This is a genomic window from Collimonas sp. OK412, assembly GCF_900112135.1.
GTDB lineage: Bacteria > Pseudomonadota > Gammaproteobacteria > Burkholderiales > Burkholderiaceae_D > Collimonas > Collimonas rhizosphaerae.
Genome location: NZ_FOLC01000015.1, coordinates 57491 through 145751, shown reverse-complemented (window position 1 = coordinate 145751; position 88261 = coordinate 57491). Strand labels below are relative to the sequence as shown.

The following is an 88261-nucleotide window of genomic DNA, read 5'->3' as shown; positions in this document are numbered from 1 at the left end:
TCTGATTGGATACTGTGTCGTTTGCCATCGTTGTACGCGGTTACGAAATGAGTCGTCCGGATTGCGAGCCACCAAGGGTTGGAGCCGCTACGCGGGAGCCATAGATCTGCCCATCATTTGGACGCAAGACGGTACCGAGATGCTTCTGGGGCAGCTGCGCTGCCAGGGTGGAGCAATGCAACAACGCATCCACTTGATCCATATGGGTGACTGGTGCGATTCACGCAACCACACTACGAAGCAAAGGGCACGAATTCAGCGACCGGACGTCACAGCGATGGCACGATTGAATCGACCTATCGCAGAACATCGCGAGTATTAAATTCGTACCCTTTACAAGGGGCGGCTAATGGGTGACCCCAACCTCGTGCGATTGCCGATGGTGCTCGGCGACCTGATCGGCGCCCTGGGATACGGTTTGCTTGGCACTATCGGCATCGCCAGCCATGCCAGTTTCCTGCAGATGCTGCCAGGTTTCATACTGATCCCGGCCGGCATGGGGCTGGCGGTGCCGGCCATGACGACCTCGATATTGTCCAGTGTGGAAAAAAACCGGGCGGGGACGGCGTCGGCAGTGCTTAATACAGCCAGGCAGGTCGGCGGAGCGGTTGGGGTGGCGGTGTTCGGGGCTTTGGTCAGCGACGGTTTTGGCGGGGGGATGGTCGGCGGCGTCAGGATCGCCTTGTGGACGGCGACCGTGCTGTTGTTGGCGGCTGCGGGGCTGGGTTACCTGGTGCGGCCGGTTGCAACACAATGACCCGATGCGCCGAGCAAGAAATATTTCAAGAATTATGGGGCAGCAACCGGATTGCCTCGATTGCACAGTCAGGCGGATCGCAGGTGGCATTTAACTATGTTTTGGCGGGTGGCGACCAAGGCATACACAATTTGACGCATTCTTGAATGCAATGTTTGAAAAATCATTAAATAGAAAATAATTCATCGATGCTATATTGGAAAGCTGATATGTTTCCCCATAAAGAATATTGAGAGATAAGTCGTGGGATTAAATACAAACGAGTGGAAATCGTCGTCAGGTTCAGATGTCCAGCAACCCTGTCGAATAGAGGAAAGATTACGATTCAACTCAGCAGCGGTTATTCCTGGCGACATTGCCTCGGTGAAGGAGCGGCTGTGAGCACGACAGGCCCGGCAGGCTGGCCGGAAGACTTCCCGTTCCGGCCGCATCTGCGCTTCTGTACGCTGGGCAACGAGAACGTGACGGAGGTTATGGAGAGCTTTCGCATTGCGTGCGAGCAGCTGGGGTACTCGACCAGCATCGAAGCCGCGCCCAGCGTAGACAATGCCGACATCAACCTTTTCTTTTTCGCGATGGGTCTTGGCTTGCCTTCCGATGCGGAGCTGCCGCTCAACGCCATCGTTGTCAATTTTGAGCCTGGCCTGCCTGAACTGTTGGCAGAAATGCCCGGTTATCGCCACTTGCTCCAGCGCACATGGGTCTGGGAGTACAGCCTTGATAATCTGAAGCATCACCAAGCTCTGGGGATACTCAGGTCTGACTACGTACCCCTGACTTTCGAGCCGAAGGCGACGCCCATCGTGTCCGAAGATCAAGTGCTGAGCGACGATCAGCAGGACATCGATGTCATCTTCTTCGGTGAAACCATGCCCCGTCGGCTCTCCATTCTGAGCGCGCTGGAGGCGCACGGGCTTCGGGTTGTCTATCCGATAGGAAAGGCCTGGACGCCCGCGCAGCGCGATGCCTTGCTGCCGCGTGCAAAGGTCGCCTTAAACATGCGCAAGGCAGATCACACAAGCACTGCAGAATTGCCGCGCTTGTCCATCCTGTTGCGCAACCGCAAAGCAGTCGTGTCAGAGCTTTACCCGCATTCCGAGATACCACCGGTGCTGCGCGACGCCGTCGAGAGCTGCTCGTACAACGAACTCGTCGAGCGAGTGCATGTGCTGCTGGCCGATGTTCCACGACGGCGCATGCTCGAGAAGGCCGGCCCTCTCGCGTTGCTTGGCTTGACGCCACAGAAAGAGATTTTGGCTGGCGCAATCCAGCGTTATGTTGCTGCAGTCCGTCAGCGCCTGTAGCGCAAACCGTCAGCAGACGTATGAGGCCCCGGGCCGAATATTGCTCGCCGCCAAACGCAAAAAAAATCGCTGGCAAGCAAAACTGGTCAAGCGCGATCTGCTTGCGCGGGCAGCGATCATGGCGTGCTTGCGGGAGCTAGATACGGTCGAATTTCAAAAAATGAGAGCAAAAAGTGGAGTGAGTGAATCCAATATCATCAGAGTCAAGTACCGGCTCGGTTAGCAAAGCATGCTGCGAGCCGGTGCTTCTACTACAAATTATTTTTTGTGCTCAACACGGTGATGCTTCTTCACCATCTTGCCGTGATGTTTGACAGGCTCTTGCTTGGTGGTTTCAACCTTGCGGTCATTGCGTGCATCAGGATGGCCGGCCAGCGGGTCGCCGGAGTTCTGGGCTTGTGCGAACGGAGTCAATGCGAGGAGGAGAGCGGCGATACCAAATAGCTTTTTCATATTTATTCCTTCCGTTGATAGGGTTTCACAATCCGCATCTGCAGCGGGATGTCTTATAAACGCCGTGGGGGATATTCGGTTGACAACGGCGATATTATCGGATGGTAACTTCGTGTAACATCGGCCGCACGCCTTTGCCATGGAGCCTTGAATGAAAAAACGCCAGTTTCTGTCGACCGCCGGCCTTTCGCTTGCCGGCGCCTTGGGAATATCCGCAGCACCAGTTTACGCGATCGCCGCCGCAAAGAATACAGCGCCAGCCGTGCTGACGATAACCGGCGCCATCGAACGCAGCAACCGCGGGCCGGTCGATCCGGTGATTGACCAGATGATGCACAAGCAGAACGTGCAATTCGCCAGCGCGTTCACCTTCGACCTGGTTGCGCTGGCAAAGCTGCCGGCAGTGACCATCAACCCGACCCTTGAATACGACAGCAAGCCGCACCAGCTGCGCGGCCCGCGCCTGGCCGATGTGCTGGACATGCTGGGCGCCAGCAAGGCGCCGGAGACGCAGATCGTGTTCCATTCGGTGGACGGCTACATGCCGCAGCTGAGTTTCACCCAGCTCAGGAAATATGGCTATATCCTGGCGACGCATATCGACGGCAAGCCGATGGGGATCGGCGGTTTTGGGCCCGTCTTTGCGATCTACGATGCCGATCGTATCGCTGAACAGGCGCAAAAACCGTTGGACCAGCGCTTCGCTCTCTGTCCCTGGGGCCTGTATTGCATCGAGGTGGTTGCGGGCAAGTGAAGCAAGGGCCTCATCGCCTGTTCATTATTCACTGCTGAACAGCTCGCCTTGCAAGACGGCCGGTTCGTTCGCGGCTTCCTCTTTCCTGGCAAGCGCGCTGGCCCGCACGCCTAGCAACCTGAGGCGCCTGTCCAAGGTGACGCGGCGCAGGCATTCCCCCGCCGCCTGCCGGATCGCGCCTGCGTCGTCGGTCGCGGTGGGCAGCGTAAGGTCGCGGGTGACGATGCGAAAATCCGAGAAGCGCAATTTGATTCCCACCGTCCGGGTGACATAACCTTTCCTTTGCAGGTCGCCGGCCAGCCGCACGCACAGGTCCGTGAATATCGGCGTGAGGGTGTCGCGGTCGAGCTTGGCGTGCAGGTCTCGCTCGAAAGTGGTTTCGCGGCTGATCGACTTGGTTTCGGAGCTGGTGACGACCGGACGGTCGTCCAGGCCGTTGGAAGTGCGCATCAGCCATTCGCTGTAGGTGCGGCCGAAATTATCCTGGAGCACGGCGGGGTCGGTTGCCGCCAGTTCGCCGATGGTATTGATGCCGAGCGCGCTCAGTTTTTCAGCTGCCTTGGGGCCGATGCCGTTGACTTTCCTTGCCGCCAGCGGCCAGATGCGCGACGGGATATCGGCTTCGGTAATCACGGTCAGGCCGTTCGGCTTTTCCAGCTCCGAGCTGATCTTGGCCAGCAGCTTGTTGGGAGCGATGCCGATTGAACACGACAATCCGGTTGCCTCGCGTACGGCATCCTTGATGCGTTGCGCCAGCACGCGGATGTCGTCCGGGTGCTGGCTCAGGTCGATATAGATTTCATCGATGCCGCGATCCTCTATCAGCGGAGCGATCTCGGCCACCGCTGCCTTGAACAGCCGCGAGCAATGACGGTAAGACTCGAAATCGGTCGGCAGCAGGATCGCATCCGGCGCCAGCTTGGCGGCTTTCATCATGCCCATCGCGGAAAACACGCCCAAGGCGCGCGCTTCGTAGGTGGAGGTGGTGACGACGCCGCGGCCGATATAATCGCGCAGCCTGTGATAACGCAGCTGCCCGTCTTCCCCCGGCTCGGGCTTGTGCCTGGAGCCGCCGCCGATCACTACCGCCTGGCCGCGTAGTTCAGGGTAGCGCAGCAGCTCCACCGACGCGTAGAAAGCGTCCATATCCAGGTGCGCAATACGACGAATGGGCGAGGACATGAAATCAATGTGTTTGAATGCTTAATACGGCCATAGCATACCATTACTGTATGTAAAAACAGTACTTTAGGTAAATTTTTTCAAACAAATTTTACTTGTCTTTAACGCAGGTCAGAGTCTTGAACGTCGATCCATGGATTGAGAATTGCCGCGCCGGTCGCCTGAAAGTCAATGACGTTGCGTGTTACGACCGTCATGCCGTGAACCAGGGCGGTCGCAGCAATCAGCCCGTCACGAACCGGCCGCGGGTCCGGGACATGCAACCGCGCGCTGCGCTGGGCGACAGCGGTGTCCACGACCAGGATACGGCCTGAAAAGGCCGGTAGGACATGGCTGTTCATCCAGGCCCGGAATATGGCGCCTTGTGAAGGGTCGCGGCGTTCCGCGAGCAATATGCCGATTTCCAGTTCCTGGATAGTGATCGCAGATAGGTACAAGTCAGACGCATCCACGCTGTCGGCCCAATCGGCAACGCATTTATCGGCTTTCCCGAGACGGATTTTCCGTAGCTCGGATACGACATTGGTATCGAGGATATACATCAGGAAAGATCCGCTGCCTGTGCCAGGTCGTCCAGGCGAGGAATTTCAAGTTCTATGGCTTCGATTCCAGGCATAGCCAGCAAATCCGCGATCTTGGTTCTACCGCCGCTGATTCTCTTGTATTCATCGAACGTCAGCAGCACGTGCGCCGGCCGGCCGCGATCCGTGATGAATACCGGACCGGCTTCCGCGGCCTTTTTTGCCTTGCTGGCATCCTGGTTGAACTGACGGCTTGAGAGGGTTGTGATAGTCATCTTGGCCCCTACAATGATTGCAATGTAGATATGTTACTACAAATATAGGATTGTGCAAAAATATGTAGGCACATCTCTACAATTTTTTGATTTTACAATACAGGGCTGAACAAGCGGGCCACATGAATCAGCACCCGGTACGGGTAATGCAGCCGCTCGTAGTCGGCGGCATCGATTTCAAGCGCCTGCTCAAAATCGGCCTTCAGCATCTGTTCGACCTCGCCGGCAAATGCCGGATCGATATTCAAGGCGGTAATTTCGAAATTGAGCCGCAGCGAACGGTTATCCAGGTTCATACTGCCGACCGACGCCGTGTCGTCGTCGATCAGCAGCACTTTCTGGTGGATGAACCCGGGCTGGTAGCGGAACACGCGGATGCCGGCGCGCACCGACTCGTGCGCATTCAAGGTCGAGGCCAGGAACACGGTGCGGTGATCGGCGATGGCGGGGATCAGGATGCGTACGTCGACGCCGCGGAACACTGCCAGCTGCAGGGCGGCGTTGACGGCGGAGTCCGGCACCAGGTAAGGCGTGGTCAGCCACAGACGGCGGCGGGCGGCGTGTATCGCCTGGACAAAGAACAGCGAACAGGTTTCCTGGGCATCGGCCGGACCGGTGGCGGCAATCAGGCTGGTGGCGGGACCGTCGCCGGTGCGCGGCGGCAGCAAGGCAAGCGGCTCGCCGGTGATCCAGTGCCAGTTCTCGTCGAAAGCCAGCTGCAGGTCGGCCACCGCCGGCCCTTGCAATTCCATGTGAGTGTCGCGCCACGGCGCCAGCGGCGGCTTGAGGCCAAGGTATTCGTCGCCGACATTGAGGCCGCCGACAAAACCGCGCCAGCCGTCCACCACGACTACCTTGCGATGGTTGCGGAAGTTGAGCTGGAAACGGTTGCGCCAGCGCCGGGTGGCGAAGCGGTGGATCTGGACGCCGCCGGCGCGCAGGATCGCATCGTAGGTTGCGGGCAGGTCGTGGCTGCCGACGCCGTCATACAGCACGTGGATGCGGACCCCGGCGGCGGCGCGCTCCAGCAGCGCTGCTTGCAGCCGGCGCCCGAGTTCGTCGTCGTGGATGATGAAAAATTGCACCAGCACATAATGTTCGGCGCCGGCGATGGCTTCGAAGATGGCATCGAAACTGGCCCTGCCGTTCACCAGCAAGCGCAGGCGGTGGCCGCCTAGGAACGGCACGCCCAGCATTTTGCTGATGCCCTGGTAGCGCTGGGCGCCGGCATGCGGCGGGTATCGTTCAAACAGGGCCAGTTGGGCCGGATCGTCCAGCTGGCGCAAGCGGGCCTGGCGCGAGTGATGCAGCTCGATATAACCGGTGAAACGTTTACTGCCCAGGAACAGGTAGGGCAACAGGGTGAAGTAGGGCAGCAGCACCAGCCCGAATACCCAGGCCACCGCGCCTTGCGGGGTGCGGGTGTGCATCAGGGCGTGGATGGCGGCGACGACGCCGGCCACATGCAGCAGCAGAACCGCGGTGGAAACCAGGGCAAACGGCAAATACGGCATTCAGGCAGCTCCGAATCTCTTGCAAGCTTGCATCTTAGCCAATAACCGGAGCGGCCCGCTTATTTTTTTGCCTGCAATGCAATCCGCACCGCCAGGCCGGCCAGCACCGTCCCCATCAGCCAGCGCTGGATCAGCAGCCAGCTCGGCCGGCTGCCGAGCACGCCGGCGATCGAACCGGCCGCCAGCGTCACCATCGAATTGACGGTGATGCTGACCACGATCTGGATCACGCCCAGCACCAGCGACTGCACCAGGATGCTGGCGCCGTTTGGATCGATGAACTGCGGCAGCAGCGCCAGGTAGAGCAAAGCGACCTTGGGGTTGAGCAGGTTGGTGAACAGGCCCATCAGGAACAGCTTGCGGTTGCTGTCGGCAGGCAGGTCGCGCACCGCGAACGGCGAGCGGCCGCCCGGTTTTACCGCTTGCCAGGCCAGGTACAGCAGATAGGCGGCGCCGCCGAAACGCAGCAGGTCATAGGCCAGCGGCACGGCAAACAGCAGGGCGGTGATGCCGAACGCCGCGCACAGCATGTAAAACACAAAGCCGGTGGCGACGCCGGCCAGCGATACGAAACCGGCCTTGGGGCCTTGGCAGATCGAGCGCGAGATCAGGTAGATCATGTTGGGCCCGGGCGTGAGCACCATGCCGAAAGCCACCAGCGCAAAACCCAGCAATAAATTAAGATTCGGCATACATGTTTCCAGAAGATTGTCAGGAGGCTGGCTCGGGGCCAGCTTGCGTATTTTGAGCTAAAACTTGCCGGTTCGCATGGGTATTTCCAGGCAGGGCGTTTTTTAAAAAAGGAAGCAACAGATGAAGCTGTTACGAGTAGGCCCGAAAGGCCAGGAAAAGCCGGCCATGCTGGACGCCGGCGGCAAGCTGCGCGATTTGTCCGGCGTGATCGCGGATATCACGCCGCAGCAGCTGACGCCCGCCGGGCTGGCAAAGCTGCGCGGGCTCGATCCGGCCAGCCTGCCGGAAATTGCTGCACCAGGCCGCATCGGTACGCCGTTCACGGGCGTGGGGAAATTCATGTGCGTGGGCCTGAACTACAGCGACCACGCCGCCGAATCCGGTTTGCCGGTGCCGCCGGAGCCGGTGCTGTTCAATAAATGGAGCAGCTGTATCAGCGGTCCCGACGACGCCATCGTGATGCCGAAAAATTCGGTCAAGACCGACTGGGAAGTCGAACTGGGCGTGGTGATCGGCAGCAAGGCGCGTTATGTCGCGCTGGACCAGGCGCTGTCGCATGTCGCCGGTTATTGCGTGATCAACGACGTCTCCGAGCGTGAATACCAGATCGAACGCAGCGGCACCTGGGACAAGGGCAAGGGCTGCGACACCTTCGGTCCGGTCGGGCCGTGGCTGGTCACCGCCGACGAAGTGGCCGATCCGCAAAACCTGTCGATGTGGCTGGAAGTCAACGGCAAGCGCTTCCAGGACGGCAGCACCAAGACCATGATCTTCAATGTCGCTTTCCTGGTCCATTACATCAGCCAGTTCGCCACCCTGTACCCGGGCGATATCATTTCCACCGGCACGCCGCCCGGCGTCGGCATGGGGCAAAAACCGCCGCTGTATCTCAAACCTGGCGACGTGGTGCGGCTCGGCATCGATGGGCTTGGCGAACAGCGGCAGACCGTGTCCGCCTGGGACGAGAGCTTGCTCGACTGATTTGATTTGTGCCTGGCAGGCACAAGTGTTGTTCTGATTTCCTGGATTGTTATCGCTGCCGGAATAAATAATAATAAATTTACATTCCGGCAGTCAATGTTTGACGCGATTGACGCCAACATACCGAGGCAAACCATGAAATCAGAGAACATCAGCCATCTACTGACCCGCGCACATACCCATGACGTTGTCTACCTGGCTGAAGACCAGACCATCTCGATCCAGAAAGCCTTGAAACAGGGCGAAAGAATCAAGTGCCTGAGCGGCTTGCTGTGGATCACCGCCGAGAATTTCAAAGGCGACATTTTCCTGAATGAAAACAAGGATGTGGAAATGCACGGCGCCAAGCACATCGTGATCACCGCCCTGAAGCCTTCCAGTTTCACCTACGAGCAAGCGACGGCGTAGTCGATGGCGTAATATTTGGCATTGCTCGCCGTTCCGGGCGAGTGTCTTGGCCTGTCCATGGCCGCGGAGAATGCCAATGTCTTTTGATGTCGACCTGTTTGTAATCGGCGCCGGTTCCGGCGGCGTGCGCGCCGCGCGCTTTTCCGCCGGCTTCGGCGCCCGTGTGGCGGTGGCGGAAAGCCGCTACCTGGGCGGCACCTGCGTCAATGTCGGCTGCGTGCCGAAAAAATTCCTGGTGTACGGCGCCCATTTCAGCGAGGACTTTGAACAAGCCTCCAGTTTCGGCTGGACTGCCGGCAAGCCGCAGTTCGACTGGAGCACGCTGATCGCCAACAAGAACCGCGAGATCCACCGGCTCAACGAAGTCTACCGCGGCTTGCTGCTCAACAGCGGCGTCGCCCTGCATGAAGGCCACGCCCGGCTGCTGGACAAGCATACGGTCGAGATCAACGGCCAGCGCATCAGCGCCGCCAACATCCTGGTCGCTACCGGCAGCTGGCCGCAAGTGCCGGACATCCCCGGCAAGGAATTCGCCACCACCTCCAACGAAGCCTTCTTCCTCAAGCAATTGCCGCGCCGCGTGCTGGTGGTCGGCGGCGGTTATATCGCCGTCGAATTCGCGTCGATTTTCCATGGCCTGGGCGCGCAGACCAGCTTGCTGTACCGGGGCGACCTGTTCTTGCGCGGTTTCGACCATGGCGTGCGCCAGCACCTGAACGACGAGTTCAAGAAGAAAGGCGTCGACCTGCAGTTCAAGGCCGATATCGCCAGCATCGCCAAACAGGCCGACGGCAGCCTGCAGGCAACCTTGAAAGACGGTCGCGTGCTTGACACCGACTGCGTGTTCTACGCCACCGGCCGGCGGCCGATGCTGGATAACCTCGGCCTGGAGCATGTCGACGTGGCGCTGGACGCCAAAGGGTTCATCAAGGTCGACCAGGAATACCGCAGCTCGGAACCCAGCATCCTGGCCCTGGGCGACGTCATCGGCAAGGTGCAGCTGACGCCGGTGGCGCTGGCCGAAGGCATGGCCGTCGCGCGGCGCCTGTTCCGTCCCGAGGAATATCGTCCGGTAGATTACCGGCTGATTCCGACGGCGGTGTTCAGCCTGCCCAATATCGGCACGGTCGGACTGACGGAAGAGCAGGCGCAGGGCGCCGGCCACAAGCTGAAAGTCTTCGAGACGAAATTCCGGCCGATGAAACTGAGCCTGGACGACTACCATGAAAAAACCATGATGAAGCTGATCGTCGACGCCGACAGCGACCAGGTGCTCGGCTGCCACATGGTGGGGCCGGACGCCGGTGAGATCATCCAGGGCATCGCCGTCGCCTTGCGTGCCGGCGCCACCAAGCGCGTATTCGACGACACGATCGGCATCCACCCGACTTCAGCCGAAGAGTTCGTCACGCTGCGGACGCCGCGCCCGGATTGAGAGTTTCGTGGCAAAAGATGGCGGTCTGCTGCTAACATGGCACGCTGCGAACCAACATCAAGAAGCCATGAGCGAAGATCAAAAACCGGAAGTGACAGAAGAAGACGAGACCGTCGGTTTCACGCGCCGCCGCTTTCTCGGCAGCGTGGTTGCCGTCGGTGCCAGCCTGGCGTTGTCCGACTGCGCCAGCGACGGCAGCCAGCAGGTCGCCGACGCAGCGCAGGAAAAACTGCTGGACCAGAAGCTGCAATCGGCGGTCAAGCATGTAGTGGTGATCTACGCCGAGAACCGCAGTTTCAATAACCTGTACGGCAATTTCCCCGGCGTGCAGAAACCCTTGTCACAGGCGATGCAGGCCCGCTACACGCAGCTGGACCGCGACGGCAAGACACCGCTGGCGCAGCTGCCCAAGATCTGGGGCGGCCTGGTGCCGCAGGCGCAGGAAGTCGGCGGCCAGCGCTACGTGATTGCGGAAAACCAGATCAGCGGCTTGCCCAACGCGCCGTTCAAGCTGAGCGACCAGCACGGCAAACCTTTGCCGCAAAGTGTGGTCACGCGCGACCTGTGGCACAAGTTTTACCAGAACCAGATGCAGATCAACGGCGGCAAGAACGACCAGTTCGTGGCGTGGGCCGATTCCGGCGCCCTGACCATGGGCCACTACGGCGAAACCGCCAGCAAGCTGCGCCTGTGGAAACTGGCCGAGCAATACACCTTGTGCGACAATTTTTTCATGTCGGCTTTCGGCGGTTCTTACCTCAACCATATCTTCCTGGTTTCCGGGCAGACGCCTTTCTATCCCGATGTCCACAATAGTCCGGCGCGCCACAACGTGGCCACCGTGGAAGGGGATGATCCGAAGGGCACGCGCCTGAAGCTGGACGACAAGAATCCGGCCTCGGCCATCGACGGCCCGCCCAAATTCCTGCGCGACCGCGCCATCACGCCGGACGGTTACGCGGTCAATACCATGGCGCCGCCGTACCAGCCCAGTTTTGTGAAACCGGCCAAGGGCGGCGATGCGGCCTACGCCGATGCGGGCGATCCGATGGTGCTGCCGCCGCAAACCTATGCCACTATCGGCGACCGCCTGTCGGAAAAGGGCGTCAGCTGGGCCTGGTATGCCGGCGCCTGGCAGGCCGCGCTGGAGGGCAAGGCGAACGACGATGCGGTGCCGAATTTCCAGTACCATCACCAGCCGTTCAATTACTTCAAGAGTTTTGCTCCCGGCACGGCGCTGCGCGAAACCCATTTGAAAGACGCCGGGCTGGGCGACGATCCCGCCACCAACAAATTCCTGGCGGAGATCGATGCCGGACGGCTGCCTGCGGTGAGTTTTTATAAACCGCAGGGCAACCTGAACCTGCACGCGGGTTATGCCGATGTCGAATCGGGCGACCGCCACATCGCCAACGTCATCGCCCATCTGCAGCGCGGGCCGCAATGGCAGAACATGGTGGTGATCGTCACCCATGATGAAAACGGCGGCTGGTGGGACCATGTGGCGCCGCCCAAGGGCGATCGCTGGGGACCGGGTTCGCGGATTCCTGCGACCGTCATTTCGCCGCATGCAAAAAAGGGGTTTGTCGACCATACCGTGTACGACACCACCTCCATCATGCGTTTCATTACCCGCCTGCACGGCTTGCGCAAGCTGGACGCATTGGTGGCGCGCGACCAGGCGTTCCGGGAAAACCGCCAGGCGCCGCTGGGCGACCTGACCAATACCCTGGACCTGGCATAGGCCGTTCGTCTTGAACAAGCCGGCTGGAAAAGCATCGGCAAAGCCGAGGAAGCGCTCGATTAAAAGCCCGTCCTCGGCGCCGGGCGATGTGCTTTAATTGGTGCATACAAATGCTCTTGTCAAAGGCCAGCCATGAACACAATGACAACGCCAGCCGGCGCCGATTTTGCCCAGGTCCGGCAGGAGATCCGGCGCGTATTCGATGCCCAGGGGACAACGGCTTTGCGCCTGCGCCAATCGGGCAAGGCCGAGCGCCTGCAGAAAATCAGGAAACTGAAGAGCGCGCTGCTGGCGCACAAGGATGAAGTGATTGCCGCCGGTTTTGCCGATTTCGGCAAGCCTGCCGCCGAAGTGGAACTGAGTGAAATCCTGCCGGTGATCGCCGAGGCCAACGACGCCATCCGCAAGCTGGGGCGCTGGATGAAACCGAAGAAAGTCTGGCCGTCGCGCATGATGGTCGGCACCTCGGCTTATACCCAATACGAACCCAAGGGACGCGTGCTGATCGTGGCGCCCTGGAATTATCCGGTGAACCTGAGCCTGGGGCCGCTGGTGTCGGCGCTGGCTGCCGGCAATACGGTGATCCTCAAGCCGTCGGAAATGACGCCGCATGCGTCAGCCGTCATCGGCAAGATCATCCGCGCGGTGTTCACGGAGGACGAGGTGGCGCTGTTCGAGGGCGATGCGCCGGTCGCCCAGGCATTGCTGGAGCTGCCTTTCGACCATATTTTCTTCACCGGTTCGCCGGCCGTCGGCAAGATCGTCATGGCGGCGGCGGCCAAGCACTTGACCAGCGTCACGCTGGAGCTGGGCGGAAAATCGCCTACCATCGTCGACGAGACGGCCGACCTGCAGGCTGCAGCGCAAAACATCCTGTGGGCCAAGTTCACCAATAACGGCCAGACCTGCATCGCCCCCGATCACATTTATGTGCACGCCAGCGTCAAGGAAGCTTTTCTCGGACACTGCGTGGCAGCGCTGGAGAGCGCCTATGGCAAAGGAGCCGAGCAGGCCGGGAGCAGCAGCCTGGCGCGCATCGTCAACCAGCGCCATACCGCGCGCGTGAAAACTCTGCTGGATGACGCCACTGCGCGCGGCGCGCGGGTCATCACCGGCGGCGTGGTTGACGAAGCGCAGCGCTATATTGCGCCGACATTGCTGGACGGGATCCCGGACGACGCCAAGATCATGGGCGAGGAAATCTTCGGGCCGCTGTTGCCGGTGATTGGCTATGCGCAGCTGGATACGGTGATAGCCCGCATCAATGCCGAACCGAAACCTCTGGCGCTCTATGTGTGGAGCCGCAAGCAGGCCAACATCGCCAAGGTGATGCAGCAGACGACCTCGGGCGGCGCCTGCATCAACCATTGCGTGGTGCAGTTTTTGCACGGCAACCTGCCGTTCGGCGGCGTCAACAATTCCGGCATCGGCAGCGCCCACGGCCACCACGGTTTCCTGGCGTTTTCGCATGAGCGGGCGGTGGTGCGCAACCGCATCATGCTGGCCAAGATGTTCTATCCACCCTACACCGGCTTGACGCGCAAGCTGGTTGCGCTGTTCATCAAGACGGTCTGAACTTAAGCGAAATCGGTCGCCGCGACGAACAACGCGAGCAGCGCCTCCAGCCCCTGCAGGTCTTCAGGGCGGAAGCGATTCAGCGTGGGGCTGTCGATATCGAGCACGCCGTATAGCTGTCCATCTTTCATCACCGGGATCACGATTTCCGAGTTCGATGCGGCGTCGCAGGCGATGTGGCCGGCAAACGCATGCACGTCCGGCACCAGGATGGCGCGCCGCTCCGCGGCTGCGGTGCCGCACACGCCTTTGCCGAACGCAATCCGGGCGCAGGCGACCTTGCCTTGGAACGGTCCGACCAGCAATTCCTCGCCACCTGCCTTTTTGGCCGGCTTGACCCAATAAAAGCCGGCCCAGTTGAGGTCGGCCAGCGACTGGTAGATGAATGCGGAAAATTGCGCGGCGTTGGCCGTCAGGTCGCGTTCGTCTTCCAGCAGGCTCGCGGCCTGGCGCGCCAGCGAGGCGTAGTCGGCATCAATTTCGGCTGTCAGCGGCGTGAACATGGTTATCCCTAAAAAAATTTGGTTGATTCGGTGGATGCTGCCGGCGCCGCGTTATTTGGAAGTCACGGAAGCCGCGCGCGCGAAGCGCTGCAGGATAGGCTCTGCAGCGGCCGGGCCCGGGCCCATGACATGGTCTTTTTCGCTGATCCTTTTGCCTGTCGTGCTGTCGATCAGCACCGGATCGGCGCTTTTGCCGGTGGCGGTGTCGAGCAGCAGGACGCTTGCGCCTTCAGGAGCGAAATGCTGGTTGCCCCAGGCCATCAGCGCCAGCAGCACTGGACGGAAATCGCGGCCGCGCTGGGTCAGGCGGTACTCATGGCGCGGCGGCTTTTCGCAATAAAGATGGCGCTCCAGCAAGCCTTCTTCGACCAGCGCGTTGAGGCGGCGCGTCAGCATGTTGGGGGCGATGTCCAGGTGTTTCTGGAACTCGTCGAAACGGGTCAGGCCGTAGAAGGCGTCGCGCAGGATCAGGATGCTCCACCATTCGCCGACACGTTCCAGGCTGCGCGCGATGGGGCATTGCATGTTGCCGAAACTTTTGCGTTGCATGATGGATATCCTCTCAGCGTTTTCAAGACTTTCAATATGATAGCAACTATGGCCCTATCCGGGGACAAATCCTCAGGCGCAGGCAATGGCTTGCTGTTGCGCCTGCGGCAAAACGACTGCCATCGGCATCAGCGTTGCAGCGGCGCCAGGTAGATGCCGGTCGTCAGGCCCTGCTTGACGGTGCGCGTGATATCGTCCGCCAGCACTTCCTCCAGGCCGGCTTCCAGTCCGGCCAGGGTTTGCACTGCGACTTCTTGCGCGCTCACCTTGGGCAGGTCGAAGCCGTGGGTCATGTCGGTATCCATGAAACCGACGTGCAGGCCGACAACCTGGGTGCCTTGTGCGCGCACCGAAGTGCGCAAGCCGTTGGTGAAGCCCCAGGCGGCAGACTTGGAGGCGCCGTACAGGGACAGTTCCGGCGAATTGACCCAGCTCGCCACCGACAGGATGTTGATGATGGCGCCGCCCTTGTTATTGGCGAGGACCGGGGTAAATGCCTGGCTCATGCGTACCGTGCCGAAGAAATTCGCTTCAAAAATCTCGCGCGCGGTATCGATCGCGGCTGGATCGAGATAACTGAACACCCTGGCGATGCCGGCGTTGTTGATCAGCAGCGTCACGTCCTTGCATTGGGCGGCTGCTGCGGCCACTTCTTCGGCATTGGTGACATCCAGCTTGACGGCAACCACGCCCGGCAGCTTGATGCTGGCCGGATCGCGCACGCCGGCGTAAACCTTGCTGGCGCCGCGGGCCAGCAGTTCGTGGACGAGGGCCAGTCCGAGGCCGCGGTTGGCGCCGGTGACGAAAGCGACTGAGTCTTTGATTTTCATGATGTGTTTCCTTTGGTTCGGTTGGAGAGGGACAGCAAAGTCAGGTTAATGGGCGTCGGCCGACGGCGCCTTGGGCGGCGCGACCTTGCGCATCAGGGGCACCATCGCGGTGGCGATGATGAAGCAAGCCATGATGGCCAGGAAGGTGTCGGAAAAGGTCAGCGTCAGTGCTTCCCGGTAAGTCAGGTTCCACAGCTGCCGCAGCGCCCCGGTCTCGCCCAGCGTGCCGGCGGCGCCTTGCAGCAGCGCATTGGTGGCGTCGTTGCTGCGGGTCAGGTGTTCGGCCAGCCGGAAGAAATGCAGGTTGGTGCGATCGTTGAGGATGGTGGCGCAAACCGCGATGCCGATGGCGCCGCCCAGGTTGCGCATCAGGTTGAACAGGCCGGACGCCAGCCGCAGCCGTTCCATGGCCAGCCCGCCCAGCGTCAGCGTGACGATAGGCGGCACCGCGAACTGCTGTCCCATGCCGCGCAGCGCTTGCGGCAGCATCAGTTCGGCGCCGCTCCAGTCGTGGGTGATCGGCGAGAACTGCCACATCGACAGCGTAAAGCAGGCCAGCCCGAACATCATCAGCCAGCGCAAATCGACCCGGTTGGCGAAGAAGGAATACACCGGGATCGACAGGATCTGGAAGACGCCGGTAGAGAACACCGCCATGCCGATCTGCATGGCGCTGTAGCCGCGCACCCGGCCCAGGAATACGGGCGTCAGGTAGATGGTGGCGAAGATGCCGACGCCGGTAATGAACGAGAAGAAGCAGCCAAGCGCGAAATTGCGGTCCTTGAGCGCACGCAGGTCGACCACCGGAAACTTGTAGCTGAGGCTGCGCCAGACGAACAGTACGCTGGAGACCCCGGCAATCCAGGCAGTGGCGGTGATCACCGGGTCGCCCAGCCAGTCCAGCCGCGGGCCTTCTTCCAGCGTGTATTCCAGGCAGCCGAGGAACAGCGCCATCAATGCCATGCCAAGGTAGTCGGCGTTGCGCAGCAGCGACCAGTCGGCGCGGTCGATCTTGACCAGGATCGGCACGGCGACAGTGACGAAGATGCCCGGCGCCAGGTTGATGAAGAACAGCCAGTGCCAGGAATAGTTGTCGGTGATCCAGCCGCCGACGGAAGGGCCGAGCGTCGGCGCCAGCGAGGCGATGGCGCCGATGGTGGCGGCCGCGATCACGCGCTGCGGGCCGGCGAAGAAGGCGAATGCGGTAGTGAACACCAGCGGGATCATCGAGCCGCCGAGGAAGCCTTGCAGCGCGCGGAACAGGATCATGCTCTGGATATTCCATGCCATGCCGCACAGCAGGCTGGTGAGGGTAAAACCGGCGGCCGAGATGGCGAACAGCCAGCGGGTCGACATCACGCGCGACATCCAGCCGGACAGCGGGATCACGATAATCTCGGCAATCAGGTAGCTGGTCTGGACCCAGACCGTCTCATCGGCGCCGGCCGACAAGCCGCCGCCGATCTCGCGCAGCGAGGCCGAAACGATCTGGATATCGATCAGCGCGATGAACATGCCGACGCACATGGAAGCGAAGGCCAGCACCTTGGCCACGGTGCTCATGTCGGCCGGCAGGATAAGCTGCAATGGCGCGCGGGCAGCTGAAGTGCTCATTACTGCAGGCTCCGGCTGCTGCGGGCATCGACTTCAGCCTGTACCGACAAGCCCGGCCGCAGCACGCCCAGCACGCTGTCGGCGTCATCCAGCACGATGCGCACCGGCACGCGCTGCACGATCTTGGTGAAATTGCCGGTGGCGTTCTCCGGCGGCAGGACGCTGAACTGGGCGCCGGTGGCCGGCGCCATGCTGGCGACATGGCCGTGGAACCGGCGGCCCGGCAACACGTCAGCTTCGATGGTGGCGGACAGCCCGGGATGCATCCGGGCCAGCTGGCTTTCCTTGAAATTGGCGTCGATCCACAATCCGCGCGCCGGCACGATGGACATCATGTGGCTGCCGGCCGCGGCATAGGCGCCGTTGCGTGCATAGCGGTTGCCGATGGTGCCGTCGATCGGCGCCCGCAACTCGGTATAGCCGAGGTTGAGCCTGGCGATATCGCGTTCGGCAACCGCTTGCGCCAGTGCGGCGGCGGCTTGCTGGCGGCGTGTGGCGATCACGCCCAGTTCGCGTTCCGCCGCGGTTTGCACGGCTTGCGCTTTCTGGCCGTTGGCCAGCGCCTGCTGGTAATCGGCGTTGGCCCGTTGTGCGCTTTGCACCGAGACCGCAGCCTTGGCCGACAGGTTCTGGTAACGCTGTTCATCGTCGCGCGAGCGCAGCGTCTCGGCGGAACTGGCGGTCACGCCGGCCCTGGTTTGCGCGATCACTGCCTGCTGCAGGCTGCGCGTCGCATCCAGGTTGGCCAGCAAGGCCTGCTGCGCGGCAACCGCGCCTTCGGCTTTTTCCAGGGTGGCCTTGTAGTCGCGGTCATCGAGCTTCACCAGCAGGTCTCCGGCGTGGACCGCCTGGTTGTCGGTCACTGCCGCCGAGACGATATAACCCGGCACCTTCGGGCTGATCACGGTGATGTCTCCGCCGACATACGCATCATCGGTGTTCTCCATGAAGCGCCCGTTGTTCCACCAATGCCAGCCGTAGGCGGCGGCGCCGATGCTGACGACGATGGCGAGCCCGGTGGCTATCCGTATCTTGCCGCCGAGTTTTTTCCGTTTTGGCGGCAAGGCGGGCGCGCCCGTGTCAGTTGCCGAATCAGTCATGGTTGCAGCTCCTTATATGTATATGCCTATCGGCGAGACTTGAAAAAAACAACTTGCTTTCATAATGAAAGTCACTTTACACTAGTGACTAGCGTAATGCAAGTTACTAAAAATTCTTTTTTAAACAGCAGGGCAAAAGGAAACCACCATGAAAACCAGCAAGGCCGTAATGCCGACGGCACGCCTGTCGCGTGCGCCGAAGACGCTGCTCGGCGCAGCAATGTTGCTGGCGCTGGCCGCCTGCGCCGCCGGTCCCGACTATGCCGGGCCGGCCTCGACCATGCCAAAGGCGTTTCATCATGCGGCGCCAGTCGCGGCCAGCGCGCCGCTCGTCCTGGATGCCTGGTGGGCACATTTCAATGATCCGGCGCTGACGCGGATTATCGAGCGGGTGCTGGCGCAGAACCTGGACCTGGCCGCCGCGCTGGCCCGGGTTGAGCAGGCGCGCGCCGTTGCGCACCTGTCGAGCGCGGCGTTGCTGCCGGTCGGCAGCGTGAGCGCCCAGGTCGCCAAAGAGCGCCAGTCGCTGCAAAGCGAGCTGGGCGAACTGGCCAGCCACCAGCCCGGTTACCGCCGTAACGCCACCTTGTATAGCGACGGTGTTGGCGCCAGTTGGGAAATCGACCTGGCCGGCGGACTGGGCCGCGGCGCCGAGGCGGCTAGCGCCGAAGCGCAGGCGGCCGAGGCCGACCGGCTGGGCGTGCGTGTATCGGTCGCGGCCGAAGCCGCCGATGCCTATTTCCGCGTGCGCGGCGCCCAAACCCGCATCGCCCTTGCGGCGGACGAGATCAAGGCCGACAGCGATTTGCTGGAGCTGGTCAACTTGCGGCTGAAGGAGGGCATGTCGACCCAGCGCGAGCAAGCCCAGGCCGAAGCGCGCCTGGCCCAGGTCAAGGCCACCATCCCACCGCTGCGGGCTGAACGCGATGTCCAGTTGAATCGGCTCGATGTACTGATGGGCGCCCAGCCCGGCACCTATGCCGCGGAACTGGCGGAACCCGCCGCTGAAGCGTCCATCCCGGCGCTGGCGGTAACCCTGAAACCGGAAGACCTGCTGCGCCGCCGGCCCGATGTGATTGCCGCCGAACGGCGCCTGGCGGCGTCGAATGCCCGCATCGGCGTGGCGATTGCCGAGTACTATCCGAAATTTTCATTGTCGGCGCTGCTCGGCTTTGAAAGCTTGAGCAGCGCGACACCATCGTCCGCCAGTTTCCAGCCGCTGGCATTGGTCGGCCTGCGCTGGCGCTTGTTCGACTTCGGCCGGGTCGATGCCGAAGTCGCGCGCGCCAAAGGCGTCAACGCGGAAGCGCTGGCAGGTTACCGCCAATCCATGCTGCGGGCGACCGAGGACGTCGAGAACGCATTGGTGATGCAAACCGAGCTCGACGCTGAACGCCGGGAGTTGATCCGTGAAGTCGATGCCAACGTGCGGGCGCGGGATTCTTCGGAGGACGCTTACAAGGGCGGCGCCACCAGCCTGGCGGAAGTGCTCGAGCAAGACCGGCAGCTGCTGGCCGCGCGCGACCAGCTGGCGCGCGCACAAACCGGCAGCGGCCGTGCCGTGGTGGCGACGTTTCGCGCCTTGGGCGGCGGCTGGTAGTACTTAAGCAATCACAAGCCTTGTCTTGAATTCAGGCATTGCGCTGAAATTTCAGGAAATCGTCGACGATAGGCACGATCGCCAGGCACATCAAGGTAGCGGCCAGCACCGCGGTGGCGATGAAGCCGATATGCTTGAAGCCCAGTGCCCCGACCAGGCCGCCGCTGAAAAACAGCATGACCAGGGTGGTTAGCAGCCGCAATTTGGCGCGGTCGGCGATGACGTCTGGCTGCTTGCTGCCAGGCTCCAGCCGGTTCCAGTAAACCAGCTTGCCGAGTTCGATGCCGATGTCGGTGACCATGCCGGTGATATGGGTGGTACGGATCTCGGCTTTGGAAATCTTGGTGATGATGGCGTTTTGCAAACCCATGATGGCGCACAGGAGTATCACGGTGATCGGCACGAACAGCCATTTATGTCCTTCCAGGTTGCCGCCCAGCAGGCCAAACACCAGCAGCAAGCCCGCTTCCAGCATCAAAGGCAGCGCAAATTCCGCATGGAGGTCTTGCCGCCGTCCCCAGTTGATGAGCAGGGCAGATGTCATGGCGCCGAACAGGAACGACAGCAGGCATGCCAGGCCAGCCAGCATCAGCCCCAGCGAACCCAGTGCAAGATTGTCCGCCATCGACGAAACGATGCCGGACATGTGGGAAGTGTATTGCCCGACCGCGAGGAAGCCGCCGGCATTGATCGCGCCGGCGATGAAGGACAGGAAAAACGCCAGGTGGCGGTTTGCTTGCTGGCTGCGCTCCTTGCCAGTCAGTTTTCTCAAATATGGAATCGGCATCGATGACAATCGCTTGATCTGGACAGCATGATATTACGCTGCCGGAAGCCGGCTGTGCAGGCAGGGCCGGCTATCGGACAAGAGTTGGGCTAGAAGCGGGCTAGAAGCGGGCAGGATGAGTGCAAAGGTTAAAGATTGTTATTTCATCGACATCTGGTCAACTGCCGCGCCACGCGCTCCGTTCTTGCTGGAAACCCTCAATCCCTCGGACATTGGCGCGCCTGACATGAAAACCTTTTTCTATTTCTATCGTTATTATCGGCAAAGCGGCTACAGCATGATTCCGGCGATGAAGCGAGCCTGCCGTTCGCGCAGCCGCGAATTCTAGGATTCTGGCTGGTTCCGGCTCAATCCAGGTGCATGGCATTAACACAATAGCTTACTGAAAGCAGCGGTTTGGAAGTATGCTAGAAGCATGGAAATCGAATTAAAACTGCTACTGGAGCCGCGGGACGTCGCAAGCTTTCGCCGCCATCCCCTGTTAAAACATTACGCCACCGGCAAGCCCCGGTCACAGCAGCTGACCAGCATCTACTTCGACACGCCCGACCTGCACCTGCAGCGCAGCCACACTGCGCTGCGGGTGCGCAAGGCGGGCTCGCGCTGGATCCAGACTTGCAAGAGCGGCGGCCAGGCGGCAGCCGGCTTGCATCAACGCCCTGAATGGGAGTCCGAGGTCAGCGGCGCGGCGCCTGACTTGCACGCGCTGTGCGGACTGCTGGAGCCCGGTTCGGCGGTGGCTGCATTGCTGGCGGCGCCAAGCCTTGCCAATCGTCTGCTGCCGATATTCACCACACAATTCAAACGCACAATCTGGCTGCTGCGGTCGCAGGCCGGGGACGAAGTCGAGCTAGCCCTGGACCAGGGCGAAATCCTGCATGGCGGCAAGAGCATTCCGATCAGCGAAATCGAACTGGAGCTCAAGGCCGGCAACGCGGCCAGCCTGTTTGAACTGGCGCTGGCCTTGCAGCAGACGCTGCCGCTGCGCGCCGCCAACGCCAGCAAGGCCGAGCGCGGTTATGCCATGCATGCGCCGCACGCGCCTGCCGTGGTCAAGGCCAAGCCGATCGAGCTGGCGTCCGGCTTGACGCTGGAGCAGGGATTCCAGGCCCTGCTCGGCAATTGCCTGGCGCAGATGCAAGGCAATGAAGATGGCGTGGTGCATGGCGCCGATCCGGAAAGCCTGCATCAGATGCGGGTCGGATTGCGGCGTTTGCGCGCTGTGCTGGGCCTGTTTAAAAAGGTCATCTCGGCGCCGCCGGAAATAGCGGAACGGCTTGACTGGCTGGCGGCCACGCTGGGGCCTGCCCGCGATTGGGAGGTGCTGGCCGTGGCGACGCTGGACGAAGCGGTAAGGCGTTGCCCGGACGAGCGGCAGCTGGACAGTTTGCGGCAGCTCACTTTCAGTGAAGCCGGCAGGCGTCGCCAGGCGGTCGCGACTGCGGTGACTTCGCGCGCATATACGCGCCTGCTGTTATTGCTGGGCAGCTGGATAGAAGGGCGGCGCTGGCGCGAAGAACTGGGCGCAGGGCAGGTGGCCGCGCTGTCTGCGCCCCTGGAAAAATTCGCGGTCAGGAAGCTCGCGGGGCTGCAGAAAAAATTGCTGAAACGGGGCAGCCGCATCAAGCGGCAGGACGCCGCCAGGCGCCACCGGGTAAGGATCGCGGCCAAGAAGGCGCGCTACGCCACCGAATTCTTTGTGTCGTATTTTCCGGCCAGGCACACCCATGCCTACCTGGCGGCGCTCGGCGACTTGCAAGATGGCTTGGGCGCGGACAACGACCGCAGCGTCGCTGCCCAGCTGCTGCAGCAGCTGGCAGAGCTGCATCCCGAACTGGCCGGATCCTGCGGCGTGGCGGTCAGCCTGCTGGCTTCCGGCGGCAAACACAAGCCAGAAATCAGCCGCTTGTGGCGAAGATTCGCCGCATTGAAGCCGCCGGTGCGGGGACATTCATCCTGATGGCTTGGTCCTCAGGCGCATTTGGTGCAAAATACGCTCGCCGGGCTCTTCCTGTAACACCGTGGATGAAGGTGAGCGCGGCAAGGAACACCGGAGTCAACCATGACCTATGAAGAATACCTGGATGAAGTCACCACCTTGCTGGTGGAGCTGTACGACGTGAAAGAGAAGGCCGCGATCAAGTATGTGATGAACGCGCAAGCCGAGGATTTTTTCACCCTGCACGACGACGATCCCGTCATGCGTACGCTGGAGCGCGCGCGCGAAGACGCCAAGACGATCTACGAACAGCGCAACAAGCCGCGGCCTGAACTGTATCGCAAATGAACCAGGGGTAAGACGGTTACAATGGCCGTCCGCAATTTTTATGTCTCCGGACCTCATACATGACTGAATCAATCCGCCTTGCAAAACATCTCGCCGAACTGGTTTCCTGCTCCCGCCGCGAGGCGGAACAATATATCGAGGGCGGCTGGGTCAAGGTCGATGGCAAAGTGGTGGAAGAACCTGGCTTGCGCATCGGTGCGCGGCAGCAGGTGGAGCTGGCCGCGGACGCTACGCTTGAACCGCAAGACCCGGTCACCATCCTGTTCCACAAGCCGGCCGGCCTCGACCTGTTCGCCGGCCCGGCGCTGAGCGAGCTGGCGGCGCAGCTGATCGTGCCGGACAAGCGCGCCGCCGCCGACCGCGCCGAACTGCGTTTCCTGAAGCGCCACCTGGCCAACCTGAACCTGATCGAACCGCTGGAGACGCTGGCCAGCGGCTTGCTGGTGTTTACCCAGGACTGGCGGGTAACCCGCAAGCTGGTGGACGACGCCGCCAAGATCGAGCATGAATACATAGTCGAAGTCGCGGGCGACATCATTCCCGACGGGCTGAAATTGCTGAACCACGGCTTGAGTTTCAACCGCAAGCCGCTGCCGCCGATCAAGGTCAGCTGGCAAAACGAAAGACGCCTGCGTTTCGCCCTCAAGGCGCCGCCGCGCGGGCTGGTCGTGCACATGTGCGAACAGGTCGGGCTGCAAGTGGTGGCCAGCAAGCGCATCCGTATCGGCCGCCTGCCGATGGCCGGCCTGGCGGTCGGCGAATGGCGCTATCTGCTGGGTTACGAACGCTTCTGACGTTTTTTTGATGCTTTTTTGATGTTCATGCCTGCGGACTGGCGACCTGGCAAGCGGCTGCGGGATTCGCCTTGAATGCCGTGATGTTGGCGGCAATGCCATTGGCCACATCCGCAACGGTGCGCTGCACCCCAAGCACCAAGCCATCTATCCCCGGAGTGACTGCGGCCGCCACGTTCAGCTGGCAGGCGCTGCTGCGGCCGTTGTCGGAACGGCTGATGGTCCAGCCGTAAGTGGCTTGCACCTTGTCGCCGGGCACGGCGTCGAATTCGCGCAGCTCGACCGCAATCCGGTACACCGGCTGGTCCGTCGGCCGGCCGCTGCGGCTGACGTCGATCGCACCCAGGCGATTGGCGATGCCACTGGCCAGCGCGTCCCGCAATTCATTGTTGAACGGCGACGACCAGCGTTCCTGCTCCAGGATGTCGACCCGCGTGCTGGAAGCGCTGCCGGCGCTGCGCACCACCAGTTGCGGCCGCGCCAGGCGTTCTGGCAGGGAGACCGGCGCGACGTCGATGTACAGCCTGGAATTCTGGATGGCCGGCGCCGCCGCTGCCGGCGCCGCCAGCGTGTAAAAGTGGGTGGGAGCGGAAGTGCAGCCGGCCAGCAGTAGCGCGGCAGCAATGCCGCAGATGCGTGTTGATGTGGTGGATGTCATTATTTCTTTTCCTCTTGCTTGCCGCGGATCAGGGCTTCCGGATGGCGTTCCAGGTAGTCGGTCAGGATCCGCACCGACGCTGCCGAGCGTGTCAGTTCCTGCAGGGTCGCGCGGATATCCTGCTGCAGCGGCGCATTGTCGGACAGGGTGCGGTTGGCGTTGTCCAGCGTGACCCGCACATCCTTCATGGCAGCAGTGATTTCCGGCGCGACGTCGTTGTTCAGGCTCTTGGTCAGCTGTTCGGCATTGAGCAGGGTGCGGTTCAGGGTGCCCAGGGTTTTCTGCAGGTCGGCGGCGATCTGGTCGAACGGCACCTTGCTGAGTTTCTTGGCGATCTCGGCGATCTGCGACTGGATTTCATCGAGGCTGTTGGGGATGGTCGGCAGCTCGATGATGGCGCTCGATGTATCTATGGTGGCCGGCGCCGCCTTCGGGAAAAAGTCGAGTGCGACATACAGCTGGCCGGTCAGCAGGTTGCCGGTGCGCAGCTGCGCCCGCAGGCCGCGGCTGACCATGTATTGCAGGCGCTGCTTGGCGGTGTAGCTCGAGTGTTTTTCATCCTCGGCATAACGGCGTCCCAGCCGCTCGGGATAGACCTGCACCACCACCGGCATGCTGAATTCGCGGCGCTTGGTATCGTACTCTATGCCTATCGATTTGACCTCGCCCAGCACCACACCGCGGAAATCGACGGTGGTGCCTGGCGTCAGGCCGCGCAGCGACTGGTTGAAATACATCACCACGGTTTCCGACGGGCCGTCCGGTTCCTTCAGGGCGGCTTCTTCGTCCGCGGCCAGGTTGAAGGTGGTGTTTTCCTTGGCTGTGGTGCCGAGCTGGTCGTCCGGCGCCTGGAAGGCTATGCCGCCCAGCACCACGGTCGCCAGCGATTGCGTGCGCAGCTTGAAGCCGCTGGCGTTGATCTGCATGTCGAAGCCGCTGGCATGCCAGAAACGGGTGTTGACCCCGATGAACTTGTCGTAAGGCGCATCGATGAAAATGCGCAAGGTCACGCCTTTGCCGTCGGCGTCCAGGTCGAATGCCGCCAGCTGGCCGACCTTGATGCGGCGGTAGTAGACCGGCGAGCCGATGTCCAGCGAACCGATGTCGGTGGCGTGCAGCATGTATTGCTTGCCGGAGGCGTCGAGCCTGACGATAGGCTGCACTTCGAGGCCGGTGAATTCGTCTTTGGTTTCCTTGGAAGTGCCGGCGTCGGCGCCGATGTAGGCGCCCGACAGCAAGGTGCTCAGGCCGGAGACGCCGGAAGCCGCTACCCGCGGCCGCACTACCCAGAAACGGGTGTCGGCGGCGGTAAAGCTTTCGGCTTCCTTCGACAGCTGGACATTGGCCAGCACGTGCGAACGATCCTTGCTCAGGGTGATGGTTTGCACCAGGCCGATATCGACGTCCTTGTACTTGACCTTGGTTTTCCCCGCTTCCAGGCCCTCCGCGGTGCGGAAGGTGATGGTGATCGACGGCCCGCGTTCGACCAGGATCTTGACCACCAGCGTCAAGCCGACTACCGCGGCGACGATCGGGATCAGCCAGATCAGCGACGGCAGCCAGTCGCGCTTGCGGCTCAGCTTGGGCTCGGGCAAAGGAGGCAGGGCGCCGCCGCGGGTGTTTTCATCGCTCATCTTGTGCTTTCATCCTCTGATTCTCATCCATCTCTTGATCGCTGCTGTCCCCGCTGTTGTCCCAATTTAGGCGCGGATCGAAGCTGAGCGCCGCCAGCATGGTCAGCACCACCACCGAGGCAAACGCCAGCACGCCGAAACCGGCGGTGATCTTGGCGAATCCTTCGATCTGCACCAGGCCCGCCAGCAGCGACACCACGAATACATCCAGCATCGACCAGCGGCCGATGATTTCCACCAGCCGGTACAATTTGGCGCGCTGCAGGCGGCGCCAGCGGCTGCGCTTCTGCGCGGTCCAGGTCAACAGGATCAGGGACGCCAGCTTGAACAGCGGCACCAGGAAACTGGCGATGAAAATGATCGCCGCCAGCTCCCAGGCGCCGGATACCCAGAAATAGATCACGCCGCTCATGATCGTATCCTCTTGCACGCCGAGCAAGGTCTTGGTGATCATCACCGGCATCAGGTTGGCCGGGATGTACATGATGCAGGCCGCGATCAGGAAAGCCCAGCTGCGGCGGATGCTGTCCGGCTTGCGCAGGTGCAGCGCGGTGCCGCAGAGCCCGCAATGCTCGTGTTCGCGCACCTCTTGCCAGACGGTGCCGCAATGATGGCAGGACATCATGCCAAGACCGGCGGCGGTGCGCACCGCCAGGTCTTCGTCTTCGGCGGGAACGGCAGTATTCGCGGTGGCGGCGCCGGTGCTCATGCAATCTCTTCCTGGCTGCGTTCGGCATAGGCCATCTGCCAGAAGTGCCGGGGGTTGAAAGACACCACCGCGGTCAGCAGCACCGTCAGCACGCCGAACGCCCACAGGGCCACGCCCGGGATCACGGTCGCCATATTCGATAATTTCACTACCGCCACCAGCACACCGAGCAAGAACACTTCCACCATGCCCCACGGCCGCAAGCTTTGCATGGCCCTTACCAGCCAGCTGAAACCGGGCGGGCGGCGCTGCGGGTTACGCTGATTACGCAGCGACACCAGCAGGTAAAACAGGAACAGCAGCTGCAGCAGCGGAAACAGGATGGTGGTGGCCAGCACCAGCAGGGCCACCAGCGACATGCCTTCGGTGGTCAGCGACAGCACCGCGCCGAACAGGGTGGTGCGGCTGCTCAAGCCTTGCAGCTCGATTTCGACGATGGGAAAGCTGTTGGCGATCACGAACATGATCAGGCTGGCCACCGTCAGCGGCAGGATGCGCTCACGCTGGCGGCCGGCGTCACGCTCCAATTCGGTGCCGCAGCGCGGGCAATGGGCAATCTCTCCACGGCGCAGCTGTACCTTGCGATACAGGGCATCGCATCCTTCGCAGGCAATCAGGTTGGGGACTTCGCGCATGAAGTATTAAAAAAATTCAACAGGTAAGATTCTAACAATAATATGCGCCGCCACCGACAGATAGTTGAAATCGCATGCTTGCCTAGGCAAGCATGCAGGGCCGCGGCGCCGCCCGCACGCCAGTTGACACTCCTGCCATATTCACATAGTGTGGCCGGGCGGCGGACCCTTCAAGCCGGCGCACTGTTACCTTGTGTAATGGGACGCCTCTGCGGGGTTACCCCGCGGGATATTTTGGCTGGGCAATGCAACGCATGAGCGGCCCTGCACCACGGTGCAGGCTCGGCTCACGCATGACGGGACTGGTTGAAGGCTCTCCGCCGCCTCGCTTACCTTGAGCAAATGACTCCACAAACTTTCGTCGCCTTGGCTCTTGCCGACACCTTCCTCGCGCGCGAAGCGAGCGTTGAGGCCATGCAGCAAGGCGCAAGACGGGCGCTTGGAAAGAAATGGCGCTGGATACCTTCATTGTGCCGGGCTGTATACAAACAGTTCGGCGACCGGCTGCATCGCCATGGCCGCACCGAACTGGCCGCGCTGATCCTGGCGCACCAAGGCTTTGCCGATGCATGGCTGGATAGCGAGCCGCCGCAGATCCGGCATTTTTGCCTGGACCTGCCTCTGCCAGCCGGCAAGCCGGCATGGGTATCGGCGCTGCCGCTGCCTGCGCTAGCCACCACTGCCGACCTCGCGCAGTGGCTCAAGGCAGGGCCGTCCGAGCTGGACTGGTTCGCCGACAAATGGCGCACTAGTCCGCCGCCGGCGGCAGCCCTGCAGCATTACCACCATCGCTGGATAGCAAAACGGAGCGGCGGGCTGCGCCTGCTCGAAATTCCCAAGCCGCGCCTGCGGACCATGCAAGGCCAGATACTGCGCGGCCTGCTCGACCTGCTGCCGCTGCACCCGGCGGCGCAAGGTTTCCGGCGCGGCCACTCATGCGTGACGCATGCGGCGCGCCATGCCGGCAAGCGGGTAGTGATACGCATGGACTTGAAGAATTTTTTCACCAGCATCCCGGCGGCGCGGATCCATGCGCTATTTACCGGGCTGGGTTACCCGTCCAGGGTTGCCGGCATCCTGTCCCGCCTTTGCACGCACCGGACGCCGGGCAGCGTACTGAATCATCAAGATCCGGCAAGCGCCGGCGCATTGTCCTGGCAGGAACGGCAGGTTTTTCGCCAGCGCCATCTGCCGCAAGGCTCGCCGTGCTCGCCGGCGCTTGCCAATTTGTGCGCTTACCGGCTGGATCTGCGGCTGCAGGCCCTGGCGGCCTCGCTCAACGCCGGTTACAGCCGCTACGCCGACGACCTGGCGTTTTCCGGCGACGGCGAACTGGAACGGGCGATGGACCGTTTCCATGTGCAAGTGGCGGCGATCGCGTTGGAAGAGGGGTTTTCGGTCAACACCAGGAAAACCCGGATGATGCGCAGCGGCGCCAGGCAGCAGGTAACCGGCATCGTGGTCAACCGCCACCCCAATATCCCGCGCCAGGAATTCGACAACCTGAAGGCTGCGCTGACAAACTGCATCCGCCACGGACCGGCATCGCAAAACCGGGATGGGCGAGACAATCATCGCCAATTCCTGGCCGGCAGGATCGCCTATGTGCGGATGGTCAACCCGCAGCGCGGCAAGCGGCTGCAACAGCTGTTTGACAAAATCGCATGGCCTAAGGGTTGAGTCTCCAACCGTTACCGCACCTGTTTTACGGTCTCGTGCCGATATTCAGTTGTCATCCGGTCAATTTCATCGCTGGCAAGATACAGTTGCAGGAGCGTCATACGTGTTTTTTCGAATGCTCGTAAAATGGATGGCTAGTAATTGATATGTTATGTAACGTTAAAACCGAAATGCATGTTATCGGCATGCCATTTATGCAATGCCATGCCTTTTATTCACCATAAATCCATCTGATGAGCACCACTAATAACAAAAGCAGCCTGGCCGCCGCCGTAACCGACCAAAAACTGGAGTATGTGACGTCTTGCGCGCTGCCCACGCCTTGGGCGACCTTCCAGCTGCATGCCTTTATCGAACACGCTACCGGCAAAGAACACCTGGCCCTGACCTTGGGCGAAGTCAACGACGGCGCGCCGGTCCTGGCGCGTGTCCATTCCGAATGCCTGACCGGCGACGCCTTGTTCAGCCAGCGCTGCGATTGCGGCGCGCAGCTGGAAGGGGCGCTGCAAAAGATTGCCGCCGAAGGGCGCGGCGCCATCCTGTATCTGCGCCAGGAAGGGCGCGGCATCGGCTTGATCAACAAGCTGCGCGCCTACCATATCCAGGACGGCGGCGCGGACACGGTGGAAGCCAACCAGCAGCTGGGATTTGCCGCCGACCTGCGCGATTACAGCTTATGCGAAACCATGCTGGAGCACCTGGATATCACGGCCTTGCGGCTGATGACCAACAATCCGCGCAAGGTGGCGGCGTTGCAGAAAATCGGCATTACCGTGGTCGAGCGGATTCCGCTGATCCTCAACCGCAATCCGTTCAATACCCGTTACCTTGACACCAAGGCGGCGAAACTGGGCCACCTGCTGCCGATTGACGGCCTGGAGCACGACCTGGACGAAAACGAGCTGTAGTCGCGCTGCAAGCAAACGATGCCGGGTTTCAGTGCTTGCCTGTTCCCACATGCTTGGCGTTCACCACCGCATCGGTGATGTTGGCCGGCGCTTCCGCGTAGTGCTTGAATTCCATCGTATAAGTGGCGCGTCCCTGGGTCAGTGAGCGCAGGGTGGTGGAGTAGCCGAACATTTCCGCCAGCGGCACTTCCGCCCGCACGATCTTGCCGACCCCGCCAGGGATGTCGTCCATGCTCTGGATCATGCCGCGCCGCGACGACAGGTCGCCGATCACGTCGCCCATTTTTTCCTCGGGCATCTCGACTTCCACTGCCATCATCGGCTCCAGCAAGGCCGGGCTGGCTTTGCGGCAGCCATCCTTGAACGCCATCGAAGCCGCCATGCGATAGGCGTTTTCATTGGAGTCGACATCGTGCGAGGAGCCGAAGAACAGCGTGACCTTGACGTCGACCACCGGATAACCGGCCAGCACCCCGGTAGCCAGGGTTTCGCGCACGCCTTTTTCCACCGCGGGAATGTATTCGCGCGGCACTGTGCCGCCCTTGATGGCGTCGACGAACTCAAAACCCTTGCCCGGCGCCTGCGGTTCGATTTTCAGCACCACGTGGCCGTACTGGCCGCGCCCGCCGGACTGCTTGATGAACTTGCCTTCGCTGGATTCGCACACCTTGCGGATGGTCTCGCGGAAAGCCACTTGCGGTTTGCCGACCGTCGCCTCGACGCCGAATTCGCGCCGCATGCGCTCCACCAGCACTTCCAGGTGCAGCTCGCCCATGCCGGAAATGATGGTCTGGCCCGATTCCTCGTCGGTCTTGACGCGGAATGACGGATCTTCTTCGGCCAGGCGGCTGAGCGCTACACCCATCTTTTCCTGGTCGGCCTTGGTCTTGGGCTCCACCGCCTGCGAGATCACGGTGTCCGGGAACACCATTTTTTCCAGGGTGATGATGCTGCCCGGATCGCACAGGGTATCGCCGGTGCTGGCTTCCTTGAGGCCGACCGCGGCGGCGATGTCGCCTGCGTACACTTCGCTGATCTCGGTGCGGTGGTTGGCGTGCATTTGCAGCACGCGGCCTATCCTTTCCTTTTTGCCTTTGTTCGGGTTGAACACCACGTCGCCCGACACCAGCACGCCGGAATAGACCCGGAAATAGCTCAGGTGGCCGACAAACGGATCGGTCATGATCTTGAAGGTGAGGGCCGAGAATTTTTCGTCGTCGGCGGCGCGCCGTTCGACCACCAGGTCGTCCTGGTCGTGGCCCTGCACCGGCGGGATATCGGTCGGCGCCGGCAGGTAATCGATGACGGCGTCCAGCAACGCTTGCACACCGCGGTTCTTGAAGGCGCTGCCGCACAGCATCGGCACGATCTCGCCGGCGATGGTGCGCTGGCGCAGCGCGGCCTTGATTTCCTCTTCGCTGATGTCGGCGCCGTCCAGGTATTTTTTCATCATGGCGTCGCTGGCGTCGGCCGCCGCTTCAATCATGCGGCCGCGCCACTCCTGGGCGCTGGCTTGCAGTTCTGCAGGAATCTCGATGTACTCGAACTTGACGCCCTGGGTGGCGTCGTCCCACATGATGGCCTTCATCTTGACCAGGTCGACCACGCCGTGGAAATTGTCTTCCGCGCCGACCGGGATCTGCACCAGCACCGGATTGCCCTTGAGGCGGTCGCGGATCTGCTGGTGGACGCGGAAGAAGTCGGCGCCGACCCGGTCCATCTTGTTGACGAACGCCAGGCGCGGTACGGTGTACTTGTTGGCCTGGCGCCAGACGGTTTCGGACTGCGGCTGGACGCCGCCGACGGCGTCGTAGACCATGCAGGCGCCGTCCAGCACCCGCATCGAGCGCTCCACTTCAATCGTGAAGTCGACGTGGCCCGGGGTATCGATGATATTGATCCGGTGCATGGGGTAATTGCCGGCCATGCCTTGCCAGAAGCAGGTGGTGGCGGCGGAGGTGATCGTGATGCCGCGTTCCTGCTCCTGTTCCATCCAGTCCATGGTGGCGGTGCCGTCGTGCACTTCGCCGATCTTGTGACTGACGCCGGAATAGAACAGGATGCGCTCGGTAGTGGTGGTCTTGCCGGCGTCGATATGCGCGCTGATGCCGATGTTGCGATAGAGCTCAATGGGGGTTTTGCGGGTCATGACGATTTCCTCTGGGAGAAATTATGATGATCAGAATTCTTTTGCAGATACCGTGACGTGTGAGCTTACTCGTTTTTTCGATTGTCAGTTGCGGACGGGTGCAAGAGTTCGTCGCAAATCCCGTCGCAAGACCCCGTTTTTCCCCTCGCAATGGTATGCTTGGCGGCTTAGCGGTAAGTGAATCCATCCACCCAAATAGCGCATTCCAGCCAGCCTCCTATGAACTCCCGAACCTTTTCCCAGAATACTTCCGCGCCGCGCATCCAGCAGCTGCGCGCCGCCATGCAGCGCAACAATGTCGACGCCTGCCTGATTCCGTCGGCCGATCCGCATTTGTCCGAGTACCTGCCGGGACGCTGGAAGGGCAGGGAATGGCTATCAGGCTTCACCGGCTCGGTCGCCAATTTGATCATTACCGCCGATTTCGCCGGCTTGTGGGCCGACAGCCGTTACTGGTCGCAGGCGGAAGCGGAGCTGGCAGGCACCGAGATCGTGCTCATGAAAACGCCGTCGGGCAACAGCTTGCTGCACCTCGACTGGCTGGCGGCCAACCTGGCGTCCGGCAAAACGCTGGCGGTCGACGGCGCGGTGCTGGGACTGGCTACCGCGCGTGCGCTGGAACAGGCGCTGGCCAAAGGCGGCAGCAGCCTGCGCACCGACCTCGACGTCTTGGGCGAGATCTGGAACGAGCGGCCCGGCTTGCCGATGGCCGAGGTGTACCAGCACCAGGCGTCGCATGCGCCATTGTCGCGCGCGGCCAAGCTGGAGCAGCTGCGCCAGGCCATGCAGCAGCACGGTGCGCAATGGCACTTCATCTCGACCCTGGACGACATCGCCTACCTGTTCAATTTGCGCGGCGCCGACGTCAATTACAACCCGGTATTCCTGGCCCACGCATTGATCGGACCGGGACAAGCCACGCTGTTCGTCGCTGACGGCAAAGTCCCGCCGGCCCTGCTCGATCTGCTCAGCCAGGATGGCGTCGCGCTGGCGCCTTACGCCGAAGCGGCGACATCATTGGCGGCCTTGCCGGCCGGCGCCACGCTGCTGCTGGACCCGCGCCGCGTCACGCTCGGATTGCGGCAAGCGGTGCCGGCCGCGGCCAAGGTGACAGAGGCAGTCAACCCGACCACCTTCGCCAAGTCGCGCAAAAGCTCCGGCGAGGTAGCGCATGTGCGCGCCGCCATGGAGCAGGACGGCGCCGCGCTGTGCGAATTCTTTGCCTGGCTGGAGCAGGCATTGGGCAAGGAAACCGTGACCGAACTGATGGTCGATACCCACATCACCGCTGCACGGGCGCGCCGGCCGGGTTTTGTCAGCCCCAGCTTCGCTACCATCGCCGGCTTCAACGCCAACGGCGCCATGCCGCACTACAAGGCCAGCGCCGAATCGCACGCCACCATCGGCGGCGACGGTTTGCTGCTGATCGACTCGGGCGGCCAGTATGTGGGCGGCACCACCGATATCACGCGCATGGTGCCGGTCGGCCAGCCGTCGGCAGCGCAAAAGCGCGATTGCACGCTGGTGCTGAAAGGTGTGATCGCCCTGTCGTCAGCGCAGTTTCCGCGCTCCATCAAATCGCCTTTGCTGGATGCGATTGCACGTGCGCCGATCTGGGCCGCCGGCATCGACTATGGCCACGGCACCGGCCACGGCGTCGGTTACTTCCTGAATGTGCATGAAGGCCCGCAAGTCATCTCCGGCACCGCTGCGCCTGATGCGCACACGGCGATGGAGCAGGGCATGATCACCTCGATCGAGCCGGGCATCTACCGGCCCGGCCAATGGGGCGTGCGGATCGAGAACCTGGTGCTGAACCAGCCGGCGGCAGCCAGCGAATTCGGCGAATACCTGCGCTTCGAGACGCTCACCCTGTGTCCGATCGATACGCGCTGCCTCGACGCCAGCCTGTTGCGCAGCGACGAGATCGACTGGCTCAATGCCTATCACGCCGAGGTGAGGGCACGCCTGTCGCCGCATGTGAGGGGCGACGCCAGGCAGTGGCTGGAGACCCGGACCCAAGCGCTCTAAAGCCATCAGGCAATCAGTAATGCGGCGGGCGTTCGTTGGCGACCTGGCCCGCATTGCTGTTGTCGGCGGCATCCTTGATCCGCCGCGCCAGTGCTGTACACAACGCTTCCAGCTGGTCTATTTTCAGCTGCTGCCGGTAGACCAGCTTGTTCAGCTCGTCCAGCATGTCATCCTGGCGGGCTAGCTTGATTTCAATATCGACCATGCGGTCTTCGTGGTTCATATTGCAGGCTCCTTTATTTTTGCAGCGCAGATGGTAGCCCAAGAGCGCGGTCCGCATGGGCGGATATCCGCAACAAATGGCGCTGCAATTGCGGATATCCGCACGGCGGGCGCCGGCGCTCTGCCTTTTCTCTGGAATTATCTCCAGTAAATCAGATACTTAGCTTTTTTTGCCCGGGCTGGCACGATGTCTGCAATGGTTTGGATAAAAAACCAATCCATAGGAGACAAAAATGCTTGCCAAGAGAATCTTGCCTTGCTGCAATAGCGTGGGCATCGTCGATTCAAGTTTGCCGTAACCCTAGCAGCCTGTCGAACTTAGGATGATCGGCTGCAAAAATACCTGGGCGGACCATATTTCACCGGCTTCTTGGTCAATAGCTAGGCTATTGACACTGCGAATCCGGCAAAATCTGTCCTCGCCCAGCTATTTTTTCGCTTCGATCCCCTAAGTCCGGCAGGCTGCTGGCCGTTATTCCCCTTTGCCTGTTGTGCCTTCCAGATGGCATGATGTAGCTTGCGCGCAAGTTGCATATGCAGCGGACTGTCAGGATTGCACAAAAACATTAAAACCAGGAGACAACCATGTCCACACTTCATCCGTCCGACCATGCCGCCGCCGCGGACTCCCGGAAGCGCATTTTCGCCATTGTCGGCGCCTCGTCCGGCAACCTGGTCGAGTGGTTTGATTTTTACATTTATTCGTTTTGCGCAATCTATTTTGCGCCAAAGTTTTTCCCTAGCGGCAACGCGACTTCGCAACTGGCCAACACCGCCGCCATCTTTGCGGTCGGCTTCCTGATGCGCCCCATCGGCGGCTGGCTGTTCGGCCGCATTGCCGACAAACACGGCCGGCGTACCGCCATGATGATCTCGGTGCTGATGATGTGCGGCGGTTCGCTGATGATTGCCTGCCTGCCGACCTTCGAGACCATCGGCATCGCCGCGCCGCTGCTGCTGTTGCTGGCGCGCCTGTTCCAGGGCTTGTCGGTGGGCGGAGAATACGGCACCAGCGCCACCTACATGAGCGAAGTCGCGCTGGAAGGGCGGCGCGGGTTTTTTGCCTCGTTCCAGTATGTGACACTGATCGGCGGCCAACTGCTCGCAGTGCTGGCGCTGGTGATCTTGCAGCAGGTACTGACCACCGAACAGCTGCACGCCTGGGGCTGGCGCATTCCGTTCGTGCTGGGCGCGATAGCAGCGCTGGTTGCTCTTTACCTGCGTAAATCGCTGAGCGAGACTTCGACCGCTGAAACACGTAAAAACAAGGATGCCGGCACCCTGGCGGGCCTGATGAAACACAAGACGGCGTTCCTGACGGTGGTGGGTTTCACTGCCGGCGGCTCGCTGATTTTCTACACCTTTACTACCTACATGCAGAAGTACCTGGTGAATACCGCCGGCATGAGCGCGAAAACGGCCAGCACCGTGATGACCGCGGCGCTGCTGGTCTACATGCTGATGCAGCCGCTGTTTGGCGCGCTCTCCGACAGGATCGGCCGCCGCACTTCGATGCTCTGGTTCGGCGCACTGGCGACCGTGGCGACGGTGCCGATCCTGCATGCGCTCAAAGATGTCAGCAATCCTTACGCGGCATTCGGTTTTGTGATCCTGGCGCTGGCGATCGTCAGTTTCTATACCTCGATCAGCGGACTGATCAAGGCGGAAATGTTCCCGCCGGAAGTGCGCGCGCTGGGTGTCGGTTTGTCTTATGCCGTGGGCAATGCGATCTTCGGCGGTTCGGCGGAGCTGGTTGCGCTGGAGCTGAAAAAGGCCGGCATGGAATCGACTTTCTACTGGTATGTGTCGGGCATGTGCGCGCTGGCTTTCATCGTCGCTTACAAGATGCGCGATCCAAGCAAGGAAGGTTATCTCAAAGACGTTCCGCTTGACACCCAGCAATACGCGCCTGGCGGTGCGCCGGCTGGATCGCGTTAAAGCCATGCCGGCGATGCTGTCGCCTGTTTTTTTTCCATTCAGGCGGCTGCCATGACAAATCTGCTGGTGAAGGCGAGGGCGAACAAGCCGCTGCTCTGGACCGTGCTGGCGCTTGCCGGCGCGGTTGCCGTGGCGCTGACCACCTACGTCATGGCAGCCAGGAAAGCCGGCGGCGACGTCGGCGAAGCCAGCGAGCGGCAACTGCAAATCATCGCGCTCGACCTGGAATCGGTGCTGCAGAAATTCGAGACGCTGCCGTTTGCCCTCGGCTTCCAGTCGGATGTGCTGCAGGCGCTGGCCCATCCCGAAGACCAGCTCAACATCCAGCGCCTGAACCAGACATTGCAGCTGATCCAGCGGCAATCGAAGGTGGTGGCGATCTATGTACTGGACCGCAAAGGCTTGACGCTGGCTTCCAGCAACTGGGACACGCCTACCAGCTTTGTCGGCAGGGACTTCGGTTTCCGTCCGTATTTCCGCGATGCGATGAAAGGCAACGCCGGTAGTTTCTACGGCATCGGCAACGCCACCAATGTGCCTGGCTATTTTATCGCCCAGCCGATCTACGCCAGCGCTGCCGCCCATGGCGAAAATGCCGCGCTGGGGGTGATGGCGGTCAAGATCGACCTGACCGAATTCGAGCACACCTGGCGCAGCAGCGAAGATCCGATCACGCTGGTCGACAGCAGCGGCGTGGTGTTCCTGAGCAATCGCCCGGACTGGAAATATCACAGCCTGTATCCGCTCAACGGAGCCGTGCAGCAAGACCTCACCGGCACGCATCAGTACGCCGACCGGCCGATTACGCCGGTCAGTTCTTTGCCGAAGCGGCAGAGCGCGGAGTTCGGCCAGCACGTCACGCGCAGCGTCGGCCGCCTGGGCTGGCAACTGATGCTGTTCCCGTCGCAGGCGCGGATCGCCCGCATCGCCATGCTGTGGACCATGGCGGCGCTGCTGCTGCTGGCGATTGCGGGAATTTCCCTGTGGGCCTTGTACCAGCGCCGGCGCCGCCTGGAAGAGCGGCTGGTGTCGGCCGAATACCTGGACCGGACCATTGCCCAGAGAACGCAGGAATTGATGGTGGCGAACCAGACGCTGGCAGCCAAGTACGCCAAGCTGCAGGAAACCGAACACCTGTTGCGTTCGACCCAGAACAAGCTGATCCAGGCCGGCAAGCTGGCCATGCTAGGGCAGATGGCGGCCGGCATCGCCCACGAGCTGAACCAGCCGCTGGCGGCGATCCGGGCGTTTGCGGATAACGCCATGACCTTCCTGACCCGCGGCCAGGGCGACAAGGCCAGCGAAAACCTGGCCCATATCAGCAATGCCAGCGCCCGCATGGGCAAGATAGTCGGCCAGCTCAACGGCTTTTCCCGGAAAAGCCACGAAGCGGTCGCCGCCATCGATTTGCCGAAGTCGATAGAGGCGGCGGCGCTGCTGCTGCATAACGAGTTCCAGACCCACGGCGCCAAGCTGGAGATCGATATCCGGCGCACGGCCCAGGTGGTCGGCGACTCGGTGCGCACCGAACAGGTGCTGATCAACCTGTTGCGCAACGCCTTGGACGCGGTGGATAATGCCGAGCAAAAAACCGTCTCCCTGGTGCTGGATTGCGAGGCGGGCGAAGCGGTGATCCGCATCCGCGATTCTGGACCGGGCATTCCGGCGCAGGTCGCCTTGCATCTGTTCGAGCCGTTTTTCACGACCAAGCCGTCCGGCAAGGGATTGGGCCTGGGCCTGGCCATTTCATCGTCCATCGTGCAGGCGATGAACGGCCGGCTGACGGCAAACAACCACAGCGGCGGCGGCGCCGAATTCGTGCTGCGGATTCCGTTGCTGGAAACGGTCGAGACTTGATGGAGGTGAGGGTGGCAACGCTGGAAGCAGTATTGATCGAAGATGAACAGGCAGTGCGGGAAGCGATCAGCCAGACGCTGGAGCTGGGCGGTTTTGCCGTGCATGCCTGCGGCAGCGTGGAACAGGCGCAGCCTTGGCTGAATCCGGGATTTGCCGGCGTGATTGTCACCGACGTGCGTTTGCCGGGCCGCTCCGGCCTGGAGCTGTTGACCCAGGTGGTGACGCTGGATCCTGACCTGCCGGTGATCGTGGTGACCGGCCATGGCGACGTCAGCATGGCGGTAGACGCCATGCGCGCCGGCGCCTACGACTTCATCGAAAAGCCGTTTGCCGCCGAACGCCTGATGGAGACCGCCAACCGGGCGCAGGAAAAGCGCAGCCTGATCCTTGAGAACCGGCGCCTGAAAGCGGCCTGGGCTGCGCATCCCGACATGCCGAGCCTGATCGGGCAATCGGCCGCGATCGAAAAAGTCCGCACCATGATCCGCAGCGTCGGGCCGACCATGGTCGATATCCTGGTCAACGGCCAGACCGGCAGCGGCAAGGAAGTGGTGGCGCGCCAGCTGCATGTGGCCAGCGGCCGCCAAGGACCGTTTGTCGCCATCAATTGCGGCGCGCTGCCGGAAGCGGTATTTGAAAGCGAAATTTTCGGGCACGAGGCGGGAGCGTTCACCAGCGCTCAGAAACGGCGCATCGGCAAACTCGAATACGCCAAGGGCGGTACCGTCTTCCTCGACGAAATCGAAAGCATGCCGCTGGCCTTGCAGGTGAAATTGCTGCGCGTGCTGCAGGAACGGAAACTGGAGCGGCTTGGCGGCAACGAGCCGATTGCCATCGATTGCCGCATCATCGCCGCCAGCAAGGCCAACCTGCTGCAGATGAGCGCGCAAGGCAGTTTTCGCGAAGACCTGTATTACCGCATCGGCGTGGTCAGCATCGACCTGCCGCGCCTCAATGAGCGGCGCGAGGACATTCCGCTGCTGCTGGCGCACTTCATCCAGGGCGCGGCGATCCGTTACCAGCGTCCGTTGCCGCAATGGACGCTGGCGCAGATGGCGCAATGGCAAACCCGCGACTGGCCCGGCAACGTGCGCGAGCTGCGCAATTTTGCCGACCGGCTGGTGCTGGGCGTGGCGGAGGGCGTGGCCGATCTGACGGTCCAGGACGGCGGCGACGTGCCCAGCGGCATATCGTTGCCGCAGCAGGTGGATGCTTATGAGCGCATGTTGATCAGCGAGACGCTGAACGCCAGCGGCGGCAACGTCGCCATCGCCGCCGACCGCCTGGGCCTGCCCAAGAAAACCTTGTATGACAAGATCAAGAAATACCAGCTGGCGGTGGGAAAGGTGCAAGACCGCAGTGAATAATGTTTTTTAAATAACCAATTTGTTGCCATTGGGAAATGTTACAAGATATTATTATGCTGGACAAGCGCGTTTGAATCTCTATCATTGGCATCTTTTTTAACATGGATGTAACAATGAGCGTTTCACCGCTGCCACCAAGCTCATCGAAAGCACCAGAACGTAATTCCAATTTCCAATTCGGCTTTATCGACCTGCTCAAGGTTATTGCGGCACAACTGATTGTCTTGCACCACCTGGCGTTCTACGGGCCGATGGCAGACCACGTTCGTCCTGTCGCGCCTGGCCTGATCGATTGGCTGGACACATACGCCCGCATCGCGGTCCAGGTATTCCTGGTGGTCGGCGGTTTCCTCGCGGCCAAATCGCTGTCGCCGCATGGCAGCTCCACCGTCGCCGACCCGCTGCGGGTCTTGTGGCGGCGCTACATGAAGCTGGTGCCGCCGTTCCTGGCCGCGACCGTGCTGGCGATAGGCGCTTCCGCCTGGGCCGCGCTGTGGATGACGCATTACTCCATCTCCGCCATGCCGACGGCCATGCAACTGGCCGCCCACGCATTATTGCTGCATTCCATATTGGGTTATGAATCGATCTCGGCCGGCGCCTGGTACGTCGCCATCGATTTCCAGCTGTACGCCATGCTCACCATGCTGCTGTGGCTGACCGGCGGCCTCGCCAGGCGGCGCGCGATGCCATGGCTGGCGCCGCTGCTGGTGGTGGCCGGCGTCAGCGCCTCCCTGTTCTATTTCAACCGCGATGCCGCCTGGGACGCCTGGGCGCCGTATTTCTTCGGCAGCTACGGCCTGGGCGTGATCGCCTGGTGGGCGCGCGACCTGGGCCGGCGGCCGGCGGCGGTGGCGCTGCTGCTGGCGGCGATACTGGTGCCAACCTTGTACGCACTGACGATCGATTTCCGCAGCCGCATCGCGCTCGCCTTGCTGGTAGCCTGCGCACTGGTGCTGGCGAGCCGGCGCGGCGTGCTGCTGTCGCGCCAGCGCTTTGCCTGGATACGTTCGTTCGGCCGGATTTCGTACTCGATCTTCCTGGTGCATTTCCCGGTCTGCCTGGTCGTCAACGCGGCGTTCGCCAAGTTCGTGCCGGCGCGGCCGCTGCTGCAGGCGGGCGGCATGGTGCTGGCCTGGGCTGCCAGCCTTGCCGCCGGTGCACTTTTTTATCGCTGGGTGGAAATCCCGCTCAGCCGCCTGTCAAGCCGCGCGCCAGAACAGGGTTCGCCGCTGCGGGTTCCGGTCGCCGCCTGAACGGCGGCGTTGGCGGTTACTGCATGTCTTCCGTTTCCAGTACGGCGCCGGCAGGCTGAATCTCGGCGCGCTGGCGGCGCTGGCGCCGGAAATGCAGGAAAGCCAGCACCAGCGCCGCCAGCTGCAGCACCGCGCAAAAATAGAACGGCGCGCCAATCCGCCAGTCGCCCTTGGGCAAATGCGAGACCACCCCCAGCAACGGCGCGCCGATGACCGGCGCGATCACTGCCATCAGGCTGTTGAGCGAACTGACCGCGCCCAGGGTCTGGCCCTGGCTGTGCGAATCGACCGCGCCGGAAATGATGCTCTGGATCGACGCATTCACCGTGGCGCCGAATATATTGGCGAAAATCACCGCATACATCATCCATGACTGGCTGGCGGCTCCCCACAAGAGGTAGGCGGCAGTGGAGGAGACCAGCCCGATCACCGCCAGCCGCTGCGGGCTGAAGCGTTTCAGCAATGGCCCCAGCAAGACGCCTTGCACGATCACCGACATGATGCCGACGGCTGCCAGCGACTGGCCGTTTTCCAAGGGTCCCCAGCCGAACTTGAACGTGGTGTACAGCACCCAGGTGGTGAATAGCATGAACTGCGCCAAGCCATTGCAGGCGATCACCGCCACCAGCGGCCCGACCGCTTTCAGGCGCGACAACGCTCGCAGCGAAGCCAGCGGATTGGCCGCCCGCCAGCCGAATGCGCGGCGCCGCTCAGGCGGCAGCGATTCGGGCAGCACGAAATAACCGTACATCAGGTTCAGCAAGGCCAGGCTGCCAGCCACAATGAACGGCAAGCGCAGATTGACGGCGCCCAGCAAACCGCCCATCACCGGGCCGACGATGAAACCGACGCCGAACATCGCGCCGATCATGCCAAAGCGCTTGGCGCGCTGCTCCGGCGGCGTGATGTCGGCCACGTAGGCATTGCAGACCGCGGCATTGGACTGCATGGCGCCGCCCGCCAGGCGCACCACGATCAGCATCCACAGCGCGGTTGAAAACGCCGTCGCGAAAAAATTCAGCGCCAGCCCGCAAAATCCCAGCAGCAGCACCGGCCGCCGGCCGTAGCGGTCAGACAGGGCGCCAAGAATCGGCGAACCGAAAAAATTGGCGATGCCGAAAGCAAAGGCCACCGCGCCATACCAGAATGCCTGGTCGGCCTGCGAACCGGTGAATTTGCCGACCAGCACCGGCAGCACCGGGATGATCAGGCCGATCGAAATCATGTCGATCAATACGGTCAGCATGATGAAGGGCATCGCCGCGGTACGGCCTGGGTTCTGCGCGGGAAGTTTGAGGTTTGTCACGCGTTGCTGCTCCGGTAGGTGGTGCTTGGCATGTTATCGATTGTAATCGGACTGTGTTGTTGTTACGCAACCAATTTCCACCGCGCATGTTAATTATTGTGAAAATTTACAATACAGATACATTTTGATTATCCGAAGTTAGTTTTCTAACTATAATTCCCGCCAGGGAAAAATATATAGAAAGCAACAAATGGGGAGCAACGCCTTAACGGATAAAGGTGATGGTTGTTTATTGTTTTTTGCAAAGGGGATTGGCTTAGTTGCCTTGCTGGCTGCAGCCGCGCAAAACGGGATGGCGCAGACCGCGGTAACCATCGAGCGAGGCGCCGCCGAAGGGCTGCGCCGGCAGGAGGAGCGCACCCGCGAACAGCAACTGCAGCTGCAACCCAAGTCCGACGTCTTGAGTCCATCGGTATCGACCAAGGTATCCACCGATCTTCCGGTCGAATCGCCATGCTTCGTGATTCGCGAAACTGCGCTGACCGGCAAGGGTATCGGACGCTTCGGCTGGCTGCAGGATGCGGGGCTGCCGTTCATGAACCGTTGTATCGGCGTCGAAGGCTTGCGCCGCATCGCCTCGGCGCTGGATGGCAAGCTGATCGAACTTGGCTACGCCACTACCCGTGTCAGCCTGCCGCAGCAAAATCTTCACAACGGCACCCTGGAGCTGGTGCTGCATGTCGGCCGCATCAGCGAAGTGCGCATGGTCAAGGCGGGCGACGCCAAGCAGGCGGCGGACGATAACTGGGGAACCTGGCGCAATGCTTTCCCCGGCATCCCGTCATTGGGGCCAGGCGATATCCTGAACATCCGCGACCTGGAGCAGGGCGTCGAGCAAATGAAGCGCCTGCCGAGCCAGGCGGTGGCGACGCGCATCGAACCGGGCGCGGAACCGGACACCAGCGTCGTCTATATAGAACGGCAAAGCGGCAGCCTCGGCGACCGCATCCGCGGCGGCGTCACGGTCGACAATTCGGGCAGCCGCACCTTGGGGCGTTCCCAGCTATCGGCCTATCTTGCGCTCGATAATCCTCTTGGCCTGAACGACATCCTGAACCTGAGCGGCAATAGCAATCTCGACCAGCCGGATCCGAACCACCGCAGCCAGAGCGCGTCCTTCAACTACAGCATTCCCTGGGGTTACAACACCTTTACCATTTCAGACAGCCACAACCGGTTTGCGCAGGTGGTGCAGGGAACCACGGTCAATTTCCTTTCCAGCGGCACCAGCGATACCGCCGAATTCAAATGGCACCGCACTTTCATCCGCACCGCGTCGGCCAAATTCGGCCTGTATGCAGGTGTGGCGACGCGCCACGCTGACAGTTTCCTGGACGATGTCGAGCTGATCGTGCAGCGGCGCCGCACCACCCGGCTGGAAGCCGGCGTGACCTACAAGAGGTTGATAGGACAAGGCGACCTCGACATCGACCTCGGCTATCAGCGCGGCATGCCGTGGTTTAGCGCGCAGGACGATTTTCCGCAGGCGGACGGCGCCGTCAACCTGACCAACCGGCCGCAGATCTGGACCTTGAACGCGAGCTACAACCAGCCGTTCGCGCTGGGAAAACAGGCATTCCAATATACCGGCTCGATACATGCGCAGGCGACTAACGATGCGCTGCTGTCGGTCGACCAGATATCCATAGGCAATCGTTACAGCGTGCGCGGCTTTGACGGCGACAGCGTCCTGCTGGCGGAAAGCGGCTTCTATTTTCGCAACGATCTCAGCATGCCGGCCAACCTGGTTCCTGGCGTCGATACGCAAATCTACCTGGGCGTTGACGCCGGCCGTGTCTGGGGCCCCAGCGAAGCCCAGCTGATCGGCAGCAAGCTGGCCGGCGCCGCAATCGGCATGCGCGGCAGATGGAAATCGCTGCAGATGGATGCCTCGCTCGGCACGCCGCTGTACAAGCCGGAAGGTTTCAAGACGCAGCGCTGGAGTCCTTCTGTGTCGCTGACCTACGCTTTTTGATGAACAGATATTCAAGGCAGTACTGCAGTCCAGAAAAATAGACCGCCGGCACGACTGGCGGCAATGACATATCGCAAGGGCGCCGCCAGGCCGGCAGCGTTTGCGCAATTGAATGAATTACGGGATCGGGGAAGTCATGAATTCGCATCAACGACAAATGCAGCAGCAAGCCGCAGTTAACGCACGGGATCCATCGCGACCTGCGCTATCGGAGCGTTCCGCTCCACGTTCCTGGATGCGGCGCACGGCGAAAGCCATGCTTGCCCTGTACCTGTGCCAGACCGTGCTTGCCGTATTGCCGGCGCAGGCAGGCAATCTGCCCATTGCGGCGTCGCCCAATGCACCTGCCGGCCAGCGTCCGCTGATCGATGGCGCCCAGAACGGCGTGCCGATCGTGCTGATCGCACCGCCCAGCGCCAGCGGCGTTTCGCGCAACCAGTACGGCCAGTTCAATGTCAATCCCAACGGCCTGATTCTCAACAACAGCAGCGGCAATACGCAAACCCAGCTGGGCGGCTGGATCACCGGCAATCCGCAGTTGGGAAATACGCCGGCGCGCATCATCCTCAATGAAGTGGTGTCGAACAACCCGAGCCAGCTGCGCGGCACCATTGAGGTGGCGGGACAACGCGCCAACATCGTGGTCGCCAATCCGAACGGCATCACATGCGACGGCTGCGGCTTCCTGAATGCCAATCGCGGCACCCTGACCACCGGCCAGGTCCAGTTCGGCGCAAACGGCGCGATCAACGGTTTCAATGTCGGCCAGGGACAATTGACGATCGGCAGCGGCGGCCTGAATGCCAGCAATATTGAACAGCTTGACCTGATCGCCCGCGGCCTGGTGATCGAAGGCGAAGTCTGGGCCAAGAACCTGAATGCCTTGGCCGGCGCCAACCAGGTGCTGTACGGCACGCTGCAAACCACGCCGCAGGCCGGCACCGGCGCCGCGCCGCGCTTTGCGATCGATATCAAGGACCTTGGCGGCATGTATGCCAACCAGGTGTACCTGGTTTCTACGGAACAGGGTCTCGGCGTCAACAGCAGCGGCCGGGTTGCCGCTTTGCAGGGCAACCTGGTGTTGTCGAGCAACGGCGACCTGACCTTGAAAGACAGCTACGCCAAACAGAATATCCAGCTGGTGGCGAACGGCAACACCGTGTTGACCGGACAGACGCAAAGCGAAGGCAGCACAACCATCGCCAGCGGCGGCGGCCTGGCGCAGCAGGGCACGCTGGATTCGCAAGGACAACTGATCGTCAATGCCGGCGCCTTGAGCAATAGCGGCTCTACGATCCAGCGCAGCGCCGACAACCTGACGCTGGCCATCAATGGCGCCGCCGCCAATAGCGGTTCTATCGCCAGCGGCGGTGCGCTTGACCTGAATGCCGCCGGCATCACGGATAGCGGCGGCAAACTGCTTGCCGCCGGCGATCTCAACCTGCAGGCGCAGAATCTCAGTTTTTCTGGCAGCCAGCTCAACTCTGACAAGAACGTCAACCTGACCGCCAGCGCCGGCAATTTGCGGGCCAGCGGCAGCAATGTCGCTGCTGGCAATAACCTCAATGTCAGCGCCGGCGGCCAGCTGAGCAACGCGGGCGGCATATGGCAGGCCGGGCAGAATGCCGGCATACAGGCGGCATCGGTCAGCAACGTCGGCGGCACCTTGCTGGCAAACGGCCAGCTGGGCGTCACCACGGCCGGCAAGCTCGACAACAGCGGCGGCAAATTGATGGGGAGCCAGGCGGTTGCCTTGAATGCGCAGCAACTGGTCAACGATGCCAATGGCCTGGTCGCCAGCGACCTGGTCACACGTATCACGACTACCCAAGGCATCAGCAACCAAGGCGGGGTGTTGTCGGGCAAGACTGATTTGACGGTCAACGCCAATGGCGCGGCAATCAACAACACGGCGGGTACGCTGGTATCGGATGCATCGTTGAATGTCAGCGCCGGAGCGCTGGACAATAGCCGCGGCCAGCTGACTGCGCGCGCCCAGAACGGCGGCGCGGCGACACTCAACCTCGCCAGCCTGAGCAACCGCCAGGGCGTCATCGACGCTGCCGGCAGCCTGGCATTGAGCGCTGCAGGCGCAATCGACAATACGCAAGGCAGCATCGCTTCCGGGACGACCGCCAGCGCTGCCGCGGGCGGAGCGCAGATCCAGTCCGCCAGCTTGACCAACAACGGCGGCCAGGTCATCGCCCGCGATACCTTGGCGATCAATACCGGCGCCTTGAGCAACGATGCGACAGGTGCCGGCAAAGGCATCCTGGCATCGAACAAAGGTAGCGTGACGGTCAATGCGGGAGCCGCCAGCAATGTCGGCGGGCTTGTCACCAGCGCCACCGGCACCACCCTCAATACACAGGCACTGAACAGCAGCGGCGGCGAAATTTCGTCCGGCGCGGCGCTGGCGATCAATACGGCCGGCCAAAACCTGGCCAACACCGGCGGCCGCATCCTGGCCAACGGCAAGGTGGAGATCCAGGCCGGCGCTGTCGCCAGCAACGCGAACGGCGCCCAGGCCGCGCTGATTTCCAGCGGCAGCAGCCTGGATATCCAGGCCAGCGCAGTGAACAACGACGGTTCAGTCATCGTCGCCGGCAATACGGCGGATGCTAGCGCCGGCAAGGTCAGCCTTAAGCTGGGCAGTGGCGCGTTGTCCAACAACGGCGGTGCGATCCAGTCTACCAATGCGATCACCATCAATGCCGGCGCGGTCGGCAACCAGGGCGGCCAGGTCACGGCCAACAATACGGTCAGCCTGAACGCCGCCAGCGTGGACAATAGCGCCGGCCTGGTGTCGGCTGTGAATACCCTCGCTGTCGCAAGCGCGGCTGCAATCCAGAATGGCCGCGGCCAGATCACCAGCAATGGCAATCTCAGCCTCAGTGCGGGCACGCTCGACAACACGCAAGGCGTGGTCAGCGCCAAGCAGCAGGCGGACCTGAAGCTGGGCGCGGGCTTGCTCAACAATGCGGGCGGGCAGATCGTCGGCACCCAGGCACTGGCTGTGCAGTCAGGCGAAATCCGCAATGCGGCGGGAACCATCGCCAGCGGCTCCAGCCTTGTCCTGAACACCCAAGGCCAGGCGTTTGACAATAGCGCCGGCCAGGTTGTCGCCAGCGGCAATCTTGACATCGCCAGCGCTCAGCTCAACAACAGCGGCGGCACCATCGCGTCGCTCAAAGGTGCGGCGGGCATCAACACCGGCGGCCAAGCGCTGAACAATGACAGCGGCAAGATCCAGGCAGCCGGCAACACCACGCTTAGCGCAGGCAATACCAGCAACGTCAAAGGCTTGATCAGCGGCCAGGACATCAGTATCGCGGCGGCCGCGCTCGACAACACGGGCGCACAGGTTGTCGCAGCCGGCAATCTCAGCACCAGCACTACCGCGCTGAACAATACCCAGGGCTTGCTGCAATCGGTTGGCAATGCCAGCATCGACAGCAATGGCCAGGCGATTGTCAACAGGAGCAGCGGCAACAGCGGCGGGATCGTCTCCGGCGGTACGCTGGACGTGAAAGGCGGCAGCCTCGACAACCAGGCCGGTTACGTGGCCAGCAACGGCAAGCAGACGCTGACCGTGACCGGCGACCTGGATAACCGCAGCAGCGGCCAGATCGTTGCAAACGGCAGCAATACGATTACCGCCGCCAATGTACTGAACAGCAACGGCTTGATCCAGTCGCTGGGCGACATCGGCATCACCGCGGCCGGCAGCATTAGCAACAATGGCGGACAGGTCGCGGCTAACGGCGATGCCGTGCTGAATGCGGTCAATATCGACAACAGCGCTGCCGGCAGCATCAGCGCTACCAATATCCGCGCCAGCGCCAACAGCATCAGCAACGCCGGCGGCAATATCAAGGCTGGCAAGGATGCGCTGATCACCACCGCGCTTGGCGCCGCCAGCCTGGACAATACCGGCGGCCTGGTCAGCGCCAAGCATGATGTCACGATCAACGCCACCGCCCTGAACAACGCCGGCGGCAAGATCGTCGGCGACAACAGCGCCACCGTCACCACCAGCAGCAACAGCCTGGGCGGCACGATTGCATCGAGCAACGCCGTCACGCTGAACATCAACGGCGACTACAACAACACCGGCCTGCTGTCGGCCCAGAAAACCTTGACCGTCAATGCCGGCAACATCACCAACAGCGGCACCCTGACCGCGGGCGATACGCTGAACGTCACAACCGGCAACCTGACCAACTCCGGCGAGATCAGCGCCCAGACCACCAACCTGAACGTCAGCGGCACGCTGACCAACAGCAGCACCGGCCTGATCGACGGCGTCACTACCAACATCATCGCCGGCACCACGAACAACAGCGGCCGCATCTACGGCGACCTGCTGAGGATCAGCGGCGGCACCGTCAACAATAGCGGCAGCGGCACCATCGCGGCCCGCAATACCTTGCTGATCGGGGTCCAGAACCTCAGCAATACCGAAGGCGGGCTGATCTACAGCCTGGGCGACCTGGGCATCGCCGGCGCGATTGACGGCAACGGCAACTTGCAGGGATCGGTGCAGAACCTGCTCAACGCCTCCGCCAAGATCGAAGCGCAAGGCAATGTGGCGATCACCGCCGCCAGCCTGGTGAACCGCGACAATCATCTGGCCACCAGGGTCGTGGTCGATCCGGCGATCAACCAGGACCAGGTGCAGCCATCCGGTTCCGCCACCAAGTACAAGTCATCCGACTGCTTTGGCGTCGGCGGCGGTGGCGACTCGGTCAGCTGCATCGTCCATCCCGACAAATACGGCCAGCGCAGCACCGTCACCACCGCCCGCACGGTGATTCCCGATTCCTGCAGCGGCAGCGGCGACAGCCAGACCTGCGTCTCCGGCTCGATTGTGGACAACTATCCGTGGAATTCGCCGGTCTTTGCCCAGTTCGGCGTCGCGGCTGTCACATCGGCCGCGCCAGTCGAGCCGAATGGCGGCCCGGGTGGCTGTTCCTTCATGACCGACAGCGGCTCGGTGGACTTGACTACCCCCCAATGCGTGCAGTGGCGCAAAGACTACGCAGTCTGGAGCACAGCTTATGAGGCGACGCTGGATGCGCTCGCTCCTAAGATCGATAGCTACAATGCCAGCGTCAGGGAAGATAACCGGCTCGACCAGTTCGAGGACTACACCTGGTACAAGGTCACGGCAAGCCCAAGCCACACCGAAGTAACCAGCAGCGCTCCGGCACAGATACTGTCCGGCGGCGGCATGACGCTCAATGGCTCCGTCACCAACCAGGATAGCCAGATCGTTGCCGGCGGCGCGCTTGCCATCGTTGGTCCTACGGTCCGCAATCTTGCCACGCAGGGCGAGAACCGTACCACCTACAGCGGCACCGCCGAGTTTACGCACGTGGAAAGCTGCGGCACGTTTGGCAGCAGCCATTGCCGCAACTGGGACGGCGCGCAGCCATACAATGCGGCTCCGCAAGTCATCAGCGTCGATCTGCCGACCGTGGTGTACCAGCAAAACGCCGGCAACCAGACCGATAACCGCAATCTTGGCGTCAGCACCGCCAACCCGGACGGCAGCGTCGCCGGCGCTGTCAGCTCCGCCATCGGCAATGCCCGCATCATCGGCGCACAGGCAGTCAATGCAGTGCTGGCGACCGGCGCCGGCGCCGGCAGCATCGGCCGCGCCCTGCCGGTAGTGCAAAGCGTGGCGGCGAACGGCACAGGCTTGCGCGCGCATGACGTTATCTTGACCACAGCACCGCGCCTGATCCTGCCAAACAACAGCCTGTTCACGATCCACCCGGAACCCGGGTCGCGCTACCTGGTGGAAACCGATCCCCGGTTTACCAACCAGCGTAATTTCCTCTCCAGCGACTATTTCCTGCAGGCGCTGAATCGCGACCCTGAACGTAACCTGAAGCGTTATGGCGACGGCTTCTACGAACAACAGCTGATCAATGACCAGATCCTGGCCCTCACAGGGCGCCGCTACCTGACCAGCTACACCAGTACCGAAGACGAATACAAGGCGTTGATGAACGCCGGCGTCGCCTATGCCAACCAGTATCAGCTGAGCCCCGGCGTGGCCTTGTCGGCAGAGCAGATGGCGAATCTCACCACCGACATCGTCTGGCTGGTGAGCCGCAGCGTGACCCTGGCCGACGGCAGCACGCAGCAGGTGCTGGTGCCGCAGGTCTACCTGCGCCGTCCGCAGGGCGGCGACCTGCAGCAAAGCGGCGCCTTGATCGCCGGCGGCGACGTGATGATCAAGACCGATTCCGACCTGGTCAACAGCGGCAGCATCGCCGCCACCAACAGCACCACGCTGCTGGCCGGCACCGACCTGCTCAACCAAGGCGGCCGCATCAGCGGGCAGGACATCGTGGCCCGCGCCCGCAACGACCTGGTCAACCTGTCCGGCGTGATCCAGGGCAGCGGCAACGACTCTACCGTCACGTTGCTGGCCGGGCGCGATATCGTGCTGCAAACGCGCACCATCGACACCGTCAATCCGGAAGCCACCAGCACCCGCACCAATATCGACCGTATCGCTACGGTGCAAGGCGGCACGGTAACCCTGAACGCCGCACGCGACCTGGTTGTCACGGGCGCCAACGTCAGCGCGATCGGTACTGCCAGCACGGATAATCCGACTGGCGGCAACCTGATCGCCACCGCTGGCCGCGACGTCAAGGTCAGCGCCGTCACCGGCCAGTATCAGATCGATGTCGAAAATCCGGCCGGCCACAGCGTTGAAGGCCGCACCGGCTTCATTAAGGAAAGCACGGTCAGCAACCAGCTAGCCAGCCTCAACGCCGGCAACAACCTGGGCCTGGCCGCAGGCCAGGGCGGGAGCGGCGACCTGACGTTGAAGGGCGCCAACCTCAACGCCGGCAATAACGCGCTGCTGTCGGGCAGCAATGTCAGCATCGAAGCCGTCAAGGACAGCGTCGTCAACGATATCCAGACTGTCGGCAAGAAGGAATACCACCGCATCGGCAGCGCCGACGAAACGCTGGTCGGCGGCAATGTCAACGCCGGCAACAACCTGACGGTCAAGGCTACCGGTACGCCAAGCGGCGCGACCGATGCCAGCGGCAACGCCGTGGCCCAGGCAGGTAGCGGCAACATCACGCTGACCTCGGCATACCTGGCGACAACGACCGGGCAAGTCACGCTGGCCGCCAACAATGACGTAACGATCAAGAGCGCCGCCACTGAACACAGCACGGTGCAGGAGAGTTACGTCAAGAGCGGCGACGCCATGTCGACCACGACCACCACGATCGCCAAGCACAGCAGCCTGCAGCAGGCCGAAGGCAGCACGGTGTCGGGCAACAGCGTGCTGGCCGTTGCCGGCCATGACATCAATATCCAGGGCAGCAATGTGGTCGGCACCAAGGACGTAACGCTGGCGGCAGCCAACAACGTCAATATCGTGACGGCGCAAAGCAAGAGCGCGCAATCCTCGTATGAAAAGAAAGAAACCTCGGGCCTCTTCAGTACTGGCGCCAGCATCACCATGGGCAGCAAGGAACAAGACAATGAGAGCACGCTCAAGACGGTTACCAATACCGGCAGCGTAATCGGCTCGACCGGCGGCAATATCACTATCAACGCCGGCGAACACTACACGCAAACCGGCAGCAAGGTAATGGCGCCGGCCGGCGACATCAGCATCGCCGCAAAAGCGGTTGATATTAATGCCGCCTTTGATACCACGGAGCAGAACAACAAGACGCACACCGAACAAAGCGGCTTGTCGCTCGGAGTGAGCAGCCCGATCGTCAGCGCCCTGCAGTCGATTGCGCAGATGGGCGATGCTTCCAAGAAGACTGACGATTCGCGCATGAAGCTATTGGCAGCCGCAGCCGCCGCCATGACCGCCAAAGCGGTGGCCCAGGCCGCCGCCGATCCAAGCGTGACGGTCAGCCTGACCATTGGCTCCAGTAAAAGCGATAGCCAAAGCAAGCAGACCAGCAGCACTGCCGTGGGTTCTTCGGTGGCTGCAGGCGGAAACCTTGCCATCAGCGCCACCGGCGCTGACAAGGACAGCAATGTCAACATCCTCGGCAGCAATATCAGCGCCGGCAAAGACGCCAGCATCAAGGCCGATGGCGACATCAACCTGCAGGCAACGCAAAGCACCAGCGACCAGCACAGCACCAGTTCATCGAGCAGTGCGGCTATCGGGATCGCCGCGACTTACGGCAAGAACGGCCTGGCGTTCGGCGTCACCGCCAATGCGTCGGGCAGCCGCGGCAAGGCGGATGGCGACGATGTCACGCAAAACAACACCCATGTTGTCGCGGGTAATACGTTGACGTTGGAGTCCGGTCACGATACCAACATCAAAGGCGGCGTCGCCAGCGCGCGGCAAGTGATCGCCGATATCGGCACCTCGGGCCAGGGCAACCTGAACATCGAGTCCCTGCAGGACACCAGTAACTACAACAGCAAGGACCAAAGCATAGGCGGCAGTGTCACCATCGGCTACGGTTTTGCCGCCAGCGGCAACTATAACCAGACCAAGGTCAACGGCAGCTTCGCCAGCGTCGGCGAACAATCCGGCATCGCCGCCGGCGACGGCGGCTTCCAGGTCAAGGTCAACGGCAACACCGACCTCAAGGGCGGCGTCATCGCCAGCAGCGACAAGGCGATCCAGGACAACAAGAACAGCCTGGCGACACAGACCCTGACCCAGGTCGACATCAAGAACCATAGCGACTTCGACGCCAGCGGTTTTGGCGTCAGCGGCGGTTTTGGCGTGGGCGGCGACAAGGGCGACGGCAAGGCGGCGGACGGCAGCACCGCCAAGGCGCCGACGGTAGGCGGGCAAACGCTGCAAGCCTTCCAGACCGGCAGCACCGGCACTTCGGCAGGGATCGGCAGCGCCAGCGGCAGCAGTAGCAGCACCACCCGCAGCGGCATCAGCGGCGGTGTCGTCACGATCACCGACGATGCTGCGCAACAGGCCAAAACCGGGACTACAGCCACGCAAACAGTCGCCAGCATCAATCGCGATGTCAGCACGGCTAAGGACAGCAGCGGTGCGTTGACCAAGGATTGGGATGGACAGAAGCTCAAGGATGATGTTTCGGCGCAGGTGCAGATTACTTCGACGTTTGGGCAACAGGCAGCCAAGAATATTGGTGATTATGCCGACGCCAAGCAGAAGGAAGCTGTCAAAAACGGCGATGACGCGGAAGCCGCAAAATGGGCCGAAGGCGGCGCTTATCGTGTCGCGTTGCACACTGCGACTGGCGCTCTTGCAGGTGGACTAGGTGGGGCGGCCGGAGCACTGACATCGGCTTCGGCAATGACCATCATCGGCGATGAAATCAACAAAATGGATCTGCCGAAAGACCTGAAGCAAGGGCTGGCGCAGATCGCAGCAACAGCATTGGGTGCGGCGATTGGTGGAGCTGCCGGGGCGGCTTCGGGATTGAATGTCGAGGCTAACAATCGCCAATTACATACGGAGGAGAAACAGCGGATTCATGAGCTCGCCAATGGTAGTTCTGCGCAAGAAGCACGACTAAGTGCGGCAGCATGTGCATTGGCCCACTGTTCGGCAGAGTATGCCGTAGGTAGCAAAGAGTACAACTACTACGTCCAGGTCGAAGCATTGGGGAATAGCCCAGATCTGGCTGGAGAACGTCTGAAACTGTCGCAGCAACCCGGTATGTTTGGCTACACAATGACCGGCGTGTTTAGTGATGCAAATTTTGACGCCGGCAAACGCATCAACAATACGTATCAGATAACGACCCGGACATTAGGTACTTTGCAGGCAGTGGGCGGTGCAGCGACGGCGGTAGCTGGAGCGGGCATTACAGCAGGCGGCGCAATAACTTGCCCAGAAACTGGCTTGGGCTGCTTGGTTGCAGCAGGCGGGGCTGCCTTGACAGGTTGGGGAGTGGATCAATCTAAGGCAGGCGTAAGTACATCGATTAGCGGCCAAGTGCAGCCAACGATCGGCGGGCAAGCGTTGCAGAATATGTTCGGGATATCGTCTGGCGCGGCCGAGTTGTTGTATGGCATGGTTGGTGGCGTTGCGGGTATTGCCGCCGATGCTGCCTTGGCAAGTCGAGGCGCTGCTGTCATATCTGTTCCGACAAAAGTGACGGCAGGAAAAGGGCTTGCTTATGAAAATCCCTCGCAGCTAGTTCAATCACGAGTTGATGATCTTTTGTCGCAGATTCCTGCAAATTCGCAAGGTCGCATTACAATGGGCGTGGCAGTAGTTGAAGATGCAAATGGCCTACGTACTACATTGATCAGCACCAGTGAACCTCGGGGTTACCTACGTCCCGGTGTGACGTCAAATCCTGGAGAAATTGTAGTGGCGGGTACTGGGCATGCAGAAGCAGACATCATTGCATATGCGAATGCAAATGGATTGAAAATTATCGACATTGGAGCAACGAGGCCGGTTTGTCCATCTTGCCAGAACGTGATTGCACCCACAGGTGCAAATGTCACTACACCATTGAAGCCACTACCGAAGAATCCGAGAGGTTAATTAATGATGCGCTTAGAAACAGTTTCACCAATGCTTGCAGAAAAAATACAAACGGCTAACTCTGATCAGCGACGAGCGGCTAGTCTTCTGGCATGTCAGTTGGTCATAAAGATCACACATATAGAAGATAGAAATGTTTTGGAGGCACTTGATTTACTTCAAAAAAATGGAAATTTGTCACCTCTGAAAAGAGCTGAGTTAGACGATTTTTCCGCGCAACTCGACGAAGAATATTTTGAATTACAAAATAAGGCGGAGGACGATCCTGCTGTAACACCAGATTACTTACTTTTTTTTGGACAGGCTAGAGCTGTCTCCGCCTTGTCGTTTGCAGGAAGCGAGGATTCATTTTTGGCCGCAATGGAATCGATTTATGAAGCTTCTGTCTGCGTTGATGATAACAGTAAGATTTTTGACGCAGTCTTGCGCGTTTTGGCGACTGAGATTTAATCGTTGTTAAAAATTAATGGAAATTTTGAGATCAACGACCGTGCCGTTGACGGCATGGATATGGCAGCTCAATCAAGCCCCGTTCCTGTCTTCACTATACCGATACAGTTGCCGTGCGAGCGAAAAATTAATGAAGACGCCTGATATTGAGCTATGGATAGCAAAACTGGCTTGCGACCATGCCACAAATTGAAATTAATATGCTGTTGCAAGCTTGGACGCGACTTCGATTTTTCCTTTCTCGTAATCTTGATTTTTATGCTTCGCTGCGCTGAGATTTAATTCATCTTTCTAAAACAGGATTTTATGTATCGCCTTACCCGTTTTGCTCCCCATATCGCTTCATTGGCATTCCTCACTGCCTGCGCCACGCCGGCATCTGGCCCGCGGCCAAGCGTGCCAGACGTTCCAGACAACGTGCCCCGTGCAACCATAGTGCTGGATGCGCCTTACACAGATACCAGGCTCTTTTTACGATATCCGCTTCATTGCGCGAGTTTTTTGGGATTGCCTTCGAATAGCAGGTTCGGCAGAGTCATTGCGATCATACCGCGGCATAACCGCAGTGGCGAAATACAGCAGGCAAGGGTGGCGGCAGGTGCTCATGTTGCGTTTGGGGTAACGCAACCAGGCGCTAGCGCCAATGTGGAGAGCCAACAAGATTGGGCTATGCCTGTCGAGGCCGGAGCAACGTATATCGTGACGGTCACGCCTCCCTCGGGATTTTTTAACCTGGGAGGTTTCAAATTGACTGTGACCAAAGACGGGATTCCCGTACCGATAAAAGTGCTGCCTCTTCCAAGAGACGCCGTCTGTCCTGAGGATTTGACGTAAGCCACAGGAAATTCCAGTACGAGGAAATTTCACGCCATCGACGATACACGCCCAGCGTTCAAATTGAACGATCTGGACGTATATCGGATTGAATCTGTCTGATAGAACAGCATCTCTCTGCATCTGCTTCCAAAAACTGAAATATCCAGCCTGAATATCAGTAATTCACTCCACTACGACTGAAGGAACATTCGAGCCGCAGTTGCTCGAAATCAGTAGCAGCCTTCCATTTTAAGGTCCAGAATCAATTCGTCCTCTGGCTCATCTGCCTGGATGTTCAGGCTGGTCCATTGGATATTTATTGTCGATAAAAAGGAAGGCGTATGGCTAAAGTAACGGGTTTATCCGGAAATGAAATTTTTTGCCTGGCTTTAAAGAATTACTCGGCGGGTGAAATCGTCGTCGGCAACAGCGTCAATTCGATGGGTTTCCTTGGCGGGATCGGCGCCGGCCTGAAAAACATGCTCGGCGGCGAGATCACGCAAGTGACGGCGGCGATCCATGAAGGCCGCGCGAATGCATTTGAACGCATGCGCAAGGAAGCTGCGCAGCACGGGGCTTCGGGTGTGGCGGGAGTGTCGAGCGAGCTGCGGTCGTTCAGCGGCAGCACGGAGTTCCTGTTTGTCGGTTCATGCGTCCATGCGCGCGATGCGTCCAGCCGTTTCTTCACCACGGCCGGCGATGCGCAGGAACTGTATTGCCATATGGACGCCGGCTATGAGCCGATCCAGCATGCGTTCGGCAACATCGCTTATTCCATGGGCGTCGGCGGCGGCATCATGGGGTCGCTGAAAACCCTGGTGCGCGGTGAAATCTCCGAGTACAGCAATATCTTCAACACGACTCGCCACAAAGCGCTGGAACGGCTGGTGAGCCAGGCCAAGGCTGACGGCGCCAACGCCGTGGTCGGCATCCGCACCACCATCCTGCCGTGGATGGGGACGCATGAGATGCTGATGGCCGGCACGGCGTCGCGGCACAGCGCGCTTCCGGCCAGCGCGGACGGCACTCCGGTCACCAGCGATCTTACCGGTGAAGAGCTGTGGGCAATGACAAGCCTCGGCTACGCGCCGGTAAAGCTGCTGATGTCGACGTCGATCTACTCGCTGGGCGTGGTGGGCGGCTTCATGGCTGCGTTCAAGTCTTTCACCAAAGGCGAGATCAGCGACCTGACCACGCTGATCCATGACGCGCGCGAGATTGCCATCGCGCGCCTGAAAGACGAAGCCGATGAGCTTGGGGCCGAGGAAGTGGTCGGGGTGAAGACCTATATCGCCGAGATCGGCAGCGGGCTGGTCGAATTCATGGCGATCGGCACCGCCGTCAAGAAAATGCCGGGTTTTGCGGTCAAGAGCGCCGGGCTTCCGGCACAGGCGATCAGCCGCGACAAAGACACCTGGATGGATGGCGATTTCGGCTTTTCGCTGGACCGCAACGGGGGTTCCTGAGTTACCCGATTCCAGAAAGCAGCAAAAATGATCCTGCCGTGGATCTCCTATGGCAGGACGGCTGGCGCGACGGTGCGCCGGCAGGGAAGAACAGTCGTACAACAATAAAGAAAGAAACGATATGTCTAATCTAATATCAAGCCTGGGATGGTTTCCCACGGCCCTTGTCATCCTGGTTGCAGTTGCTTTTGTGCTTGCAGTGTTTTTTTCGGTATCGGGCATCGTCCGATACATTCCAAACGACCGCATCGGCGTCGTCGAGAAGTTGTGGAGTTCGAGCGGATCGGTCAAAGCCGGCCTGCTGGCCTTGCATGGCGAGGCCGGCCTCCAGCCTGAGCTGAGGCGCGGCGGTTTTCATTTCTTTGCGCCGTTCCAGTTCCGGGTCCACATCCATCCCATGGTTTCCGTCACGCAGGGCAAGATCGGCTATGTTTTTGCGCGCGACGGCATCGACCTGCCTGCCGGACAGACGCTGGCCGACAACGCCAAGGTCGAGGACTTCCGCGACGTGCGTTCCTTCCTTGAAGGCGGCGGCCAGAAGGGGCCGCAGCGCAAGATACTGCGCGAAGGCACGCACATCATCAATCCGGCCCTGTTCGTCGTGATGACGGAAGAGGCTACCTATTCGCTGTCGCTGGACGCCAAGGAAAAAGCCTACTACGAGCAGATGCGCGGCGTGCTGGATGAACGCAACGGCTTTACGCCGGTGGTGCTCAAGGAAGTGGCCGGCACCCACGATTCGGACCAGCTGGCCATCGTGACGGTGCAGGACGGTCCTGGACTGCCGAAAGACGAATTGCTGGCGCCGGATGTCGGCGACAGCCACAACTCGTTCCAGGAGCCGGAAAAATTCCTGGCGGCGAGCGGCCTGCGCGGCCGCCAGGAGCGGGTGCTGGTGGAGGGTACTTATTACATCAACCGCCTGTTTGCGACGGTCGAGCTGATCAAGAAGACCATCATTCCGGTCGGTTATGTGGGTGTGGTGGTGTCCTACACCGGCCGCAAAGGCTCCGATTTGTCGGGCAAGGAATACAGCCATGGCGAACTGGTCGAGAGCGGTTGCCGCGGCGTGTGGCGCGATCCGCTCATGCCCGGCAAGTATGCGTTCAACACCTATGCCGGAAAAATCGAGCTGGTGCCCACCACCAACTTCGTCCTGATGTGGAAATCCGGCGAGAGCGGTTCCAGCTTCGATAACAACCTGCGCGAAATCACCCTGATCACCAAGGATGCCTTCGAGCCGCAATTGCCGTTGTCGGTGGTGGTGCATATCGACTACCGCAAGGCGCCGATGGTGGTGCAGCGCTTCGGCAACGTGGCGCAGCTGGTGGAGCAGACGCTGGATCCGATGGTGTCGTCGTACTTCAAGAATGTTTCGCAGACCAAGACTTTCATTGAACTGATCCAGTCGCGCAGCGAGTTGCAGACCAATGCGTCGGCCGACATGAAGGAGCGTTTCCAGGCGTATTCGCTGGAATTCCAGGAAGTGCTGATCGGCACGCCCAAACCGCAGCCTGGCGATACCAAGATCGAAAACATCATGGCGCAGCTGCGCGACCGCCAGATTGCGCGGGAACAGGTAGAGACCTTTGCGCAAAAGCAGATCGCCGCCGACAAGGAGCGCGAGCTCAACGAGGCTGAGCAGCGCGCCGCCAAGCAGAAGGAACTGACCGGATCGCTGGTGGATATCTCGATCAAGGAAAACCAGGGTTCGGCCAACGTGAAAGCGGCGGAAAAGAAGCGCCAGGAGATCGAGGCGCTGGCGCACGCGGAAAAATTCAAGCAGGAAATGGAAGGTTCCGGCCGCGCTTCGGCGATCAAATCGGTAGGTGAAGCGGAAGCCTCGGCGATCAAGGCCAAGTCCGAAGCGTTGCAAGGAGAGGGCGCCGACAAGCAGCTGATGCAGACCGTGATGCTGCGCCTGGCCGAAGCGTTCGAGACATCGAAAGTGCCGTTGGTGCCGCAGATCCAGATGGGCGGCGGCGGTGACACCAATGCGTTCAATACCTTGCTGTCGCTGATGGGGTCGCTGAAGGCTGGCGAGCTGGCGCAGTCGCTGAAACGCGATGAGGCGCCGCGCGCATGATTTCATGACCGGCGGCGATAATTGCCGGAGAAATCTGAAAATACAGTATTAAATCAATCGGATAAATTACATTATTAATGTGATTTATCCGATTTTTATGGGACTTTGATCTGGATATTCATCCTTGTAATTAATTAATGCATTGATTAATATTGGTGCATGACCAGACCAGCACCTGCGCGTGGCCGTCCGTTGGCGTCGGACCAGGATTCGCGCGAAAAACTGCTCGATACCGCCACCTTGCTGTTTTCATCGCAGGGCGTCGCGGCGACTACGGTGGCGGCGATTGCGCGCCAGGCCGGGGTGACGCCAGCCATGGTGCATTACTACTTCAAGAACCGCGACCAGCTGATCGACGCCGTAGTCGACGAGCGGGTCTGCCTGTTCGTCAACAGCATCTGGGATCCAGTCACCGGCAACGAGCCGCCTGAACAGATGATCATGGGCATCGTCGAACGCATTATCGCCGCCACCGAAACCATGCCGTGGATACCTGCCTTGTGGGTGCGCGAGGTCCTGAGCGACGGCGGCGAACTGCGGGAGCGCATGGTGCGGCGGGTGCCGCTGGCCAAGCTGGCCGCGTTCGCCGGGAACGTCGGCCGCAGCCAGCAGGCGGGCGCCATCAATCCGGGACTGGAGCCGGCCTTGATCTTTATCTCTGTGCTGGGCCTGACCATGCTGCCGCTGGCGATGGCGCGCACCTTGAAAAACGTGCCGGTCTTGCCGCCGCCCTTGAATAAGGTAGCGCTGCTCGACAAGGATGGCCTGAAGCGGCATGTCACGGCGTTGCTGCTGCACGGGCTGGCGCTGCCGGCCGCTCCGAATCCCGCTCCGCGTGTAGACGAATAGCAGAGGAAAAACCCCATGTCGCCCAGCCTTGCCAAACGTTTCCCGCGGTCTTCGACTCTTGCGCTTGCGGCCCTGGGCTACCTGGCCTTGGCGGCATGTACGCCGAATAACGACAACGATTGGCAGGGATACGTGGAAGGCGAGTATGTCTATGTCGCCTCGTCGCAGGCAGGCCGTCTCGATCGCCTGTCAGTCCAGCGCGGGCAGCAGGCGGCGGCGGGCGCGCCGCTGTTCATGCTGGAATCGGGCGACGAGATCGCCGCCCAGCGCCAGGCCCAGCGCCAGCTGAACGCAGCCGAGGCGCAATTGGCCGACATCAAGAGCGGCAAACGGCCGCAGGAACAGGAAGTAACGCGCGCGCAGCTGGCCCAAGCTCAGGCTGCCGCCAGCAAGGCTGCGCTCCAGCTTAGCCGCGACCAGCTCCAGTTCCAGGCCGGTGGCATCGCCAAACAGCAACTCGACGATTCGCGCGCCGCGGCGGAGACTGCCGCCGCCCAGGTCAGGCAATGGCAGAGCCAATTGGCGGTGGATCGCCTGCCCAATCGCGAGGCGCAAGTGCGGGCGCAGCAGGCCCAGGTCGCGGCGGCGCAGGCGGTGCTGGAGCAGGCCGACTGGAAACTGGCGCAAAAAGCGGTCACGGCTACCCGCAGCGGACTGGTGTTCGACACCATGTACCGTGAAGGCGAATGGGTGGCGGCCGGCAATCCGGTGCTGCGCATGCTGCCGCCCGAGAATGTGAAGATCCGCTTTTTCGTGCCCGAAACCGTGCTGGGGCGGCTCAAGGTGAACCAGGCCGTGACCCTCAGCTGCGACGGCTGCCAGCCCAACGTAGCGGCACACATCTCGTATATCTCGACCGAATCCGAATATAACCCGCCCATCATCTACAGCAACCAGTCGCGCGCCAAGCTGGTCTACATGATCGAAGCGCGGCCGGCGCCGGCTGACGCCCCCAAGCTGCATCCGGGACAGCCGCTGGAAGTGAGGCTGCCATGACGGCGGCGACCGGCGGCGTCGATAACGCCAACGGCGACCTGGTGGTCGATGTCGACCGCATCAACAAGCATTTCGGCAGCAAGCACGTGGTGAAGGACCTGTCGCTGCAGGTGCGGCGCGGCGAGATATTCGGCTTCCTGGGGCCGAACGGCAGCGGCAAGACCACGTCGATCCGCATGATGTGCGGCTTGCTGACGCCCGATTCCGGCCACGGCACCTGCATGGGTTTCGACATCATCAAGCAAAGCGGGGAGATCAAGCGCCGGGTCGGCTATATGACGCAGAAGTTCTCGTACTGGGACGATCTCAGCATCCGCGAGAACCTGGATTTTGTCGCCCGCATCTACGAAATGAAGAACCGCAGGGAAGTGGTCGAGCAGAGCCTGGAAAAACTGGGACTGGCCAGCCGCGCCAAACAGCTGGCCGGCTCCCTGTCCGGCGGCTGGAAACAAAGGCTGGCGCTGGCTGCCAGCATGCTGCACCAGCCGGAACTGCTGCTGCTGGACGAACCGACCGCCGGCGTCGATCCGGCCGCGCGCCGCGATTTCTGGGAAGAACTGCACCGGCTGGCGGCCGAGGGCATCAGCGTCTTGGTCAGCACCCATTACATGGACGAAGCCGAACGCTGCCACAAGCTGGCTTACCTGGCGTACGGCCAGTTGCTGGTGCAAGGCACTGCCGCCGAAGTCGTCGCTGGGCAAGGCTTGACCACCTGGGCGATCTACAACAGCCGCAACGGCGATATCCACGACAACCAGCTGGTCGGCCTGTCGCAGCAGCTGCACGGCCAGCCCGGCGTGGACCAGCTGGTGGTGTTCGGCACGTCCTTGCACGTGTGCGGCAAGGATGCCGCGCTGCTGGAGAAAACCCTGCGCCGCATGACCGAGGGACAGGGCCTGCGCATGGAGCTGATCGACACAAGCCTGGAAGACGTCTTCATCTACATGATGAACCGCTCGGCCGACAATTTCGGGGAGCAGCCATGAGCGGGTTCTCGGGGTTTTCAGGGTTTTCGGGTTTTTCGGGTTTTTCATATTCGCGCTGGTGGAGCATCGTGCTCAAGGAGTTCCTGCAACTGATGCGCGACCGCGTCACGGTGCGCATGATCACGGTGATTCCGGTCATGCAGATGGTGCTGTTCGGCTTCGCCATCAACAGCGATCCAAAGCACATGCCGACCGCCGTCATCAGCGCCGACCACAGCGAATTCACGCGCACCTTCGTCGCCGCCATGAAAGCATCCGATTATTTCGACATCGTCGCCGAGCTGCCGAACGAGGCCGCCGGCCGTACCGCCCTGGCGCAAGGAAAAGTGCTGTTTGTCCTGAATATCCCGGCCAACTTTACCCGCAGCCTGCTGCGCGGTGAACGGCCGGCGCTGCTGGTGGAGGCCGACGCCACCGATCCCACCGCTACCGGCATGGCGCTGGCTGCCTTGCCGCAACTGGTGCAGTCGGTCGCCAACAAGGACTTGAAGGGAGCGCTGGCCAGGTTCAGCGGCGGCGCGCCGGCTTTCGACGTGCAGGTGCAGCGCCTGTATAACCCGGAAGGCGTGACCCAGTACAACGTCGTGCCGGGATTGATGGGCGTCATCCTGTCGATGACGATGGTGATGATGACCGGCCTGTCGATGACCCGCGAGCGCGAGCGCGACACCATGGAAAACCTGCTGGCGACGCCGGTGTCGCCGGTGGAGGTCATGACCGGCAAGATCATGCCGTACATCGCCATCGGCCTGATCCAGGCCAGCATCATCCTGCTCGGCGCGCGTTTCATGTTCCATGTGCCGTTTGCGGGCAGCGTGCTGGCGATCTACCTGGCGGCGCTGCTGTTCATTGCCGCCAGCCTGACGGTCGGCATCACCTTGTCGTCGATCGCGCAAAACCAGCTGCAGGCCATGCAGCTGACCATGTTCTATTTTTTACCTAACATCCTGCTGTCAGGCTTCATGTTTCCATTCCAGGGCATGCCGAAATGGGCGCAGTTCATCGGCAACCTGCTGCCGCTGACTTATTTCAACCGCCTGATACGCGGCATCCTGCTCAAGGGCAACGGCTGGATCGACCTCTGGCCCAATGTCTGGCCGCTGATGCTGTTTACCCTGGTCGTGATGGGCATTGCGCTGCGCTTTTACCGGCGCACGCTGGATTGAGGAATATCGGGATGAAGCCAATCTTGAGTTATCCGCGGCGCAGGTCCTGGTTGTGCCTGGGCGCGGCCGGCTTGCTGGCGGCGTGCGCGGCGGGGCCGGATTTCCAGGCGCCGCCTGGGCCCGTCGTGCAGCAGTACACGGCGGGCGTGCAGCCGCTGGCGACCGTCTCTAGCACGGGAGCCGGCGGCGCCGCCCAGCGTTTCGACGCCGGCATGGATATTCCGGCGCAATGGTGGACCTTGTTCCATTCGCCGCAGCTGGACGCGCTGGTGCGCGAGGCGTTGACCAGCAGTCCTTCGATGGCGCAGGCAAAAGCCGCCTTGCGCCAGGCCAGCGAAAACCTGGGCAGCCAGGTCGGCGCTACCCGTTACCCCAAGGTCGACCTGCAGCTGGGCGGAGTACGCCAGCAGATCGATACCGCCGCGCTCGGCATTCCCAATGTGCCGCAGGCGGGACCGTTTACGCTATACAACGCCTCTCTCGGCGTGTCCTACACGGTCGATGCCTTTGGCGCCAATACCCGCATGCTGGAAGGCTTGCAGGCGCAGGTGGATAACCAGGCCGCCGAGTTGCAGGCAGTGCAGCTGACGCTGGCCGGCAATGTGGTGACAGCCGCGATCCGCCAGGCTTCGCTGCAGGCCCAGCTCGCGGGCACCGGACGGATGCTGCAGCTGCAGCGCCAGCAGCTCGCCATCATGCAGCAGCGCTTTGCCGCCGGCGGCATCGCCGAGCGCGACCTCAAGAACCAGCGCACGCTGGTGGCGCAGAGCGAGGCGGCGTTGCCGGCGCTGCAGCAACAGCTAGCGCAGGCAAGCCACCAGCTCGCGGTCTACCTGGGACGGACGCCGGCGCAGGCCGACATGCAGCCGCTTGCGCTGGACACCCTGACGCTGCCGGACAGGCTGCCGCTGAGCCTGCCGTCGACGCTGGCGCGCCAGCGCCCTGATATCCGCGCCGCCGAAGCGACGCTGCACCAGGCCAGCGCCCAGGTTGGCGTGGCCAGCGCCAACCTTTATCCGCAACTGACCTTGTCCGGCAGCGTGGGAGCGGAGCAGGGACGTATCGCCGACCTGGCCAATAGCCTCAACGTCTGGAATATCGGCCTCAAGCTGATGCAGCCGCTATTCCATGGCGGCGAGCTGCGCGCCAAAAAACGTGCCGCGGCTGCTGCCTACGACGCGGCCGCGGCGGGTTACCAGCAGACCGTGCTGCAGGCTTTGCAGCAGGTAGCGGACAGCTTGCGCGCATTGGAGAACGATGCCGAGGTTTTGCAGGCGAGGACAAAAGCCGCGGAGAATGCGCGAGACAGCCTGGCGATCGCCTCGCGCCAATACCAGGCAGGCGGCGTCAGCCACCTCAGTTTGCTGGATGCAGAACGCCAGGGTTTGCAAACCGAGCTGGACCGCATCGTCGCGCAGGCTGCGCGTTATGCCGACACGGCCGCCTTGCTGCAAGCCCTGGGCGGCGGCTGGTGGAACGCCGAACCGTCCGCTGCCCGGTAAACGCCTACCAGGCATGGCCCGTCTCATCTTCCCGGGATAGATGCGACTTGAAACGGTCCGCCGCAAAGTCGACAAACGCCGTGACCTTGGCGGACAGGTTGAGGCGCTCGGGATAGACGGCAAAGATGTCGGACGGCGGCAGTGCCCAGTCGCCAAGTACCTGGCGCAGGCGCCCTGAGCGGAGATACGGGGCAACGTCCCACTCGGAACGCAGCAATATGCCATGTCCCGCCAACGCCCAGTCCAGCGCGATCTCGCCGTCGTTGGTGCTGAGCGTGCCGCGCACCTTGACGGTTTCGTGCCGCTTGCCCTTGCTCAGCTGCCAGCTGCCGTAGGCGGCGTCGTTTTCCCTCAACACGATGCATGCGTGCTGCTGCAGGTCGCGCGGCCCGGCGGGAGCGGCATGCTGCTTCAGGTAGGCCGGCGCTGCGCACAACAGGCGCCGGTTGGAGGCGATCTTGCGGGCAATGATGCGCGCATCCGGCATCTCGCCGATGCGTATGCCGATATCGAAAGCCTGGTCCGCCAGGTTCAAGGGCCGGTCCGACAGCTGCAGCTGGACGTCCACCTCCGGATAACGCTTGCGGAATGCCGACACGGCCGGCCCGATATGCTTGCGGCCGAAGCCGAAGCTGGCGTTGATGCGCAACAGTCCCTTGGGCACGGCGCGGCTGTTGCTGACCGTGCGTTCCAGCGCTTCGATGTCGGCCAGTATGCGGCTGCCGTCCGCCAGGTAAATCTCTCCTTCATGGGTGACGCTCATGGTCCGCGTGGTGCGGTTCAGCAGCCGCACGCCCAGCCGCTGCTCGAGGTTAGCCAGGCGCTTGGTGACTGCGGGCGGGGTGACGCCGAGTTCGCGCGCCAGCGCTGCGAGGCTGCCTGCCTTGACCAGGATGGCAAAAAAAGCGAGATCCGAGAGCGTGTTCATTATTAAATTAAAAGAAATAATGGAATTAATATCAATGAATTATAAAACTATGGGCTAGTTATACAATCCCCCCTAACGACAGGACAGTGGAGGGCGGCAAATGTTTTCTGGATTCGAGCACGGCATGGCCGAGGTCAACGGCACCCGGATCAAATATCTGCGTGGCGGCAGCGGCCCCGCGCTGCTATTGCTGCACGGGCATCCGCAAACCCATGTGATCTGGCACAAGGTGGCCGAGCGCCTGGCCGAACGCTTCACCGTGGTCGCAGCCGACCTGCGCGGCTACGGCGACAGCGGCAAGCCGGCCGGACTGGCGGACCACAGTAATTATTCCAAGCGCACCATGGGGCAGGACCAGCTCGACCTGATGGCGCAGCTGGGTTTTCCGCAGTTCCTGCTGATGGGACATGACCGCGGCGGCCGGGTGGCTTATCGCATGGCGCTCGATCATCCGCATGCCGTCAGCAAACTGGTGCTGCTGGACATTGCGCCGACCCTGGCCATGTATGAACAGACCACGATGGCGTTCGCCACCGCCTATTACCATTGGTTCTTCCTGATCCGGCCGGCGCCGTTCCCGGAAATGCTGATCGGCGCCCATCCCGAGGAATACCTGAAACATACGATAGGCGGCCGCAGCGCCGGCCTGGCGCCGTTCACGCCGCAAGCCTATGCCGAGTACCTGCGCTGCCTCAACGACCCGGCCACCATCCACGGCATTTGCGAAGACTATCGCGCCAGCGCCGGCATCGACCTCGAGCACGAGCGCCATGACCTGGCGCAGGGCCGCAAGATACAGTGCCAGACGCTGGTGCTGTGGGGCGCCCAAGGCGTGATCGAAAAATGTTTCCAGCCCTTGCAGGAATGGCGGCAGCTGGCCGGCAAGCTGAGCGGCAAGGCCCTGGCCTGCGGCCACTACATTCCAGAAGAAGCGCCTGACGCCTTGCTGGCCGAAGTCCTGCCGTTCTTCAGCGCCTGAGCGGCCGAGGTTATCCCATGCATGGCAATATCCCGCAGCGTACGCTGCACAGGAAACTGGTGGATTCGCATACCGTTGTCAGGCTCGACGAGCAGCATGTGCTGCTGTATGCGGACCTGCATATCATGAACGAATACACCAGCCCGCAGGCATTCAGCAGCTTGCGCGAGAAAAACCGCAAGGTGCTGCGGCCAGGGCAGCAGCTGGCCGTGGTGTCGCACATCATTCCGACCCATCCGGTCAGCGTCGCCGAGCGCGTGATCGTCGATCCGCCGTCGGCGTTGCAGGCCAGCAACCTGAAGCGCAATTGCCGCGATTTCGGCATCAAGCTGTTCGACGCCAACCACGAAGAGCAAGGCATCGAACACATCATCGCGCCCGAACACGGCTGGATCCGGCCTGGCATGGTGGTGCTGTGCGGCGACAGCCACACTACCACCTATGGCGCCCTGGGTGCGCTCGGCTTCGGCGTCGGCACTTCCGAGGTGGAGCATATCCTGGCGACGCAAACCCTGGTTTACCGGCTGGCGCAAGACATGCGCATCAAGGTCGACGGAGCGCTGCCTGCCGGCACTTCCGTCAAGGACCTGGTCTTGCAGGTCATCACCCGCGTCGGCGCGCAGGGCGCACGCGGCTATGCGGTGGAATTTTCAGGATCGACGATTGCGGCGCTGTCGGCAGAGGCCCGCATGACTTTGTGCAACATGGCGGTGGAAGCCGGCGCCAGGGCGGCGCTGATCCGGCCTGACCAGACCACCTTCGACTACATCAGGGCGAAAGCAGCCGGCCTTGGCGAGCGGGAATTCAGGCAGGCGCTCGCGGATTGGGAGCAGCTGTATTCCGACGCCGATGCCGTCTTCGATATCGAACATGCGTTCTCGGCATCGGAAGTGGCGCCGTTCGTGACCTGGGGCACCAGTCCTGACCAGGCGGTGGCGGTCACGGCGCCGATACCCGATCCGGCGGCGGCAGCCGACGCCCATGCCCGCGCCGCCATTTCGCTGGCGCTGCAATACATGGGGCTGGCCGCAGGCGAGACCATGCTTGGCCTGCCGGTCGACCGCGTCTTCATCGGATCGTGCACCAACGGCCGCATCGAAGATTTGCGTAGCGCCGCAGCGATAGTCAGCGGCCGCCGTGTTGCGCCAACGGTCCGGGCAATGGTGGTGCCGGGTTCGGGCGCAGTGCGGCGCCAGGCGGAGCAGGAAGGTCTGGCCAAAATTTTTATCGACGCCGGGTTTGAATGGCGCCAGCCGGGATGTTCGATGTGCCTGGCGATGAACGACGACGTCCTGGCGCCTGGCGAGCGCTGCGCTTCCACCACCAACCGCAATTTCGAAGGCCGCCAGGGCCGCGGCGGGCGCACCCACCTGATGAGCCCGGCGATGGCGGCCGCCGCCGCAATCACCGGATGCATCAGCGATGTCCGCACACTGGAGAACCGGCATGCATGACAAGACAAACATAACAGGCATCGCGGCGCCGCTGCTGATCGACAACCTGGATACCGACCAGATCATGCCCAAGCAGTTCTTGCGCACCATCACCAAGGAAGGATTGGACAAGGGCGTGCTGTTTGACTTGCGGTTCCATCCCGATGGCAGCCCCAGGCCGGATTTTGTGCTCAACCGCGCCGAGTACGCGCATGCCAATATCCTGGTCGGCGGCCCCAATTTCGGTTGCGGCTCGAGCCGCGAGCATGCGGTATGGGGTTTGCAGCAACTGGGCATCGAGGCGGTGCTTGCTTCCAGTTTCGGCGAGATATTTTTCAGCAACGCCTTGAACAATCGTTTGCTGCTGGTGGTGCTGGAAGCGGACCAGATCGGCTTGCTGCTGCAGGACCAGGCGAACGACAGGCACCTGGCCATCGACCTGGAAAGGATGGAAGTCCGCAGTGCCTCGCATGTGTTTGGCTTTTCGCTTGGCGCACGCCATAAAAAGATGATTGTCGAAGGGCTCGATATGGTGGGAGCGACCTTGCAGCTGTTGCCGCGCATAGAAATGTTCGAGCAGCAGCATTGCGCCGCAGCTCCCTGGGGACGCGTGTTGCCGCCCGCATAACGACGCCGGAAGCCTGGTTTTTGGCGTGGCCGGCGCGGTCGCTGCAATTTGGCTACACTGTCAGGCCAAAAGCAACCAGGCGCCAGACATGCAAAGCACATACCAGAACCAGCAATGGTTTTACGTCAAGCGTCCCGATGGACGCGTCAGCAATGAACACTACGAGTTGCGTGCAACCGAACTGGACGGGAATCTCTCGGCCAATGAAGTGATCCTGCGCGCCAGGATCGTCAGCGTCGATCCTTATATCCGCATCCAGCAGCATGAACGCAATACCTACGACGTGCCGCATCCGCTGGGCATCGTCCAGCGCGCCGGCGTGGTGGGCGAAGTGGTGGCGTCGGCCAGCCCGCTGTTCAAGGCCGGCGACTGGGTGTCGGCCTACAGCGGCTGGCAGCTGTATGCGCGCTGCCACCACAGCGAACTCACCAAGCTTGATCCCGCCGCGGCGCCGGTTTCCACCGCGCTGGGCGTGCTCGGCATGCCGGGGCGGACCGCCTGGTTCGGACTGACCGAAGCCGGACGGCCTCGGCCCGGCGATACCTTGCTGGTGTCCGGGGCTGCCGGCGCGGTCGGTTCGCTGGTGGCGCAGTTCGGCAAACGCGCCGGCTGCCGCGTGATCGGGATTGCCGGCGGGCCCGAGAAGTGCAGATTCCTTACCGAAACGCTGAAGCTTGACGGCGCGGTCGACTATCGCGCCCATGCCACGCCGGCGGCGCTGAGCGCGGCAATCCAGTCCGCTACCGGCGGCGTCGATATCTATTTTGACAACGTCGGCGGCGCCATCACCGACGCCGTCATCCCGCTGATCAAGCGGCGCGCGCGCATCATCATTTGCGGCGCCATCAGCCAGTATGACGGCGGCCTCGACACGCCTGACCTCGGTCCGCGCTTCCTGCAGCACATGCTGTTCCAGCGCGCCACCATCCAGGGCATCCTGGCGCGCGACTTCGCCCACCGCATGGATGAAATGCTGGCGATCGTGGCGCCATGGGTGAAAAGCGGCGAGATTGTTTTCCAGGAAACCTATGTCGATGGCTTCGAGCAATTGCCGGAAGCGCTCAACAGCCTGTTCGAGGGGAAGAATATCGGCAAGCTGCTGGTGCGGGTTTGAGCCGGCGGCCGAGGAAATTCCCGTGAAGCGGGCGCGCTGATTTACAATTGGATTGCGGCAATCTTCATGGGGGAAATATGCTGGTGGTCACGACAGAAAACATCTCGGGTTACCGGGTCACGGCAGTCAAAGGCCAGGTGTTCGGGCTGGTGGTGCGCAGCCGCGGCCTGGCGGGCAACATCATGGCTGGGCTGCGCTCGCTGGTCGGCGGCGAAATCACCGAATATACGCAGCTGCTTGAGGAAGCGCGCCGCCATGCAGTCGACCGCATGGTCAAGAACGCCCATCGCATGGGCGGCAACGCAGTTGTGATGATGCGCTTCGATTCCTCGGAAATGGGACAGACCATGAGCGAGATCGTGGCATATGGCACGGCGGTGGTGGTCGAGCCGGTTGTGGCCTGACCATGTTGCGCCTGCTGCTGCTTGGTTTTGCGGTGCTGCTGGCGCTGGCCGGCCTGGTCGGCGTCATTGCCGGCGCCGACGGCGCCTGGCCGTTCGCCTTTTGGGGCTTGCTGCTGGCGGCGGCAGTATTGCTGGAACGCTGGCGCTATGCGCACGCGCCCAAACCGGACGACGGCCCTTGGCAGGAAACCGGGGAGCGTTTTGTCGATCCTGAATCGGGCCGCGTGATGAGCGTATGGTACAGCCCCGACAGTGGTGAGCGGCGTTACGTCCCCGTCAGTGAAAACGACAGCCGGCTCCCTTGACATCGCAGGTAATCAGGATATGACACAAATTTTAGGTCCCGCATTTAAGCTGGTGGAAGAAATCGACGCATTGCAACTGGCGCAGGAGGGCGGCTTCGGCGAACGGACCCGGCCCTTGCTGGTGAAGGGCGCGTTGCGTAACTGGCCGGCGCAGGAAAACTGGTCTTTTGAAAAGATGGCGCAGTTGCGCAACAAGGACGGCTCGGAGCCGACCAGGAAATTCCAGAACGGCCTGGTCGAACAGGGCGAAACGCAGGAGCGTCCGCTGCTGCCGATTGCGCCGTACCTGCGTGAACTTGCCGCGCTGGCGACCGTGCCGGTCAGCGACGAAGCCGGCCTGCTGCCGAACCGGCGGCGCCTGCAGTTGCCGCCGGGCGAGGAGTTCCACCTCAACTGGGCGCACATGCAATCGTTCACCCCGCATCGGAACTACCTGGCGCAATGGAGCATCCTGGAGGATTTCCCGCAGCTGCGCAGCGATTTCGATATCCGCAGCCTGTGGCCGGGCTGGCGCTGGACCTGGGAATCGGTATTCATGGGACCGGCCAACACCCACACCGGACTGCATCGCGATGTGCCCAACAACTGGTTTTGCCAGGCGCGCGGGATCAAGGAATTTGTCATGTTCCCGCCGTCGGAAGAAGCGTTCATGCGGCCGTCGAAAAAATACGACTGGGGCGCCACCCTGAGTTCGATCAACATCGCGCATTTCGACAAGAACCTGGAACAGCTGCGCGAGCTGGAACAGGCCAAAGGCTTGTACGCGCGGGTGGAGCAGGGCGACGCGCTGTTCATACCGAAACGGACCTGGCACGCGGTGGTGTCGCTGGCGCCGTCGATCAGCCTGGCGGTATTCGGCCTGACCGCCAAGGAAATCCTTCTGAGCGGCGTGCCGACGGCAACCAAGGACCTGCTGCACAATATGCACCTGTACCGCTGGGGGCATTGCATCTGCCACAAGCATATTACGTAGCTGACGCCGCTTGCGATGGACTGCCGGCGTGGCATGAACCATTCCCTGCTTGATGCGGCATATTTGCTGAAATGGCGGTTGTGTATCAGCGGGAGAGTCTTGCCCGCAGTTGCTCAAGGCGGGCATACATTGCCTGTGCCGGCTGAAGATATGCAGACACGCAAGATTCTTTCTTTTCCTCTGCAAATCCCTGTTCCGGATATTTTGCATGAAAGCGCGAACGCACTGCCATTTCCGCAATTTCTGCCTCATCCAGGGCCATGCCCGCAAACCTGGCCAGCCGGCGCACGATGTCGATACCGCCTTGCCGGTAGTCCAGCAGGATTGCGCGATCGTCATTTTGGGCGATGAGCAAGAATTGCGAATAATAATATTCCAGCACCTTGGCGATATAGCGGTCGCCATCGTAACTTGTCGATTCCGCGTGTGACATGCCGAACAGTTCCGGTTCAAGCAGCCCTGGCACGGCCTGCATGCCGCGCCGCTTCTGATGTGAAAAAACCACTTCGTCCGGGCTGCGGTACAACAGTACGAACGGAACCCCTGGGTAAAGCCTTCTCAGCGTGCCGGCAAAAAAGACATGCCAGCTGTCGAGCTTGATGAACAAATGCTTTTCCTGTCCGAACCTGCGCCGGCCCAGTAAAGAAATGCCGGCTTTCAGCGCAGCTTCCGTTTCAGAGGGATCCGGCTGCTGGCGGGACGCGCGCAGCAGTTCATCGATCAGAGGCACTTCAGACAGGGTGATATTTTTTTCGCTCAATCCGAGCAGTTGCGAAACCAGGGTTGAGCCGCAGCGCGAAACATGGAAAATAAATGCGCTTGGCGCGACCACGTCGGCCGCTGCCGCTGCGCATGCCGTCAGGTATTCCAGGGAACTGATGCTGGCAAAGCGCCGGCTGATTGGGGCACCGGCTTTGCAGCGTAAAATCGTGTCGGAGAAAAACGGCTCGGAAATGCGCTTGCCCGCGAGGTCGAGCCACAGGCAACGCCATTGCTGTTCTTGCCGCAGCACCTTGTAGGGTATCCATTCCTCGGCCACGACAGCCGCATCGGCTTGCCGCATCTCTTGCTGTATTGCGCTATTCATCGCTATCTGCCTCGGCTTCCAGCTGCTTGATCAAGCGTTCCGCGGTCTCGCTTTTCATCGCGGACAGGCGCGCGATGACCATGGCGCGGGTTGCACTGTCAAGCCTGCGGCTGCGCGCCTCTGCCTCGAAATCGTAGCCGGCCTGGCGGAACAGCTGGTCCGACCAGTCATTCCTTTTGCAGTCCAGGATCAGGTTGGTGCGCGCGCTGTCCCCGCAATTCTCGACACTGTGAGGCAGGCTGAAATCGGCATACCAGCACTCGCCTGCGCGCATGTCCAAGGCTTGTCCCCCAAGCAGGAATCGCACTTGCCTGCTGGTCTCGATCGGGATGTGGACGCGAAAGACATCAAACTGATATCCGGTATGCAGGTCCCGATGTTCCTTGATGAGCGCGCCGGGCGCCAGGCGCAGCAGCCTGGCCGACTCTATCTCGCATTCGAAGGTGTTGAAGATGCCGGCGATATAGGGGCATAGGCCGAGCAAAGGCGTATCCAGGCGGGTGGCGCTGCCTGGGTGGGAATAGATATCGTCCGCCTTGCCGGATGCCGAGCGCAGCGCCAGGCCCGACCATAGGCCGTCATAGTCTTCGGTATGGAAATGCGGCGGCCATTCCATGGCTTCGCAAGCGCGCAAATCCTTCAGCAGCGCATCAGGATCAAACAGCAGCGGCAACTTGAGGCATCGGTTCATTCGGCTACCTTCAATCCAATTGATATGTCGGTTGCAGCGCTTCTCAGCCTGGCGGCAGCGCGGGTAAAATCTTGCGCCGGAGTACTTTATTTGAGGCAACTCCAGCCGTCAAGGCGGCTTCTGTTATAAGCTTGCTCCAGCAATGGATGTCAGCCGTAGTGACGGCCACCGTATTGACGGCCACCGTATTTACTTCAATTCCTCAGAAAATTCAGCATGCTCACTTCTTCCTTTGCCATGCCGGCCGGCATTTCGCTGCGGCCTGCGGCCACCGGCGACCAGCCCTTTCTGGCAACTCTGTATCGTTCCGCCCGTCCGGATCTGCAGTTGATCGACGGCGAACCCGAATTCATCGAAACGGTGGTCGCCCAGCAATATGCCGTACATGCGCAGGGCACCGGAGAAGAGTATCCAAACGCCATGCATTTCGTCATCGAGAAAACCCAGGCCGCCGTCGGCGCCTTGGTGGTGGATTTCGGCCACAATGAAGTGCGCGTTATTTACCTTGCTTTCATTGCCGCCGCCCGCGGCTTCGGCTACGGCAAGGCAGTCCTGCGCGGCGTGCTGCAAGCCGCCGGCAATGTACAGTGCCCGGTTACGGTGGTGGTCTGGCACAACAATCGCGGCGCCAAGCGCATCTACCTGGAACTCGGATTCCAGGTGGAGGAATCGCAATTGATGGCCGATCGCATGGTGTGGTATCCGCGCCAGCCTTGAATCCCTTTAGCTGAACACCACCTGGAAATAGGCGCCGGCCGGATCGCGTCCGAGCGGCGCCAGGCGCGATACGTAAACGCCTTCCAGGCGCTGGCGTTGCGGCAAATCGATCGCACACGGGCCTTCGAGAAAATCGGTGGCTTGCTGCGCAGTCAGCGTGACGATGAACGGCAGGCGCTGCTGTTCCGGCGCATACGGGTTGCGGTATTGCGCTTTCACATTCACGCTGTCGACCAGCACCGGCAAGGCGCTGCCGTCCGGCAGCTGCAGCGCGCAGACCTGTCCGGTCGAGGGAGTGAAATAAGCGGCGTCAACGAGTTCTAGCATCGGATTCAATCTATCTATCGGCAATGAAAAACGGCAGCGGGCAGGCCGCTAGCCGGCCTGCCCGCTATTGCTGTCCGCTAATTACGGGACGGGAAAATACCCACCAGCGCGATGCTGAAGTTCAGCGCCAGGTAAGGGTTCATGCTGCCCACAGGTATGTTGTTGCCGGTGAGTGCATTGGTGACGGTGCCGCCGGCGCTGCCGCTGCTGCCGCCCAAAGGAATGGTCCCGGCCGCCGAGCCCCAGATCGCCGCGCCTTGCGGGCCCGCAGGCGATCCGGACAAGATGTTGTTGGTCGCGCTCGGCACCAGCTGGTTGCCGGTGGTATTGCTCGATACCATGTAGCCGCTGCCGCCGCCCGACGGCGTAAAGGTGGCGACATGGGTATGGGACGGCATATTGTTGATGGTGATCGAGATGTTTTCAGTGCCGGCCGCTTCGCCGAGTACGCGCGGCGTCAAGCCGATGCCGTTGCCTTGGCCGATCGGCACCCGTCCTTGCAGATTCGGCAGCTGGAAGGATGTCGTGCCGTTGCCGCCGTAGGTGGTGCCCAGCAGCGAGAACAAGGCTGCATATTGCTGAATGGCGAGCGTCTGGCCGTTGCATTGCTGCCAGCCGTTAGGATTAAACTGAAAACCGAAAGTCATTATGCTGCCGAGAAACACTTCCATGGAAATCTCCCTTGTCATTGCTGCGGTTTAAGACCGGTGTTTTTGCTATTCGAGGCCGGCTGGCTTTACTGCGGTAATGCTTAATTGCGCGAAGGAAAAATACCCGCCAAGGCGATGCTGAAGTTCAGCGCCAGGTAGGGATTCATGCTTCCCACTGCTTGGCTGTTGCCCGTGAGGGCGTTGCTCACCGTAGCTCCGGAGCCGCCGCCGGCGCCGCCCAAGGGGATGGTGGGCGCGGTCGAGCCCCAGATCGCCCCGGCCGAGGTGCCGGCGGGCGATCCCGACGGGATGTTGTTGGTCGCGGTGGGCGCCAGCAGGTTGCCGGTGGTGTTGCCTGACACCGTGTAGCCGCTGCTGCCGGCAGGTGTAAAGGTGGCGGTATGGGTGTGGGACGGCAGGTTGCTGATGCCGATCGAGATGCTTTCGGTGCCGGAAAACTCGCCGATCACACGCGGGCTCAGCGTGGCGCCGTTGCCTTGGCAAAGCGGCATTCGTCCTTGCAGGTTCGGCAGTTGAAAGGTTTGCACGCCGTCGCCGCCAAAGTTGGTGCCTAGCAAGGCGAACAAGGCCGAATATTGATCGATGCCGAGCGTTTGGCCGTTACATTGCTGCCAGCCGCTGGGATTGAATTGAAAACCGAAAGTCATGATGCTACCGAGAAATATGTTCATCGCATTTCCTTCGTTGAGTAGCCTGTTTTGATATGGATCAAGGTTGCTGAATGTTAACTTCCAGCAAGCCGAAGTTGAACAGGAAAACCCGGATTCGGCAATAGGATTCAGCAATACTTGCTTGAAAAATGTCGTAGCAAGAGTCTTGTGGACAATCAACTGAGGCCAGAATCGCACGGATACAGTGAGATACAATTAAGATTAACAATTGGCTTGCGTGTAACACATTGACTTGGTGTAATATATTTCTTAAAAGAAAGCTGGGTAGGGAAACCAGCTATGTCCCCCAGGTTGACATTATCTGTATGTTAACTTTCATTTTGGCGCGCCTTGCGCCAGTCACAGTCCTTTGAATCCGTTGTCGCGGTAATACGATTTTTAATTGAAGTCTGCTCAGCCGTACCGCTGTGTTCCGGCGCCGGGCAGCTTAAGCACAGTTTCTGCGTGACGAATACGCGGCGTCGATGTCGATGCCGCACGGTTTGTTGAAGCGAGGAGCAGGCGGGCGGCCGACCAGGTCTTGGCTAGCCGTGCGCGTTGCCTGGTTGAGTAGTGCAGGTTCAATGAGGAAATCACTCCATGAAACGCCACGGATCTATGAACCACATCTATCGCCTGGTCTGGAGCACTGTGACCAACGGCTGGATTGCAGTTGCGGAAACAACCCGCGGGCGCGGCAAGGGCGGGCGCCGCAAACTGGTGGCGGCGGCCTTGTCGCTGACGGCGATTGCCGCCCAGGCGGCGCCGACCGGCGGCCAGGTTGTCGCCGGCAGCGGCACTATCCGCCAATCCGGCGCCACCACCACGATCAGCCAGACCAGCCAGAACGCTACCCTGAACTGGAACGGTTTCAACATCGCTCCGCAAGAAACGGTGAATTTCGTGCAGCCCTCGGTCAGCGCGATTGCCGTCAACCGCATATTCGATACCAACGGCACGCAGATCCTCGGCCGCCTGAATGCCAACGGCCAGGTATTCCTGATCAACCCGAACGGCATCCTGTTCGGCGCCGGCGCCCAGGTCAATGTCGGCGGCCTGGTTGCGTCCACCCTGGATTTGCATGACGCGAGCCTGAACGGCAATACCCGCATTTTCAGCGGCAGCGGCTCTGGCAGCGTGCTCAATCAGGGAGCGATCACGGCGGCCAACGGCGGCTACGTCGCCTTGCTCGGCAACCATGTCAGCAACCAGGGCACGATCAGCGCGCCGCAGGGCGCGGTGGCGCTCGGCGCCGGCAATGCTGTCACCCTCACGTTCAGCGGCAACAGCCTGCTGCAGCTGCAGGTCGACCAGAGCGTGCTGAACAGCGCGGCAGAAAACGGCGGACTGATCCAGGCCGACGGCGGCCGCGTGATCATGAGCGCCGGGGCCAAGGATGCGTTGCTGGCCAGCGTCGTCAACAACACCGGCGTGATTGAAGCGCGCACGGTGGAAAACCAGGGCGGCACGATTACCCTGCTGGGCGGCATGGCGGCAGGCACCGTCAACGTCGGCGGCACGCTTGACGCCAGTGCGCCTGGCGGCGGCAATGGCGGTTTCATTGAGACCAGCGCAGCAAACGTCAAGGTGGCGAATAGCGCCAGGATCACCACGGCCGCGGCGCTGGGCCTGGCAGGCACCTGGCTGATCGATCCGACGGATTTCACGATCGCGCCTAGCAACGGCGACCTGACCGGCGCCGCGCTTAACGCGTCATTAAGCTCGGGCAATGTGACAATTTCTTCGGCCAGCGGCGCCAGCGGCACCAGCGGCAATATCAACGTCGACGATACGGTCAGCTGGAACGGCCACAAGCTGACCCTGAACGCTAGCAACGATGTGAACATCAACGCCACGATGACGGCCAGCGGGTCCGCCAGCTTGGACCTGGAGCCTGGCAGCGGCCATGTCAATGTCGCCTTGGGCAGCAGCGGGTTCAACGGCCGCGTCAATTTCAGCGGCAGCGGCGTGCTGACGATGAACAACCATGTCTATACGGTCATCAACTCCCTGGGCACGGCCGCCAGCAGCGGCGACGGCAGCCTGCAGGGAATGGTGGGAAATCTCGCGGGCTACTATGCGCTCGGCAGCGACATCAGCGCTGTCGCCACTTCCGCCTGGAACAGCGGCGCGGGCTTCACGCCGGTAGGCACAGGCGCCACATTCTTTACGGGAGCATTCGACGGCCTGGGCCACACCATCAACGGCCTCGCGATCACCCCGAGCGCAAGCAGCTCGGGTCGCGGATTGTTTGGAGAATCGAGCGGCGTGGTGCGCAACGTCGGTTTGGTGGGGGGGAGCGTTTCCGTCACCGGTTCGAACTATACCGGCCAGCTGGTGGGTTACAACAGCGGCCCCATAAGCAACAGTTACTCGACCGGCAGCGTGAGCGCCAGCGGCGCCTCCGATTACATCGGCGGCTTGGTGGGATGGAACCAGCAGGGCGGCACGATTACCAGAAGCTATGCTACCGGCACGGTGAATGGTGGCGCGAGCGGCCTTGGCGTCGGCGGGTTGCTTGGTGCTTTGCAAGGGGGTACGGTCAGCTATAGCTACGCAACGGGGAATGTGATCGGCAGCAGCAGTGTCGGCGGATTGGTTGGCTATGCCTACGGTGCGGTCGGCATCACCGCATTAATTACCAACAGCTATGCCACCGGCTCTGTGAGCGGCGCGTCATATGTAGGCGGCTTGCTCGGTTCCAATTATGGTTTTACCGGCTCGGCCAGGGTGACCAACAGTTATGCGACCGGCAACGTCTCCGGCACCAGCGCTGTCGGCGGCCTGGTTGGCCACAATTACGGCAATACGGGCGGGACTCCTGCGATCGACAACAGCTATGCCACAGGCAGTGTCACGGGCACGGCCGGCGCTAGCTTTGTCGGCGGCTTGGTGGGCAATAACGATGGCTTCGGCGGCGGTGGAACAGTCACCAACAGCTTTTCGACGGGCAGCGTAAGCGCGGGAGCCGGCTCGACCCTGGTTGGCGGCTTGATTGGCAATAGCACCGGCGCCGTCACCGGCAGTTTCTGGGACAAGACAAGCTCCGGCCAGGCTACGTCCGCCGGCGGCACCGGCATGACCACTGCCAACATGCAGAACCAGGCCAATTTTACATCGAGCACCGCCGCCAACGGCAATCTGAATCCCGCATGGGACTTCAGCGGCACCTGGATAATGTCCGGCGGCTATCCGCTATTACTTTCCGGCATGACGGCGCTGACCGTCACAGCCAACAATGCCAGCAGCACTTTCAACGGCGCGGCCTATGCCAGCAACAATGGCGTGACTTACACCGGCCTCAATGGCTATCGATATTCGGCCATGCCGAGCGGCCTGGCAGGCAGCTTAAGCTACGGCGGAACGTCGCAAACGGCGGTCAACGCCGGCACTTACACGATCATCGCGTCGGGTCTTTCCTCCACCGGCCAGCAGGGTTACCTCATCACTTTCGTTAACGGCGCATTGACCATCAATCCGCTGGCGCTGACCGGCAGCATCAGCGCCGGCAGCTCCGTCTATGGTTCGGCCCTGGTGCCCGGCACGGTGAGTTTCACCAATATGGTCGCTGGCCATACCGTCACGGCTGCGCCTGTGGCCGTCAATACGGCGGGCCTGACCAGCGGCAGCGGCCACTTGACGGCCGGTACGCATAACGGCATCGAGTCGGTGAGCGGTACGCTGAGCGGCGCCGATGCGGGCAATTACACCTTTGCCGGCGCCATTGGCAATTACACCGTTACGCCGCTGGCCTTGACCGGTTCGATAGGGACGGGCAGCTCGACTTACGGTTCGGTGCTGGCGCCGGGTGCTGCGAACTTCACCAATGCGGTGTCAGGCGATGCGCTGGGCACGGCGACGGTTGGCGTCAATACCACCGGCTTGACCAGCAGCAGCGGCCACCTGGTTGCCGGCACGCATACCGGTATCGAAACGGTCAGCGCCTTGAGCGGGGCCGATGCCGGCAACTACACATTCAGCGGCGTCACGGGCAACTACACCGTCAACCAATTGGCGTTGAACGCCACGGTTGGCGCAGGCAGCTCGACTTACGGTTCGGTGCTGGCGCCGGGCGCGGTGAATTTCACTAATACCGTGAGCGGCGACCTGGTAACGCCGGGCGCAGTCACCGTGAATACGACCGGCCTGACCAGCAGCAGCGGCCACTTGATTGCCGGTACCCACACGGGTATCGAATCGGTGGGCACGGCCCTGGGCGGAGCGGACGCCGGCAACTACACCTTTGCCGGCGCCATTGGCAATTACACCGTTACGCCGCTGGCCTTGACCGGTTCGATAGGGACGGGCAGCTCGACTTACGGTTCGGTGCTGGCGCCGGGTGCTGCGAACTTCACCAATGCGGTGTCAGGCGATGCGCTGGGCACGGCGACGGTTGGCGTCAATACCACCGGCCTGACCAGCAGCAGCGGCCACCTGATAGCCGGTACCCATACCGGTATCGAATCGGTGGGCACGGCCCTGGGCGGAGCGGACGCCGGCAACTACACCTTTGCCGGCGCCACGGGCGATTACACCGTCAGCCAGCTGGCCCTGACCGGCACGGTTGCGACGGGCAGCTCGACCTACGGTGCGGTCCTGGTCCCGGGCGCGGTGAATTTCACCAATGCGGTGTCAGGCGATGCGCTGGGTACGGCCACGGTTGGCGTCAATACCACCGGCCTGACCAGCAGCAGCGGACACCTGATTGCGGGCACGCATAACGGCATTGAAACGGTCAGCGCCTTGAGCGGGGCCGATGCCGGCAACTACACCTTCAGCGGGGTCACGGGCAACTACACCGTGAGTCCGTTGGCATTGACCGGCAGCATCGGGACTGGCAGTTCGACCTATGGTTCGGTGCTGACGCCAGGTGCGGCGAACTTCACCAATGCGGTCTCAGGCGATGTGCTGGGTACGGCCACGGTCGCGGTCAACACGACTGGGCTTACCAGCAGCAGCGGGCACTTGATCGCCGGCACCCACACCGGCATTGAATCGGTCAGCGCGCTGAGCGGGGGCGATGCGGGCAATTACACGTTTACCGGACCAACCGGCGACTATATCGTCAGCCAGCTGGCCTTGAGCGGCACGGTTGCGGCGGGCAGCTCAGTCTACGGTTCGGTGCTGGTCCCGGGCGCGGTGAATTTCACCAACGCCGTGAGCGGCGACCTGGTCACGCCGGGCGCCGTCACGGTGAATACGACCGGCCTGACCAGCAGCAGCGGCCACCTGATTGCCGGCACCCACACCGGCATCGAATCGGTGGGTACGGCCTTGGGCGGGGCGGACGCTGGCAACTACACCTTTGCCGGCGCCACGGGCGATTACACCGTCAGCCAGCTGGTCCTGACCGGCACGGTTGCGACGGGCAGCTCGACCTACGGTGCGGCCCTGGTGCCGGGTGCGGCGAACTTCACCAATGCGGTCTCAGGCGATGTGCTGGGGACGGCCACGGTTGGCGTCAACACCACGGGTCTTACCAGCAGCAGCGGCCATCTGATTGCCGGCACGCATAACGGCATTGAAACGGTCAGTGCGCTGAGCGGGGCAGATGCCGGCAACTACACCTTCAGCGGGGTCACGGGCAACTACACCGTCAACCAATTGGCGTTGAACGCCACGGTTGGCGCAGGCAGCTCGACCTACGGCTCGACCCTGGCGCCGGGCGCGGTGAATTTCACCAACACCGTGAGCGGCGACCTGGTCACGCCGGGCGCCGTCACCGTGAATACGACCGGCCTGACCAGCAGCAGCGGCCACCTGATTGCCGGTACCCACACGGGCATCGAATCGGTGGGCACGGCCCTGGGCGGAGCGGATGCCGGCAACTACACCTTTGCCGGCGCCACCGGCGACTACACCGTCAGCCAACTGGCCTTGAGCGGTTCGATAGCGACGGGCAGCTCGACCTACGGCGCAGCGCTGACGCCCGGCGCAATCAGCATATCGAATGTCATCTCGGGAGATCTTGTCAACGCCCCCGGCGTTTCGGTGAACACGACTGGGCTGACCAGCAGCAGCGGCCACCTGATTGCCGGCACCCACATCGGCATCGAATCGGCAAATGGCGCCTTGAGCGGCGCCGATGCAGGCAACTACATATTGGGCAGCATTAGCGGCGACTATACGGTCAGCCGGCAGTCGGTCACGGTCACCGCCAGCGGCGTCAGCAAGGTCTATGACGCAACGACTTCCGGTTCGGCGATATTGGCCGGCAGCGGCCTGATAGGCGGCGACAAGGTGACATTCAGCGATACCTCGGCAACTTTTGGCGACAAGAATGCAGGCACGGGCAAGACGGTTACCGTTTCTGGCATCAGCGCCGGCGGGGCGGATGCCGGCAACTACCTGGTCAGCAACGCCACCGCATCGACCACTGCCGATATCACGCCGCTGGCCATCACCGTTGCCGCCATCGGCGCCAATAAAACCTATGACGGCAATACGACGGCCGCGGTGACGCTCAGCGGCGGACTGGCCGGCGATGCGCTGACGTTCAGCGATACCTCTGCCAACTTTGCCGACAAGAATGCCGGCGCCGGCAAGACCGTGACAGTAGCGGGCATCAGCGCAAGCGGCGCCGATGCCGGCAACTATATAGTGAGCAGCACGGCCACGACCAGCGCCAGTATTACGCCGGCGACGCTTACCTATAATGCCGTCCCGGCAAGCGCCATTGCCGGGCAAACGCCGGCCGGCCTGAGCGGTACCTTGAGCGGCCTGGTGGGAGGCGATACGCTGGACAGTGCTACGGCCGGCAGCCTGACCTGGACCAGCAACGTCCAGCCGACCAGCCTGCCGGGACTGTATGCGATTGACGGCGGCGGCCTGAGCGCGATGAACTATGTGTTCGTGCAAGCGGCAGGCAACGCTACCGCGTTGACCTTGAAACCGGGGTCGGCCCCCGTCTCGGTGCAGAACGTGATCACCGCGCTGGATTCGGTTTTTGCCACCCCGCACGCGGGCATCAACCTGGCGGCGCTCGACCTGGTGCAGTTCAATGTCCAGCCGCCGAACAATAAAATCGGCGATGGCATGAACGGTGTGGAAGTGAAGATCACGGGCGGCGGAGTCAAGCTGCCGGACAATATTGTGAGCACGGATGAATAAGCGAGCCTCAATGAAAAATAACGGTAGGTACCTATATCCAATGAAGCCGATCATCGCAGCCATGCTGCTCAGCTATCCATCCTTCGCCGCGCTTGCGGCCGATCAGGTGACTCCGCCCGGCGCCGGTTCGATACTGCAGCAGATCCAGCCGCTCAAGCCGGCGCTTCCCTCGTCGACGGGAACCGGCCTGACCATCGAACGGAAGGGCGGCGCCCAGCAGCCGGCGGGTGCGGCATTCAGCGTCACCAGCATCCAGCTGTCCGGCAATACCGTGTTCGATACGGCAACCCTGCATGCGCTGGTGGCCGACGCCGAGGGCAAGAACCTCACTTTGGCCCAGCTCGGCGAAGTGGTTGCGCGCATCACCGACTACTACCATAACCACGGCTATCCGCTGGCGCGCGCCATCATCCCGGCCCAGACCATCCAAGGCGGCGTGGTCAAGGTGACGGTGATCGAGGCCCGTTACGGCCAGGTCAAGCTTGATAACCGCAGCCGGGTGAGCGACGCCTTGCTGCAGCAAACCTTGTCGCCTTTGCAAGCCGGGCAAGTGGTTACACAGGCGGGGCTTGACCGCACGCTGCTGCTGGCCTCGGATATCCCGGGCGTCGCCGTCAGTGCGCTCCTGAAGCCGGGCGAAGCAGTCGGCACTTCCGACCTGCAGGTGCAAGCCGATCCGACGGCGCAGGTCGCCGGCAATGTGACGCTGGACAATTTCGGCAACCGCTATACCGGCAGGGCTCGCCTCGGCGCCGCCGTGAATGTCTTCAATCCGCTGCACCATGGCGATATCCTCAGCATCGGCGCGCTGACCAGCGGCAGAGACATGAATTACGGCAGCATTGCCTATGAAACCCTGCTCAACGGCCTGGGCACGCGCATGGGCGGTTCCTATTCGGCGCTGCATTACATCCTCGGCGATAACCTGGGCGCGCTGGACGCGCGCGGCACCGCGCAGGTGGCGAGCATCTGGGTCAAACATCCCTTCATGCGCACGCGCGACGCCAATCTGTACGGCCAGATCCAGTACGACCGCAAGCAACTGAACGACCGTATCGGCGTCAGCAACATCAAGACTGACCGCCATCTGGATAATTGGAGCGCGAGCCTGAACGGCGACTGGCGCAACGGTGTGCTGGCCGGCGGCATCGGCACCTGGAATATCGGCATCACCGCGGGGCGTGTCGGCTTCGATGACCGGGCGGCGCAACTGTCTGATTCCGTCACCGCCAAAACGCAGGGCAGCTACACGAAATGGAACGGCAATCTCGCGCAGCTGCAAAACCTGACGCAGAACGATTCCCTGTATTTCGCACTGGCCGGCCAATGGACAAACGGCAATCTGGATCCTGCGGAAAAAATGGTCGCTGGCGGCCCCTTTACGGTACGCGCCTATGACATCGGCGCACTGTCGGGCGATACCGGGGTTTTCGGTTCGATCGAACTGCGGCACGAGCTCGGCCAGTTCGCGAGCGGACGCTGGCAAGTGCTGGCCTTCGTCGACAGCGAACACGTGACGGTCAACAAGAATCCCTGGCTGCCGGGCGACAATGGGGCGACACTGAGCGGAGCCGGCGTCGGCATGAACTGGAGCGGACCGGACCAGTGGCATGCCAAGCTCTATATCGCCGCGCCGTTCGGCGCGACGCCGCAGCTGATTGGCGACAATAAGTCCGTGCGCGCCTGGGCCGAAATCGGCAAGGCGTTTTAGGGAGCCTTCAATCCAGGGTCTTACATCTTCTGCGGGTAATAAAGCTGGTAGAACCAGGAGCAGGCGGTTTCAATCTGCGCCTGTATGCGCGGCGGAATATCGTGCCGTTTCGGCTTGCTGATCTGGCGCGCCTGCTTGTGGCTGTATTTCATGTGGTAGTGGCTGTCGCTTTCCTGCAGCCCGATCGCCAGATGATCAGGATCGATTTCGAACGGCGATAGTCCCAGCCAGGAATACAGGTGCGCCATGCAGGCCGAGGGCCGCTCCATCAAGTCTTCGAAACGGATGAAATACAGGCGTTCCTGCACATGCTTGGGAAGGTCGGCAACCGCATGCAGGGAGATCAGCGGCGCACCGATGGCCTTGTCTTTGGCGAACAGCATGTCAGCCCGCCCGAAGCGGTCGAAGTCGGCCAGGTGGTCGATGAAGTCGACCAGGATCGTACGCTGGTGCTGCGCTTCGATCGAACCGTAGATTTGTCCGAGTTCGCGCAGGCACACGATCAGCTTGGCGTTCGGTTCGATATGCAGCAGCAGCTCTATCGCATGCAGCCACGCGCGGTTCTTGTCCACTACCGCCTTCTTGCCGCAATCGTGGTGCCAGCCCCGCAAGAATCCCTGCATCGCCGACGTCAGGTGGGCATAGCTTTGCTCGAATTGGGTATCGAGCTGCGACAGGAAAAAAGTGTCTTCGCTGATCATGCGGCGGATCCCCAGCAAGGTGTTGCACAGGGGAGAGCTATGTCCTTCGCAATGAATCTCGGGGTGTTGGGCCAACAGTTGGCACAGCAGCGTGGAACCCGCCCTGGGTAAACCCGTTACGCCGACGAATGCTGGAATCATCTCATGGCCTTTGTTCTCATATTGAATGGCTGCCCGGCACGTTTGCGGCACTGCTGAGCGCAGGAAAACCGTTCGTCAAATATTACCGCATCCTGCGCCTGTGTGGCGTAGCTGACGCTTGAATCACGGACATGAACCGTTCCGGCCGCTGCGTTTTGAGGCATCATGTATGCTGCCGCCTGGCCGTCGCGGGGCGCCGTATCCTGTGGAGTGTTGAATGGAAAAAAATTTGACCGCAGTACCGCATGCCTTGAATGCATCGCAGCGCGCGGCGCATTACGGCCACCGTGGCGCTGTCATGTGGCTGACCGGATTGCCTGCGTCCGGCAAGTCTTCGCTTGCCATGGCCCTGGAGCATGCGCTGACGACGCTGGGATATTCCTGCTACGTGCTGGATGGCGACAATATACGCAAAGGCCTGAATGCAAATCTCGGTTTCAGTCCAGCGGACAGAAGCGAGAATATCCGTCGCGTAGGCGAGGTCGCCGCCTTGTTTGCCGACGCCGGCCTGATCTGCATCACGGCCTTCATTTCTCCTTACCGGGCCGACCGTGCGCGAGCCAGGCAATCCTGCGGAGAGGCGTTTCACGAAATCCATCTCGCTGCCGATCTGGCGACCTGTGAATCGCGCGACCCCAAGGGCTTGTACAAGAAGGCGCGTTCGGGTGAATTGCGTGAGTTTACCGGCATCAGCGCGCCATATGAAATACCGGAGCAGCCGCAGCTCGCCATCGATACCGGCCATGAAAGTATCGCAGCAAGCGTGAAGAAGCTGGTGGCGTATGTTGAGCGCAATTTTCCGCTCGACGCACATTAGATCGTTCGGCCTGGAAATACCGCTTAACTGAACTGGTTCTGCAACAGATACGCCCGGGCAGCAAGCGCGGCCCGGGCGTTTTTTTGCCTATGCGCCGGCGGCGGCGGCCAAGAACGGCAGTCCGCACATCTGCCGTACACGGCGACCATCACAAGCGATCCGGCTGGAGTGCGGGCCGCGATGGCGGCGGCATTGAAGAAGACCAAACCTTGCCAAACCTTGACATGAAATATGGCGGACAAAATCCGCATCGATGGCATCGTCGCGTTTTTTTTGAAATGAAAAAAATTTGCACAGTTCGGACGCGACAGCATGCATGGATGTGCCGCATAAGGTTACAGATCATTTCAGAGCCATTCTGAACCGCAATTTTTTCACTTCCTGATGCCTGCGCGCGCCGCCTCCAGCGCATCGTTTACGAATGAAAAACCGTTTCCGATGCATCGTGTTCACGACCTTCAAATAGTGTCATGCCGGCTTCGCATCAATGAAATGCAGGTGCCAATTTTTGGTTCTACTAAACAAAACGGCATTGGCGCTAAACAAAAATATTGCTGCAACTAAACAACGAATTACTGCTCTCTCGTACCGATTGAAGTGATTTTTTTCTTGACGTTCTCATTAGTGTCAATGTTCTATAGTTACCCTACTTCAACATTATTTGACAATAAAAGACATGTATTAACATTCAATTCGAATGGCACATGTCTTGCATAACCTCAGGGAGGCGAGCGCTTGCGCGGCGTATCGTCAGCACCTTCCAAGCGCGCCATGGCAAGGTTCGTTGTATATCTTCACCTGTGTAAAGACCGCAGTTAGTAGAACGTTTTATTAATCGGATCAAGCAATTCGGACGGATCGCAATACGTTATGAAAAGCTGGCACAAAAATATCTGTCATCTCTTTACCCTGTTTGCACCGCTATCCGGACCGCTTATTTGTTAACAAGGCAAAGGCGAAATGCGAATAGGAGAAATAGCAAATCGAGCAAAAGTAAGCGCACGTATCTTGCGTTACTACGAGTCGCAAGGACTGATTCTGTCACAGCGCCTGGCTAACGGTTACCGCGATTATCCGCTGCAGACCGTGGAAATCGTCAGGCAGATCAAGGACCTGATTGAATGTGGTTTCAGCACACGGCAGATTGGCACTTTCCTGCAGTCTTCCGGAAGCGAAAATTTTGATCCAAAACAAGGCGCCGCGGACCTGGCGCCACACATAGAGAAACTTCACGAACTGGATGGTCTGATCGACGTGTTGACCGAACGCCGGCGCCGGCTCTCCGAGCGTATTGCCTTGTTCGGTTCCCGCGCCGTTGCGTCGGTGAAGTAAAACAAAAAAATTATTCGAATGATTCAGGCACGCCATCGTCGTTGACGATGGCGCGGGATAGGCTGCGACAGTGTTTCGCGAGGAATTAGAAAACACGGTAGCTGGATAGACTAAAAATTGAACACGCTCAGTTTTAGCAACAGGGAATTGTCCCACCACCACCAGCCTCAGGAGATCCAAAATGGCATTGTTTTCAAACTCACCATCCCGTCGTATTAAAACCGCATTGCGCCAAGGCGGCCAAGGCATGTCGGAATACATCATCATCGTAGCGCTGATTGCGGTTGTCAGCATCGGCGTGTTTGCGGCTTTTGGCGGCGTTATTCGACATCAGGTTGCGGGCATGGCACAAGAAATGTCGGGCAACGATGGTTCGACAGAGATCACGGCAGCCAAAACCGCGGCAGATTTGGCTAAGACCAAAGCAGCTACCCAACGCACCATGAAAGATTACGGCAGCGACAACCGCTGATCGACCGCCGCTCCGGCCCGCATCGCTGCAGGCCGGAGCAAATCCTCGAATCTCAATCAACACGCTCCGTTTAGCGGGGCTTGCCGCGGCTGGGTGTTTCAGCTGCGAAAAAATACTTTCAAATACTTTCATCAGAAAAGTAATGAATTGGTTCGGCCGGAGGCCGTCAGTCAATCATCAATAATTGATTTCTGATAGGGAGCGCATAGTGAAACGGGCATCGGAAAAGAGCAGGGTCAACAGGAGCACGGCTCTTGGCGGCTG

At 61.3% G+C, this 88261-nt stretch carries 70 protein-coding genes and 1 pseudogene (1 of these 71 only partly in view); 44 read left to right on the top strand and 27 right to left on the bottom strand.

Translation table 11 applies throughout. From position 1 onward, the window contains the following. Positions 1 to 349: 349 nt before the first annotated feature. Both BM062_RS16535 and BM062_RS16530 read left to right on the top strand, forming a co-directional pair. Complete coding sequence (locus BM062_RS16535) at positions 350 to 757, top strand: MFS transporter (protein ID WP_254785112.1); 408 nt, start codon at positions 350 to 352, stop codon at positions 755 to 757. Positions 758 to 1134: 377 nt separating this feature from the next. Beyond that, a complete protein-coding gene (locus BM062_RS16530; RefSeq protein ID WP_092398776.1) occupies positions 1135 to 2061 on the top strand; it encodes a hypothetical protein in 927 nt (308 codons plus the stop codon). Positions 2062 to 2319: 258 nt separating this feature from the next. Here BM062_RS16530 and BM062_RS25170 read toward each other — a convergent pair whose 3' ends face one another. Next, complete coding sequence (locus tag BM062_RS25170; RefSeq protein ID WP_139220079.1) at positions 2320 to 2514, bottom strand: hypothetical protein; 195 nt, start codon at positions 2512 to 2514, stop codon at positions 2320 to 2322. 151 nt (positions 2515 to 2665) lie between these two features. Here BM062_RS25170 and BM062_RS16520 point away from each other — a divergent pair, with 151 nt between their 5' ends. Further along, the gene (locus BM062_RS16520; RefSeq protein ID WP_092398772.1) at positions 2666 to 3268 is read left to right on the top strand and encodes a putative pterin-binding protein; all 603 of its coding nucleotides are present in this window, start codon (positions 2666 to 2668) and stop codon (positions 3266 to 3268) included. A gap of 24 nt (positions 3269 to 3292) precedes the next feature. Here BM062_RS16520 and dinB read toward each other — a convergent pair whose 3' ends face one another. The 5 genes from dinB to BM062_RS16495 all read right to left on the bottom strand — a co-directional run bounded on the left by dinB (position 3293) and on the right by BM062_RS16495 (position 7452). Continuing rightward, the gene (dinB, locus tag BM062_RS16515; protein WP_092398770.1) at positions 3293 to 4450 is read right to left on the bottom strand and encodes a DNA polymerase IV; all 1158 of its coding nucleotides are present in this window, start codon (positions 4448 to 4450) and stop codon (positions 3293 to 3295) included. A gap of 101 nt (positions 4451 to 4551) precedes the next feature. Then, complete coding sequence (locus BM062_RS16510) at positions 4552 to 4995, bottom strand: type II toxin-antitoxin system VapC family toxin (RefSeq protein ID WP_217647602.1); 444 nt, start codon at positions 4993 to 4995, stop codon at positions 4552 to 4554. Continuing rightward, positions 4992 to 5246 (bottom strand): type II toxin-antitoxin system prevent-host-death family antitoxin, encoded by a 255-nt coding sequence (locus BM062_RS16505; protein WP_092398766.1) that lies wholly within the window; start codon positions 5244 to 5246, stop codon positions 4992 to 4994. The genes BM062_RS16510 and BM062_RS16505 overlap by 4 nt, the downstream gene beginning before the upstream one ends. 92 nt (positions 5247 to 5338) lie before the next feature. Further along, positions 5339 to 6760, bottom strand: a complete 1422-nt coding sequence (gene cls / locus BM062_RS16500; protein ID WP_175501047.1) for a cardiolipin synthase — start codon at positions 6758 to 6760, stop codon at positions 5339 to 5341. Positions 6761 to 6819: 59 nt separating this feature from the next. Further along, on the bottom strand, positions 6820 to 7452 hold the full coding sequence (locus tag BM062_RS16495) for a LysE family translocator (RefSeq protein ID WP_061540312.1): 633 nt from the start codon (positions 7450 to 7452) through the stop codon (positions 6820 to 6822). Positions 7453 to 7573: 121 nt separating this feature from the next. Between BM062_RS16495 and BM062_RS16490 the strand changes: the two genes are divergently transcribed. The 5 genes from BM062_RS16490 (at position 7574) to BM062_RS16470 (ending at position 13596) form a co-directional block, all read left to right on the top strand. Continuing rightward, a complete protein-coding gene (locus BM062_RS16490; protein WP_092398764.1) occupies positions 7574 to 8434 on the top strand; it encodes a fumarylacetoacetate hydrolase family protein in 861 nt (286 codons plus the stop codon). A 135-nt stretch (positions 8435 to 8569) separates the two neighbouring features. Next, the gene (locus tag BM062_RS16485; RefSeq protein ID WP_175501046.1) at positions 8570 to 8842 is read left to right on the top strand and encodes a DUF2917 domain-containing protein; all 273 of its coding nucleotides are present in this window, start codon (positions 8570 to 8572) and stop codon (positions 8840 to 8842) included. A gap of 76 nt (positions 8843 to 8918) precedes the next feature. Then, the gene (gene gorA, locus BM062_RS16480; RefSeq protein ID WP_092398759.1) at positions 8919 to 10277 is read left to right on the top strand and encodes a glutathione-disulfide reductase; all 1359 of its coding nucleotides are present in this window, start codon (positions 8919 to 8921) and stop codon (positions 10275 to 10277) included. A 67-nt stretch (positions 10278 to 10344) separates the two neighbouring features. Then, complete coding sequence (locus BM062_RS16475) at positions 10345 to 12021, top strand: acid phosphatase (RefSeq protein ID WP_175501045.1); 1677 nt, start codon at positions 10345 to 10347, stop codon at positions 12019 to 12021. 132 nt (positions 12022 to 12153) lie between these two features. Then, a complete protein-coding gene (locus tag BM062_RS16470; protein WP_092398755.1) occupies positions 12154 to 13596 on the top strand; it encodes an aldehyde dehydrogenase family protein in 1443 nt (480 codons plus the stop codon). Between the two features lie 2 nt (positions 13597 to 13598). Here the strand turns inward: BM062_RS16470 and BM062_RS16465 are convergent, their stop codons facing one another. From BM062_RS16465 to BM062_RS16445, 5 genes are all read right to left on the bottom strand, one after another. After that, entirely contained in the window at positions 13599 to 14099 is a 501-nt protein-coding gene (locus BM062_RS16465) for a GAF domain-containing protein (RefSeq protein ID WP_092398753.1), read from the bottom strand. Between the two features lie 51 nt (positions 14100 to 14150). After that, positions 14151 to 14648, bottom strand: coding sequence for a winged helix-turn-helix transcriptional regulator (locus BM062_RS16460; protein ID WP_092398751.1), 498 nt, complete (start codon positions 14646 to 14648; stop codon positions 14151 to 14153). Between the two features lie 128 nt (positions 14649 to 14776). After that, positions 14777 to 15478: an SDR family oxidoreductase gene (locus tag BM062_RS16455; RefSeq protein ID WP_092398750.1), complete on the bottom strand. Its 702-nt coding sequence runs from the start codon at positions 15476 to 15478 to the stop codon at positions 14777 to 14779. A 45-nt stretch (positions 15479 to 15523) separates the two neighbouring features. Continuing rightward, positions 15524 to 17092, bottom strand: coding sequence for a DHA2 family efflux MFS transporter permease subunit (locus BM062_RS16450; protein ID WP_092398748.1), 1569 nt, complete (start codon positions 17090 to 17092; stop codon positions 15524 to 15526). After that, positions 17092 to 18192 (bottom strand): HlyD family secretion protein, encoded by a 1101-nt coding sequence (locus tag BM062_RS16445; RefSeq protein ID WP_092398746.1) that lies wholly within the window; start codon positions 18190 to 18192, stop codon positions 17092 to 17094. Before BM062_RS16445 ends, BM062_RS16450 begins: the two co-directional genes overlap by 1 nt. A 148-nt stretch (positions 18193 to 18340) precedes the next feature. Here BM062_RS16445 and BM062_RS16440 point away from each other — a divergent pair, with 148 nt between their 5' ends. Beyond that, positions 18341 to 19792 carry an efflux transporter outer membrane subunit gene (locus tag BM062_RS16440; protein WP_371326597.1) on the top strand — a complete coding sequence of 484 codons (1452 nt, stop codon included), beginning with the start codon at positions 18341 to 18343 and terminating at the stop codon, positions 19790 to 19792. A 58-nt stretch (positions 19793 to 19850) separates the two neighbouring features. Here BM062_RS16440 and BM062_RS16435 read toward each other — a convergent pair. Further along, positions 19851 to 20579: pseudogene (locus tag BM062_RS16435) on the bottom strand (YoaK family protein); the annotation flags it as partial. Positions 20580 to 20694: 115 nt separating this feature from the next. On the opposite strand from BM062_RS16435, the gene BM062_RS25165 reads away from it, so the two are divergent. The 4 genes from BM062_RS25165 to BM062_RS16420 all read left to right on the top strand — a co-directional run bounded on the left by BM062_RS25165 (position 20695) and on the right by BM062_RS16420 (position 23660). After that, positions 20695 to 20907: a hypothetical protein gene (locus BM062_RS25165; protein WP_139220078.1), complete on the top strand. Its 213-nt coding sequence runs from the start codon at positions 20695 to 20697 to the stop codon at positions 20905 to 20907. A gap of 87 nt (positions 20908 to 20994) precedes the next feature. Next, entirely contained in the window at positions 20995 to 22539 is a 1545-nt protein-coding gene (locus BM062_RS16430) for a CYTH and CHAD domain-containing protein (protein ID WP_092398742.1), read from the top strand. A 102-nt stretch (positions 22540 to 22641) separates the two neighbouring features. After that, entirely contained in the window at positions 22642 to 22866 is a 225-nt protein-coding gene (locus BM062_RS16425; RefSeq protein WP_092398740.1) for a hypothetical protein, read from the top strand. 59 nt (positions 22867 to 22925) lie between these two features. Beyond that, positions 22926 to 23660, top strand: a complete 735-nt coding sequence (locus tag BM062_RS16420; protein WP_092398738.1) for an rRNA pseudouridine synthase — start codon at positions 22926 to 22928, stop codon at positions 23658 to 23660. Positions 23661 to 23685: 25 nt separating this feature from the next. Here BM062_RS16420 and BM062_RS16415 read toward each other — a convergent pair whose 3' ends face one another. The 4 genes from BM062_RS16415 to BM062_RS16400 are packed head-to-tail and all read right to left on the bottom strand — an operon-like array spanning position 23686 to position 27296. Continuing rightward, entirely contained in the window at positions 23686 to 24318 is a 633-nt protein-coding gene (locus BM062_RS16415; RefSeq protein ID WP_092398736.1) for a PqiC family protein, read from the bottom strand. Further along, the gene (locus tag BM062_RS16410; RefSeq protein ID WP_092398734.1) at positions 24318 to 25952 is read right to left on the bottom strand and encodes a PqiB family protein; all 1635 of its coding nucleotides are present in this window, start codon (positions 25950 to 25952) and stop codon (positions 24318 to 24320) included. Before BM062_RS16410 ends, BM062_RS16415 begins: the two co-directional genes overlap by 1 nt. Further along, positions 25942 to 26661, bottom strand: a complete 720-nt coding sequence (locus tag BM062_RS16405) for a paraquat-inducible protein A (protein WP_092398732.1) — start codon at positions 26659 to 26661, stop codon at positions 25942 to 25944. The genes BM062_RS16410 and BM062_RS16405 overlap by 11 nt, the downstream gene beginning before the upstream one ends. Continuing rightward, on the bottom strand, positions 26658 to 27296 hold the full coding sequence (locus BM062_RS16400; protein ID WP_092398730.1) for a paraquat-inducible protein A: 639 nt from the start codon (positions 27294 to 27296) through the stop codon (positions 26658 to 26660). Before BM062_RS16400 ends, BM062_RS16405 begins: the two co-directional genes overlap by 4 nt. Before the next feature lie 342 nt (positions 27297 to 27638). Here BM062_RS16400 and BM062_RS16395 point away from each other — a divergent pair, with 342 nt between their 5' ends. Then, positions 27639 to 28976: a reverse transcriptase family protein gene (locus tag BM062_RS16395; RefSeq protein WP_092398728.1), complete on the top strand. Its 1338-nt coding sequence runs from the start codon at positions 27639 to 27641 to the stop codon at positions 28974 to 28976. Between the two features lie 233 nt (positions 28977 to 29209). Further along, a complete protein-coding gene (gene ribA, locus BM062_RS16390) occupies positions 29210 to 29884 on the top strand; it encodes a GTP cyclohydrolase II (protein WP_092398726.1) in 675 nt (224 codons plus the stop codon). Between the two features lie 28 nt (positions 29885 to 29912). Here the strand turns inward: ribA and fusA are convergent, their stop codons facing one another. Further along, positions 29913 to 32033 carry an elongation factor G gene (gene fusA, locus BM062_RS16385; RefSeq protein ID WP_092398724.1) on the bottom strand — a complete coding sequence of 707 codons (2121 nt, stop codon included), beginning with the start codon at positions 32031 to 32033 and terminating at the stop codon, positions 29913 to 29915. 219 nt (positions 32034 to 32252) lie between these two features. Between fusA and BM062_RS16380 the strand changes: the two genes are divergently transcribed. Continuing rightward, positions 32253 to 34064 (top strand): aminopeptidase P family protein, encoded by a 1812-nt coding sequence (locus BM062_RS16380; protein WP_092398722.1) that lies wholly within the window; start codon positions 32253 to 32255, stop codon positions 34062 to 34064. Between the two features lie 13 nt (positions 34065 to 34077). Here BM062_RS16380 and BM062_RS16375 read toward each other — a convergent pair whose 3' ends face one another. Further along, complete coding sequence (locus tag BM062_RS16375) at positions 34078 to 34287, bottom strand: SlyX family protein (protein ID WP_092398800.1); 210 nt, start codon at positions 34285 to 34287, stop codon at positions 34078 to 34080. Between the two features lie 584 nt (positions 34288 to 34871). Between BM062_RS16375 and BM062_RS16370 the strand changes: the two genes are divergently transcribed. From BM062_RS16370 to BM062_RS16355, 4 genes are all read left to right on the top strand, one after another. Continuing rightward, the gene (locus BM062_RS16370; protein WP_092398720.1) at positions 34872 to 36224 is read left to right on the top strand and encodes an MFS family transporter; all 1353 of its coding nucleotides are present in this window, start codon (positions 34872 to 34874) and stop codon (positions 36222 to 36224) included. Positions 36225 to 36275: 51 nt separating this feature from the next. Then, the gene (locus BM062_RS16365; RefSeq protein ID WP_175501044.1) at positions 36276 to 38081 is read left to right on the top strand and encodes a sensor histidine kinase; all 1806 of its coding nucleotides are present in this window, start codon (positions 36276 to 36278) and stop codon (positions 38079 to 38081) included. Next, entirely contained in the window at positions 38081 to 39448 is a 1368-nt protein-coding gene (locus tag BM062_RS16360; RefSeq protein ID WP_092398718.1) for a sigma-54-dependent transcriptional regulator, read from the top strand. Before BM062_RS16365 ends, BM062_RS16360 begins: the two co-directional genes overlap by 1 nt. Before the next feature lie 113 nt (positions 39449 to 39561). Next, positions 39562 to 40704 (top strand): acyltransferase family protein, encoded by a 1143-nt coding sequence (locus BM062_RS16355; RefSeq protein ID WP_175501043.1) that lies wholly within the window; start codon positions 39562 to 39564, stop codon positions 40702 to 40704. A gap of 16 nt (positions 40705 to 40720) precedes the next feature. Here BM062_RS16355 and BM062_RS16350 read toward each other — a convergent pair whose 3' ends face one another. Beyond that, the gene (locus BM062_RS16350) at positions 40721 to 42010 is read right to left on the bottom strand and encodes a TCR/Tet family MFS transporter (RefSeq protein ID WP_254785111.1); all 1290 of its coding nucleotides are present in this window, start codon (positions 42008 to 42010) and stop codon (positions 40721 to 40723) included. A gap of 292 nt (positions 42011 to 42302) precedes the next feature. On the opposite strand from BM062_RS16350, the gene BM062_RS16345 reads away from it, so the two are divergent. From BM062_RS16345 to BM062_RS16300, 10 genes are all read left to right on the top strand, one after another. Beyond that, positions 42303 to 43985: a ShlB/FhaC/HecB family hemolysin secretion/activation protein gene (locus BM062_RS16345; protein ID WP_254785110.1), complete on the top strand. Its 1683-nt coding sequence runs from the start codon at positions 42303 to 42305 to the stop codon at positions 43983 to 43985. A gap of 256 nt (positions 43986 to 44241) precedes the next feature. After that, positions 44242 to 54489 (top strand): two-partner secretion domain-containing protein, encoded by a 10248-nt coding sequence (locus BM062_RS16340; RefSeq protein WP_175501042.1) that lies wholly within the window; start codon positions 44242 to 44244, stop codon positions 54487 to 54489. Between the two features lie 3 nt (positions 54490 to 54492). Further along, positions 54493 to 54939: a hypothetical protein gene (locus BM062_RS16335; protein WP_139220077.1), complete on the top strand. Its 447-nt coding sequence runs from the start codon at positions 54493 to 54495 to the stop codon at positions 54937 to 54939. Positions 54940 to 56096: 1157 nt separating this feature from the next. After that, a complete protein-coding gene (locus tag BM062_RS16330; RefSeq protein WP_092398706.1) occupies positions 56097 to 57221 on the top strand; it encodes a heavy metal-binding domain-containing protein in 1125 nt (374 codons plus the stop codon). Between the two features lie 121 nt (positions 57222 to 57342). Next, positions 57343 to 59307 carry an SPFH domain-containing protein gene (locus BM062_RS16325; protein ID WP_092398796.1) on the top strand — a complete coding sequence of 655 codons (1965 nt, stop codon included), beginning with the start codon at positions 57343 to 57345 and terminating at the stop codon, positions 59305 to 59307. 159 nt (positions 59308 to 59466) lie between these two features. Then, positions 59467 to 60156: a TetR/AcrR family transcriptional regulator gene (locus tag BM062_RS16320; RefSeq protein ID WP_092398704.1), complete on the top strand. Its 690-nt coding sequence runs from the start codon at positions 59467 to 59469 to the stop codon at positions 60154 to 60156. A 15-nt stretch (positions 60157 to 60171) separates the two neighbouring features. After that, a complete protein-coding gene (locus tag BM062_RS16315) occupies positions 60172 to 61152 on the top strand; it encodes an HlyD family secretion protein (RefSeq protein WP_092398702.1) in 981 nt (326 codons plus the stop codon). Further along, positions 61149 to 62138 carry an ABC transporter ATP-binding protein gene (locus tag BM062_RS16310; RefSeq protein WP_092398700.1) on the top strand — a complete coding sequence of 330 codons (990 nt, stop codon included), beginning with the start codon at positions 61149 to 61151 and terminating at the stop codon, positions 62136 to 62138. Before BM062_RS16315 ends, BM062_RS16310 begins: the two co-directional genes overlap by 4 nt. Further along, on the top strand, positions 62135 to 63304 hold the full coding sequence (locus tag BM062_RS16305) for an ABC transporter permease (RefSeq protein ID WP_092398698.1): 1170 nt from the start codon (positions 62135 to 62137) through the stop codon (positions 63302 to 63304). The genes BM062_RS16310 and BM062_RS16305 overlap by 4 nt, the downstream gene beginning before the upstream one ends. 11 nt (positions 63305 to 63315) lie before the next feature. Beyond that, complete coding sequence (locus BM062_RS16300; protein WP_175501041.1) at positions 63316 to 64806, top strand: efflux transporter outer membrane subunit; 1491 nt, start codon at positions 63316 to 63318, stop codon at positions 64804 to 64806. Between the two features lie 4 nt (positions 64807 to 64810). On the opposite strand, the gene BM062_RS16295 is transcribed toward BM062_RS16300, so the two are convergent. After that, a complete protein-coding gene (locus BM062_RS16295) occupies positions 64811 to 65734 on the bottom strand; it encodes a LysR substrate-binding domain-containing protein (protein WP_092398694.1) in 924 nt (307 codons plus the stop codon). 100 nt (positions 65735 to 65834) lie between these two features. Between BM062_RS16295 and BM062_RS16290 the strand changes: the two genes are divergently transcribed. The 7 genes from BM062_RS16290 (at position 65835) to BM062_RS16260 (ending at position 71570) form a co-directional block, all read left to right on the top strand. Then, entirely contained in the window at positions 65835 to 66713 is an 879-nt protein-coding gene (locus tag BM062_RS16290; RefSeq protein WP_092398692.1) for an alpha/beta fold hydrolase, read from the top strand. Between the two features lie 17 nt (positions 66714 to 66730). Next, positions 66731 to 68167: a 3-isopropylmalate dehydratase large subunit gene (gene leuC, locus BM062_RS16285; protein WP_371326596.1), complete on the top strand. Its 1437-nt coding sequence runs from the start codon at positions 66731 to 66733 to the stop codon at positions 68165 to 68167. Beyond that, a complete protein-coding gene (gene leuD, locus BM062_RS16280; RefSeq protein ID WP_092398690.1) occupies positions 68160 to 68774 on the top strand; it encodes a 3-isopropylmalate dehydratase small subunit in 615 nt (204 codons plus the stop codon). The genes leuC and leuD overlap by 8 nt, the downstream gene beginning before the upstream one ends. Positions 68775 to 68862: 88 nt before the next feature. After that, positions 68863 to 69888, top strand: a complete 1026-nt coding sequence (locus tag BM062_RS16275; RefSeq protein WP_092398688.1) for an NADP-dependent oxidoreductase — start codon at positions 68863 to 68865, stop codon at positions 69886 to 69888. 77 nt (positions 69889 to 69965) lie between these two features. Then, complete coding sequence (locus BM062_RS16270) at positions 69966 to 70292, top strand: YbjQ family protein (RefSeq protein ID WP_092398686.1); 327 nt, start codon at positions 69966 to 69968, stop codon at positions 70290 to 70292. 2 nt (positions 70293 to 70294) lie between these two features. Further along, entirely contained in the window at positions 70295 to 70597 is a 303-nt protein-coding gene (locus BM062_RS16265) for a hypothetical protein (RefSeq protein ID WP_092398684.1), read from the top strand. A 19-nt stretch (positions 70598 to 70616) separates the two neighbouring features. Beyond that, a complete protein-coding gene (locus BM062_RS16260; RefSeq protein WP_092398682.1) occupies positions 70617 to 71570 on the top strand; it encodes a cupin-like domain-containing protein in 954 nt (317 codons plus the stop codon). Between the two features lie 85 nt (positions 71571 to 71655). On the opposite strand, the gene BM062_RS16255 is transcribed toward BM062_RS16260, so the two are convergent. Next, on the bottom strand, positions 71656 to 72402 hold the full coding sequence (locus BM062_RS16255) for a sulfotransferase family protein (RefSeq protein ID WP_139220076.1): 747 nt from the start codon (positions 72400 to 72402) through the stop codon (positions 71656 to 71658). Positions 72403 to 72649: 247 nt separating this feature from the next. After that, the gene (locus tag BM062_RS16250) at positions 72650 to 73348 is read right to left on the bottom strand and encodes an aspartyl/asparaginyl beta-hydroxylase domain-containing protein (protein WP_092398678.1); all 699 of its coding nucleotides are present in this window, start codon (positions 73346 to 73348) and stop codon (positions 72650 to 72652) included. 216 nt (positions 73349 to 73564) lie between these two features. Between BM062_RS16250 and BM062_RS16245 the strand changes: the two genes are divergently transcribed. Beyond that, positions 73565 to 74065: a GNAT family N-acetyltransferase gene (locus BM062_RS16245; protein WP_092398676.1), complete on the top strand. Its 501-nt coding sequence runs from the start codon at positions 73565 to 73567 to the stop codon at positions 74063 to 74065. Positions 74066 to 74071: 6 nt separating this feature from the next. Here BM062_RS16245 and BM062_RS16240 read toward each other — a convergent pair whose 3' ends face one another. The 3 genes from BM062_RS16240 to BM062_RS16230 form a co-directional block, all read right to left on the bottom strand. Beyond that, on the bottom strand, positions 74072 to 74392 hold the full coding sequence (locus tag BM062_RS16240; protein ID WP_092398674.1) for a DUF6916 family protein: 321 nt from the start codon (positions 74390 to 74392) through the stop codon (positions 74072 to 74074). 77 nt (positions 74393 to 74469) lie between these two features. Then, entirely contained in the window at positions 74470 to 75063 is a 594-nt protein-coding gene (locus BM062_RS16235) for a phage tail protein (protein ID WP_092398672.1), read from the bottom strand. Positions 75064 to 75143: 80 nt separating this feature from the next. Then, positions 75144 to 75734: a phage tail protein gene (locus BM062_RS16230; RefSeq protein WP_092398670.1), complete on the bottom strand. Its 591-nt coding sequence runs from the start codon at positions 75732 to 75734 to the stop codon at positions 75144 to 75146. A 579-nt stretch (positions 75735 to 76313) separates the two neighbouring features. Between BM062_RS16230 and BM062_RS16225 the strand changes: the two genes are divergently transcribed. Together BM062_RS16225 and BM062_RS16220 are read left to right on the top strand one after the other, a co-directional pair. Beyond that, positions 76314 to 82823 (top strand): two-partner secretion domain-containing protein, encoded by a 6510-nt coding sequence (locus BM062_RS16225; protein ID WP_092398668.1) that lies wholly within the window; start codon positions 76314 to 76316, stop codon positions 82821 to 82823. 40 nt (positions 82824 to 82863) lie between these two features. Then, positions 82864 to 84534, top strand: a complete 1671-nt coding sequence (locus BM062_RS16220) for a ShlB/FhaC/HecB family hemolysin secretion/activation protein (RefSeq protein ID WP_092398666.1) — start codon at positions 82864 to 82866, stop codon at positions 84532 to 84534. A 20-nt stretch (positions 84535 to 84554) separates the two neighbouring features. Here BM062_RS16220 and BM062_RS16215 read toward each other — a convergent pair whose 3' ends face one another. Further along, entirely contained in the window at positions 84555 to 85376 is an 822-nt protein-coding gene (locus tag BM062_RS16215) for a sulfotransferase family protein (protein WP_092398664.1), read from the bottom strand. Positions 85377 to 85593: 217 nt separating this feature from the next. On the opposite strand from BM062_RS16215, the gene cysC reads away from it, so the two are divergent. Next, positions 85594 to 86193, top strand: coding sequence for an adenylyl-sulfate kinase (gene cysC, locus BM062_RS16210; protein ID WP_092398662.1), 600 nt, complete (start codon positions 85594 to 85596; stop codon positions 86191 to 86193). A 23-nt stretch (positions 86194 to 86216) separates the two neighbouring features. Here the strand turns inward: cysC and BM062_RS16205 are convergent, their stop codons facing one another. Further along, on the bottom strand, positions 86217 to 86507 hold the full coding sequence (locus BM062_RS16205; protein ID WP_092398660.1) for a hypothetical protein: 291 nt from the start codon (positions 86505 to 86507) through the stop codon (positions 86217 to 86219). A gap of 646 nt (positions 86508 to 87153) precedes the next feature. Between BM062_RS16205 and BM062_RS16200 the strand changes: the two genes are divergently transcribed. The 3 genes from BM062_RS16200 to BM062_RS16190 form a co-directional block, all read left to right on the top strand. Continuing rightward, entirely contained in the window at positions 87154 to 87525 is a 372-nt protein-coding gene (locus BM062_RS16200) for a MerR family transcriptional regulator (RefSeq protein WP_092398658.1), read from the top strand. A 247-nt stretch (positions 87526 to 87772) separates the two neighbouring features. After that, positions 87773 to 87997 (top strand): hypothetical protein, encoded by a 225-nt coding sequence (locus BM062_RS16195; protein ID WP_371326598.1) that lies wholly within the window; start codon positions 87773 to 87775, stop codon positions 87995 to 87997. A 208-nt stretch (positions 87998 to 88205) separates the two neighbouring features. Further along, on the top strand, positions 88206 to 88261 hold the start of the coding sequence (locus tag BM062_RS16190; RefSeq protein WP_254785109.1) for a Tad domain-containing protein. It continues 2347 nt past the right edge of the window; the window shows 56 of its 2403 coding nt (coding positions 1–56); the start codon lies at positions 88206 to 88208; its stop codon lies beyond the right edge, outside the window.

Excerpts from the sequence above, each read along its gene's own strand:
- BM062_RS16535 (WP_254785112.1), top strand. The coding sequence starts at position 350 with ATGGGTGACCCCAACCTCGTGCGATTGCCGATGGTGCTCGGCGACCTG.
- BM062_RS25170 (WP_139220079.1), bottom strand. The coding sequence starts at position 2,514 with ATGAAAAAGCTATTTGGTATCGCCGCTCTCCTCCTCGCATTGACTCCG.
- BM062_RS16520 (WP_092398772.1), top strand. The coding sequence starts at position 2,666 with ATGAAAAAACGCCAGTTTCTGTCGACCGCCGGCCTTTCGCTTGCCGGC.
- dinB (WP_092398770.1), bottom strand. The coding sequence starts at position 4,450 with ATGTCCTCGCCCATTCGTCGTATTGCGCACCTGGATATGGACGCTTTC.
- BM062_RS16505 (WP_092398766.1), bottom strand. The coding sequence starts at position 5,246 with ATGACTATCACAACCCTCTCAAGCCGTCAGTTCAACCAGGATGCCAGC.
- cls (WP_175501047.1), bottom strand. The coding sequence starts at position 6,760 with ATGCCGTATTTGCCGTTTGCCCTGGTTTCCACCGCGGTTCTGCTGCTG.
- BM062_RS16495 (WP_061540312.1), bottom strand. The coding sequence starts at position 7,452 with ATGCCGAATCTTAATTTATTGCTGGGTTTTGCGCTGGTGGCTTTCGGC.
- BM062_RS16490 (WP_092398764.1), top strand. The coding sequence starts at position 7,574 with ATGAAGCTGTTACGAGTAGGCCCGAAAGGCCAGGAAAAGCCGGCCATG.
- BM062_RS16485 (WP_175501046.1), top strand. The coding sequence starts at position 8,570 with ATGAAATCAGAGAACATCAGCCATCTACTGACCCGCGCACATACCCAT.
- gorA (WP_092398759.1), top strand. The coding sequence starts at position 8,919 with ATGTCTTTTGATGTCGACCTGTTTGTAATCGGCGCCGGTTCCGGCGGC.
- BM062_RS16475 (WP_175501045.1), top strand. The coding sequence starts at position 10,345 with ATGAGCGAAGATCAAAAACCGGAAGTGACAGAAGAAGACGAGACCGTC.
- BM062_RS16470 (WP_092398755.1), top strand. The coding sequence starts at position 12,154 with ATGAACACAATGACAACGCCAGCCGGCGCCGATTTTGCCCAGGTCCGG.
- BM062_RS16465 (WP_092398753.1), bottom strand. The coding sequence starts at position 14,099 with ATGTTCACGCCGCTGACAGCCGAAATTGATGCCGACTACGCCTCGCTG.
- BM062_RS16460 (WP_092398751.1), bottom strand. The coding sequence starts at position 14,648 with ATGCAACGCAAAAGTTTCGGCAACATGCAATGCCCCATCGCGCGCAGC.
- BM062_RS16455 (WP_092398750.1), bottom strand. The coding sequence starts at position 15,478 with ATGAAAATCAAAGACTCAGTCGCTTTCGTCACCGGCGCCAACCGCGGC.
- BM062_RS16450 (WP_092398748.1), bottom strand. The coding sequence starts at position 17,092 with ATGAGCACTTCAGCTGCCCGCGCGCCATTGCAGCTTATCCTGCCGGCC.
- BM062_RS16445 (WP_092398746.1), bottom strand. The coding sequence starts at position 18,192 with ATGACTGATTCGGCAACTGACACGGGCGCGCCCGCCTTGCCGCCAAAA.
- BM062_RS16440 (WP_371326597.1), top strand. The coding sequence starts at position 18,341 with ATGAAAACCAGCAAGGCCGTAATGCCGACGGCACGCCTGTCGCGTGCG.
- BM062_RS25165 (WP_139220078.1), top strand. The coding sequence starts at position 20,695 with ATGAGTGCAAAGGTTAAAGATTGTTATTTCATCGACATCTGGTCAACT.
- BM062_RS16430 (WP_092398742.1), top strand. The coding sequence starts at position 20,995 with ATGGAAATCGAATTAAAACTGCTACTGGAGCCGCGGGACGTCGCAAGC.
- BM062_RS16425 (WP_092398740.1), top strand. The coding sequence starts at position 22,642 with ATGACCTATGAAGAATACCTGGATGAAGTCACCACCTTGCTGGTGGAG.
- BM062_RS16420 (WP_092398738.1), top strand. The coding sequence starts at position 22,926 with ATGACTGAATCAATCCGCCTTGCAAAACATCTCGCCGAACTGGTTTCC.
- BM062_RS16415 (WP_092398736.1), bottom strand. The coding sequence starts at position 24,318 with ATGACATCCACCACATCAACACGCATCTGCGGCATTGCTGCCGCGCTA.
- BM062_RS16410 (WP_092398734.1), bottom strand. The coding sequence starts at position 25,952 with ATGAGCGATGAAAACACCCGCGGCGGCGCCCTGCCTCCTTTGCCCGAG.
- BM062_RS16405 (WP_092398732.1), bottom strand. The coding sequence starts at position 26,661 with ATGAGCACCGGCGCCGCCACCGCGAATACTGCCGTTCCCGCCGAAGAC.
- BM062_RS16400 (WP_092398730.1), bottom strand. The coding sequence starts at position 27,296 with ATGCGCGAAGTCCCCAACCTGATTGCCTGCGAAGGATGCGATGCCCTG.
- BM062_RS16395 (WP_092398728.1), top strand. The coding sequence starts at position 27,639 with ATGACTCCACAAACTTTCGTCGCCTTGGCTCTTGCCGACACCTTCCTC.
- ribA (WP_092398726.1), top strand. The coding sequence starts at position 29,210 with ATGAGCACCACTAATAACAAAAGCAGCCTGGCCGCCGCCGTAACCGAC.
- fusA (WP_092398724.1), bottom strand. The coding sequence starts at position 32,033 with ATGACCCGCAAAACCCCCATTGAGCTCTATCGCAACATCGGCATCAGC.
- BM062_RS16380 (WP_092398722.1), top strand. The coding sequence starts at position 32,253 with ATGAACTCCCGAACCTTTTCCCAGAATACTTCCGCGCCGCGCATCCAG.
- BM062_RS16375 (WP_092398800.1), bottom strand. The coding sequence starts at position 34,287 with ATGAACCACGAAGACCGCATGGTCGATATTGAAATCAAGCTAGCCCGC.
- BM062_RS16370 (WP_092398720.1), top strand. The coding sequence starts at position 34,872 with ATGTCCACACTTCATCCGTCCGACCATGCCGCCGCCGCGGACTCCCGG.
- BM062_RS16365 (WP_175501044.1), top strand. The coding sequence starts at position 36,276 with ATGACAAATCTGCTGGTGAAGGCGAGGGCGAACAAGCCGCTGCTCTGG.
- BM062_RS16360 (WP_092398718.1), top strand. The coding sequence starts at position 38,081 with ATGGAGGTGAGGGTGGCAACGCTGGAAGCAGTATTGATCGAAGATGAA.
- BM062_RS16355 (WP_175501043.1), top strand. The coding sequence starts at position 39,562 with ATGAGCGTTTCACCGCTGCCACCAAGCTCATCGAAAGCACCAGAACGT.
- BM062_RS16345 (WP_254785110.1), top strand. The coding sequence starts at position 42,303 with ATGGCGCAGACCGCGGTAACCATCGAGCGAGGCGCCGCCGAAGGGCTG.
- BM062_RS16340 (WP_175501042.1), top strand. The coding sequence starts at position 44,242 with ATGCTTGCCCTGTACCTGTGCCAGACCGTGCTTGCCGTATTGCCGGCG.
- BM062_RS16335 (WP_139220077.1), top strand. The coding sequence starts at position 54,493 with ATGATGCGCTTAGAAACAGTTTCACCAATGCTTGCAGAAAAAATACAA.
- BM062_RS16330 (WP_092398706.1), top strand. The coding sequence starts at position 56,097 with ATGGCTAAAGTAACGGGTTTATCCGGAAATGAAATTTTTTGCCTGGCT.
- BM062_RS16325 (WP_092398796.1), top strand. The coding sequence starts at position 57,343 with ATGTCTAATCTAATATCAAGCCTGGGATGGTTTCCCACGGCCCTTGTC.
- BM062_RS16320 (WP_092398704.1), top strand. The coding sequence starts at position 59,467 with ATGACCAGACCAGCACCTGCGCGTGGCCGTCCGTTGGCGTCGGACCAG.
- BM062_RS16315 (WP_092398702.1), top strand. The coding sequence starts at position 60,172 with ATGTCGCCCAGCCTTGCCAAACGTTTCCCGCGGTCTTCGACTCTTGCG.
- BM062_RS16310 (WP_092398700.1), top strand. The coding sequence starts at position 61,149 with ATGACGGCGGCGACCGGCGGCGTCGATAACGCCAACGGCGACCTGGTG.
- BM062_RS16305 (WP_092398698.1), top strand. The coding sequence starts at position 62,135 with ATGAGCGGGTTCTCGGGGTTTTCAGGGTTTTCGGGTTTTTCGGGTTTT.
- BM062_RS16300 (WP_175501041.1), top strand. The coding sequence starts at position 63,316 with ATGAAGCCAATCTTGAGTTATCCGCGGCGCAGGTCCTGGTTGTGCCTG.
- BM062_RS16295 (WP_092398694.1), bottom strand. The coding sequence starts at position 65,734 with ATGAACACGCTCTCGGATCTCGCTTTTTTTGCCATCCTGGTCAAGGCA.
- BM062_RS16290 (WP_092398692.1), top strand. The coding sequence starts at position 65,835 with ATGTTTTCTGGATTCGAGCACGGCATGGCCGAGGTCAACGGCACCCGG.
- leuC (WP_371326596.1), top strand. The coding sequence starts at position 66,731 with ATGCATGGCAATATCCCGCAGCGTACGCTGCACAGGAAACTGGTGGAT.
- leuD (WP_092398690.1), top strand. The coding sequence starts at position 68,160 with ATGCATGACAAGACAAACATAACAGGCATCGCGGCGCCGCTGCTGATC.
- BM062_RS16275 (WP_092398688.1), top strand. The coding sequence starts at position 68,863 with ATGCAAAGCACATACCAGAACCAGCAATGGTTTTACGTCAAGCGTCCC.
- BM062_RS16270 (WP_092398686.1), top strand. The coding sequence starts at position 69,966 with ATGCTGGTGGTCACGACAGAAAACATCTCGGGTTACCGGGTCACGGCA.
- BM062_RS16265 (WP_092398684.1), top strand. The coding sequence starts at position 70,295 with ATGTTGCGCCTGCTGCTGCTTGGTTTTGCGGTGCTGCTGGCGCTGGCC.
- BM062_RS16260 (WP_092398682.1), top strand. The coding sequence starts at position 70,617 with ATGACACAAATTTTAGGTCCCGCATTTAAGCTGGTGGAAGAAATCGAC.
- BM062_RS16250 (WP_092398678.1), bottom strand. The coding sequence starts at position 73,348 with ATGAACCGATGCCTCAAGTTGCCGCTGCTGTTTGATCCTGATGCGCTG.
- BM062_RS16245 (WP_092398676.1), top strand. The coding sequence starts at position 73,565 with ATGCTCACTTCTTCCTTTGCCATGCCGGCCGGCATTTCGCTGCGGCCT.
- BM062_RS16240 (WP_092398674.1), bottom strand. The coding sequence starts at position 74,392 with ATGCTAGAACTCGTTGACGCCGCTTATTTCACTCCCTCGACCGGACAG.
- BM062_RS16235 (WP_092398672.1), bottom strand. The coding sequence starts at position 75,063 with ATGGAAGTGTTTCTCGGCAGCATAATGACTTTCGGTTTTCAGTTTAAT.
- BM062_RS16230 (WP_092398670.1), bottom strand. The coding sequence starts at position 75,734 with ATGAACATATTTCTCGGTAGCATCATGACTTTCGGTTTTCAATTCAAT.
- BM062_RS16225 (WP_092398668.1), top strand. The coding sequence starts at position 76,314 with ATGAAACGCCACGGATCTATGAACCACATCTATCGCCTGGTCTGGAGC.
- BM062_RS16220 (WP_092398666.1), top strand. The coding sequence starts at position 82,864 with ATGAAGCCGATCATCGCAGCCATGCTGCTCAGCTATCCATCCTTCGCC.
- BM062_RS16215 (WP_092398664.1), bottom strand. The coding sequence starts at position 85,376 with ATGATTCCAGCATTCGTCGGCGTAACGGGTTTACCCAGGGCGGGTTCC.
- cysC (WP_092398662.1), top strand. The coding sequence starts at position 85,594 with ATGGAAAAAAATTTGACCGCAGTACCGCATGCCTTGAATGCATCGCAG.
- BM062_RS16205 (WP_092398660.1), bottom strand. The coding sequence starts at position 86,507 with ATGCTGTCGCGTCCGAACTGTGCAAATTTTTTTCATTTCAAAAAAAAC.
- BM062_RS16200 (WP_092398658.1), top strand. The coding sequence starts at position 87,154 with ATGCGAATAGGAGAAATAGCAAATCGAGCAAAAGTAAGCGCACGTATC.
- BM062_RS16195 (WP_371326598.1), top strand. The coding sequence starts at position 87,773 with ATGTCGGAATACATCATCATCGTAGCGCTGATTGCGGTTGTCAGCATC.